Raw genomic sequence first — 115,343 nt, 5'->3', positions numbered from 1 at the left:
GCACGAGCGACGCGGGCTCCGACGCCGGCGATGCGGAGGCCGTCCGTATCGGCGTCGTCGGCGCCAGTGAGGACCACTGGACGGTCTTCACGGAGGCGGCCGCCGAGGAGGGCATCGAGGTCGAGCTCGTCAACTTCACCGACTACACGCAGCCCAACCCGGCGCTGTCGCAGGGGCAGCTCGACCTCAACCAGTTCCAGCACCTGCAGTACCTGGCCCAGTACAACGTGGGCACGGATGACGACCTGACGCCCATCGGCGCCACCGCCGTCTACCCGCTGGGCCTGTACTCCAAGAAGCACACCTCGATCGAGGACATCCCCGAGGGCAGCGAGGTCGCCATCCCCAACGACCCCACCAACCAGGCGCGCGCCCTGCTCGTGCTGCAGGACGCCGGGCTCGTGAAGCTCAAGAACGGCGGCAGCTCGGTGTCCATCCCCGCCGACGTCATCGCCGACGAGTCCACCGTCACCGTCACCCCCGTCGACGCGGCGCAGACGGCTGTGGCGCTGAACAGCGTCGCGGCGTCGATCATCAACAACGACTTCGTGGCCGACGCCGGGCTCTCGCCGGCTGACGCGCTCTACCAGGACAAGGCCGAGAGCCCGGGGGCCCGCCCGTACATCAACATCTGGGTCGCGCGCGCCGAGGACAAGGACAACGCCACCTACCTCAAGCTCGTCGAGCTGTACCAGGGCGCCGAGGTGCAGGAGGCGCTGCTCGCCGCGTCGGGCGGCACCGCCGTCATCACCAGCCAGGGCGGCTCCGAGCTGCAGGGCTACCTGGTGGACATCCAGAAGGCCGTCGCCGCACAGGGCTGACCTGGCGCAGTCTGACGGGGGTCCACAGCGACCCCCGTCAGACTGTCCCCTCGCACTCCACCCCCCAGGAGGACTCAGCGCATGAGCGCGATGATCACGTTCGAGCACGCGACGAAGGTGTTCGGCAGCGGCCCCAGCGCCGTGCGCGCCGTCGACGACGTCAGCCTCGAGATCCGGCGGGGGGAGATCTTCGGCGTCATCGGCTATTCGGGCGCCGGCAAGAGCACCCTGGTGCGGCTCATCAACGCCCTCGAGCCCGTCACCTCTGGGCGGGTGGTCGTCGACGGGCACGAGGTCAGCGCCCTGGGGGAGGGTGACCTGCGCAAGGTCCGCGCAGGCATCGGCATGGTGTTCCAGCACTTCAACCTGCTCGCCTCGCGCACCGTCGCCGGGAACGTCGGCTATCCGCTGCGGGTGGCCGGCTGGTCCAAGGAGCGGCGGGTGGCCCGCGTGGCCGAGCTGCTCGAGTTCGTGGGGCTGAGCGACAAGGCGCGGCAGTTCCCCTCCCAGCTCTCCGGCGGGCAGAAGCAGCGCGTCGGCATCGCTCGCGCGCTCGCTGCCGCGCCCGCAGTGCTGCTGGCCGACGAGGCCACCAGTGCGCTCGACCCCGAGACGAGCCGCGATGTGCTCGCGCTGCTGCGCCGCGTCAACCGTGAGCAGGGCGTCACCGTCGTGGTCATCACGCATGAGATGGACGTGGTGCGCAGCACCTGCGACCGGGTCGCCGTGATGGAGCACGGCCGCGTGGTCGAGGTCGGCGACGTCTACTCGGTGTTCTCCGAGCCGCAGGCCGACGCCACCCGCAGGTTCGTGGCGACGGCGCTGCACGACCGGCCCGACGCCGAGGTCCTCGCGCGGCTGCGGCACCGGCACCAGGGGCGGATCGTCACCGTCGGGGTCCGCGACGACGGCGGCTCAGGCACGCAGCTCACCCGTGAGCTGCGCGAGCACGGCGTGGACGGCTCGATCATCTACGGCGGCATCTCCGAGATCGACGAGCGGCCGTTCGGCAGTCTCACGCTCGAGCTGGTGGGCGACGATCCCGCGATCGACAGGCTGCTGGCGTCGCTGCGCCGCACCACCGACGTGGTCGAGCTGACGGAGGCACGGTGACGCTCGGCTGGGACGTCCTGCTCCCCATCCTGTGGGAGTCCCTGGGCGAGACGCTCTACATGGTGTCCGTGACGCTGCTGGTCGGCGGGTTCGCCGGGCTGCTGCTCGGGCTCGCGCTCTACACGACCCGCAAGGGCAACCTGTTCGCCAGCGGCCCCGGCTTCACGGTGCTCAACGTGCTGGTCAACATCGTGCGGCCCATCCCGTTCATCATCTTCATCACGGCGATCGGGCCGCTGACCCTCGCCGTGGTGGGCACCACGATCGGCACCCAGGCGGCCATCTTCCCGATGACGCTGATGGCCACGTTCGCCACCTCGCGCATCGTCGAGCAGAACCTTGTGGCGCTCGATCCGGGGGTGATCGAGGCGGCGCGCGCGATGGGCGCCTCGCGGCTGCGGATCGTGGCCACGGTGCTCGTGCCCGAGGCCCTGGGGCCCCTGATCCTCGGTTACACCTTCCTGTTCGTGGGCATCGTGGACATGTCCGCGATGGTGGGCGCGATCGGCGGCGGCGGGCTCGGCGACTTCGCGATCGTGTACGGCTACCAGCGCTTCAACTGGCAGGTCACGTTCATCACGGTCGTGGTGATCGTGGTGATCGTGCAGCTCGCCCAGTGGCTGGGCAACACGTTGGCGAGGCGTGTGCTGCGTCGATGACCGCCCGGCGGGCCCAGCCCGTCACGCCGTCCCGGCGACATCACCGACCTGCGCCGCCCGCCGGCCCGGCAGGTGGCGCTAGCGGTAAGGCGGAGGTGGGGCTAGCCCGACTCGGGAAGGGCAGGGGGCGTCATGGTGGCGCCCGGTCTCCCGAACCATGCTGAACAGGCACGAAACGCCACTGTCAGCACGGCCACCCCAGGAGACCTCATGCCCCAGCAGCCAGATCCGCAGCAGTCAGTCCCGCAGCAGCGCGGCCCACGTCGTCCCACGCGCGCGTCGGCGCTCGCGCTGGTGAGCGCATTCGCCGTCGGGGCCGCCCTCGCCGTCCCCGGCGCCGCGTTCGCCGGTGACAAAGAGCGCCCGCACGGCCAGGGGAAGCCCCGGGCGGATGTCGTCCAGCACGGGCTCGACCGGCTCGTCTGGGAGGACGGCGTCCCCGCGGCGCTGGCCAGCGTCACCGACCGCAAGGGGCGGGACCGCGACCTGGTCGCAGGCGTGGGCGACCTCGCCACCGGCGCCCGTGTGCCGGTGGACGGGCAGGTCCGCATCGGCAGCAACAGCAAGACGTTCGTCGCGGCCACCGTGCTGCAACTCGTCGGCGAGGGCCTCATCGGGCTCGACGAGCCCATCGAGGCCTACCTGCCCGGCCTCGTCAGGGGAGACGGCGTCGACGGCCACGACATCACGGTGCGCGACCTGCTGCAGCACACCAGCGGGATCCGCAGCTACACGGACGGCCCCCCGTTCCTCCAGGACGGCGTCCCGGACCTGGCGGCGATCACCGACTGGTACGTCGAGCCCCACGAGCTGCTCGACCTGGCCCTGGCGATGCCGACGTCAGGGGGAGGCAAGGCCTTCGCCTACAGCAACACGAACTACCTGCTCGCGGGCCTCATCGTGCAGAAGGCCACCGGGCGGCCGCTGGCCGAGGCCATCACCGAGCGGATCATCGAGCCCCTGGGCCTGCGCAGCACCTACGTGCCCGATCGCGGCGAGCGGGGCATCCGCGGCCCGCACCCCCACGGGTACTTCGCCGCGACGGCAGACGAGGAGCTGGTCGATGTCACCAACCTCGACTCGTCGCAAGCCTGGGCGTCGGGCGACGTCGTCTCCACCCCCAGCGACCTCAATGCGTTCTTCAGCGCGCTGCTCGGCGGCAAGGTCCTGCAGCCCGCCGAGCTGGCGCAGATGAAGACGGTCATCACGCCCGACGGGCTCCCCGAGGGCTTCGGCTACGGACTGGGCCTGACCTCCACCGCGCTGAGCTGCGGCGACGTCGCCTGGGGCCACGGAGGCGCGATCGCCGGCTACCTGACCGAGGGCGGCGTCACCGACAGCGGCCGAGCCGTGACGGTGGCCGTCACCGCACTCGACGTCGGGCAGGCCGACACCACCGCGCACCTCGCGGAGTTGGTCGACACCGCGCTGTGCTCATGACGCACACCGCATGGCGCCTGATCGAACAGGTGGCTCACAGGTTCTCCTAGGGACGGCCCCAGACTGCTGCCCGAAGGTGAGGCAGCCGCTTGAGCGGCGACCCCTCTGGACCTGACGGGAGCGTCGATGTTCCTCACCTACCTGCGCCGGGAGCTGCGGCAGCGCCGCAAGCAGACCTGGCTCGTGGCCCTCGGGCTCGGCCTGGCGATCGCCCTGGTCATCACCGTGACCAGCGTGACCGCGGGCATCGGCAAGGCCCAGGACGAGGTGCTCGCCTCGGTGTACGGCGTCGGCACGGACATCACCGTGACCAATGCGCCGCAGATGCCCGACGGCGAGGGCGGGGGAGGACCCCAGCAGTTCGAGTTCGAGCAGGGCGCCGACAACGGCTCCGGTGGCGCGACGTTCGCCCAGGACCGGCTCGAGGTCGCCCGCGGCTCCTCGACGATGGACGCCTCGGCCGTCGACGACGTCGCAGTCATCGACGGGGTCGCGTCCGTGGCCGGCTCGCTGAGCCTGAGCAGCACCAGCTTCTCCGGCGAGGTCCCCGACATGTCCTCCATGCCGGCGCCCGGCGAGCGGCCCGAGGGCGGCGCCGACGAGTCGGGCGGCCAGCCCGGTGGGGGCTCGTTCAGCATCGACAGCATCGACGTCGAGGGCATCGACCTGGCGAACGACGCCGTCGGCCCGCTCACCTCGGCCATCCTCGACGACGGCCGCGCGCTCGACGAGTCCGACTCCGGGGCCACCGTCGCCCTCGTCGACTCGGCCTACGCCACCAGCAACGAGATCGCCGTGGACGGGACCGTCACTCTCGGCGGCACGGACTTCACCGTCGTCGGCATCGTGTCCTCGACGTCGTCCTCGGCGACCACCGCCGCCAACGTGTACATCCCGCTCGACACGGCCCAGACGCTCGCCAACCAGGCCGGGCAGGTCAGCGCCCTGTACGTGCAGGCCGACTCCGCCGACGTCATCACCGCCGTGCAGTCCGCGATCGAGAACGCGCTGCCCGACGCGACCGTCGCCACCGCCGCCGATCTGGCCAGCAGCGTCTCCGGGTCGCTGTCCAGCGCCTCCGACCTCGCCGGCACGCTCGGCACGTGGCTCGCCGTCGTGGTGCTGGTCGCGGCGTTCGCGCTGGCCATCCTGTTCACCCTGTCCGGCGTCGGGCGCAGGATCCGCGAGTTCGGCACCCTCAAGGCGCTGGGCTGGCGCAGCCGCCGCGTCGTCGGCCAGGTGATGGGCGAGTCCGTGGCCCAGGGGCTCCTCGGCGGGATCGTCGGCCTGGTGCTCGGGCTCGGCGCGGTGCTGGCCATCAACCTCATCGCCCCCGAGCTGTCCGCGAGCCTCACCGCCAGTGGCGGCGCAGGCGGCGGCCCGGGCGGCATGGGCGGCGGCGGCATGGGCGGCGGCATGGGCGGCCCGATGGGGCAGACGGCCTCGGCCATCGCCGTGACCCTGCAGGCGCCCGTGACCGGGACGGCTGTGCTGGCCGCGGTGGCGCTCGCGGTGCTCGGCGGGCTGGTCGCCGGTGGCCTGGGCGGCTGGCGCGCGGCGCGGATGCGGCCGGCGGAGGCGCTGCGCAGTGTCGCCTGACCACGTGTCGCCTGACCACGTGTCGCCTGACCCCACACCCGTCCGCCCGTCTGTCCCTGCTCAGGAAGGCTCCCCGATGTACGAGCTGCGCGACGTCATGAAGCGCTACACCCAGAAGAACCGGATCGTCGACGCCCTGCGCGGAGTGAACCTCACCATCGGCGAGGGTGAGCTCGTCGCTATCCAGGGCCCCACCGGCGGCGGCAAGTCGACCCTGCTGCAGCTGCTCGGCGCGATGGACCGGCCCACCTCCGGCTCGATCGCCCTCGACGGCCTGGAGCTCGCGGGGCTCAGCGAGTCGGCGCGCACCGACGTGCGGGCCCGCACGGTCGGCTTCGTGTTCCAGGGCTTCAACCTCATCCCGACACTCACCGCCCAGCAGAACGTCGAGACCGGCCTGGTCCCGCTCGGGCTCGGCGCCGCCGAGCGTGCCGAGCGCGCCGCCCAGGCGCTCGCCGACGTCGGGCTCGCCGAGCGGGCCGCCCACATGCCCGACGAGCTCTCGGGTGGCCAGCAGCAGCGCGTCGCGATCGCCCGCGCCCTCGCCAAGCGTCCGCGCGTGCTCCTGGCCGACGAGCCCACCGGCAACCTCGACGAGCGCACCCGCGACGAGATCATGGCGATGATCGAACGGCTCTGGCAGGACCAGGGCCTCACCATCGTCATCGTCACGCACGACTCGTGGGTGGCACGCCGGGCGCAGCGTCAGCTGTGGATCTCCGACGGGGTCGTCACCGAGAAGACGGGCGGCCGGGGGCCGAAGGCGTCGACCGCCACTGTGCGGTAAGAACCCGCGCTCGCAGTCAGCGGGGGTCGTGGCGGGGGCCGGTCGCGCACTGTCACCAGTGAGCTGGAGGGCAGTAGGGACCAGGACTGCCATCGCGGCGCCAGCCGCGACTCCCGCCCCTGCGCGACGGGTCCTCACATGTCGCACTCGCAGACGTGGTTGAACTCCACGACCTGCTCGCCCTCCTCGGTGCGGGCCCAGGCCTCCGCCTCGGCGCGGTCGCAGAAGGAGCGGCCGGCCAGGCGCCCGTTCGCCAGGAGGACGCCGACCTCGATGTCCTCGCGGGGGTCTGCCACGGAGGTGGTGGGCGAAGGTGCTGTGGTCATGCCAGGCCTCCAGGTGGTCATCGTCGATGTCCTCTCAACGTGGCGCCGGCCTGTTCTAGTCCTCGTCCGCGACCCATCCCGGGGCGTCCACCTGGATGCGCGCGTCCCCGACGAGTTCCGTGAGCTGCCTCTCCAGCTCGGCGAGCCCGCTGCTGCCGATCCGGTCTTCCCAGCCTCGCCGCAGCTCGTCGAAGATCGCCTCGCCCTGGCGCATGACCTCGAGCCCTAACGGGGTGACCTCGATGCGCTTGCGCCGGGCGTCGTGCGGATCGGCCTCTCGGGAGATGTAGCCGCGTTCGAGCAGGGTCGCGATGGTCTTCGCCGCGGCCTGTTTGGACACGGACATGCGGCGTCCGAGCTCGGAGGCGCTGTCGGCGCCGGAGAGGATGGCCCGCATCGCGAAGTCGTGCACGGGGCGCACATCCGCGTATCCCCGGGCGACGAGCTCCACGACTGCGTCGTCCACCAACCGGCGGTACGCGCCGAGGAGCAGCAGGGCGAGGTCGGGACCCGATCGAGACACGACGCCAGGCTACGGGCTCGTTGACGTGGACAACCAGGTTGTCTAGAGTTGGACAACCAGGTTGTCCAAACCCAGGGGAGTGGCGTCATGCCCAGCACAGCCTCCGGTCGCACCCTCGCGGGCGTCGTCCACCACACCGCAAGGGTGAACGGGACCAGCCTCCACTACGTGTCGGCGGGGGAGTCCGGCTCGCCGATCCTGCTGGTCCACGGCTTCCCGGAGACGTGGTGGGCGTTCCACCGGCTCATCCCGCTCCTCGCCTCACGCCATCGGGTGTTCGCCGTCGACCTGCGCGGGTTCGGTGACTCCGCCCCCGCCGGGGATGACCACAACAGCGCCACCGCGTCGGAGGATCTGCGCCAGCTCATCCGCCACCTCGACGTCGGCCCGGTGCACCTCGTCGCCCAGGACATCAGCGGCGGCGCGGCCTTCCGCCTCGCCGCCGGGCGCCCCGCTGACGTCGCCAGCCTCACCGCCATCGAGATGGGCCTCGCGGGATTCGGGCTCGAGGGGTTCGCGGACGTCACCCACGGCGGGTCCTGGCACATCGGCGTCCTCGCCGCGCCCGGTATCGCCGAGCTGCTCTTCGCCGGTCGCGAGCGCGCGCTCCTGGGCGACTGGGCGTTCCCGTCGATGACCGCCGTCGATGGCGCCGTCACCGACGACGACGTCACCGAGTTCGCCCGCGCCTACTCCCGGCCCCGCGGTTGGGACGGCGCCGCAGGCCTGTACCGGTCGATGCTCGCCGAGGGCGACGAGCTCCGGGCGCTCGCGGCCGCCCAGCCGCTGGACCTCCCGATCCTCGCCGTCGGCGGGTTCGGGGGCCCGTTCACCGAGGGGACTGTCCGCCAGGTCTCCACCGGCGACGTGGAGTCCGTGCTGCTGGACGGGGTCGGCCACTATGTCGCCCTCGAGGCGCCGCAGGCCCTCGCCGCCGCGATGCTGCAGTTCCTCGACCGCGTCGACCAGGCCTGATCCCGGCGCGGTGATGGCCTGGGCCTGACGTCCTGCCGGCGGTGCCGTGGTCAGCGCACGCGCAGGCGGCGGGCGGCCCAGCGCATCGCCCAGCGCCAGCTCACGTGCGGACCGGCTGGCGAGGAGGTCAGCCCCGCACCAGCTCGCTGGCCGTCGGGTCGCCGGGCAGGGCGGGGAGGTCGGTGGGGCGGGCCCAGTAGCTCCACCACGCCCAGCCCGATCCGACGGGCAGCCAGCCGCCGCCGTCCGGCAGGGAGCCGAAGGTCCGAGTGTGCTCCCACTGGCGGTCGTCCCGTTCGAGCACGTGGAAGAGCGGGCCGTAGGCGACCGAGTGCCAGCCATAGCGGCCGGCGCGCGCGAGGACTGACATCTCGTTGAACGCGGACAGCGGGCGCAGGATGAGCCGCTCCTTCGAGCCGCCGCTGGCTGCTGCTGCCGTGGAGGCGTCCGGCTGCCCGTAGCGCTGCTGGGCGGCCTGGCGGGTCATGCCGAGCACGGCGCCGACCTGCTCCCAGGTGCAGCCGGCGCCGCGCGCGGACTGGACGGCGGCGGCGAGCAGCACGTCGGTCTCCGAGCGCGCGGCGCGGGCCAGCGCGACGAGCTCGAGGTGCGCGTCGGCGTCATGCGTGAGGCGATCGCGCAGGGTGGGGTCGACGTCGTGTAGGGCGCGGGCGAGGTGGTCGCGGAGGGAGTCTCCGCCGGGCTGGGTGGGCGTGTCGTCGGAGGTCATGTGTCAACTATGACTTGACGAAGGGCGTGACGTCAATCATTAGTTGACAGCCGATCGGGTGAAGTGTCGCGGGCGCGCGGCGGCCATCCGCCCCAGATGGCGGTGGCCGCCGACGCGCTCACACGAACGCGACGGACCCGTCTGGCCGCACGGGCAGGCGGCGCTCCCAGTGCACGTAGTCGTCGTGCGCGAGCGCCTCCTCGTCGATCTCGACGCCCCACCCGGGCCGGTCCGGGCGCAGGTCGAGGTGGCCGTCGGTCGGCAGGTACGGGTCGGGGCACCACGTGGTGGTGTCGGGCTTGTACTCCAGGTAGGCGAAGTTCGTGGTCGCCGCCGCGAAGTGCACGTTGTGCGCCGTCGCGAGCGGGCCCATCGGGTTGTGCGGCGCGATCGGGACGTAGTGGGCGTCGGCGATCGTGGCGATCTTGCGCATCTGGGTGAGCCCGCCGACCACGCAGATGTCCGGCTGGGCGATGTCGACGCCGCCCGCGCTCAGCAGGGCGAGGAACTCGTAGGGGGAGTAGAGCGACTCCCCGGTGGCGAGCGGGATACGCATCTGCGCGCGCAGCCTGCCCCAGGCGGGGATGTGCTCCGGGCGGAGCGGCTCCTCGAGGAACAGCGGGTCGAACGGCGCGAGCGCGTCCGCGAGCTGCAGGGCGCGGATCGGCTCGAAGACCTTGGCGTGGGCGTCGAACGCGAACTCCCAGTCCTGGGGGGCGCGCGAGCGCAGCTCGCCGAAGTAGTCGGCGACCTCGCGGCACAGGGTTCCCCACCGGGTGTCGTGCGGCTGGCGCCGGTAGGGGCTGAGCTTGAAGGCGGTGAACCCGAAGGCCTCGTGCATCGCCTGCGCGCGGTCCAGGCACTCGTCGGGGTCCGGGGCGTCGTACAGGCCGCAGTACACCGGGACGCGGTCGCGGACGTTGCCGCCCAGCAGCATGTACACCGGCAGGTTCGCGGCCTTGCCCGCGATGTCCCACAGGGCGTGGTCGATCGCGGCGATGGCCGCCAGCCCCAGGGCGCCCGGGGGGAACCGCGTGCTGCGGATGAGGACTGCCGAGATGTGCTCGACGCGGCGGGCGTCGGCGCCCTTGATGATGTCGAACAGGTAGTCCAGCAGCGGGGGGAGAGCGCGGTCGGGGCCGTGGTTGTACGCCTCGCCCCACCCGCTGATGCCCGCGTCGGTGTCGATCCGGACCAGCAGCCGCGGCCGGTTGCCGACGCGCTGCATGTAGGTGTGCAGGCCCGTGATCGCCAGGGGCTCGTTCGTCGTCATCGACGTCCTCTCAATCTGTCGGGCGCGGGTGGCGCGCCCGTCGTGTGCTACTCGAAGCGGGCGATGCAGCGGGTGGCGAACTGCTCGATGTGCTCGCGCGTCAGCCGCTCGACCTTGGTGGCGTCGCCTGCGGTGGCCGCCTCCCAGAGCGCGGCGTGCTCGGTGGCCTCGGTCGCCCAGCTCGGGTCGGACTGCCACAGCGTCACGGAGATGAGGGCGGTGCGCTCCCGCAGCCCGTCGAGGATGTCGATGAGCTGGATGTTGCCGCAGCCGGCGTACAGCGTCCGGTGGAAGGCGCGGTTGAGGTCGCTGCGCTCTTCGTGTGTCGTCGCCTCGGCCGCGCGCCGCAGGAGCTCGCCCGCCTCGGTGACGTCGGCGCGCGCGCGGACCGTCGCGGCGACGGCGGTCGGCTCGAGGAGCATGCGGACCTCGAACACGTCCTTGACCAGGGCGCGATCGACGACTGTGACGGCGGCGCCCTTGAACTCGCTGAAGCTGACCAGGCCCTGCCCGGCGAGCGTCTTCAGGGCCTCCCGGACGGGGGTCTTCGACACCCCGTAGAGGGTGGCGAGCTCGACCTCGGCCAGAGGGCTGCCTGCGGCGAAGTGCCCGGACAGGATCCCTCGTCGGATCTCTCCGGCTACCCATGCCGTCCTGGACGGCATGGGCCGGTAGGTGGTGATGGCTGGTGATGGTGTGCTCACGGTTCAGAGCGTAGCCCATCTGTACGGTATCTGATATACAAGATGCATGACCCCGTCCGACGCCCCCTGTTTTCGCGTCGTGGGGACACCTTCATTGGCCGTAGCAAGGGAGCTACTCATGCAGTTCGTCAGCCAGAAGCGGCGACGCAGCATTGCCGTGGGAGCCGCGTTGGCACTCACGCTGGGACTGGGCGCGTGCGCGAGCGCCGACGAGGAAGCCGGAGCCGACGGCGGGCCCGTCACCCTCACGTTGTGGGACACCGATGCGCGCACCGCCCGCACTGAGCGTCTCAACAAGCTGATCGAGATGTTCGAGGCGGAGCACCCGGACATCCGCATCGAGTACGTCGGCCTGCCGACCGACTCGTACATGGAGAAGATCGAGACCGCGATCGCGACCGGCACGACGCCGGACCTGCTCACCCCGAAGGCGTCCGACCTGTCAGCCCTGGTCGCCCAGAAGGCCCTCGCGCCACTGGACGACCGGATGGCCGCCGACGGGTTCGACGAGTCGATGTCCGCCTCGATGATCCAGTCCGCCAAGTCGGCCGCCGCCGACGGGGTGCTCTACCTGACGCCCAGCAGCGCCCTGACCGACGTGATCTGGTACCGGCCCGACCTGGCCGACGCGGCCGGCCTCGGAGCCCCGAAGACCTGGGATGACTTCTACGAGGCGGCTGAGAAGCTCACCCAGAAGGACACCGGCCAGTTCGGCTACACGATCCGCGGGGGCACCGGCTACTGGTCCCAGTTCGCCGGGATGGTGCTGCCCCAGGCGGGCGTCGGCGCCTACTTCAACGAGGACGGCACGTCCGTCTTCCGCAACCCCGAGGTCGTCGCCGCCGCGAAGGACTACGCGGGCCTGTACAAGACGACCACCGCGCAGAGCGACCTGACGGCCGACTTCAAGGTGATGGTGGCGCAGTTCGCCGCCGGCTCGACAGCCATGCTCTCCCACTCGATCGGCTCCTACCCCGACCACGTCGCCGCCCTCGGCGAGGACAAGGTCGCGTCCGTCGTCGCCTTCCCCGCGGACAACGGCGTGCGGGTGCAGAGCAGCCTCGTCCTCGGCTTCGCGATGTTCGAGAAGTCCCAGCACCCCGAGGAGTCGTGGGAGTTCCTGAAGTTCATGATGGAGGAGGAGGGCAACTCCTACTGGGCGCGCGAGTCGGGGTACATCCCCGGCAACAACGCCGTGGCCACCGAGGCCTGGGTCGCCGACTCCCAGCCGATCGCCGTCTCGCAGCAGGCGATGGCCGAGTCCGCGACTGTGCCGCTCGAGCACCCGTACTACCTGCCCGAGTTCACCGCGATCACCACCACGGACAGCCTGCCCAAGTGGCAGATGGCGCTGCAGGGCGACCTGTCCGTCGAGGAGTTCTGCGCCGAGCTCGCCGAGGCGTTCGAGGCCTCGCGTGAGGCGTTCGAGGCCCGCACGACCAACTGACGAGAGGACCGGTCCGGCCCGCGCCCGTGCGCCGGACCGGTCCCCCTCGAACCGACAGCAAGGAAGCCGTCATGTCACACAGCACGGTCACGGGTCCACCACCCGTGCGCCCCACCCGAACACCACGCACGCCCTATCTCCTCGTCGGCCCCGCCCTCGTGCTGGTGGCGGTGTTCCTCGTCTACCCCGTGGGGAACGTCATCTACTCGGCGTTCCAGCAGCAGAACGTCCTGACGCCCTGGGACGACGGATTCGTCGGGCTGGCCAACTTCCGCCAGATCCTCGACGACCCGGTCTTCTGGAAGAGCCTCGCGTTCACCGGCAAATGGGTCGTCACCGAGGTCTCCCTGCAGTTGGTCTTCGGTGTCGCGCTGGCCCTCATCGTCAATGAGCAGTTCCGGGGGCGCGGCCTCGCGCGCGCCATGGTGTTCGCCCCGTGGGCCGTCGCCGGAATCCTCACGACGACCATCTGGATGCTGATCTTCAACCCCACCACCGGCATCACCAGATACCTGGCCGACATGGGCGTCGTCGACTACGGCACGTCACTGCTGTCCAGCTCGACCGGCGCCTTCTGGGCGGCCGTCATCGCGGAGATGTGGAAGGGCATTCCCTTCTTCGCGATCATGATCCTCGCCGACCTCCAGTCCGTCCCGGGCGAGCTGTACGAGGCCGCGCACGTCGACGGCGCCGGCAGAGCGCGCCGCTTCTGGAGCATCACGCTTCCCCACATCAAGAACGGGCTCGTGGTCGCGACGCTGCTGCGCGCGATCTGGGAGTTCAACAACGTGGACCTGCTGCTGACCTTGACCGGCGGCGGCCCCGCCGGGTCCACCACCACGCTGCCGCTGTATGTGGCGCAGACAGCGCTCAAGACCAAGGAGTTCGGATACGGGTCGGCGCTCACCGTCGTCGCGTTCGCCATCCTCACCGTCGCCTGCGTCGTCTACATGAAGCTCACCAAGATGGGGGAGGACCAGTCATGAGCGCCATCACCGCGCCCGCGCCCGCACCCGCGGTGGCGCCGGCCGACCCCCAGCGTCCCCGTGCACGCCGCCGCCGAGTCGTCTGGCGGATCCACGGGCCCCTGAGCCTGTACATGCTCTTCACCCTCCTGCCGTTCTACTGGATGGTGATGTTCGCGTTCCGCGAGCGCGGATCGTCCTCGCTGCTGCCCAAGCCGTTCACCACGGAGAACCTCAAGTACGTCTGGGTCAACGGGAACTTCAGCCAGTTCTTCTTGAACTCGATGATCGTCGCCGTGCTCGCTGTCGTCGTCTCCACGATCATCGCGGTGATGTGCGGCTACGCGCTCTCGCGCTACTCGTTCCGCGGGAAGAACGCGTTCCAGCTGCTCATGCTGTCCACGCAGTTCATCCCCGGCGCGATGATGCTCATCCCGCTCTTCAAGATCTTCCAGGGCATGGGCCTGATGAACAGCCTGTGGGCCCTGGTCATCGCCGACACGGTGTTCCACCTGCCACTGTCCATGCTGCTCATGGCCGGCTTCATCAAGAACATCCCCATCTCCCTCGAGGAGGCGGCCTGGGTCGACGGCTGCAGCCGGTTCGCCGGGTTCCGGCGGGTCATCTTCCCGTTGCTCGTGCCAGGAATGGTCGCCGTGGGCGCCTATGCGTTCATCGGCGCCTGGAACAACTTCCTGTTCGCCGTGATGTTCATCAACGAGCAGAGCAAGTTCACCGTCCCCGTCGGGCTGAGCTACATGCTCGGCGAGTTCGGCGTCGACTACGGCTCGCTCGCCGCCGGTGGGCTCATCGCCGTGCTCCCCGTCATCCTGCTCTTCGCCTACGTCCAGAAGTACCTGGTCACGGGCCTGTCCGCAGGGGCGGTGAAGGGATGACCCCCCAGACTGCGAGCGCCGCATTCGCCGAGCGCATGCGCGCACGAGAGACGGTCGTCGGGTACTGGTCCATGCTGGGCTCCGGTGTGGCCGCTGAGCGGCTGTCCCGGGTCGGCTACGACTACGTGTGCGTCGACGCGCAGCACGGGTTCGGCGGCTACAACGACATGCTGCACGCGCTCACCGCGATCGACGGCTCGCCCGGCTGCGTCGGGCTCGTCCGGGTGCCGGAGAACTCCGCGACCCAGATCGGGCGGGCGCTCGACGCTGGGGCCGTCGGGGTGATCGTCCCGCTCGTCGACGACGCCGCCAGCGCCCGCCGTGCGGCCGACGCCTGCCGGTACCCACCGCGCGGCAACAGGTCCTACGGCCCGATCCGCTCGACGCTCGGCGCCCACGGGGCCACCGTCGACCGCGATCGCGACATGCTCTGCCTCGCGATGATCGAGACGGCGCCCGGGCTGGAGAACGTCGAGGAGATCTGCCAGACGCAGGGCATCGACGGGGTGTACGTCGGCCCGTCGGACCTGTCGCTGGTCCTCGGCGCCCGCTACCCGGGAGACCCGCTGACCAGCGAGGTCTTCGAGGGCGCACTGCTCCGGGTCCTGGCGGCCGCCGCCGACGCGGGCGTCGCCGCCGGGATCCACTGCGCGTCCGGCGAGATCGCCGCACGGCGACTCCAGCAGGGCTTCACCTTCGCCAGCGTCGCCTCGGACATCGTCCACCTGGAGGCGGCAGCCGCGCAGCACCTCAAGGCCGCACGAGCGCTCGACGCTCCCTGACGCGAGCCGTCACACCCGCAGCACGCCCCGACGGGAAACCCCGAGGGGCTCATCGATGGAGAGGAACGAGGATGTCCCACCTCGCAGTGATCGGACTGGGGATCATGGGCCTGCCCATGGCCCGCAACCTGGTGGCGGCCGGGCACGTGGTGGTCGGCTACGACCACGGCGACGCCCGCATGGCGGCCCTGGAAGAAGGAGGCGGCCGACGCGCCGCGAGCATCGCGGAGGCGGTGGCGGGGGCCGACGTGGTCATCACGATGCTGCCTGACTCCCCGCAGGTCGAGGAGGTCGTCCTGGGCCCCGGCGGTGTGCTGGAGCACGCGACCGCCGGTGTGATCCACATCGACATGAGCTCCATCCGGCCGGATGTGGCGGTGCGGGTGGCGCAGGAGTGCCGTGCCCGGGGGCTGCGGCCTCTGGACGCGCCCGTCTCCGGCGGCGAGCGGGGCGCGATCGACGGCACGCTGTCGATCATGCTCGGCGGCGAGGACGCCGACGTCGCGGAGGTGCGCCCGCTCCTCGAGGCCGTGGGCCGCACGATCGTGCACGTCGGGCCGAACGGCTCGGGGCAGACCGTCAAGGCCGCGAACCAGCTCATCGTCGGGGGGACGATCCAGCTCGTCGCGGAGGCGATCGTGTTCCTCGAGGCCTACGGGGTGGACACCCAGGCGGCTGTCGAGGTGCTGGCCGGCGGGCTCGCCGGCAACCGCATCCTCGACCTCAAGGCGCAGGGGATGCTCGACCGGGAGTTCGCGCCCGGCTTCCGCATCGACCTGCACCACAAGGACCTGGGCATCGTCACCTCGGCGGCCCGCGAGGCAGGCGTGGCCATCCCCGTCGGCGCGCTGGTCGCCCAGCTCATGGGCTCCGCGCGCGCGAACGGCGACGGCGGCCTGGACCACTCCGCGCTGCTGCGCGGCGTCGAGAGGATGTCCGGCCGTGAGCTCCGCTGAGCACCCGGCGGCCGACGGCGTCGCGGTGCCCGGCCGTCTCGCCGCCAACTGCTCGATCATGTTCAAGGAGCTGCCCCTGCTGGAGAGGCCGGCGGCCGCGCGGCGCGCGGGCTTCCGCGCCGTCGAGTTCTGGTGGCCCTTCGCCGAGGCGGAGCCGGCGGCCAGCGAGGTCGACGCCTTCGTCGCGGCGGTCCGGGATGCCGACGTGCAGCTCATCGGGCTGAACTTCTTCGCCGGGGACATGCCCGGCGGCGAGCGCGGTGTGCTGTCCGACCCGGCCCGGGCCGAGGAGTTCCGCCGCAACGTCGCCGTCGTGGTGGCCATCGGCGAGGCGCTCGGCTGCCGCGCGTACAACGCGCTGTACGGCAACCGCGTCGAAGGAGCGTCGATCGCCGAGCAGGACGAGGTCGCGATCGAGAACCTCGGGGTGGCGGCCCGGGCCGTCGCCGCGATCGGCGGGACGGTGCTCGTCGAGCCCGTCTCCGGGTCGGCCGGCTACCCGCTGCGCACAGCCCAGGACGTGCTCGACGTCGTGGCGCGCGCCCGTGCGCGGCACGACGTGGCGAACATCGGCTTCCTGTGCGACCTCTACCACCTCGCGGTCAACGGAGACGACCTGGACCAGGTGATCGCGCGCCACGGCGCGGAGATCGCCCACGTGCAGATCGCCGACACACCCGGACGGCATGAGCCCGGCACCGGGACGATGCCGCTGCAGCGCCACCTCACGGCACTGCGGGCCGCCGGGTACGACGGCTGGCTGGCGCTGGAGTACGTCCCCAGCACGACGACGGAGGAGACGCTCGGTTGGCTCACCACCGTCACGGTGTGACGGCGGCCGGGGTGGGCCCGGTCGTCGTCGCGTGCGACAAGTTCAAGGGCACGCTCACGGCGACTGAGGTGGGGCTCTCGGTGGCCCAGGGCATCCACGACGCCTCACCTCAGACCCAGGTGGTCGCCGTACCCGTCGCCGACGGCGGGGACGGGACCATCGAGGCGATCACCGCCGCCGGGTTCGCCCTGGCGCCGGTGATCGCCTCCGGGCCCACCGGGCTGCCCGTGGCCACGGCCTACGCGACCCGGGGAGCCGTGGCCGTGGTCGAGCTGGCAGACGCCTGCGGGTTCGTGCGCCTGCCCGCCGGGCGGCTCGAGCCGATGACCGCGTCGAGCCACGGGGTGGGGGAGGTACTGCGCGCGGCGCTTGACGCCGGGCGGCGAGAGATCGTCCTGGCGATCGGGGGCAGCGCCAGCTCGGACGGCGGCGCCGGGATGCTCGAGGCTCTCGGCGCCGTGCTGCGCACCCGCGACGGCAAACCGCTGCCACGCGGCGGCGGCGCCCTCGACGACCTCGGCGGACTCGACCTGTCCGGGCTGCACCCCGCGCTGGCCGAGGCGCAGATCATCCTGGCGAGCGACGTGCGCAACCCGCTGCTGGGCGTCGACGGCGCCGTCGCGGTCTACGGGCCGCAGAAGGGCGCGACAGGGGAGGCCGCGGTGCGGCTCGAGCGCGGGCTCGAGCGTTGGGCGCGGGTGCTCGCCGACGCGACAGGACATGACCACGCGGACTCCCCGGGCGCCGGGGCCGCCGGGGGAGTGGGCGTCGCGGCGATGGCGGCCCTCGGGGCCCGCATGGAATCCGGCGTCGACCTCGTCCTCGACCTCGTGGGCCTCGACCGCCACCTCGACGGCGCGAGCCTGGTGGTGACAGGCGAGGGGTCGATCGACAGCCAGACGCTTCACGGCAAGACACCCGTCGGCGTGGCACGGGCCGCCCGGCGCAGGGAAGTCCCCGTGGTGGGCGTCTGCGGGCGACGCGCCATCCCCGAGGACGCTGCGCGTGGCGCGGGCATCGATCGCATCTTCGCCCTGCAGGACATCGAGCCCGACCGCGAGCGGTCCATGGCGAACGCCGGGCCGCTGCTCAGACGCCTCGCGCGCCACCTCGCCGCCGAGCTCCTGCCGTGAACGCGGGGAGGATCGGCACAGCGCTCTCTTCCTAGAACACCCGGGTGTACCTGTGGACGGGCAACTCGTCCTCGTGCTCCGCGAGCTGACCGACCAGGTCGACGAAGTGCGGCGTCTTCGTGTGGAGGTCCAACGCGTTCAGGTCCTCCCACTCCTCGATCAGCGTCAGTCGATGAGGGTCGTCGATGTCCTGGAAGAGCTCGTAGGAGTGGCACCCCGGCTCCTGGACCGTCTCCTTGACCAGGGCCTCGTAGAGGCGGAGGGCCTCAGGGAGGCTGTGGGGCCGGACGACACTTCGCGCGATGACCTTGATCGTCACCGTGGGCCTTCTTTCTGCGAGGGCGCCTGACGGCGTCGTTGCCTCGTACCACCGCCACCGCGATCGCAGCCACCGCCTGCGGCTCGCCGCCTGACGCACCCGAACTGGACGACCGACACGTCTAGCACTGGTGCATCCCCGACACGCGCACCGGTACCCTAGCGGTGCGCCGAGCCGAGCCCTGTGGCCCGATCGGCGACGCACGGGACCGACAAGAGCCCTGATGGGGACACCGGACGCCACGCGATCGGGTGTCCGACCAGGTTCTCCCAAGTCCCGCGCGCCTGTAGCTCAGGGGATAGAGCACCGCTCTCCTAAAGCGGGTGTCGGCAGTTCGAATCTGCCCAGGCGCACAGTGTCCGTGCAAGTCAGCGCAGGTGTCGGTGACTCGGACACGGCGGCCGAAGGGGCGTCGTCTCGGCACCGCCGGCGTGTCGGCAGGTTGTCTCACGTCATGGCTGCACGGTCGTGGCGTGTGAGCGGGTCTACTGCGGGCGCCCACGGGCATGGCCGGATGGATGACGCCTGTCACCGTCGGCGAGCGCAGGCCCGCAGGCGGTGTTGGCGAGGATGCTGCGCGGTGATCCCGGCGCCCGATCAGTCCCGGGCGGTGATGGCATGACGCGCTGCGCCGCAGTCGCGGTGCAGAGGTACGAAGGAGGAGATGTGGCTCGACCAGGTCAACGCGGGTCCGGTCGTGCGCGCACTGACTCCAGCGCTCAGCGCCGCCGCGCCCCGCGTCCCGCTGAGCAGGGGATCATCCCCGTGCTCGCAGAGGTCGCCCGCGAGGTCGACAGTGCCGTGCGGCGCCCGCCGACGCGTCCGGCGGTGCGCACGAAGTTCCAGGTGGTGGCGCTGCTCGTGCGCGAGGAGCGGGCCCGCCTGATGGCCGACGCCGGACTGTCCGCGTCAAAGCGCACCGAGCAGCTCAAGCGCCTCGACGGGGTGGCGACGCAGCTGGCCAAGACCGCTGCCCGGGATACGACGCTGCTCGAGCTGCTCGCCGAGGACGCCCGGCTCTCCGACGCGGCGCGCGCGTTCAAGGCGACGGTGATGCGCGCTGGAGGCCTCGAGCCGCCGGAGGAGGAGCCCACGCCCGCGCCGCCCACAGCGCCGGCGATCAGCACCGCGCCCCAAGTGGTGCCTCGGTCCGTGATCTCACGCCAGTTGGCGAACCCGTTCCTGGCCCCCGACTACGAGGCCGCGGCTGAGCGGATCGCGACGCGGGCCCGCCGCCTGGCCGGCTGGGAGCTGCTCGAGCCGCTCTTCAGGTCATTCGAGAAGGCCGCCACCGGCGCTCCTGCTTGTATGCGGATGCCCGACGCCCGCCCGGCGTTCGCATCCCCCGGCCGGGTGCTGATGCCGCACCAGGCCCAGGTCGTCGCGGCCACGACCCGCGGCCATCGCACGTTCCTGCTGGCCGACGAGCCCGGTCTCGGTAAGACCGCCCAGGCGCTGCTCGCGGCCCAGGCTGCTGACGCGTACCCGCTGCTGGTCGTGGTGCCCAACGTGGTGAAGACGAACTGGGCGCATGAGGTGGTGCTGTGGACGCCGCACCGTCGGGCCACGGTCGTCCACGGCGACGGCGACAAGGTCGACGGCTTCGCCGATGTCGTGATCGTCAACTACGAGCTGCTGGACAGGCACGTCGGCTGGCTCGGCAACCTGGGCTTCCGCGGCATGGTCGTCGACGAGGCGCACTTCATCAAGAACAAGACCTCCCAGCGCTCCCAGCACGTCCTCGCGCTTTCTGAGCGGATCCGCGCCCGCACCGCGCGGCCGCTGCTGATGGCACTGACCGGCACCCCGCTGATCAACGACATCGAAGACTTCCGGGCGATCTGGCAGTTCCTCGGCTGGATCGACGACAAACAGCCACTCGGCGCGCTGCAGACCGCCCTGGAGGAGACCGGGCTCACCCCCGCCGACCCGGGCTTCTACTCCGCCGCGCGGGACAGCGTGATCAACATGGGCATCGTGCGCCGCCGCAAGGCCGACGTGGTGGCCGACATCCCTGCCCGCCGGGTGGCGGACCTGCCCGTCGAGCTCGACGGCGCCGTCGGCCGCTCGATCCGGGCCGCCGAGGTGGCGCTCACCCGCCGCATGGTCGAGCGCTACCGGTCCGCCATCGAGATGCGCAGTCGCGACGGCGTCGTGGACGGGATCGACCACGAGCTCGTTCGCCGGGTCGCGGCAGGGGAGCTCAAGGACTCCAGTTCGAAGGCCAGCGGCGAGAACGTGTTCACGATGGTCCGCCGGATCGGCCAGGCCAAGGCCGGGCTGGCCGCCGACTACGCCGCGCAGCTCGCCCGCAACGTCGGCAAGGTGGTGTTCTTCGCCAAGCACGTCGACGTGATGGACCAGGCCGAGCAGACCTTCGCCGACCGCGGCATCCGCTACGCCTCGATCCGCGGCGACCAGACGCCCAAGGCGCGCGAGAAGAACATCAAGGCGTTCGTCGAGGACCCTGACGTGTCGATCGTCGTGTGCTCCCTGACGGCCGCTGGCGTGGGGCTGAACCTCCAGGTCGCGTCCAACCTGGTGCTGGCCGAGTTGTCCTGGACCCACGCCGAGCAGACTCAGGCCATCGACCGGATCCACCGCATCGGCCAGGACGAGCCCGTCACCGCGTGGCGGATCATCGCCGCGCAGACCATCGACTCCAAGATCGCCGAGCTCATCGACAGCAAGTCAGGCCTGGCCGCCCGGGCGCTGGATGGGGCGGCCGACGAGGACCTCCCGTCGTCCACGGACGTCCAGCTCGAGACCCTCGTCGGGTTGCTGACTGACGCGCTCGCCGCGGAGGGCATGGGCTGAGCCACCGCCGCCCGATGGGTCAGTGGTACCCGGATTGCGAGAACGCGGGCGCCATCGCCTCGATCTCGCTGGGAGTCAGCCACTGCGCTGCGACAACGCGCCACGCGCCGACCGTGTCGGCGACCTCACGCCGGATGCGGTCTGCGTCCGCGGGGGAGAGTCGGAAGTAGTCGGCGACGGACATGACGAGGTCGATGCTTGCCGTGTCGTCGGCCGTGTCGATCGCGGTCGACAGGTGCTTCGGTCCCGGGGCGGGGTCCGGGTTCAGGTCGAACGCGGGCGCGAGTGCCCATGAGGTCCCGGACGCCTTGACGAAGCCGTGGTTGCGCAGGTGGTCGTCGGTGTTCGACACCATGACGTTGAACAGGATCCGCCGCCACAGTTGGGCGAGGTCGTCGGTCGCGCGCGCCGCGTGCTGCTCGATGACTTCGGCGATCTCGAGGTAGCTCCGCTGGTCGCCGTCTGAAGCCTCGAGCATGGTCATCGCGCTGACATAGCCCACACGCTGACCGTCGGGCAGGCGGTCGAACCGGTCGATGACGAGCACGTGCCGCCCGGCCAGATTCAGCAGTGTCGAGTCCGGGACCTCGATGCCGGCCGCGCGGGCCAGGTCGAGCGTGACCTTCTCCCACGCCATGACGTTCCAGGTGTCGTGTGCGCCGGAGGGGAACTTCGCGATGGCGATGCGGTTGTTCGCGTCTCGGACGTGCGCCTTGGGCCGGGCGCCGCCCAGCGAGCTGCCAGCCCGCAGGAGTCGCTGGAGGTCTGGGAGTCGGATGTCGTCCCGCTCGGCGGCATCCGCGAGTGAGAGCAGCTCAGGGAGGTCGGTCAGCGCGGGGACGCCCGTCTCCTCGGTGGCGAGGAATGGCCCGTCGGCATGGCGGAAGCGCAGTGCTCCCTGACGGAGGTCGTCCCGGACCCCCAACAGGTAGTCGACCTCACGCAGCGTGCGCGCCGTCCGGCCTCCTTCGCGAGCAGCGTGCGCTTCTGCGCGGTCGAGCAGGGTGCGGCCCCACCGGTCGGGTGAGCAGTCGGTCATGGCGCCGAACATCGTGCGCCCGACAGCGGTCTGGCTTGGAGCGGTGCTCAGTGGCAGGCCCGGGTCCAGCGCGTAGGCGCCGGGGCGTGTGACGTAGTCCGCGCCGTACACGAACGTCGCCGATTCGGTCCGGCCTCGCTGGTGGGTGTAGAGATTCCCCGCTTCGACGTCGCGTCCGGCCGTCGCGGCGCACACGGTGACCTCGGTCATCGAGGCTCCTTCCGGCGCACGCGCGTGGGGAGTTTCTCAGCGGCGCGCAGCCGCCCGACATCGCTCGACAGCGGGTCCGCGGCAGCGGTGATCTGGTCGAGCATCCCCAAGGCTCGGGCCACCCTGAGCACGCTCTCCAGCGTGGCGCCCTCGCCGTGCTCGAGGCGTTGGAGGGTTTTGACCCCGATGCCGGCACGGTCGGCGACCTCGGCCGCTGTCAGTTCTCGAAGCCGCCGCCATGTGGCGAGCGACTCCCCAAGTTCCTCCATCGCCCGCGTCACCGCGATCGGTGTCCGGGTCGCCATCACTGCTCCTCACCGGTCATAGATGACCACTTATCTCGTTCAAGAGGTCATTATTGACCGATCATAGCGGTCTTGATGAAGGGCATGAGGCCAGCATCTAGCGGAGGGCGAGGGGTAGGCCAGGCTCGTGAGCGCGTTCGCCAGCCCGCATGTCCCGCCCGTCGAGCACCGCGTGCAGCGCCCCCGTCACCACGACTGCCACTGTCGGCAGCCAGTCCGACGCGGTGGGGAACGCGAGCAGCGTCCCCACCGCGGCGAGGTACATGTTCGCGAGCCCGGAGCTGGTCCGGACCCCGCGCAGCGCGACGTCAACGGCACGCAGGACGCGGGGGCTGTCCGTGACCTCGCCGGCGCGGATCGTGGCGCCGTCGCGGATGGCGCCGGCGTAGGCGAGCATCCCGAAGCCGACGGCGCCGAGGATCGTGACGAGGGCTGCGGTGCGCCACCACGACCCGTCGAGCGCGTTGAACGTCGCGGGGATGGCGAGGAGCACCCCGATCGTCATCGCCACGAGGTCTCCGGCTGGCACACGGGACAGGTCGAAGCCGCCCGCCGCTGACGTGACGCCGGACCGGTTGGCGAGCGCCCACAGCCCGGTGGGCAGCAGCACCATCCACACCAGCGCGTAGTCGCGGATCATCACCGCGAAGAACAGCCCGAGGCCCACACCGACCACGAGCCCGAGGGCGTGCAAGGCGATTCGGGTGGTCCACCGCCGAGCCGTCGAGGGTGCGGGCGAGGACGGACGATGCGCGGACACGCGCACAGGGTAAGCAGGAGCCAGCGCGCGCCCGCAGCAGGCGCGACCTGCCCCGTCCGCCGCCTCCACCTTCCGATGCAACCGCCGAGGTTCCACCCTCCGCCCGGCGCGGCATCAGGCCCCCGATTCCTAGCGTCGAGTCACGTCACCGACACACTCCGACGAGAGGAACCTCCGATGAGCGTCATCACAGCCGCTGAGGCACCAGCACCTCCCCGGCGCGGCGGCGCGCTCGACGTCGTCCGGCGCCGCCCGATCCTGTCGTTCTTCGTGCTGGCGAACCTCGCCAGCTGGATCGCATGGATCCCGTACATCCTGTCGCAGCACGGCCTGGGCGTCTGGGACTTCGCGTTCCCCGGTGGGATGGGCGGCGGACAGATTCTGGGCATGCTGCCCGGCGCCTACCTCGGGCCCATCGGCGCGGCCCTCTTCGTGACCGCGGTCGCGGACGGCCGTGCGGGGGTGCGCGCATGGGTCCGGCGGCTGTGGCGGTGGAAGGTCAACTGGACCTGGTACGTCGGCATCCTCGTCGGCGTCCCCGCCGCGATGGTGCTGGCCGCGCTGGCGTTCACCGGCGGCGAGGCGCAGCTGCCGTCCCTGACCATCCTGGTTCCCCTTGTCATCGGGCTCATCATGCAGATGGTCACGACCGGGCTCGCCGAGGAGCCGGGCTGGCGCGACTTCGCGCTCGTCCGCGTGCAGCGCCTGCTGGGCGCCCCCTCGGCGGCGGTCATCATCGGCGTCATGTGGGGCGTGTGGCACCTCCCGCTGTACCTGACGGAGTGGGGCGGCTGGCCTGACGTGCCGTGGTACCGGCCTGTCGAGCTCATCGCCTTCTGCGTCGCGTTCAACGTCCTGATGACGTGGGTGTTCAACCGGACCGGGCAGAGCCTGCCGATGGCGATGCTGCTGCACGTGAGCATCAACAACACGGCAGGGGTCGTGTGGGGCGAGATGTTCCCCGCGATGCACCGTGACGTGGGGCAGCACGCGCTGCTGGTGGGGGCGACCGCGGCCGCGATCGTGGTGCTCGTCGGCACCCGCGGGCGCCTCGGCTACCAGCCCGATCGCCTCGACGGCCAGATCGCCGACCAGCCCGTGGCGGCGCGTCTATCGTGACGTGGATGATCGAGCGCCTCGCTCAGCACGGCCGCCGGACGGCGTACGTCGTCCCGGCGGCCTGCTGGGTGCTGTCGATGAGCCTTCTCGCCGCCTCCGTGATCATGCAGCAGTCCGACCCGTCGGCCGCCCGTGGGGTGCCGGGGTTCGGCGACGCGGCGTGGTGGGGGTCGGCAGCGGTGCTGGGCTTGCAGGCTGTCGTGCTCTGGGGGCTGCGGGGGCGCCCACGCGCCACGCTCCTGGCGGTCGCCGCAGGGCTTCCCGCGCTCATGGTCCTCGGCGAGGGCATCGGGGTCGGACTCGTGGCGGTGCTCGTCGCGACGTACCGGGCGGCCCTCGCGGCGCCCGGCCGACGGCTCGCGCCGACCTTGCTCGGAGCCGGCGCCCTGGTGGCGGCAGGCGTCACCGCCGCGGGGCTCCGGAGCGGCAGCGCGGAGTCGGCGGCGATCGTCGGGGGCCTCCTGCAAGGGGCCGCGGCCGTGGGACTTCCCCTCGTCTTGGCAGCCCTCGTCGGCGCCCGACGAGAAGCCGACGCGGCGCTCGCGGGCACAGCGGAGGCGCAGAGCCGGGAGCGTGACGCCTTGGTGCAGGTGGCCGTCGAGCGGGAGCGGACGGCGATGGCGCGCGAGCTGCATGACATCGCGGCGCACCACCTCTCGGGCATCGCGGTGATGACCGCCGCCATCGGCCGGCAGATCGACGTCGACCCGGACGGCGCCAAGCAGGCGGTCGCGCAGGTCCGCGAGCAGAGCACGGCGATGCTGCGGGACCTGCGCAACTTAGTGGTGCTGCTGCGCGACACCGACTCGCCGTCCGACCCGTCCGGCCCGGCCGGGCCCGTGCGGATGGAGACGCTGGCCGGCATCGGCGAGCTCGTCGCACGGGCGAGCGAGTCGGGGTCGGTGGTCTCGCTGGAGACGTCCGGCCCTGTGGCGGAGCTCGCCACGTCGGGCGCCGTCGGGCCGTTGGCGCAGCTCGCGGCGTACCGCGTGGTCCAGGAGGCCCTGGCGAACGCCGCCCGACACGCGCCCGGCGCACGCTGCGAGGTGCGCGTGGACGCGCAGGCTGAGGGCCGCGTCGAGGTGGCGGTCCGCAACGGCGCCCCGGGCCCTGGCGAGGCACGGGTGCACCACGGCCCCGGCTACGGTCTGGTCGGGATGCGGGAGCGCGCGGACCTGACCGGTGCCACGCTCCGGTACGGGCCCACCGACGACGGCGGGTGGCAGGTCGCGCTCGCGATCCCCGTCGCAGTGGCGCCCGCGGCGCAGACGACGAGCACAGGGGAGGCCTCATGACCGACGTCAGACCCGCCCTCGCGACCGTGCGGGTCCTGGTGGCCGACGACCAGCCCCTCGTCCGCGCCGGCCTGTCCACGATGCTCGCGACTGAGCCAGGCATCGAGGTGGTCGGGGAGGCCGCCGACGGGGCCACCGCGGTGGAACTCGCCCTCGCGCTGCGGCCCGACGTGGTGTGCATGGACATCCGCATGCCCGGCAAGGACGGCGTCACGGCCACGCGCGAGCTGTGCGGCCCGGACGTGGCGGACCCGATACCCGTCCTCGTCCTGACGACCTTCGACGTCGACGAGTACCTGTTCGGGGCGCTCGAGGCCGGCGCGTCGGGCTTCCTGCTCAAGGACGCCGAGCCCGCGACGCTCATCGAGGCGGTCCGCTCGGTGGCCGCCGGACACGGCATGCTCGCGAACGGGCTGACCCGGCGGGTCCTCCGCGAGGTCGTGCACCGACGCCGCACGCAGCCCGTGACGGCCGCACGCGCGAGCGAGCTGCTGACCCCGCGCGAGCTCGACATCCTGCTGCTCCTGGCGCAGGGCATGTCCAACGAGGAGATCGCGCGCGAGCTGTTCCTCGAGGTGTCGACGGTGAAGTCGCACCTGGCCCGGTCCATGCCGAAGCTCGGCGTGAAATCGCGCCTGCAGGCGGTGGTGTGGGCGTACCAGAACGGCATCGTCGACATCGGCGGCTGACACTGGCCTGCGCCCCTCCGCGACGAGCCGCCTCACACGAGCGGTGATCAGCCGGTCGCCGATCCCTTTGCCTCCTGGGAGTCCTGGCCGGAGGCACGACGCTTCGCGACGGCGGCACGGGTGTCCTCGGCGATCAGGTCGCCGTTGAGGGCGGCGCCCGCGGTGAGGCCCGCGGCGGCAGACATGACGACCTGCGCTCGCGGATCTGCGACGTTGCCGGCCACCCAGACGCCGGGCACGGCCGTCAGACCGGTGGGGTCGGCCGCGACGTAGCTGCCGATCACCTGCCCGCCCATCTCGAGGACCGTGGTCGTCAGGCCGAGCGAGACCAGCGCGTCGACGCGGGCGTGGAGTGTCGTGGCGACGACCAGCGCCTGCCGCGGGACCAGCTCTCCGTCGGCGAGCCGGACGCCGTCGGGCTCCCACCCGACCACCTCGCCCTCGACCACCCGGATGCCGCGGGCTGCGAGCTGCTCGGCCTCGTCGTCGCTCGGCTGCGGCGCGGTGTGCTGGAACAGCACGACGTCGTCGCTCCACTGCCGGAACATCAGGGCCTGGTGCACCGCGAGGGGGCCGGTCGCCAGGATGCCGAGCGCCTGGTCCTGCACCTCCCAGCCGTGGCAGTAGGGGCAGTGCAGCACGGTGCGGCCCCAGCCCTCGGCGATCCCAGCGACGTCGGGGAGCTCGTCGACGAGCCCGGTGGTGACGAGCAGCCGTCGGGCGGTGACGGCCCGGTCCACCAGCATCACGAGGAAGCTCCCGTCGGGCAGCCGGGTGGTGTCCTGCACGGCGCCGTCGTGGACCTGCACGCCATACTGCTGCACCTCGCCGCGGCCGATCGCGAGCAGCTCGGCCGGCGGGGTCCCCTCACGCCCCAGGTAGTTGTGCACATGCCCGGCGGGAGCGTTGCGCGGCTCGCCCGCGTCGACCACCAGCACCGATCGGCGCGCCCTGCCCAGGGCCAGGGCCCCGCTCAGCCCGGCTGCGCCGCCACCGATGACCACCACGTCGTACGTCTCGTCGTCCATGCCTCCAGCGTCCGGCCCCGGGGCCCGGTTCGCCGAGAGATCTTGCCGATACGGCAAAGTGGGGCCATGGCGAGCCACCGTGACGTCCTGCAGGCGGTTGGACCACGGCTGCGGGCGCTGCGGCTCGCGCGCCACCGGACGCTGGCCGACGTCTCCGCGGCGACGGGGATCTCGGTCAGCACCCTGTCGCGCCTCGAGTCCGGGCTGCGGCGGCCCACCCTGGAGCTGCTGCTGCCGCTGGCCGAGACGCTCCAGGTGCACCTCGACGATCTTGTCAACGCCCCCGCGACGGGTGATCCACGGGTCCACCTGAAACCGCTCTCGGCGTGGGGCTCGACGTTCATCCCGCTGACCAGGCGCCCCGGCGGGGTGCAGGCCTACAAGCAGATCATCGCGCCCGGCTGGCCGACGGCCCCGCCCGAGCAGTCGGTCCACCCGGGCTACGAGTGGCTGTACGTGCTGTCCGGCCAGGCGCGCCTCCTGCTCGGCGACCAAGACCTGACCCTGAGCGCCGGGGAGGTCGCCGAGTTCGACACGAACCTGCCGCACTTCGTCGGCAACCCCGGGCCGCACCCGGCCGAGGTCCTCCACCTGTTCGGCCGCCAGGGCGAACGGATGCACGTCCGCGCCCGACCGCGTCGGTGAGCATCGAGTCTGATCAGCGTCAGCCGAGGCCACCCAACGCGAGCAGGAGCACCTGGGCGAGCAGGATCTTGGGATCATCGCGACGGGGTAGACCATCGCGTACCCGACGTTCGGCGCCTCGTCTCCCGAGTCCTCGAGCGCGTAGCCGAGCACCGCGGGCTGCGTCTGCTGCGCCGAGACCATCCCGGTGAGCTGCCCGAAGGGGATGCGCAGCAGCCGGTAGCCGATCACGAGCGTGAGCATCGGGACGACGATCGAGATGACTGCGCCGATCAGCAGCAGCGTCACCCCGGAGTTCGCCGCGAACATCGTGCGGAACGTGTAGCCCGAGCCCAGCCCCACGGCCGCCAGGAACAGCATCAAACCGATCTGGCGCAGCGTGAGGTTGGCGCTGTACGGGATGGTCCACACGATGGGCCCGGTGCGGCGCAGGGCCCCGAGCACCAGGCCGACGATGAGCGGGCCCGCCGCGGAGCCCAGCTCGAACGTCAGACCGCCGGGCAGCGGCACCGTGATCGCGCCCAGCAGCAGGCCCAGCGACATGCCCAGGCCGAACGTGAGCAGGTCGATCTCGGAGAGGTGCTTGTACGAGTCGCCGAGCCGTTCGGTCACGGCCTTCATGCGCGCCCGTCCGGCGACGACGCGCACCCGGTCGCCGAGCTCGAGCACGGTGTCGCCCGTCGCGGTCACGTCGACGTCGCCGCGCCGCACCCGCGTCACGATCGCGTCGTAGTCCTCGGGCAGGCGCAGGTCGCGCAGCCGGCGGCCGACGACATCGGTGCGGGAGACGAAGATGCGCCGGAAGTCGTAGCTGCTGCGGTCGAGCGCGGGGTGCCGCGGGTCGCGCTCACCGATCGCGGTGACGGCCGTCTCGACGTTCCCCGGCTCACCCACAACCGAGACGAGGTCGCCCTCGCGCAGCCGCACGTCGCCCTCGGCGAGCATCGTCTCCGTGCCGCGCTGGATGCGGCTCAACACCACGGGGACCCCGAGCTCGCGCTGCAGGTCCCGCACCGTCTGGTCGATCGCGGCGGGTGCGGTCACCCGGGCCGTGACCGACGCGATCTCCTCCTGCACCAGGTGCAGCGACGCGAGCCGGCCTGCCTCCTTGCGGTAGTCGACCCGGAAGAGGCGACGCGCGATCGCAATCGCGATGATCGGCCCGAGCACCCCCATGGGGTACGCGATCGAGTACCCGACCGTGGGCTCGGTCGCGGCCGCCTCGCCCGAGCCGCGCACGGCCTCGATCACCCCGGCCAGCGCGGGCGTGTTGGTCGTGGCCCCGGCGAAGAACCCGGCCGCGACCGTGGGCTTGAGGTCGAAGATCCCCGCGGCGAGGAAGACGAGCAGCGCCGCGAACGAGAGGACCACGACCACGAGCGCGTTGTCCCGCAGGCCCTTGCGGTTGAAGGACGCGAAGAAGCTCGCGCCGCTCGAGAGCCCGATCGTGTAGACGAAGATCGCCAGGCCGAGGGTGCGGGCGAACTCCGGGATCACCAGGTCGGGGTTCTGGGCCCCGATCACCAGCCCGACGAACAGCACCGCCGCCACGCCCAGGCTCGCGCCCCGCACGTGCACGCGGCCCACCGCGAACCCGAGAGCGGCGGTCACGAAGAGCAGCAGCACCGGGTTCTCAGCGAGGAGCGCGACCATGCCCTGGTCCTCTTTCCGCGAGTGGGACCCCACGACTCTGCGGGGAGGCGACGTTCCAGCCGGGACAACAGTGCCGGTCCGCGGGCGCCCGCACCCGGGTCTTGAGTCCCGTCGTCGCGGCGTGGGTGCGACGTGGATCCCCCCGCCGCGGACACCGAGATGCCCGACCGCCTCCATCGGCGATCGGGCATCCCGGGTGTGAGCGGCGGATCAGCGCATCAGCACGGCGAGTTCGTCTGCGTCAGCAGCCCGAGCCGCCACGGCAACGCGTTGTACTCACCTGACGCGTTCGGATCCAGCCCTTGGTAGAGGTACCGCAGGTTGCACGGGCTGATCTCCATGGTCTGGTCGGTGCCGGAGCGCAGCATCTCGCCGTGGCTGATGTCCCGGGTCCAGGCTCCCGCCGGGAAGGTGACGTTGTTGGCCCGGGCGAACGGGTTGGACTCGGTGTCGGCCAGAGCCGTCCAGGAGCCCGTGATGGACGGGGCGGTCCAGGAGCGGAAGTACCGCTTGCCGTCCGTGCCGATGGCCTCGTGGACCATGAGCCAGCTGTTCTGCCCGGCGATCTTGTAGATGTTCGCGGCCTCGAACAGGCGGAAGCGGTCAGAGTCCTGCATCGCGATGACGGTGTTGGTGAAGCCGTTCGGGAAGTTCGCGACAGTCGTCTCCGAGCGGTACAGATGCCCGTTGTCGTCCGAGGAGAACAGGTAGCACTTCGCGGTGTCGCACACCGTCCAGAAATCGACCCAGTACCCGTCGCCGATGTTGTCGCGGATGATCTGCGGTTGCGAGGAGTAGAAGCTCTTCGGGGCCGACCAGGACGCGGGGTTGGAGATGTCCGTGGTGGTCGAGTACGAGCCGCCCGCGCCGGTTTGGTAGACGAGGTACCACTGGTTCTGCGGGGCGAACCAGAACACCTGCGGCGCCGCGCGGTATCCGGCGCCGATGCCGGATCGGTCGAGGTAGTACGGCGTCGCGGAGGACGCCTGCGACCAGTCGGTGAAGCTCGTGTACATCATCTGGTAGCTGCCGGCCCACACTGTGGCGAACACGTGCCACTTGCCGTTGGCGTACACCACTGTCGGGTCCTTGACCGAGGTCGCCGCGTGCGAGCTGTCCGGCTTGGGGCTGATGAGCGCCCCGCTGGAAGACCAGCGGAAACTCGACGGGAGCGTCCCCGTGGGCGGCGTGGTGGGTGTCGGCGTCGGCGTCGGGCTGGTCGTGGGCGGGGGAGTCGGGTTCGTCGTCGTGGGCGGTGGCGTGGGGTTCACGCTGCCGTTGCACAGCGTGCCGTTGAGGCTGAAGCTCGTCGGGTTGGTGTTGGTCCCGCTGAACCCGCCGTTGAAGCCGAACTCCACGGAGCCGCCCGCGGGGATCTGCGGGTTGTAGGCGACGTTCCGCGCGGTCACCTGGTTGCCGCTCTGGGTGACTGTGGCGCTCCAGGCCTGCTGCACGGTCTGGTTGCCGGGGAACGCCCAGGTGACGGTCCAGCCGTTGATCGCCGAGGTTCCGTGGTTGGTCACCTTGACGTTGGCGGTGAACCCGGTGGGCCATTGGCTGGGCGCCGAGTAGGTGACGGTGCAGCCCGCGCCGGTCACGGGCGGTGGCGTGGGGCTGGGTGTGGACGGGGTGGGCCCGGGCGTCGTGGTGGTGGGCGTCGGAGTCGGGGTCGGGGTCGCCGCGTTGAGGGCGTTCAAGGTCGAGGTGTAGGCGGCCTTCTTGTTGCCGGACGCGTCGAAGAGCAGCGGGTTCGCCCCGGTGCGCCACGAGTCGCTGTCACGCACTCCCCACACCGTGATGCCGGTGCACCGCGCCACCGCCAGGCAGGCGCGCGTCACGGCCTGGTAGATGTTCGCCTGGTTGCTGCCCTGCTCGACGTCGAGCTCGGTGATCTGCACGTCCACGCCGAGGTCCGCGAACCGCTGGATGTTGGCCTGGTAGTCGCTGGGGATCGTGGTCCCGAGGTGGCTCTGGAGGCCGACGCAGTCGATGGGCACGCCGCGGGCCTTGAAGTCCTTGACCATGTTGTAGATGCCGGTCGACTTCGCGTTGATCCCGTCGGTGTTGTAGTCGTTGTAGCAGAGCTTGGCGTTCGGGTCGGCGGCCCGTGCGGCGCGGAATGCGGCCTCGATCCAGTCGTTGCCGGTGCGCTGCAGGTTGGAGTCCCGGCGCCCACCGGACGACCCGTCGGCGAACGCCTCGTTCACCACGTCCCAGGTGTGGATCTTGCCCTTGTAGTACGTCGCCACTTGGGTGATGTGGTTGAGCATCGCGTTGCGCAGGGCGGTCCCGGACATGTTCTGCATCCAGCCGGGCTGCTGCTGGTGCCAGGCCAGGGCGTGGCCGCGCACCTGCTTGCCGTTCTGCCGCGCCCAGTTGACGATCCGGTCGCCATTCGCGTAATTGAACTGGTTCTGCGACGGCTCCGTCGCGTCCATCTTCATCTCGTTCTCGGCCGTGATCATGTTGAACTCACGGTTCGCGATGGTCGTGTACGTCGTGTCGTTCATCCGCCCCGCGGCCAGCGCGGTGCCGAAATAGCGGCCGCTCTGCGCGGCGGCCTCGCCCAGGGTGGTGGCGGCGGCGTGGGCGGGCACAGCCGCGGACAGGCCGGCGAGCGCGAGCGCCGCGGACAGCGTGGTGGCGGCGAGCGCTCGTCGTCCTTGTCGTGGTGTGGTCGTCATCAGGGACCTCTCTTCGGACCTGGCGTCGTTGGCAGGCAGACGGGACGGGTGCCCCTGTCATGGGAAGTACGGCCACGATCTCGTGGCTGTGTGAGCGGGTGTGAGCGCTCACATTCGCAGCGGGGTGGGCGCCGGTCTAGATGCGAAACGATTCCGTGCGGGCGTCTTCCGGGCGGTGAGGACTCACGATCTCCTGCTGGAGTCGCGCACCACCAGGCTCACGGGCGCCGTCAGCCGCACGGGCTCCCCGTCGTCACCAGCGATCCTGCGCTCGATCACCGAGACCGCATGCTGCACGATCCAGTCGCGGCGGACGTTGACCGACGAGAGTCCCGGCGTCGCGAACTCGCTCATCCTCAGGTCGTCGAAGCCCACCACGGCGACGTCCTCCGGCACGCGCAACCCGGCGTCGTGCAACGCGGCGAGGACGCCGTGCGCGATCTCGTCGGTGATCGCGAAGACCGCGTCGAACTCGAGCCCGTCCGCCAGCGCTCCGGCCACAGCCCGGCGGGCGTCGGCAGCGGCGTATCGGGCGTCGCCCAGCAGCAGACGCCCGTCCGGGACCACGCCGGCCTCCTTATGCGCCGCCCGCCAGCCGCGAGTGCGCAGCCCCGACATCGAGTCCTGCGCCCCGGCGCCGTCTGCGCGGCCCGTGGCCACCCCGCCGGCGACGGCGACCCTCCGCGCGCCGCGGTCCAGCAGATGCCGCACCGCCAGTCGCGCGCCCTCGACATTCGCGATGCAGATGTGGTCGAACCGGGGCGGGACGGCCTGCTCGCCGAGCAGCAGCAGCGGTTGGGCGCTCCGCAGGGCGTCGACCTCCTCATAGGCGAGGCCCACGGCGCTGAGGATGACCCCGTCGTACTGCCCGAGCCGCGCCTGCGACAACGCCGACAGCTCGCCTTCCCGGCTGGCGCCGGACTGCGTGACGACCAGGTGGCGGCCGTGGCGGGCGAACTCCGCCGCGAAGCCGGCGGCCAGCTCGGCGAAGTACGCGTGGTCGAAGCTCGGCACGATCAGCGCCACGGTGTCGACGCGGCCGGCGCGGAGCCGGCGGGCGGTGAGGTTCACCTCGTAGTCCAGCTCGTCGACCGCCTGCAGGACCCGCAGTCGGGTGCTGTCGCCCACCCGGGAGCGGCTGTTGAGGACGTTGGAGACGGTCATCGTGGACACGCCCGCGAGCCGGGCCACGTCGCTCATGGTGGGCACGCGTCTGCGCTTGTCGACCGGCGGTTCCACCTCGAGCCTCCTCGGGTCGGGGACGCCTGGGCCGGTGGCGCCTCCTCGGTGGGCAACTGTGGCAGCCGTGACGCCGTTCCCACCAGGGCGAGTCAGGCGCGCCATCGTTGCAGTGCCGCCCGTGTATCGATAGACAGGCGCCTCCGCGGAGCCCTCGACGAAGGAGCCCCCGTGAGCGAAGGAGCCCCATGACCCAGGTCGAGCAGCACGTGCCGATCACGCTGCCCGACGGCGCCACCCTGCGCGCCACGGTCCACCGACCGGCGACGGACGAGCCCGTGCCGGTCGTCCTGGCCCTCACGCCCTACCCGGTCGACGCCGCCCGGCAGGAGATGGGGGAGTCGGAGCTCGTGGCGCGCGGGCTCGCGGTCGTCGTCGTGGCCCTGCGCGGCACCGGCGCGTCGGAGGGCGCGTTCGTGCCGTGGCGCGGGCATGTCGAGGACGCGCGCGCGGTGATCGAGTGGTGCGCGCGGCAGCCGTGGTCGACGGGCTCAGTCGTCGGCTGGGGGCGCTCCTACCTGGCGCAGGCCCAGCTGTACCTGGCGTCCACCGGCCACCCGGCGCTGCGGGCGATGCACTTGGGGGTGTGCCCGGGCGACCCCGTCGGGATCATCTACCGGGGTGGCGCGGTGGTGTTGGGCTCGGCCCTCAACTGGGCGACGGCGATGACCCGCGGTGAGCTGATGCGCGCTGCCGCGCGGGGCGAGGACGTGACGGCCGAGCTCGTCGAGTGGGAGGCGCTCGCGGCCGATCCCGACGCCGCCGCCCGCACGGCGCCGCTAGCGGACCAAGCGCTGCTGAAGCGGCGCTTCCCCGCGTGGCGGGACTGGATGACCCACCCCGCAAGCGACCCGTGGTGGCAGCAGTGGGCGCTGCCTCCCCGACCTGCCGTGCCGACGCTGTTCGTCGCCGGCTGGCACGACCTCTTCCGGGACCTCACCCTGCGGCAGTTCACCACCGCGCAGCACCCCGGCTCGCGGCTGGTCGTCGGGCCGTGGGGCCACGGCGTCCCCGGGCAGGCGTTGGGCGAGGTCGACTACGGGCGCTCGGCGGCACGCGGCGCCGAGCAGCTGGGAGCGGACGGCGTCGAGTTCCTGGTGGCCCACGCGACCGGCGAGACCGACGACGCGACCGGCCCCCGGGTGCGCGTCTTCGTGATGAGCGAGAACGCGTGGCGCGACCTCGACGCCTGGCCGCCGCCCGACACGGTCTCGACGGCCTGGCATCTCGCCCCCGACGGAGGGCTGGCTCCGGAGGCCGTGGACGGCAGTGCGGAGCCGTCCACGTTCGTCTTCGACCCGTGCGACCCCGTGCCGACGGTGGGCGGCCCCAACCTGTTCGCCCGTGGCGACGCCGCCCGGGGGACCGGGCAGTGGGACCAGCGCCCGCTCGACCACCGGGCCGACGTGCTGCGTTTCGTGTCCCCGCCGCTCGGCGAGGACGTCACGGTCATCGGGGACGTGGTCGTCCACCTGTGGGCTGCGACGGACGCGCTGGACACCGACTGGACGGCGAAGCTCGTGGATGTGCATCCCGACGGCAGCGCCCTCGCGGTGCTCGACGGGATCGCCCGGGTCCGCGAGGTGCTGGGGGAGCTGGTCCCACCCGGCGAGGTGCGCGAGGTCGCGGTGGAGCTCGGGGCCAGCGCCCACACCTTCCGCGCAGGCCATCGCCTGCGCCTGGACGTCTCCAGCTCGAACTTCCCTCGCTTCGACCCCAACCCGGGAACGGGCGCCGGAGCCGGCGTCACCGAGTGGTCGGAGTTCCGGGTGGCACATCAGCAGGTGCTCCACGACCAGGGCCACCCCTCGCGGCTCGTCCTCCCCGTCGCGCCGTGACTTGGCGGGCCGCCCTCAGTCGAAGTCGAGCACGAAGTACGGCCCCGCCTCGTCGTGCTCGATGCGCCCTGTGCCGGTGAGCCCTGCGAAGTCCCCGGTTCCCGATCCCGGCACCACATGCGCGAACGCGCTGTCGCCGTCCACCTCGAGGCCCCCGTGGTGCAACGTGAACGCGCCGGCCCGCCCGTCGTCGAGGACGCCCTCGATGCGCTCGGCGGCGAGGTAGCCACGGCTGCCTTCCTCCTCGCCGGAGGAGATGAAGTGCGCGACGCTCGTGCCGACGATCCCGGCCGTGTAGGTCTTGCGCATCACGACGGCGCTGAGCCACCCGCCGTCGATCCCGTCGAGGGAGGCCGGGTCCCACCCGTCCACGTCAAAGCGGGCGACCACGGTGTCGACAGTGGGGGCGATGCTGGCGAGTCCGTCGAGCATCATCCGCCAGTTCGCGGTGGCATGCTGGGCCCCGGCCTCGTCGCGGTTGCCGTCCTGGACCACTGTGACGCGGCTGCCGCGATCCTCGGGCACGATCTCGAAGGTGACGGTCTGGTGGTTGGCGGGCACGTCGGGCAGGCCCGAGGACGGGCTGAAGAAGTCGGTGACGAGCAGGTGGGGCGGGGTGACCTCCAGGACGACGCCGTGGGCGTCGTACTGCGTGCCCTGCCACTCGCCGCGGTAGCGGATGGGGCTGCCGACCTGCCAGTCAGTGGAGAGCTCGGTGCCGAAGAAGTACTGCCGCACCAGCTCCGGTTCGGTCAGCGCCCGCCAGACCGCCTCCGGCGTCGCATCGACGTGAATGTCTGCCCGTGCCTCGTGCATGCTCGTCGCCCCCGGTCTCGCGCCTGCGGCGCCGTCGACTCTCATCGTCGCCCTGGCCCCGCCGGCCGTCGAGCGCTCCGCCGGGGTCATGAGCGGGGTCGCCCGCACGCCGCGCGCGGGGCGTCGCGCGGGGCGTCGCACGGAGAGGTCCGCGACCAGCGCAGACATCTCCCGTGAGGCGGCAGGCGGGTCCGAGGCGTCCTCCGGGCGCCCGCCCATCCGCCCCGGAATCCGCATGACTATCCGGTTTTCACCGAGTTTCCCGGCGCTTCGTTCACCCGCCTGCGCGCCCCTGGACATTTGACCAGCGCCGCTCGCACGGGGCACACTGGTGCTCGACAGTGCGCATCGCCTGCCCCCTGCGCGGTGCGCACTGTTCTTCGTCCGGGCTCGGGCGGGAGGCTGAAAAGCCGCCCGCCCGAGGACCCGCGACAGCTCCCCGATTCACCGGGTCGAGCGCCCTCCCTCTCCTCTCTGACACCCGTCACGCATGCCCTGTCGCGGGGCTCTGCTGTGGGCTCCGGCGCGCCAGGAGGGCCATCGCGGCCTGTGGGCATTAGCGTTCGGCGAGTGAACGTTCCCGCGCGCGCCCCCGGCTCGGGACCCGATGTGGATCCCGCGCCCGGCGCGAACCCGATCCCGGCCTCGACCGCCGCCCCCTCCACTGGCAGTGCCGCTACGACCGGCGCTGCCGCTACGACCGGCGCTGCCCCTGCGACCGGCGCTGCCCCTGCGACAGGCCCTGACCCCGTGGCCGCGCAGCCCACGCCCGCCGTCGTGGCGCCGCCCACCGCAGCCGAGCTGCTGAGCGGCTCGCTCGCGGCCTGGCGGGCCGCGCTCGTGGAGGCGGCCGGCGGCTCCACCCTGGCCGATGTCGACCTGTTGGGCGACGCGGCACTCGACCTGTCCGCGGCCCACCCGTCCGGGATCGCCCAGCTCTTCGCCGGCCGGGAGACCAGGCTGTCCAACCTGGTGCGGGAGGGCGGGGCGCTGGCCAGTGCCAAGCGCCGTGCCCGAGCGGTCAGCGCACGCGCCGAGCGGTACGCGCAGCGGTACGGCATCGCCCCCACCTACCTGGCCATCGGCGTCGCGACGTGGACGGAGCGCACGACGCCCGACATCGCCGAGGACGACGTCGCCGCGCTCGCGGCCGTCACCCGCCCGCGCCCGCCGCAGCCCCGCGCCGAACAGCCCCGCGCCGACCAGCGGCCGGACGGCGAGGCCGACGCCGTTGCCGCGCCCGCCGCCCGCACGGTCCGGGCGCCCGTGCTGCTCCGACCCGTCTCGTTGCGCGCCCGGGGGAGCGGCGAGAGCGACTACGAGCTGGCCCTGGAGCCGTCGCTCGAGGTGAACCCCGTCATCGCGCGCGCCCTGCGCAGCCGCGGCGCGCTGCTCGACCCGGGCGCCGTGGCCCGTGGAGCGTTCACCGGCACCGGCTTCGAGCCCCGTTCGGCGTTGCAGAGGCTGAGGTCGCTGGGCGAGGCCGTGCTGGAGGACTTCCGGCTCGACGAGAGCATCGTCGTGGGCACCTTCGTGCACCCCGGGCAGGTGCTCGTCGACGACCTGGACTCGCTGGCCGGCACGCTCGACCGCCATGAGGTCGTCGCGGCGCTCGCAGGCGTCCCCGAGGCCCGGGCCCGCCTGGCCCGCCCGCTGCCCGAGCCGGTGCGCGGCGACCGCGACCCCGATCTGGAGCGGGGCGTCGGGGACCTCGACCCGGCGCAGCAGCACGTCCTCGACGTGCTCGCCACGGGGGAGCACCTCTTCATCGACGCGCCGACCGGGTGCGACGTCACCGGCACCCTCGCCGCCGTGGTCGCCGACGCGGCGGCCTCGGGGCGTTCGGTGCTGTACGTGCCGGGGCACCGTCGGGCCGCGGCCGCGCTCAGCGCCCGGCTCGACGCGCTGGGCCTCGGCGACCTGCTGCTCGATGTCGCGCCCGAGGCCGGCTGGCGCCCCGCCGCCGGCCGACGGCTGCTCGCCGCGATGACCCTCGAGGCTGAGCCTGTCGACACCGCCCGGCTCGGCGCCCTGCGCCGTGACCTCGTCGCGCATCGCGAGCAGCTCCGCGCGTATGTCGACGCCCTGCATGCGGCCCGCATGCCGTGGGGCGCGTCGGCCTACGACGCCCAGCAGGCGCTGGCACGGCTGACCGCCACCCGGCCCGCCCCGCGCACCCGCGTGCGGCTGCCCGTCGAGGTGGCCCGGACGCTGGACGCCACGCGCCGCGAGCAGCTCGCCGACGCGCTGGCCCGCGCTGCCCGGCTCGGCGCGTTCACGCTCCGGCCCACCGACACCCCGTGGCACGGCGCCGGCCTGCGGACCGCCGAGGCCGCCGCTGACGCGCTGGCACGCCTCGACCGGCTGCTCACCACGGGCCTGGCGGGCATCACCCGCCGGGTGCGCGAGGTGGCCGACACCACCGGGCTGCTGGAGGCTGGCACGCTCGCGGGCTGGGGTGAGCAGTTGGTGATGCTCGCCGGCATCCGCGGGGCGCTGGACGTGTTCCAGCCGATGATCTTCGAGCGGACCGCCTCCGACCTGGTCGCGGCCACCGCCACCAAGGAATGGCGCGCCGAGCACGGGATGCCGATGGGCTTCTGGCTGCGGCGCCGGCTGCGCAAGCAGGCCCGCGACATGGTGCGCCCCGGCCGCCCCGTCGCGGACCTGCACAGCGCGCTGATCGAGGTGCAGGTGCAGCGCGACATCTGGCAGGCGCACTGCCCGGCGGGCGGCTGGCCGAGGCTGCCCGACGGCCTGGCCGCCATGGAGGGCGAGCTGCGCGCGGTGCTGGCCGACGTCGAGGTGCTCGACCAGGTGCTCGCGACGACGCCGGGGGGCGGGCGGCTCGCCGAGGTCCCGTTCGCCGAGCTGGTGGACCGCCTCCAGCGGCTGCAGGACGACGCGGCCGCGCTGGAGTCGCTGCCCGAGCGCACCGCGACACTCGCCGAGCTCGTGGCCGCTGGGCTGGGCGGGCTCCTGGACGACCTCATCAGCCGCAAGGCGGACCCCGCGATGGTGGGCCCCGAACTCGAGCTGGCGTGGTGGAGCACCGTCTTCGAGCACATCCTCACCGCCGACCCCGCGCTCGCCGGCTACGACGGCGCCGCGCTCGGGGCCCTGAGCGCCAGGTACGCGCACCTCGACCGCGCGCACGTCGCGAGCCTGCCCGGGCCGGTGCGCACCGCGGTCATCGGGCACGTCACCGCCGCCCTGCGCCACCACCGCGATCAAGCCGAGTCGCTGTTCGCCGAGCTCATCGGCGACCGGATGACGAGCCTGCGGGACACCGTCGCGCGCTACCCGGACCTGGTCCGCAAGCTGCGCCCGGTGCTGGCCGCCGCGCCGATGCTCGTGCCGCAGGTGCTCCCCGCCGGCCGCACCGTCGACGTCGTGGTCATCGACGCCGCTGCGCACCTGCCCATCGAGATCGCGCTGGCCGCCATCGCGCGCGGCCGCCAGGTCGTCGTGGTGGGCGACGCCCGCTGCGCGTCTGGCACCGCCGTCCGCGCGCTCGCGGACGTGCTGCCGGTCGTCGCGCTGCGTGCCGACGCCTCCCGCCGTGACCCGTACCTCACGCAGTTCCTCGCCGACCACGGGTACGCCGGGGTGCTCAGCCCCACACCGCTGCCGCACAGCGCCCCGCTGGTCCGGCTCGACGTGATCGACGGCGCCGGGATGCCCGATGCGGCCACCGGCGCCGTCGAGAGCACCCGCGCCGAGGTGGAGCACGTCCTCGAGGCCGTGCTGACCCACGCGCTCATGCACCCCGACGAGTCGCTGGCCGTCATCGCGTCCTCCCCGCTGCACGCCGAGCAGGTGCGCGAGCGGGTGCTCGCCGAGGTGCGGGACAACCCGGCGCTGGCGGTGTTCTTCGACGCCCGCCGCGCGGAGCCCTTCGTCGTCGCCGATCTCGCCGGTGTCGCCGGGCTGCGCCGTGACGCCGTGCTGCTGTCGCTCGGGTACGGCCGCACCCCGCATGGGCGCGTGCTGCACCGCTTCGGCCCCATCAGCGCGCCGGGCGGCGACGCGCTGCTGCTCGACGCCTTGGGCGCCACCCGGCACCGGTTGCACGTCGTCTCGTGCTTCGGCGCCGACGACCTGGACCGCGACCGGCTGCGTGGCCCCGGCGCCCAGCTCCTGCACGCGCTCCTCGACTTCGCCGCCCGACGCGGCAACGGAGAGACGACCTCGCTCATCGCCGCCCCCGACGCCGACGAGTCTGCTGACGCGCCCACATCCGGCGACGCGCGCACAGGGGCGCCCGCGGCCGCGCCGAACGAGTCCGACCGCCTGGTGATCGACCTGGCCGAGCGGCTGTGGCGGCATGGGCTGCTCGTCGAGGTGGACTACGGGCTGCCGGGCGGGACGCGCATCCCCCTGGCCGTCGGCCACCCCGAGCTGCCAGGCCAGCTGCTCGTCGCGGTGCTCACCGACGACGAGGCCTATGTCGCCGAGCAGAGCGTGCGCGTGCGCGACCGGCAGACCGCCGACCGGCTCGAGCAACTCGGCTGGAGCACCGTGCAGGTCTGGTCTGCCGCCGCGTTCCTCGACCCGCAGGCCGAGGTCGACCGCATCCGGCGGGTCGTCCAGGCGCGTGTCGTGGCGTCGCGTCCCGCGCCGGTGCGCGCCGCCCGGCCGTCGGTGGCGCCTGTCGGGCAGGCTGGGCTGCCGGAGCGGCTGCCGGTGGGGCGCGTGGTGGACTACGCCCCGCAGACGGGCGCCCTGCCCTTCGTGCTCGAGCACCAACTGGCCACGGGGGCCATCCCGGTGGTCGACGGTGACGCTGCCCCCGATGCGCCGGGCGCCGCGGAGGCGGGGGCGGGCGTCACGCCGCGGGGGCCTGTGTCCGGCGAGGGCGCCGTGCCCGCGGTGGCCGGGCCGACAGTCGTCTGGGAGGTCGACGGCCAACCGGCGGCATCCGCGTCGTCCGCCGATGCCGCGGGTCAGCAGCCGACGCTGCCGGTGCGGGCCCAGCCGCGTCCGCCCGTGCGCTCGGGACTGCCGATCAGCGCGTACAGCGACGACGAGATCGGCGAGGTCGTGGCGTGGTTGGTGTCGGACGGGGCCCAGCGCTCGCGTGAGGACCTGGCCAGCGAGGTCCGCGACGAGCTCGGCATCACACGACGCAGCTCGCGGGTGGACGCCGTGATCGCCGCCGCGGTGCGCCGTACCCGCTGATCGGGCGGCGGCCTCCACGGTGGGATCATGGGATGGTGAACCAGATCGACCCCCGAGCAACGAGTGAGCCCCGCGAGCCCGCGCAGCGGCCCGCGCCGAGGCGTCCGGTGATCGACGACGCCCCGTTGATCCCCGACCGCAGCGCCGACGACTCCGACACCGGCTGGGGCGACGGCTCCGACTCCAACGACGACCGACTGCGCCGGGACGTCCCGCCCCACTGGTGAGTGCTGCACCCGGACCGCCGCGTGAAACCGCGACGGTCCGGGCGCGCGCGGAGGTCAGGACTGCGTGCGGGGGCTCACGTCGTTGCGGACGGCCTCGTCGCGGACGAGCCCGCTGGGGACGGCGTCGTTGCGCAGTGCGGGGGTGAGCCGCTGGGCCAGCAGGTCGCGGATCTCCTGCAACACGAGCACGTCCTCGGCGGGGGCGGCGGGCTCGTCCTCGATCCCGGCCCGGCGCCGCTTCGCCAGGTGGTTGAGCGGCAGGACGATGACGAAGTACAGCGCGGCGGCCGTGATGAGCAGCTGCAGCGCGGCGTCGGCGATGAGGCCGAACTTGTACTCCCCGCCGAGGAGCTTGTACTCCCACAGGCCGCTCAGGTCCGTCCCGCCGAAGATCGAGCCGATGAGCGGGCCGATGAACCCCTCGACGAGCGACGTGACGAACGAGTTGAACGCGGCGCCGATGACCACGGCGACGGCGAGCTCGACGGCGTTGCCGCGCGCGACGAAGTCCTTGAATCCGGTCAGCACACTCTTCATGACGCCTCCTGTGGGGGGAACTGGGCGCGGGGATCATCCCACGATGACCGGGCTCAGTGAGGCCCATGAGGCGGCGCCGGCGAGGGCCGCCGCGTCATCGGCGGAGACGGCGAGCAACACCGGGCCAGATTCCTGCCCGCCCGGGTTGGCGCCGAGCGAGAGCGGCCCAGCCTCGGCGCCGCTCGGCGCGTCGACGGGCGCCGCGAGCACGAGCGCCGAGCGAGCCAGGTAGCGGCCGTCCTGGTCCGCGCCGTCGGCGGCCGCGGCCAGCACGTCGATGCGGGCGCCGGGGGTGAGCAGCGCGGCCACCCCGTCGTCGGCGAAGCGGACCGGCGCGACCACCGTGCCAGGCGGGCCGGCGATGACCTCGGCCGCCACGATGCCGTCGACCAGCGGCAGGCCAGCGGGCGCGGGGACGGCGAGCGTGCGCCCCACGAGGTCGTCGGCGACGGGGAGGCTCCCGTCCGGCGCGGAGCCGGTCAGGTGCGGTGAGGTGCGCAGGTCGGCGGCGGTGAGCACGGAGCCAGCGGGCAGCGCGTGCGCGGCGACGACCACCGGGATGGTGGCTGCCGGAGCGGGTCTGAGCTGCCCGACGGCCACAGCCGCCGCGGCGCCGACGAGGAGGGCGGCGAGCGGCAGGCGCGGCCGCCACATCAGGACGCGCGCGCGCCGTCGGGCCGACCGGGAGGCCCGTGGCGTGGGTGGGCGGGACATGACCATGCCCGGACGCTAGGCGCGGCGCGAGGACGTCGAGGGGCCAGCGCGGGTTCCCGCGGGAATCCCCTCCAGCCGATGGGCTGTGGGCGGATCAGCGCGGCAGTGCGGCAGTGCCGCAGTGCTCAGCTCGCGGCGGCAGGCTTCGCGGCAGCGGGCTTCGAGGAGGAGGCCGACGATCCGGTCGACGACGACCCGCTCGAGGCCGAGCCACTCGACGACGTGCCGGCCGAGGATGCCGCCGTTGAGCCGCTCGACGAGGCGGACGAGCCCGAGTCGCCCGACGAGGAGCCGCCCGACGACGAGGAGCCCGACGTCGACGGCACACTCGCCGACGAGGACGACTTCGTGTTCCGGGAGTCGTTGCGGTAGAAGCCGGAGCCCTTGAACACCACGCCGACGGCGGAGAACACCTTGCGGAGCCGCCCCTCGCACTCCGGGCAGACCGTCAGCGTGTCGTCGCTGAAGGACTGCTGGATGTCGAAGGCGTGGCCGCACTCCGTGCAGGCGTAGGCGTAGGTGGGCACTGTCTCTCCCCGGTCGAGCGACGTGCCGGCCACAGATCCGCGGCTGGCACTCTCCAAGTTCGAGTGCCAATCTTACGCGGACGCGAGGGCAGGTCGGCGCCTGTGCTCACCGGCTACCCTCGCAACGTGCCCCGTCGCCGTGTTCGCCGCCTCGTCCTCGCCGCCGTCGCAACGGTCATCGTGCTCACGCTTGTCGGCACTGTCGTCGTGACCACAGTGCTCGTGCGCCGCCCGCTCCCGCAGGTGTCGGGCGAGGTCGAGCTGTCGGGCCTGGACGCCGCCGTGACGGTGACGCGCGACGCGCAGGGGATCCCGCACATCACCGCGGAGACGTCCGCGGACCTGTTCCGCGCCCAGGGCTTCGTGCACGCGCAGGACCGATTCTTCGAGATGGACTACCGCCGGCACGTCACGGCGGGCCGGCTGTCGGAGCTCGTCGGCGCCGACGAGCAGGCCCTGGACGCCGACAAGGTGATCCGCACGCTCGGCTGGCGCAAGGTCGCCGAGCAGGAATGGGACCTGCTCTCGGAGTCGACGCAGGAGCACATGCAGGCATACGCCGACGGCGTGAACGCCTACCTCGCGGATCGCGAGCCCGGCGAGATCGCCGTCGAGTACACGATCCTCGGGATGCGCGTCGACGTCGCCGACCCGGAGCCGTGGACGCCGGTGGACTCCCTCGCGTGGCTCAAGGCGATGGCCTGGGACCTGCGGTCCAACTACGACGAGGAGATCGCGCGGGCAACGACCTACGCCGCCGTGGGCGACGTCGCGCGCGTCGAGGAGCTGTTCCCGGCCTATCCCGAGGAGTCCAACCTCCCGATCCTCGACGCCTCCACCGCACAGCAGGTCAGCGCGGTGGTCGAGGGCTCTGACCTCGACCTGGCCGACTCCGAGCTGCAGGACGCGCTGGCCGCCGCCGACGCCGCGCTCGCCGCGGTGCCCCGCCTGCTCGCCGACGGCGAGGGCACCGGCTCGAACTCGTGGGTCGTCGCGGGCGACCACACCGCCTCCGGCAACCCGATCCTGGCCAACGACCCGCACTTGGGGATCTCCGCGCCGGGCATCTGGTCGCAGATCTCCCTGACCTGCGCGAAGGTGTCGGAGGAGTGCCCCTTCGACGTGTCCGGGTTCTCGTTCGCGGGCTTCCCCGGCGTCGTCATCGGCCACAACGCCCAACTCGCCTGGGGCCTGACCAACATGGCGGCGGACGTCACCGACTTCTTCCTGGAGCGGGTGGTCGAGCGGACCACGCTGCTCGACGGCGAGCGCGTGCCCATGGACATCCGCATCGAGACGATCAAGGTCAACGGCGGAGATGACGTCGACCTGGCGGTGCGCGAGACGGTGCACGGCCCGATCGTCTCCGACGTGCTCAACCTCGGCGAGGCCCACCAGGCGCCGGTCGCCGAGGAGACGCCGTGGGGCGAGTACGAGGTGGCGCTCCGCTGGACGGCCCTGGAGCCGTCCGTCACGGCGGACGCCCTGTTCGCGCTGAACGTCGCCGAGGACGCCGAGGACGTCGCCGCCGCCGCGGCCCAGTTCGCGGCGCCCGCGCAGAACATCGTCTTCGCGACTGTCGACGGCCACATCGGCTACCAGGCGCCCGGCCTGATCCCGGTGCGCAACGACGTCGCCGGGGCCAGCCTGCCGTCCGACGGCTCGTGGCCGCGGCCAGGCTGGGACAGCGCCTACGACTGGCAGGGCTACCTGCCCGCCGAGGAGCTGCCCGCTGCCCTCGACCCCGTCGAGGGGTACATCGTGGCCGCGAACCAGGCGGTGACGGCTTTCGACGCCGGCCCGTTCATGACGAACGACTTCGACTACGGCTACCGCTCCCAGGCCATCCGCGACCGCCTCGTGGCCCAGATCGAGGCGGGCCAGAAGATCGACGTGGCCAGCACCGAGGAGCTGCAGCTCGACGACCTCAACCCCTTCGCGCAGGCCCTGATGCCCGCGCTGCTGGCGGTGCAGATCGACGACGAGTGGGACGACGACGGCCAGGAGCTGCTGCGCAGCTGGGACCTGCGCTCGGATGCCGACTCGGCGGCGGCGGCGTACTTCGCGGCGGTGTGGTCGACGCTGCTCGAGCTGACGTTCTGGGACGACCTGCCCGACGGGTTCGAGCCGAGCGGCGGCTCACGCTGGCTGACGGTGGTCGCGGGGATGCTCGACGACCCGCAGTCGGCGTGGTGGGACGACCGGACCACTGTGGGCATCGTGGAGGGGCGCGACGAGATCCTCACCCGGGCGCTCGTCACGGCGCGCAGCGAGCTCACCGTGGCGATGGGGCGTGACGCGAGCGACTGGACGTGGGGCAGGCTGCACGCTGCGGCGCCGACGCATGCGCTGCTCGGCGGGCCCACGATGCCGGCGATCGTGCGCCGCCTGGTGAACCCCGGGGCGGTGCCGGTGGGCGGCGGCTCCTCGATCGTCAACGCGACGTCCTGGGATGCGGCGTCGGACTCCTTCGAGGTGGGCGCGGCGCCGTCGATGCGCATGGTCGTGGACCTCGGCGACCTGGACTCCAGCACCTGGGTCACGCTCACCGGGGCGTCTGGCCACCCGGCCAGCCCGCACTACGCCGACCAGCTCGGCGCCTGGGCGGAGGGGTCGAGCTACCCGTGGCCGTTCACGGCTGAGGCTGCCGACCAGGCGGCCGAGGACCGGCTCACCCTGAGGCCCGCCCGCGCCAACAGCTGATCCCGGGTCAGCCCATCCGGTCGTCACCGGGGCGCAGCGACCGCCAGCCCTCGGGGGTGGCCACGGCGTCCACGGTGCGGTCGTGCCGCTGCCGGGGCAGCGGCCGCGTCCCGGCGTCGTACACCTCTTCGGGGTAGACCAGCGCGATGACCCGGACCCCGGGGCGGGCGTGCAGCAGCGCACGGTCGTACCAGCCGCCGCCCTGCCCGAGCCGGGTGCCCGCGGTGTCGACCGCGAGGGCGGGGGCGACGATGACGTCCGCCTCGGCGATGGCCTCCGGGCCGAGCGGAGGGGTGCTCGGCTCGGGCGGCCTGCCGGGCGCGCGCTGGCGCAGGTCCTCGGCTCCGGCGTACTCGGCCCAGTCGCGTTGCAGCCCCGCGCCGAGCACCGGCAGCAGCACGCGGACGCCCCGTGGGGCGAGGCGCTCCAGCAGGGGGCCGGTGCCGGGCTCCGTGGGTCGCGCGGCGTACCCCGACACGCGGCGGGCCTCGGCGATCTCGGGGACGGTCTCCCCCACGGAGGCCAGTGCGGGCCCCGCCTCGAGGCGGCGGCGGCTTGAGCGAGCCGTCCTGGACGCCCTGATTGACCTGCGCAGATAGTCCTTGAGGTCCTCGACCTCCAAGCCCTCGGAGGCGGTGGGATAGGGCTGTGCAGCGCTGCGCATGTGGACCATTCTCGCAAAGGTGACCTGGGACCTCTGGCACGTGTGTCCTAACTCTCACGGACATTTCACATCTACGGGAGAAGTGTGACGAATCTCGCGCGCCGGGATCGCCGACCGACGCTAGCGTGATCTGGCATGACACTCCACAAAGCGGTCATCCCCGCAGCGGGTCTCGGCACCCGTTTCCTGCCCGCCACCAAGTCGACGCCCAAGGAGATGCTCCCGGTCGTCGACAAGCCAGCCATCCAGTACGTCGTCGAGGAGGCCGCGGCTGCGGGCCTCGACGACGTCCTCCTCATCATCGGTCGCAACAAGGGCTCCATCGAGGACCACTTCGACTCGGCCCCCGAGGTCGAGCGCGCCCTGGAGGCCAAGGGCGACCCCGCGCGGCTCGACGCGGTGAGGCGCTCGAGCGAGCTCGCCCACGTGCACTTCGTGCGGCAGGGCCAGCCGAAGGGCCTGGGGCACGCGGTGCTGCAGGCCAAGCACCACGTCGGCGACGAGCCGTTCGCGGTGCTGCTCGGCGACGACCTGATCGACGAGCGGGACCCGCTGCTGCCGACGATGATCGCGCTCCAGGAGCGCACCGGCGGCTCGGTGGTGGCGTTGCTGGAGGTCGAGCCCAGCCAGATCTCGCTGTACGGCGCCGCGGCGGTCGAGGAGCTGGCGGACGGCCCCGCCGACCAGGTGCGCGTGACCGGGCTCGTGGAGAAGCCCGCCGCGGAGGACGCGCCGAGCAACCTCGCGGTGATCGGGCGCTACGTGCTGAACCCGGCCGTCTTCGAGGTGCTGGAGAACACCGCGCCGGGCCGTGGCGGCGAGATCCAGCTCACCGACGCCCTGGCCACCCTCGCGGACCTGCCGGCCGAGCAGGGCGGCGGGGTGTACGGCGTCGTGTTCCGCGGGCGCCGGTACGACACGGGCGACCGGCTCGACTACCTCAAGGCCGTGGTGCGCCTGGCCGCTGACCGCGAGGACCTGGGCCCGGACTTCCGCGAGTGGCTGGTGGGCTTCACCCCGACGCTCGAGGCCTGAGCCGCGCCGACGGCGGTCCGGGTCCGTCCCGTGGCCGCCGTCGGGGCAGAATGCGCAGATGAGATCCGTCCAGGACCACCTGGCGGCGGTGCTGGGCGCAGTCGGCCCGGTCGCCCCGCTCGACGTCGTCCTCGCCGACGCCGTCGGCTGCATCCTCGCCACCGACATCACCGTCGGCCTCGACGTGCCGCCGGCGCCCGTGGCGGCCCGCGACGGGTACGCCGTGGCCGCCTACGACACCGCGGACGCGGGGCCCACCAGCACCCGGACGCTGCCGGTGGCCCATGACGTCATGGTCGGGGCGGAGGGCCTGCTGCGGCTGGCGCCCGGCCAGGCGGTGCGCATCGCGTCCGGCGCCCGGCTGCCGCCGGGCGCCGACGCGGTGGTCCCGGTGGAGGAGACCGACCCGGGCACGGCCCGGGTCGCGTTGCAGCGGCCGGCCGTCCCCGGGCAGCACGTGCGGCTGCCGGGCTCGGACGCCCGCGCGGGCGATGTGGTCCTCGCGGCGGGCGCCCGGCTCGGGGCCCGTCAGCTCGCCCTGGCGGCGACGCTCGGGCATGGGCGGATCCGGGTGCACCCGACGCCGCGCGTGGTGATCGTCTCGGTGGGCGACGAGCTCGTCGAGCCGGGTTCCCCGCGCCGCGAGGGCCGCGTGTACGAGGCCGATGGGCACGCGCTGGAGACCGCGGTGCGCGACGCGGGCGCCTCCGCCCGACGGGTCGGCATCGTCTCGGACGACAGGGCGACGCTGCGCGAGGCGCTGGAGGACCAACTGGTCCGCGCCGACCTGATCCTCACCACCGGCGGGCTGAGCGAGTACGCGAACGACACCGTCAAGGACGTGCTGGCCCCGCTGGGCACCGTCCGGTTCGACCATGTCGCCATGTCGCCCGGCCACCGGCACGGCTTCGGCACCGTCGCCGGGCTGGGCGGGGACGGCGCCGTGCCGATCTTCGCGTTGCAGGGCCACCCCGTGGCGGCCCAGGTGTCCTTCGAGGTGTTCGTGCGCCCGGCGCTGCGGGCCATGGCGGGGCACGCGGACCTGTTCCGCCCGTCCGTGACCGCCGAGGCCACCGTCGGGTGGGCCTCCCCGCCCGGGCTGCGGCAGTTCGTGCCGGCGCTCGTCGTCGGGTCGCCGGACGAGGGCTACGAGGTCACCCCGGTGGGCGACCCGGGCGTGCCGTCCGTCACCGCGCTGTCCCGGGCCAACGCGCTCGCGGTGGTGGGCGAGCAGGACGCCGTCGTGCACCCGGGCCAGCGGGTGCACTGCCTGGTGCTGGAGGGCTGATGGCGCCGGGCTGGCCCGTGGTGCTCACCGACGGCGACGTGCGGCTGCGGCCGTTGCGCAGGCGTGACGGGAACGCGTGGATGGCCTTGCGCGCGCAGAACACCGCGTGGCTCGAGCCGTGGGACGCCACGTCGCCCGTGCCAGTGCGCGGGCCCCGGCCCTCGTTCGGGGAGTTCGTGCGGTCGCTCAACAGGCAGGCCCGCTCAGGCGCGGCGCTCCCGTTCGCCGTCGACCACCAGGGGCGGCTCGTCGGGCAGCTCACCGTCGCCGGGATCACGTACGGCTCGCTGCGCTCGGCGTCCATCGGGTACTGGGTGTCACGGCACGTCGCCGGCCGGGGCATCATCCCCACGGCCGTGGCGATGGCGAGCGACCACTGCTTCGGGGCGCTCGGGCTGCACCGGGTGGAGGTCAACATCCGCCCCGAGAACGGGCCGTCGCTGCGCGTCGTCGAGAAGCTCGGCTTCCGGGACGAGGGCGTCCGCGAGCGCTACCTGCACATCGGCGACGAGTGGTGCGACCACCGGACATTCGCCCTGACCGTCGAGGAGCTGCCGCCGGGCGGCCTGCTCGCGCGGTGGCGCGCGCGACGCTGAGAACTGCTCATACCCGGGCGCGTCGGCGTGTGGGCGGAGGGGGAGCGCGACACGCCGAGGGCGATCCCCGGGTGGTGACGGGCCTGCCCCTACCGTCATGACGTGGACACTCCTGCCGGCCTCGTCACCCTCGCGGTGGTCGGCCTGTGGGGCGCGTACCTGATGCCGCACCGGCTGCGGCATCGCCAACAGCTCCTCGAGGCGCGGATCGACGACCGCCACTCGGGTGCGCTGCGGGTGCTCGCCGTCGCGGACCGGCCTCGTCGCCGGAGCCCGCGCAGGGAGCGCTCGACGCCTATCCTGCTCACTGCCTCGGCTGACTGCTCGACGGTCGCCGAACAGCGGGTCAAGTTGCTCACCCCGGGTCGGGGGATCCCGCTCGGGGCGTCCGGCGGTGCGAACGGAGGCATGGCCGTGGATCGACCTCACGGGACTCAGGACAGGATCAGCGCCGACGCTGCCCGTCGTGCCGCGCAGCAGCGTGCCGCGCACGCGGCCGCCGTCGCCCGACGGGGCGCCGCCGCACGCCGCAGGGCCGTGCTCGCGCTGGCGCTGCTGGTGGCGAGCATCGCGGGCTGGACGGTCGCGGGACTCACGACTGTCACGCTGCTGGCCGGCGCCGCGCCCACGGTGCTGCTCGGATCCGTGCTGGTGCTGGGCCGCCGCGCCGTGGTCTCGGGCCACGCCGCCGACGCGGAGTGGGAGCGCCGGCTGCAGGAGCACGCGCTGCCCCCGGCGCGGGCCACCGCGCAGTCGCCTGCGGTCACCGGGCGTGCGGTGCGGCCCTCGGACGCGCACACCGAGGTGTTCGCCCGCATCATCGACAACGTCGAGGGGCCCGCCAGCGTCCCCGGCGCAGTCGCCGCGGCCACGCCCAGCGCGGCGAGCGGGACCATCCCCGTGGTGCGCCGCAGCTCCCGCGTGGACCCCAGCGCCGCCGAGCAGGACGAGGACGCCTGGTCGCCGGTTCCGGTGCCTCGCCCCACGTACACGCTCAAGGCCTCGGCTCCGCGCCGGGAGCCCGCGCCGCTCGGCGAGGTCGAGGGCTCCACCGCTGCGGCGCAGCCCGTCGCAGGCGCTGACCTGCGGGGCTCCACCCTCGACGCCGACGGCGTGAGCCGCACGGCCGCAGCCGAGGCCGACGGTGGCCGCACGCCCATCGAGCAGCCCGCGACCACCACGGGGTCGATGAACCTCGACGAGATCCTCGCGCGTCGACGGGCTGCGGGGGAGTAGCGGCGAGTTCGCGATGCACCCCGCTCGGGTGCTAATGTTTGAGCCGCTCAAGGGGCTGTGGCGCAGTTGGTAGCGCGTCTCGTTCGCAATGAGAAGGTCAGGGGTTCGAATCCCCTCAGCTCCACCACGAAGTTCGACGACAACCCTGTCCGCCATGATGGCGGGCAGGGTTGAGTCGTCTCTGGGGTCGCTCGCCCGTCGCTCGCCCGTCGGTCGCGCGAAAACGCACATCAGCCACCCTTTCTCTCTGCGCGTCGCGATGCGAGGATGGCGCCCTGCGGCGCCCGTCGCCGCACCGACGAGAGGGGCACCGTGCAGCCTGAGGCCATCGAGCTCATCCCGCAGCCGCTCCGGATCGAGCCGCTCGACGACGAGCCGTTCGTGCTCGGGCCCCGGCTCGTCGTCCTGGTGGGCGACAGCCCTGACGAGGTCTCCGTGGGGGTCCTGGCCGCCGATCTGCTCGGCCGGCTGACCCATCGGGCGGTCGAGGTGCGCGGGCACGGCGGGGCGGTGCGCGGCGAGGACGTCCTCGTGCTGCGCGTCACGCCGGACGCGGCGGTCCCCGCGCATGAGAGCACCCCGGCGCCCGACCGGGCGGCCACCACCGCGCAGAGCTACCGGCTGGAGGCCGGGCCGGGCCGGGCGCAAGTCTCGGCGCCCACCACGGCCGGGCTGCTCGCCGGCTTCCTGACCTTCCAGCAGCTGCTGCGCCCCGGGCCGGACGGGTACCTGCGCGCGCGGGCGGTGCAGGTGGAGGACGTGCCGCGCTACCGCTGGCGCGGACTCTCCCTCGACCTCGCGCGGAGCTTCTTCCCGCCCGACGAGATCAAGGTCGTCATCTCGTTGATGGCCCACTACAAGCTCAACATGCTGCACCTGCACCTCACGGACGACCAGGCGTGGCGCCTGGAGACGCCGTCGCGGCCCCGCCTCGTGGACGAGGCGGCGGTGGGCGCGGTGACCGGTGGGCGCGGCGGGCATCTGACGATCGCGGACCTGCGCGACCTGACCAGCTACGCCTGGGCGCGGGGCGTGACGCTGGTGCCCGAGATCGACCTGCCCGGCCACGTCAACGCCGCGCTGCGCGCCTACCCGGAGCTCAACCCGTCCGGCGAGGCGCCGCCACGGCATGCGGGCCTCGAGGTCGGCTTCAGCCGCCTGACCGCCGCCCTCCCGGCGACCCAGGGCTTCGTCGAGGACGTGCTGAACGACGTCGCGCGACTCACGGCGGGGCCCTACGTGCACCTGGGTGGTGACGAGGTGCTCACGATGGAGGGCGCCGAGTACACCGAGTTGATCGCCGCCGCGGCCAAGGTCGTCCAGGAGGCGGGGAAGACGGTGGTCGGCTGGCAGGAGGTCGCCGGCGTCCCGCTCGCACCGGGAGCCGTGGTGCAGCTGTGGGACACGCGGCCCGACCTGCAGGCGGTGCGCGAGGCGGTGGAGTCCGGCGCCCGGCTGCTGATGTCCCCGGGGGCCCGCGTCTACCTGGACATGAAGTACGACGCGTCCACCGAGCTGGGCCTGGAGTGGGCCGGGCACATCGAGCTGCGTGACGCCTACGACTGGGAGCCGTCCGCCCTCGTCGAGGGGGTCGCCGCCGATGCGGTCATCGGGGTCGAGGCAGCCGTGTGGAGTGAGACGCTGCATGACCTGGACTCGTTGCTGCGCATGCTGCTGCCGCGGTTGGCCGCTGTGGCGGAGGTCGCCTGGACCGTTCCCGAGCACCGCTCCTGGGAGGGGTTCCGCGCGCGGGTGGCCCGCCAGCCGGTGTTCTGGGATCGGGCTGGATTCGCCTGGCACCGGTCCCCGCAGGTCGACTGGACCCTGTGATCCCGGGCTAGGCCGTCAGATCCAGCCCGTCAGATCCAGCTCGTCAGCCACATGTGCATGTGCCAGAAGTCGTAGGGGATGACCCATGCGGTCCAGATCGGGTAGAAGAACGCGCTCACTGCCACGATCAGGGCCACGAAGGCTGCCGCCCAGCCGATCGCCTGCCGCCGGGCCCGTCGATCGCCGTCCGGCGGCCCGACCACGAGGCCGAGCACGTAGACCAGGGTGAGCACCACCCACGGCACGAACGCCACCGAGTAGAACGTGAAGATGGTGCGCTCGGCGTACACGAACCAGGGGAGCCAGCCGGCGGCGATGCCGGACAGCACCGCGCCCGCGCGCCAGTCGCGCTGCCACACGAGCCACACCAGCGCGACGATGATCGCCGCGGCGCCCGCCCACCACAGCAGCGGGTTGCCGAGCGACGTGATCGCCTGCGCGCACGCGTCGGCGCCGCAGGCCTCGCGCGCGGCGTCGCCCGACAGCGAGGAGACCTCACTCGGGTACCAGTAGGACGTGGGCCGCCACTGCACGATCCAGCCCAGCGGGTGCGCGGAGTAGGTGTGCTCCGACGTCAGCCCCCGGTGGAACCCCCACATGTCCTGGTGGTACTTCCACAGCGAGCGCAGCGCGTCGGGCAGCCACTGGACGCCCTGCTCCGGGTTCTCGACGGCCCATTGGCGCAGGTAGGCCTGCGGGGTGCGGAACCAGGACGCCCACGAGGCCACGTACGTGACGGCCGCGATCCCCACCATGCCGATGCCCGCCGGGACGGCGTCCCGCACGAACGTGGCCAGGGGCCAGTTCCGGACGCCTGCCGCGCGCCGGGCCGTGGCGTCCCACGCGACGCTCATCAGCCCGAAGACCGCCAGGAAGTAGAGCCCCGACCACTTGGTGCCGATGCACAGGCCCAGCAGGACCGCTGCGGCGAGCCGCCACCATCGGACGCCGAGCCGTGGCCCCCAGCCGAGCGTGCCGCCCGCGTCGAGGATCACCGCTGTGCGGTCCGCGAGGCGCCGTCTGGCCTGCTCGCGGTCGAGGATCAGCGCCCCGAACGCGGCCAGCGCGAAGAACATCACGAAGCCGTCCAGCAGGCTGATGCGGGAGCCCACGATCGCGGCGCCGTCGACGGCGAGCAGCAGCCCCGCCGTGACCCCGAGCGCATTCGAGGCGAACAGCCGCCGGGCGATGCGCACCATCAGCAGCACGCTCAGCGTGCCGACGATCGCGGCCGCGAGCCGCCAGGCCGCCGAGCTGCCGGCGCCGCCGCCGAGCTCAATGCCCCACCCGATGAGCCACTTGCCCACCGGAGGGTGCACCACATACGACGGGTCGACGCCGAGCATGCTCGTGTCGCCCGCCTCGAACGACGGGTTCGGCTCCTCGCCCCACTGGGCCTCGTAGCCCTGGGTCAGCAGCGAGAACGCGTCCTTGACGTAGTAGGTCTCGTCGAAGACCAGGCTGTGCGGGGTGCCGAGCCGCACGAACCGGAGCACTGCGGCGAGCGCGGTGACGGCCAGGGCCCACAGCCAGCCGGTCAGCCGGGCGCGCGGGGTCGCGTCGAGCAGCAGCGTGCGCTCGCCGAGCAGCCTGCGCCGGAGGCGCTCGACGGTGGGGAGCGGTGGCTCCTCGTCGGCGGGGGGCTCGTCCCGGGGGCAGTCGTCCGTCGGCGGCCAGGGCGGCGGGCCCGCGTCGTGGCCGGGCGGCTCGTCGATGGCGCTGGGGTGCGCCGCGTCGACCTCGACAGCAGTGGGAACGCCCGCGGGGCCGAGCGGCGCGCTGCCGTCCTGGCGGGGGGCGTCATCCTCGGGTGTACGCGGCACGCGGGTCATGTTAGGCGGGCGACGGGCCCGCGGACAGTGCCTCGGGGTTATACCCATTCCACCAGGACGGTGCCGCCCCCGGCGACCACCTCCAACAGGTCCCCGGCCCGCTCAGCCTCGTTGTGCTCGTGGTAGCTGACCACGCGCCCGCCGATCACCACGCCCACCCCTGCCTCGCCGGACCCCGTCCAGCGGCCGGTGACCGGACGCCTCGTGCTCGCCGCGACGCCCATCGGCGACGTGGAGGACGCGTCGTTGCGCCTGCGCCGGCTGCTCGCCGAGGCCGATGTGGTCGCCGCGGAGGACACCCGAAGGCTGCGAGGGCTCGCGTCCCGGATGGGCGTGGTGATCGGCGGGCGCGTGGTCAGCTACCACGAGCACAACGAGGCTGAGCGGGCCGGGGACCTGTTGGAGGTGGTCGCCGGGGGCGGCACCGTCCTGGTGGTCACCGACGCGGGCATGCCCGCCGTCTCCGACCCGGGGTTCCGTGTGGTGGAGGCCGCTGTCACGGCGGGGCTGCCTGTGACGGCCGCGCCCGGCCCCAGCGCCGTGCTCACCGCGCTGGCGCTCTCCGGGCTGCCGACCGATCGGTTCTGCTTCGAGGGGTTCCCGCCCCGCAAGCCCGGCGAGCGCGCGCGGGCGCTGGCCGGGCTCGCCACCGAGCGGCGCACGCTCATCTTCTTCGAGGCGCCGCACCGGTTGGCGGACACCCTCGCGGCGATGTCCGAGGCCTTCGGCGCCGATCGGCCCGCCGCGGTGTGCCGCGAGCTGACCAAGACGTACGAGGAGGTCCGCCGGGGCCCGCTCGGCGACCTTCTCGCGTGGGCGCTGGCCGGTGACGTGCGCGGCGAGATCGCGATCGTGGTGGGCGGGGACGTCGGCCGGGCGGCGGTGTCCACGGCGGACCTGGTCGCGGAGGTGCTGGCCCGGGCCGACGCCGGGGAGCGGCTCAAGGACGCGGTGTCCGAGGTGGCCGAGGCGGCGCAGGTGCCCAAGCGCGACCTCTACGCCGCGGCCCTCGCCGCCCGCAAGCGCTGACGGCCCTCGCGAGTCGCGGGCCGTTCAGGCGTCCTGGGACGCGACCAGCTCGGCGCCCGCGGCGGCCATCGCCGCACGCGCCTCGAGGCCCTGCTCAGGGCTGACCGGGACGGTGAGGTCGGTGAGCACGCGGGCGCGCAGCCCGAGCGTCAGGGCGTCGAGGGTGGTGGCCTTCACGCAGTGCGACTCGGCGATGCCGACCACGTCGACGTCCGTCACCTGCCCGGCGTCGAGCAGTGCCGCCAGTGAGCGGCCCTCGGCGTCCACCGCCTCGAACCCCGAATAGGCCGCGGCGTACTCGCCCTTCTTGACGCTGGCATCGGGCCGGAGCCCGGCGAGCGCGGGGTGCAGCTCGGCCTCGGCGCTGCCCGCCACGCCGTGCGGCGGCCAGGTGTCGATGAAGTCCGGGGCGTCGCTGAAGTGGGCGCCCGGGTCGATGTGCCAGTCCTGGGTGGTGACGACGAGGTCGTACAGGCCGCGGTTCTCGGCGGCGTAAGCGGCGATCGCCTCGGCCACCGCGTTGCCGCCCTCGACGCCGAGCGCGCCGCCCTCGCAGAACGTGGGCTGCACGTCCACCACCAGGAGCGCGCGGTGCGTGGGCCTGCCGGGGTGGGTGGGGGTGGTGCCAGCCATGGTGTCTCCTGAGGTGGTGCGGTCGCTCGTCCCAGCCTCCCAGGTTCGGCGCGGGGAGTCAGCCCCGCGCCGCGAATGCCCTGGCCGTCGCGCCGCCTGCGGGTCTAGCGTCCTGGCATGGAGTTCCGTCGCATCCCGGGCCTGCCGCCCTACGTGTTCACGATCATCGACTCGCTCAAGCTCGAGGCCCGCCGCGAGGGGCGCGACGTCATCGACCTGGGCTTCGGCAACCCGGACCTGCCCAGCCCGCAGGTCGCCGTGGACAAGCTCGCCGAGGCGGCGGCGAACACCCGCAACCACAGGTACTCCTCGTCACGCGGGCTGCCCAAGCTGCGCCAGGCCGTGGCCGACCTGTACCTGCGGCGGTTCGGCGTCGCGCTGGACCCGGACACCGAGGTGCTGTCGACCATCGGCGCCAAGGAGGGGTTCAGCCACCTCATGTGGGTGCTGCTGCAGCCCGGCGACGCGGCGATCGTGCCGACGCCCAGCTACCCCATCCACATCTGGGGCCCGTACTTCGCGGGCGCCGACGCGCGCCAGGTGCCCATCGGCGACGGGGACGACGGCGCCGGGTACATCGACCGCGTGATGGAGGCGTGGGAGCTGGGCTGGCCCAAGCCGCGCGTGGTGGTCCTGTCCTTCCCGCACAACCCCACGACCACCACCGTCGAGCTCGCGGACCTGCAGCGCCTGGTCGACTGGGCCCGCGAGCGGGACGTGGTGCTGGTGCACGACCTGGCCTACGGCGACATGTGCTTCGACGGGTGGAGCCCCCCGTCGATCCTGCAGTGCGAGGGCGCCAAGGAGGTGGCCGTCGAGCTGTACTCGATGACCAAGTCCTTCTCGATGGCGGGCTGGCGCGTCGCGTTCCTCGTCGGGCGGCCGGATGTGGTCGACGCGCTGGCCAAGCTCAAGAGCTACCTCGACTACGGCACCTTCCAGCCCATCCAGATCGCGGCGACGGTCACGCTCAACGAGGCGGCCGACTACCCGCGCGAGCTCAACAAGGTCTACGAGGCGCGGCGGGACGCGCTCGTCGACGGCCTGAGCCGCATCGGCTGGGAGATCCTCAAGCCCAAGGGCACGATGTTCGCCTGGGCCAAGATCCCCGAGCCGTACGCCGACATGGGCTCGATCGAGTTCGCCCAGCACTTGGTGCGCGAGTGCGACGTCGCGGTCTCGCCGGGCGTCGGCTTCGGCCCGGGCGGCGACGGGCACGTGCGGTTCGCGCTGATCGAGAACGAGCAGCGCATCGCGCAGGCGGTGCGGGGGCTGCGCCGCGGGCTGACCCGGCTCTGACGCTCTGACGCGCGAGCGGCGGGCGGCGACACGGGGCCGACTCGTGAAATGACGGAGAGGCCGCTCGGGCTGCGGTCCTACGATGAGCCCATGCCCGACGCGCGCTCGACCTTCTACCTGACGACCCCGATCTACTACGTGAACGACGCCCCCCACATCGGGCACGCGTACACGACGGTGGCGGCGGACGTCATCACCCGCTGGCACCGCCAGCGCCAGGAGCCCGTGTGGTTCCTGACTGGGACGGACGAGCACGGCCAGAAGGTCATGCGCACCGCCGAGGCGAACGGCGTCACCCCGCAGGAGTGGGCCGACCGCCTGGTCGAGGACGCCTGGAAGCCCGTGCTGAAGACGCTCGACGTGCGCAACGACGACTTCATCCGCACCACGCAGCCGCGCCACACCGAGCGGGTGCAGGCCTTCATCCAGGACCTCAAGGACAAGGGCGAGATCTACGCCGGCTCCTATGAGGGCCCGTACTGCGTGGGCTGCGAGGAGTTCAAGCTGCCCGGCGACCTCGTGGACGGCACGGGCGAGTACGAGGGCCTCAAGGTGTGCGCGATCCACAGCACGCCCGTCGAGATGCTCTCGGAGCAGAACTACTTCTTCCGGATGAGCGCGTACACGCAGCGGCTGCTCGACTTCTACGAGCAGAACCCGACGTTCGTGCAGCCCGCCAGCGCGCGCAACGAGGTCATCGCGTTCGTGAAGCAGGGCCTGCAGGACCTGTCGATCTCCCGCAACACGTTCGACTGGGGCATCCCGATCCCGTGGGACACCTCGCACGTGCTGTACGTGTGGTTCGACGCGCTGCTCAACTACGCCACGGCCATCGGCGTCGACTCGGACGACCCGGAGGAGAAGGCGCGTTTCGAGCGCACCTGGCCGGCGGACGTGCACCTGGTCGGCAAGGACATCCTGCGCTTCCACGCGGTCATCTGGCCGGCCATGCTCATGGCCGCCGGGCTGCCGCTGCCCGGGCAGGTCTTCGCGCACGGCTGGCTGCTGGTGGGCGGCGAGAAGATGAGCAAGTCCAAGCTCACCGGCATCGCGCCCAGCCAGATCATCGACACGTTCGGCTCGGACGCGTTCCGCTACTACTTCCTGCGCTCGATCGCGTTCGGGCAAGACGGGTCGTTCTCCTGGGAGGACCTGGCCGCGCGGTACCAGGCCGAGCTCGCGAACGGCTTCGGCAACCTGGCCTCGCGCGTCGCGGCGATGATCGGCAAGTACTACGGCGGCGTGCTGCCGCAGGCCGGCGAGCAGACGGCGGCTGAGGAGGCGCTCGCGGCCGTGGCGGCCCGTGCCGTGACGGACGCCGAGGACGCCATCGACCGGCTCGCGCTGCACGAGGCCATCGCGGCGGTGTGGACGCTGGTCGAGGCGACCAACGGGTACATCACGGAGCAGGAGCCGTGGAAGGTCGCCAAGGACCCGGCCGAGGTCGGCCCCGACGGCGCCGCGGTCCAGGGCGGCCGGCTCGCGACGATCCTGGTCACGGCCGCCGAGGCGCTGCGCGCGCTCGCGGTGCTGCTGCACCCGGTGACCCCGAAGGCCGCCGCCGCGCTGTGGGAGTCGCTCGGCGCCGAGCCGGCGCTGGGCGCGCTCGCGCTGCAGCCGGTCGACGCCGCGGCCCGCTGGGGCCAGCTGCGCCCCGGGACCGTCGTCACCAAGGGCTCGTCGCTGTTCCCGCGCATCGAGGAGCCGGCTGAGCAGTGAGCCGCCGCACGCGCGAACGGGGATGGCCCACCGCCCCCGAGCTGTTGCCCGTGCCCGTCGTCGACAACCACACGCACCTCGAGAGCGTGCTGTCCTTCGACGTGCCCGGGGACGGTGACGCGGGCGGCGCCCCGCGCACGCTCGACGACCACCTGGCCCGCGCGGCAGCCGTCGGGGTGACGCGCATGGTGCAGGTCGGCTGCGACCTGGACGCCGCCGCGTGGACCGACGCGCTGCTGCGCGAGCGGGCCGCCGCGGGGGACCGCACGCTGCTGGGGGCGCTCGCGGTGCACCCCAACGAGGCAGTGCTGCACGCGGGCGTCCGCGAGGTCGCCCCCGACGGCCTCGAGCCCGCGCCCGCGCCCCGGCACGACGTGGGCCTCGACGCGGCGATCTCCCGGATCGCGGAGCTGGCCCGTGGCAACGAGCGCGTCCGCGCGATCGGCGAGACCGGGCTGGACTTCTTCCGTGCCGGGCCGGCCGGCCGCCGGGCGCAGGTCGACGCGTTCCGGGCGCATATCGCGCTCGCCAAGGATCTGGGCCTGGCCCTCCAGATCCACGACCGTGACGCGCACCAGGACGTCATCGACGTGCTGCTGCGGGACGGCGCCCCGGAGCGCACGGTGTTCCACTGCTACTCGGGCGACGCGCAGATGGCCGCCGTGTGCGCCGAGCACGGCTGGTACCTGTCGTTCGCGGGGCCCGTGACGTTCAAGGCGAATGACGGGCTCCGGGAGGCCCTGCGCGTCACGCCGCTCGACCGGGTGCTCGTGGAGACCGACGCGCCGTATCTGACGCCGCACCCGTACCGCGGCCGGCCGAACTCGCCGTACCTGCTGCCGCACACCGTGCGCCACGTCGCCGAGACACTGGACCGGGACCTGGCCGACGTGTGCGCGGCCATCGCGGCGACCTCGCAGGACGTCTACGGCCCCTGGTGAGCCCGTTCGGGGCGCCGCCACAGGGGTGAGGGTCGGGTGAGAACCCGCCGATCAGGCCGCTGTCGGCTACCCGCTGGCGTCACAGATCGGTTACGGTCGGTGCGGCCGACCGGCAGCGACGTCCGCTGCCACCATCCCCCAGCACGAGGAGCACCGGTGCCCCAGCCCGACGCGCAGCCGCAGACGCGGCGCGAGCGCGCGGCGCTGCGCGAGGCCCAGGAGCGCTCGGCGCGCGAGGCACCCGGCATATCGCGGGTCGCCCGGCTCGGCGCCCAGGCCCTCGTCCTGGCCATCGTCGCGGGCGGCACCAGCGCCTTCGCGGTGCTGCACAAGACCGTGACCGTGGACGTCGACGGGCAGAGCGTCGAGGTCAGCGCGTTCGGCCGCACCGTGGGCGACGTCCTCGCCGGCGGCGGCATCGAGGTCGGCGAGCGCGACCTCGTCGCGCCGGGCGTCCACGAGCCGGTTGCCAACAACTCCCAGGTGGTGGTGCGGCACGGGCGCGAGCTCGACGTGGTGATCGACGGCTCGGAGCAGCGCGTGTGGACCACCGCGCTGACGGTGGGCGAGGCGGTGGACGGGCTGGGGCTGCGCGGCGGCGACACGCTGCTGTCCGCGTCGCGCTCGGCCTCGCTGGGCCGGGAGCCGCTGCGGGTCTCCACGCAGAAGACGATCCACCTCGCGGTGGACGGGCAGGTCATCGACGGTGTGACCAGCGCCCCGACGGTGCGTGAGGCACTGCGTGAGATCGGCCTGGTGCTCGAGGAGGGCGACCAGGTGTCGGTCCCGCTGGACGCGACGGCCGTGGACGGGCTGGTCGTCCTGGTCACCCGCGCCAGCGTGGGCGGGGAGACGCAGACCGAGGCCATGCCGTTCGAGGTCGAAGAGGTCGAGGACCCGGCGCTCGTCAAGGGCAACAAGGTCGTCAAGACCAAGGGCAAGGCCGGGGTGCGGACCACCACGTACTCGCTGTCGATCGTGGGCGGCGCCGTCGTCGAGCGGACTGTCGTGGCGTCCGTCGTGACGGTGGCGCCTGTGACGCAGGTCGTCCGCGTCGGCACCCAGGAGCTCCCCGACCCGTCCACCGTCGTGGTGGAGCCGGGCAGCGCGCAGGAGCTCGGCAAGCAGCTCGCCGCGGCGCGTGGATACGGCGATGACGAGTTCGCCTGCCTGCTGTCGCTGTGGAAGAAGGAGAGCGGCTGGCGGGTGAACGCCGAGAACAAGTCGTCGGGCGCCTATGGCATCCCGCAGGCCCTGCCGGGCTCGAAGATGGCCACTGTGGCCGACGACTGGCGCACCAACCCGGCGACCCAGATCACCTGGGGCTTGAACTACATCGAGGGCCGTTACGGCACCCCCTGCGGGGCATGGGCCGCCTCCCAGGCCAAGGGCTGGTACTGACTCCCACCGCCCGGCGCTGACAGCAGTCGATTGGCACATCTGTCACGCACCAGTTACGGTCCTATGTCGCTCGAACGCCGTTCGCCGCCTGTGTGGTGGTGTGCGCGCGGGCGATGTCGGCTCGTTCACGACACGTGACCGCGGGCCGTGACTGCCGGATCGGGGATCCGGACCAGCGGGTGCAGCCTCCCAGGAGGACGCACATCGTCGTGCGACCGGTCGGCCGGCGACGTCGCTGGGGCCCTTCTGAGGCCGCGCCGTCTCCCCGTGCCCGGGAACTCCGACGTCTGGAAACGCGTGACTTCCTCGACTCAACCCCCCTCCGCGAGCGCGGCCCCCCGTCGCTCCACCCTCCGCAAGCACCTCACCGACTCAGGCTCGATCCGGTTCCGTGCCGTCGTCGCAGCCACAGCAGTCCTGCTGGTCGGCTCCGGCACCGCCGTCGCAGCCGCCGCCCACAAAACCGTCTCGCTGGACGTGAACGGCGACACCACCACCGTGACCACGTGGTCCGGCAGCGTCGAGGGCCTCCTCGACGAGAAGGACATCGAGATATCCGAGCGTGACCTGGTGGCCCCCGTGGGGGCCCTGCAGGACGGCGCCGAGATCGTCGTCCGGCACGCACGCCAGATCGACGTGCAGACCGATGGCGCCGCCGAGAGCGTGTGGACCACGGCCCTCACCGCCGACGAGGCCCTCGAGGTGTTCCAGGCTCGCGGCGACGACGTGCGGCTCGTGGCCACCCGGTCCGCCGCCGACGGCCGCCCCGAGCTCTCGCTCGAGCTGACCCTGGACGGGCCCGCGGACGTGGTCGTGGACGGCCAGACCCTCACCGTCGACGATGGCTCCACCACTGTCGGCGACGCGCTCGACAGCCTGGGCGTCACGCTCGGCGAGCATGACACCGTGACCGTCACCCGCACCGACGCGGGCCGTGTGTCCGTCGTCGTGAGCCGCGTGACCGTCGAGGAGGTCACCACCACCAGCGAGATCGCCTTCGGCACCGTGACGCAGGACGACGCGTCGCGCTACGTCGGCCAGAAGGCCGTCGCCACCAAGGGCGTCGCCGGTGTCCGCACCGTCGTCGACCGCGTCACCACGGTGGACGGCGTGGAGACGGCACGCGAGAACCTCTCCGACACGGTCACCCAGGCCCCGGTTGACGAGGTCGTGAAGGTGGGCTCCAAGAAGCGGGCCGCGGCGTCCTCGTCGTCGGGCAGCGCCATCACCGCGGGCGGCGCCGCCGACTCGCTGAACTGGGCCGCGCTGGCGAAGTGCGAGTCGGGCGGCAACGCGTCGATCGTCTCCGCGACCGGCAAGTACCACGGGCTGTACCAGTTCTCGGTGGCCACGTGGCAGGCCGTCGGCGGCACGGGCCTGCCCTCGCAGGCATCAGCCGACGAGCAGACGGCCCGCGCGAAGATGCTCTACAACCGGTCGGGCGCCGGGCAGTGGCCGCACTGCGGCTCACGCCTGTTCAGCTGACCGACGCAGCACCGCAGCACGCTGTCGCGAGCGCGCACACCCTCCGGGGAGTGCGCGCTCGCGGCGTGTCCGGCGCGGGCCGTTAGGCTCTGGGGCATGACTGCCACCGCCGGACCCCTGCTCGGTCCCGCGGAGATCCGCGAGTTGGCCGCACGGGCGGGCATCCGCCCCACCAAGACGCTCGGGCAGAACTTCGTGCTCGACGGGGGCACGGTCCGCAAGATCGTGCGCCAGGCCGACGTGACAGCGGGCGAGCGGGTCGTCGAGGTCGGGCCAGGGCTCGGCTCGCTGACGCTCGGGCTGCTGGAGGCGGGGGCCAGCGTCGTCGCCGTGGAGATCGACCCGGTGCTCGCGGGCCTGCTGCCGGGCACCGTCGCCGCGCATGTCCCCGGCGAGGCCGACCTGACGGTCGTCGGGGCTGACGCGCTGGAGGTGCACGAGCTGCCGGGCCCGCCGCCCACCGCGCTCGTCGCGAACCTCCCGTACAACGTCTCGGTGCCGGTGCTGCTGACCTTCCTCGAGCGGTTCCCGAGCCTCGAGCGCGTGCTCGTGATGGTCCAGGCGGAGGTGGCCGACCGCCTGGCCGCGCCCCCCGGCAGCCGCGTCTACGGGGTGCCGTCCGCGAAGGTCGCCTGGTACGCGTCGGCCCGCCGCACCGCCACCGTGGGCCGCAACGTCTTCTGGCCGGCGCCGAACGTGGACTCGGCGCTGGTGCGCATGGACCGCCGGGACCCGCCGGTGACGTCCGCCACCCGGCAGCAGGTCTTCGCCGTGGTCGACGCCGCGTTCGCGCAGCGCCGCAAGATGCTCCGCGCGGCGCTGGCGCCACTCGCCGGCTCCCCGCAGGCGGCCGTGCGCGCGCTGGAGGGCGCGGGCATCGACCCGCAGACCCGGGGCGAGCGCGTGGACATCGACGGCTTCGCGCGGATCGCGGCGCAGCTCGCCGACCACGCGCGCGAGCGGGCGGACGAGCGGCCCGAGCCGGTGGAGCAGTCCGAGCCGCCCGTGGGCGGACCTGGCACAGTGGAGCCGTGACTCAGCCCCGCGTCGAGATCGGCAGCCAGCCCGAGGTCCGGGTCCGCGCGCCCGGCAAGGTGAACCTGGGACTGCGCGTCGGCGCCCGCGAGCCCGACGGCTACCACCCCCTGGTGACCGTGTTCCAGGCGGTGTCGGTGTACGAGGACGTCGTGGCGACCCCCGGGGACGGCCTGACGCTCTCGGTCAGCGGCCCGCAGGCGCACCTGGTGCCCACGGACGACACGAACCTGGCCTTGCGCGCGGCGCGCGCCCTCGCGGAGTTCGCGGGCATCGACGAGGGCGTGCACCTGCACATCGAGCTGCCTCTTATACACATCCGACGCTGCCTCTTACCCTCCGCCTGCGTCGCTCCACCGGTGGCCCCGGGACGACGAGCACCGGGCCTTGCGCGCGGCGGGGGCGCTGGCGAAGTTGGCCGGCGTGGCCGGGGGGGTGGACCAGCACAGCGGGGAGTCGGTGCTGGTGGCGGGGGGGATGGCGGGCGGGTCGGCGGACGCGGCGGCGGCGCTGCTCGCCTGCGACGCGTTCTGGGGCGCCGGGCTGAGCCGTGACCAGCTGCACGAGCTGGCCGCGGGTCTCGGCTCGGACGTGCCGTTCGGACTGGTGGGGCACACCGCGATCGGATCGGGCCGGGGCGATGTGCTGACCCCGGCGCTCAGCCGTGGCGAGTACCACTGGGTCTTCGCCGTGCGTGACGCCGGCCTGTCGACGGCCCGCGTCTACGCGGAGTTCGACGCCCTCGCCGGCTCGGGGTCCAGTGCCCTGGGGCCGGACAGCGACCTGGAGCTGCTGCAGGCGCTCCGCGCGGGCGACGCGACGGCGTTGGGGCGCGCGCTGCGCAACGACCTGCAGCCCGCGGCCCTCGAGTTGGCGCCCGAGCTGGCTGAGACCCTCGCGGCGGCGGATGACGTGGGCGCCCTGGGCGTCCTCGTGTCCGGCTCGGGGCCGACGGTGGCGGCGCTGGCGCGCAGCCGGGCCCACGCGCAGGTGATAGGCGCGGCGCTGACCGCTGCCGGCGTCGCCGACACGGTGCTCACCGCCGTCGGGCCCGTCCCGGGGGCGCGGGTCATCGCCAGCCCGTCGCCGTAGCATCTGCCGCAGCATCGGCCGGCGGCTCCGTCGCCCGCCATCCACACCACCTTCATCCGCACGCCCGTCCCCATGGAAAGAGCTCGATGGCCCACCTGCTCGGAGCGGACTCCGTCTCGCTCACGCTCGGCACCCGCACGCTCCTCGACGAGGTGAGCCTCGGCCTCGACGACGGGATGCGCGTCGGGGTGGTCGGCCCCAACGGCGCCGGCAAGTCCACGCTGCTGCGCGTGCTGGCCGGCATCCAGGCGCCCGACTCCGGTCGCGTGACCCGCGCGGGCGGCGTCCGGGTCGCGGTGCTCGACCAGCGGGACGAGCTGCCCGCCGGGAAGACGGTGCGGGACCTGGTGCACGGGGACGCCGACGAGCACACGTGGGCCACCGACCCCCGGATCCGCTCGGTGCACTCCGGGCTGCTCGGCGACCTCTCGCTGGAGGAGGACGTCGCGAACCTGTCCGGCGGGCAGCGCCGCCGCGTCGCGCTGGCCGCGCTGCTGGTGCGCGACGACGAGGTGCTGGCGCTCGACGAGCCCACCAACCACCTGGACGTCGAGGGTGTCGCGTGGCTCGCGGAGCACCTCGCCGAGCGCTATGCGCGCGGCAATGGGGCACTGGTGGTCGTCACCCACGACCGCTGGTTCCTCGACGCGGTGTGCACGCGCATGTGGGAGGTCAACGACGGCGGCGTCGAGGGCTACGAGGGCGGGTACGCCGCCTACGTGCTGGCCCGGGCGGAGCGGTCCCGCACCGCCGCCGTCACGGAGGAGAAGCGGCAGAACCTGCTGCGCAAGGAGCTCGCGTGGCTGCGCCGCGGCGCCCCGGCGCGCACCTCCAAGCCGAAGTTCCGCATCGACGCCGCCACCGAGCTCATCGCCGACGAGCCGGCGCCGCGCGACCAGCTCGAGCTGACCCGGATGGCCACGAGCCGGCTCGGCAAGGACGTGCTGGACCTGGAGGACGTGACGGTCCGCTTCGACGAGCCCGCGACGGCGGACAGCCCTGCCGTGCGCGGCCGGACGCTCCTCGACGACGTGACGTGGCGGCTCGGCCCCGGGGACCGGTACGGCATCGTCGGGGTCAACGGCGCCGGCAAGACGACGCTGCTGCGCCTGCTGGCCGGGCGGCTTGAGCCCACGTCGGGGCGGGTCAAGCGGGGCAAGACGGTGCAGGTGGCCGAGCTCACGCAGGACGTGGAGGACCTCGACGAGCTCGCCGACCTGCGTGTCGTCGAGGTGATCGAGCGGGAGAAGCGCACCGTCGTGGCCGGCGGCAAGGAGCTGACCGCCGCGCAGCTCGTGGAGCGGCTCGGATTCACCAAGGACCGTGCCCGCACCCCCGTGCGGGACCTCTCGGGCGGCGAGCGCCGTCGGCTGCAGCTCCTGCGGCTGCTGGTGGGGGAGCCGAACGTGCTGCTCCTCGACGAGCCCACGAACGACCTCGACACCGACACCCTGGCCGCGTTGGAGGACCTGCTCGACGGCTGGCCGGGCACGCTCATCGTCGTCTCACACGACCGCTACCTGCTCGAGCGCGTCTGCGACCGGCAGGTGGCGCTGCTGGGCGACGGCGCCATCCGCGACCTGCCGGGCGGGGTGGAGCAGTACCTCGAGCTGCGGCGTGCCGCGCCCGGGACCGCACGCCCGGCGGCCGCCCTGGCCGAGGCGCCGTCGAGCGCGGCCGACGACGCGCAGCCGGCGCCGAGCGCCGCGGACCAGCGCGCCGCCCGCAAGGAGGTGCAGCGCGTCGAGCGCCGGCTCAGCAAGATCGCCGAGCTGGAGGCGCGCCTGCACGAGAAGATGGCCGCCCAGGCCACCGACCACCAGGCGGTCCAGCGGCTCGACGCCGAGCTGCGCGCACTGGCCGAGGAGCGCGACGCGCTCGAGGAGCTGTGGCTGGCGGCGGCGGAGAGCGCCGGGTAGGGCTGCCGGCCCCGCGGATGGGCAGCCGCGGGGTCGTCGTCCTGGCGCTCGTCCTCGGCTGCCTCGCAGTCGCCGTGCGCCTGGGCCCGGTGCTGCATCGAGGCTCGTTGCGCGGGGTGATCGGCTACGACGACGGTGTGCACCTGGCTGCCGCGCAGCACCTGCTCGCGGGCGACCTGCCGTACACGGACTTCACCTTCCTCCAGCCGGGTGGCGTGGTGGTGGCGCTGGCGCCGTTCGCGGCGCTGGCGGGCCTGGTCGGCGACTCCTGGGCGATGGCGGCCGCGCGCATCGCCGTCGTGCTGCTCGGCGCGGTCAACGCCGTGCTCGTCGCCGCGATCCTGCGCTCGCGCGGCTGGGCGGCGTCGATCGTCGGCGGGGCGCTGTACGCCACCTGGGGCACGATCACGATCGCCGAGCGGACGGTGTACCTCGAGCCGCTGCTCAACACCTGCGTGCTGGTGGCACTGCTCGCGTTGCGCAGGCGCCCGGGCGCCGGGAGCGTCGGGCCGGCGCCTCGGGCGGTGGCCGTGGCGGGCGCGATGGCCGGGCTGGCCGTCGCGTTCAAGCTGTGGGGCGCGGCTGACGTGCTCGCGCTGGGCGCGCTGATCGGGGCCCGCGCGGGCGTGCGCGCCGTGGGCCGTGGGGCGCTGTGGTGCCTGGTGGGGCTCAGCCCGGCGCTGGCCCTCGCGGCGGCCGACCCGGCGGCGGCGTGGCGGAACGTCGTCGCGATCCAGCGGGGCCGGGAGGCCAATCCGACGGGCGCCCTGGAGCGGATCGGCACGCTCGTGTCCCCGGCTGCCCTCACCGACCCGACCATCGGGCCCGCCCTCGCCGCCGCGGGGGGCCTGCTGCTCGTGGCCCTGTGCGCCGCGCCGCTGATCCGCGCCGTGCGCGCGCGGCAGGCGCCCCGGGAGTGGTCCGACCCGGTGTGGTGGGGCCTGCTGGCCCTGGCGCAGACGGCGCTGCTGCTCCTAGCCCCGAGCTGGGGCACGCACTACACCGCGTATGTGGGGCCCGCGCTGTGCCTGCTGCTCGGCGCGGGCGCGGGGCGCCTGGCCACGCGACTGCCCTCAGACGCCCGCCCGTGGGCCGTCGCGGGCGGGGCCGTGCTCGCCGTGCCGCTCGTGGTCTCCGGCGTGGTCGCGCCCGGCTGGGGGCGGCCGCTCGACAACGAGCCCCTGGCGGCTTTCGCCCGGCAGCACGAGTGCACGTGGAGCGCGACGCCGTCGCTGCTGGCCGCCGCCGACGCGGGCCGACGGCAGATCCGCGCGGGATGCCCTGATGTGGTGGACATCTTCGGGGTGCGGCTCGCGCTGGACGCGGGGAGCCCGACACCCGAGCTGGCCGCGGCGGAGGCCCGCGCGGCCGACGGCCCCGGGCGGCCCGCCGGGTTGCCGCCCGACGAGCGGATCATTTGGGCGCAACTGGCCGACGCGCGAGCCGCGCTTTTGACGAACCAGCTCTCGAGGAACGAGATGAGCGCTGGGCTCGAGGCGTGGCTGCGCGGCGAGTTCGCGCAGGTGGGCCGCAACCACTACACCGGGCTCTGGGAGCGGCTTCCATGAGGTCGCCCCACGAGGCGGGCTAGTGGGCGTCGAACGGGGCGACCACGCTGCGCAGCAGGTCGGCGAGCCGTGAACGGTCCTCGTCGGCGAGCCCGGCCAGCAGCATGCGCTCCTCGTCGAGCAGGTCCGCGAGGGCCCCGTCCACCCGGGTCCGGCCCAGCTCGGTGAGCTCGACGAGCACACCGCGCCGGTCCTCCGGGGAGGGCATCCGGGACACGAAGCCGCGCTGGGTCAGGCGGTCGATGCGGTTGGTCATCGTCCCGCTCGTCACCAGCGTCTGCGTCAGCAGGGCGCCGGGGGACAGGCGGTACGGCGCGCCCTCCCGGCGCAGGGCCGAGAGCACGTCGAACTCCCAGGTCTCCAGGCCGTGCCGCGCGAACACCGCGCGCCGCGCCAGGTCCAGGTGCCGTGAGAGCCGGCTGACCCGTGAGAGCACGGTGAGCGGCGTGACGTCCAGGTCGGGGCGCTCGCGCTCCCAGGCCGTGACGATCCGGTCGACCTCGTCCTGCACGCCGTCGACGCCGCTCATGCGCTGCCCCACGGCTCGGGTCGCGTCCGTGTGGTCGGCGTCATCCGCCGGAGTGCTGCCTGCCGCCATGCGCTGAGATTACTCGCCGTCGAGATACCGGTGCGCGCGCTCACGGCGCGCACGGGCGAACGCGCCTTGGCGCGTGCCACGGCATGCTCACGGCGCGCTCGCCAGCCGGGGCCGGCGCTCCAGGCCCGACAACCCGTTCCACGCGAGGTTCACCAGGTGCGCCGCGACCTCCGCCTTGCCGGGGCTGCGCGCGTCGAGCCAGTACTGGCCGGTGAGCGCCACCATGCCGACCAGCATCTGCGCGTAGATCGGCGCGGACTTCGGGTCCAGGCCCTGCTTCTTGAACTGGTCGCCGAGCATGTGCTCGACCTGCGTCGCGACGTCGCCGATGAGGCTGGAGAACGTGCCCGTGGCCTGCGCCACCGGCGAGTCGCGCACCAGGATCTGGAAGCCGTCCGTCGAGTTCTCGATGTAGCTCAGCAGTGTCAGGGCCATCCGCTCGACAAGCACCTTGGGGTGCCCGCCGACGTCCAGGGCCGCCGTCAGCTCGCTCGTGAGGTGCTGGATCTCGCGGTCCACGACCACCGCGTAGATGCCCTCCTTGCCGCCGAAGTGCTCGTACACGACGGGCTTGGACACCTTGGCGCGGGAGGCGATCTCCTCGACGCTCGTGCCGTCGAAGCCCTTCTCGGCGAACAGGACGCGACTGACGTCGATCAGCTGCTCTCGTCGCTCCACCCCGGTCATCCGGGGGCGCGTCTGTCGTCTCGCGTCGGTGGCCACGAGGACATCATGCCGTGCGCGGCCTGGCAGACTGGTCTGCCGAGGCGCACATCACCCCCTTCGCAGGTGGGCGGCGTGGGCCGGTCCGCCCTGGTGTAACGGCAGCACGCAGGCCTTTGGTGCCTTGCGGTCCGGGTTCGAATCCTGGGGGCGGAGCGAGCGGCGCCGTGTCGGGGCGCCACGTGCTGGCGCCCCGACACGGCATGGCCGTTCCCCTCCTCGGGCCGAGCGCTACTCGCGCAGCAGCTCGCCCTCGTCCTCCGGCTCCACGGCGAGGCCGTCGAGCTCCGCGCGCGCCGCGGCGCCCGCTCCCGGTGGCGTGCCGCCGAGCTCGACGATGATGGCGTCGATGCTGCGCAGCAGCGCCGCCTCGGCGTCGTCGGCGAGGTTGAGGGCCAGCACCTCGGCCCGCATCACCCGCAGCAGGGCGACTGCTCCCGCGTCGTCGCCTCGGGCCTCGACCGCGCGCACGCGGAAGAGCGTGTTCCGCAGGGCGACGACGTCCACCGGGTCGACGACCCCGGTGTCCTCGAAGTGCTGCAGCATGAGGTCGAGGTCCCGTAGCGAGGTCTTCAGGTAGAACCTGAAGGTCTCGGTGGTGGATCCGCCGGACGGGTCCGTGGCCGTCACGACGAGCGTGTGCTGTCCCAGGTCCAGGCGCCACAGCTCGAGCGGGACTGACAGATCGATCGGCTGGCCGTCGAGCGTCGCCTCGACGGTGGCCGTCGGCGGGTCGACCGTCAGGCCCCAGTCGATCGTCCCGCCGACGCCGTAGAGCCCGCCGTCGGTGAAGCCGGTCAGCTCGAAGGTCGGCGCCGTGGGCTCGAGCGGCTCGCGGACCTCGAGGGTCGACTCGAGGCGGATGTCCCGCGAGGAGGAGCCCACGAAGAGGCCCGTGGTCCCCGTCGGGGTGATCCAGTAGCCGAACTCGGTGTCCCAGTACGCCAGGACGTGCTCGGGCGTGTAGAGCTCGATGGGCACCTCCACGGTGGCCGTCTCCCCGGGAGCCAGGGTGGTGCGCCCCCAGCCGAGCAGCGCCTCGGGCGGTGTCACCGCCCGATCGGTGGGCAGCCTGCCGATGTAGACCTGTACCACCTCGGTCGAGGTGACCGAGCCGGTGTTCGTCACGTCGACGCTCACCAGTCCCGGCTCGGAGGTGTCCGGCCCGTCGTTCTCACGGGCCCGCGGCCCGACCACCTGCAGGTTGCTGTACTCGAAGGACGAGTACGACAGGCCGTGCCCGAACGGGTAGAGCGGCTCGATCCCGAGCTCGTCGTAGGCGCGGTACCCGACGAAGACGCCGTCGGTGTAGTCGACGTCGATGTTCGGGATGTTGACGTCGTAGTACGGGTTCGCCAGGCCGAGGCCTTCGGTGACCTGCTCCTCCGTCGCCGGCCACGAGATCGGCAGGTGTCCGGAGAAGTTCTCGTCACCGAAGAGCAGCGCCGCGACGGCACGTCCCTGCGCCTGTCCGGGGTACCAGGCCTCCACCACGGCGGGAACGCTGTCCAGCCAGGGCATCTCCACCGGCGCGCCGGTGGCGAGCACGACGACGGTGTTCGGATTGACCTCGGACACGGCCTCGATGAGCAGGTCCATGTTCTGGAACAGGTTGAGGTGGCCGCGGTCGAGCGACTCGCCCATGTAGTCGTTCGCGATGATGACCGCGGCGTCGGCCGCCGCCGCCGCCTCGACCGCCTCCTGGATCTGCGGCGACGCCTGGCCGCTCGGCGGGACCCACGAGAGCCGGATCGCCGGTCCGAGGTTCGAGGTGGTCGCGGGGCAGCACTGGTTCGGCGCGTCCGCGACGTAGTCGATGCGGATGTCGTAGCTCTGCCCAGCGGTGAGCTCGAGGTCGGTGGCCACCGTCTGGATCGTGTCGGCGTCGGCGGTGAGCACCACCTGGTCGTCGACCCACAGCGTGACCTGGCCCAGCACGGTCAGGCCCAGCTGGTAGGAGCCCGACTCTGCTGGGTTCAGCGTGCCGGTCCACCGGATCGAGGGGTTCGGCGTGCCGAGGAACGCGTCTGGCAGCTTCGGCGCCGGGCTGGGGTCGTAGCCGAAGCCCCCGAACAGCGCGGCGAGCCCTTGGCCCCAGTTCACCTGGTCCTCGACCCGGGACGTGTTGGGGTCGCCGCTGAAGTCCGAGTTGGTGAACCACTCGGCCCAGAGCCCGTCCCCGTCACCAGTGGACGGCTGCAGCACCCCGGAGGGCACCGGCTGCTCGCCGGGCATCAGGTCGGCCGGGCGCACCGGGTCCGCGCCGTCGACGTGGGTGACGTCCACACCGGCGCCCGCCCGAGCGGAGATGCCGTCGACCATCGTGGTCAGCTGCGTGGGGTCGACCACGATGTCGCTGCCGAAACCGCTGATGTACCGGTCGGCGGCCTCGCCGATCACGGCGATCGAGTCCAGGTCGTCCGCCGCGAGCGGCAGGGCCTGGGCCTCGTTGCGGAGCAGCACGGAGCCGTTGACGGCGATGTCGTACGCCGTCTGGTCGCTCTCCGCGACGACGTCGTCGGGGAGCGGTGGCGTGGCCGGCTTCGGGTTCTCGAGGCTGCCGACGGGCGGGTGGTCGATGATGCCGTCCTTGAAGTACGTCCGCAGGATGCGGTGCACCATGTTCTCGAAGCGCTCGGGCGCGATCGTGCCGTCCTCGACCGCTGCCGTGAAGGTCGCGAAGTCGGGGAAGTTCGGGCCGCACACGTCAGCGCCCAAGTTGTACGCCTCGATGGTGGTGCAGGCGTTGAAGTCGGAGGACACCCAGCCGGGGTACCCGAGCTCGCCCTTGAGGATGTCGAACAGCAGGTTGGGGTTCTCGCACGCGTGGGTGCCGTTGACCCGCGGGAATGCGCACATGATCGCGCCGGGCTCCGCCTCGATGAGGATCTCCCACTGCCGGATGTACGTCTCCCGCAGGGTGCGCTCGTCCAGCACGGCGTTGAGCGTGGTGCGCTGCGTCTCCTGGTTGTTCGCGACGTAGTGCTTCGGCAGCGAGTACACGCCATTGGTGTCGTTCGTCTGGTTGACACCGGTGGTGACGGCGGCGGGCATGAGCCCCCCCAGGAGAGGGTCCTCGCCATAGGTGGCGAACTGCCTGCCGAAGAACGGCGTCCGCACCAGGTCGGTGGACGGGGCGGCCCAGCCGGAGAACCCGGTCAGGTGCGTCTCAAGCCCTCCCTGGCGGCCGAACGCCTGGGCCAGCTCCGGGTTCCACGTCGAGGTGACCGCGTAGCCGGAGGGGAAGGCGGTAGTCGGCACGTCGGCGATGACCACGCCCGAGGCTCCGTCGATCTCCCGACGGGCTGGGATGCCCAGCTCCGGGATCGCGGTCGCGCCCGAGCCGCTGCCCTCGAACAGGGTGAGCTTCTGGTCGAGCGTCATCGCCGCCGCGAGCAGGTCGGCGCGCTCGTCGGGGGGCAGGTCGGTGTTCATCCAGGGCTCGTCCTGGGCGGTGGCCGACGTGGCCATCGTCGTCAGGCCGGTCGCCGTCACCACCAGGGCGAGGATCGCAGCGATCATCGCGCGCGAGGACCTGCGGAGTCGTCGATGCGGCGGGGCGGCTGCGCCCGCCGTGACGTGGGACTGCTGTGGCACCATCGCCAGACCTCCAAAGCGCCGTTCGGGCGCATCGCGGCCACCCGGGGGGTGGCCTGCGGCTTCGCCGGGACGGCCGAGTCATGGCCGGGCCCGGCGCTCTGCGGGGGGAGTGGGTGAGGGCCTCGGTGGGCCACGCACCTGACGGGCGCCTGCCGCGTGGCGCGTCCAGCCTCGGACGGCTCGGGGGCGGCGGGCTGCCGTGGTGCGCCGCTCCTGAGGGGAACCGGCAGCCGCTGCGCATCAACGTAACATTTGCCCGTAAACCGCGCGAACCCCCCCAAGTGCGCCGCCCCGGGGAGCTGGCCCGCCAACGTGCGCCTCATCACAGGACGTGTGAAGTGCCGGGTCAGCCCACAGGCTGAACGAGTGCCAGCCCCTGCGGCGGTAGAGTGCTGGTGCGCAAGATCCGCCGCCCGACAGCTCTCGGGCAGATCCGACGGGAGCACCCACAGGTGACCACCCCCCGCCCAGCAGCCGTCATCGTCCTCGCCGCCGGCGAAGGCACACGGATGCGTTCGGCGACACCCAAGGTTTTGCATACTCTGGCTGGCCGCAGCATGCTCGGCCACGCCCTGACCGCCGCACGTGAGCTCGACCCAGGCCGCGTCGCGGTGGTCGTGCGCCACGAGCGCGAGCTTGTCGCCGCCCATGCCCGTGAGGTCGACCCGCAGGCGCTGATCGCCGACCAGGACGACGTGCCCGGCACCGGCCGGGCCGTCCAGTGCGCCCTCTCGGTGCTCGACGCCGCAGCCCAGGCCGATGCCGCACGCGCCGGTGAGGGGCTGCCGGCGACCGGCGCCGTCGCAGGCGTGCGCGTCGAGGGCCCCGTCGTGGTGCTCGCGGGGGACATCCCGCTGCTCGACGGCGGCACCCTCGCCGAGCTCCTCGCCGCCCACGTGGCCGACGACGACGCCGTGACGGTGCTCACCACCGAGGTCGACGACCCCACGGGCTACGGACGCGTGCTGCGCGACCCGTCCACCGGCGACGTGACGGGCATCGTCGAGGAGAAGGACGCCGACGCCGACCAGCGCGCGATCCGCGAGATCAACTCCTCGGTGTACGTCTTCGACTCCACGGTGCTGCGCGGGGCGCTGGGCCGGCTCGGCCGGGACAACGCGCAGGGCGAGGTGTACCTGACCGACGTGCTGGCCATCGCCCGCGAGGACGGCGGCCGGGTGCGCGCGCTGCGCACGGACGACCCGCTGCTCGTCGAGGGCGTCAACGACCGCGTGCAGCTCGCCGCGCTGCGCGCCGAGCTCAACCGCCGGATCCTCGACGACTGGATGCGCGCGGGGGTCACCGTGGTGGACCCGGCGACGACCTGGGTCGACGTGGACGTGGACCTGGCGCGCGACGTCACGCTGCTGCCCGGCACCCAGCTCCACGGCGCCACGTCGGTGGGGGAGGGCGCCACGGTCGGCCCCGACACCACCCTCGCGGACGTCGAGGTGGGCCCCGGGGCCACTGTGGTGCGCACGCACGGCTCGCTCGCGGTGATCGGCGAGGGCGCCACGGTGGGCCCGTTCGCCTACCTGCGGCCCGGCACCGTGCTGGGGGCCAACGGCAAGATCGGCACGTTCGTCGAGACGAAGAACGCGCAGATCGGCGCCGGCTCGAAGGTGCCGCACCTGTCCTACGTGGGCGATGCGACCATCGGCGAGGAGACGAACATCGGCGCCGCGTCGGTGTTCGTCAACTACGACGGCGTGAACAAGCACCACACGACGATCGGCTCCTACGCCCGCACCGGCTCGGACAACATGTTCGTCGCGCCGGTGACGGTGGGCGACGGCGCGTACACCGGCGCCGGCAGCGTCATCCGGCGTGACGTCCCCCCGGGCGCCCTCGCGGTGAGCAGCGGCGCCCAGCGCAACATCGAGGGCTGGGTGGTGCGGGCCCGCGCCGGCACACCCGCGGCCGCGGCGGCCGAGCGTGTGCTCGGCGACCAGCCGGACGAGCTCTCGCCGCAGGCGCGCGCCGAGCGCGGCCGCGCCCAGAGCGCCTCCACCGGCCCGGTGCCCACTCCGCCCCCCACGCTGCCCGATCAGCCGACTGAGCTGCCTGACGCACCAACGAACACGAAGGACTCCGCACGATGACCGGGATCGTCTCCCCTGACGGTGAGCGGAGGCTCGTCCTCATCTCAGGCCGGGCCCACACTGACCTCGCCGCTTCCGTCGCCGAAGAACTGGGCAGCGAACTCGTTCCCACCACCGCGTACGACTTCGCGAACGGCGAGATCTACGTCCGCTTCGGCGAGTCGATCCGCGGCTCGGACGCGTTCGTCCTGCAGAGCCACGCGGCGCCGATCAACCAGTGGATCATGGAGCAGCTGCTCATGGTCGACGCCCTGAAGCGCGCCTCCGCGAAGACCATCCCCGTGGTCGCGCCGTTCTACGGCTACGCGCGGCAGGACAAGAAGCCCCGTGGCCGGGAGCCGATCTCGGCCCGCCTCATGGCGGACCTGTTCAAGACGGCCGGCGCCGACCGGCTGATGAGCGTGGACCTGCACGCCGCGCAGATCCAGGGCTTCTTCGACGGCCCCGTGGACCACCTGTGGGCGATGCCGATCCTCACCGAGTACGTCCGCACCCGGGTCGACACCTCGAACGTGACGGTCGTCTCGCCCGACGCGGGCCGCATCCGCGTGGCCGAGCAGTGGGCCGCCAAGCTGGGCGGCGGGCCGCTGGCGTTCGTGCACAAGACGCGGGACATCTCGCGCCCGAACCGCACGGTCGCGAACCGCGTGGTCGGTGACGTCGAGGGCCGCAGCTGTGTGCTCGTCGACGATCTCATCGACACGGCCGGCACCATCTCCGGCGCTGTGCGCGTGCTGATGGAGGCCGGCGCGAAGGACGTCATCGTCGCGGCGACGCACGGTGTGCTCTCCGACCCGGCGATCGACCGCCTGCAGCAGTGCGGCGCCCGTGAGGTCATCATCACGGACACGCTGCCGATCCCGGACGAGCGGCGCTTCGACAAGCTCACCGTGCTGTCCATCGCGCCGCTCCTGGCGCGTGCCATCCGCGAGGTCTTCGACGACGGGTCCGTCACGTCGTTGTTCGACGGCCAGGCCTGATCCTGCCTGGCGCCGCCCCAGGCGGCCCCACCCGGCTTGGGGGAAGCACCCGAGCCGGGTAGGATCATCAGGTTGCCCCGGCGAGGGACGCCGAAGGCCTGGTTCCGCGAGATCTCTGACGCGTGCTCACGCACCGCAGAGCTGGGCGGAGACCAGCCTCCGGGTCCGTGATCGACTGGGCGGTTGCCGCCTCCGCGTGCCCGTCCTGCGCCCCGCGTCGAGGCCACCACTCAGCTTCGTCACCATTCATCGTCTGCTTTCTGGGAGTCATCGTGTCCGAGGTCAAGCTCGTCGCCACCGCCCGTTCCGAGTTCGGCAAGGGGGCGGCGCGCCGTCTGCGCCGTGCGCACCAGATCCCTGCCGTCCTGTACGGCCACGGCACCGACCCGCTGCACGTCGCCCTGCCGGGCCACGAGACGATGCTCGCCCTCAAGCAGGCGAACGCGCTGTTCGCGATCGAGCTCGACGGTGAGAAGACCCTCGCGATCGCCAAGGACGTCCAGCGCGAGCCGGTCCGCAACGTCATCGAGCACGTCGACCTGCTCATCGTGAAGAAGGGCGAGAAGGTCTCCGTCGAGGTCCCGATCGTCGTCGTGGGCGAGCCCGAGCCGGGCACGATCCACATCTTCGACCTGCAGACGCTGGCGCTCGAGGCTGAGGCGACGAACCTGCCGCGCGAGATCGAGGTCTCCATCACCGGTGTCGCCGCCGGCGCGATCGTCTTCGCCCGCGACATCCCGCTGCCCGAGGGCGCGGTGCTCGTCACCGACCCCGACGCCGCGATCATCTCCGTCACGGCCCCGCACGCGAGCGCCGCCGACATCGCCGCCGACGCGGCCGTCGCCGAGCTGGCCGCCGAGCAGTCCGCGGAGTCCGCAGCCGAGAAGGCCTGAGCCATCCCGTCGGCCGCTCGCCGGCCGTAGGCGCAGCGACGCCCGGTACCGTTCGACGGTGCCGGGCGTCGTCGCGTCCGCGCCCGGTGAGGGCGTCGTCGCGTCCGTGGAGGGCGTCGCGGGCAGAACGGAAGGAAGCGCATGTCGGAGGGACCCTGGCTCGTCGTCGGGCTCGGCAACCCGGGCCCGCAGTACGCGGGCAACAGGCACAATGTCGGCCAGATGGTCCTGGACGAGCTGGCTCGCCGCACCGGCGCCAGCTTCGGCGCCCGGGGCGGGCTGCTGTCGCGGCGGCCACAGGCGGCGGTCGCCGAGGCCCGGCTCGGGACGCTGCCCGGTGGGGCTCCCGGCCCGCGGGTGGTGCTCGCCAAGCCGACCACCTACATGAACGTCTCCGGCGGCCCGGTGGCCGCGCTGGCCCAGTACTACGACGTGCCGGCCGAGCGCGTGGTGATGGTGCATGACGAGCTCGACATCCCATACGCGGAGATCAAGCTGAAGATCGGCGGCGGCGAGGGCGGCCACAACGGGCTGCGCGACACCTCGAAGGCACTGGGCACCAAGGACTACGTGCGTGTGCGGGTCGGCGTGGGCCGCCCGCCGGGCCGGATGGACGCCGCGGACTATGTGCTGCGGGACTTCACGGGGCCCGAGCGCAAGGACCTGCCGTGGTTGGTGGACGCCGCCGCCGACGCGGTGGAGCTCGTCGTGACGGAGGGGCTGGAGCGCGCCCAGTTGAAGTACCACACCCGCTCCTAGCCGGCCCGCCCCGTCGCGCGAGGGTTCCGGAGGGCGCAGGATGCGCCGCGCCGACCGACTCGCCGAGCAAATGGGGTGAATTCGGGCAACTCGGTGTTACATGATCGAATCGGGCCATATACCCTCAAGGCACATCATCTGCTGGGGGGCGACGCATGAGCTTGATCGACGACCGGGACGTGCCACCACCACGGACCGCAGACACCGCCACCGAGGAACGCCGCCGGCCCGCTGCCGGCCCACGCGTGTCCTGGGCGTCGAGCCAGCCGTTCATCCGCCGCGTCAGGCGCAGCGCCACCGCCGGCTCCGGATTGAGCTGGCGCGAGCAGCAGACCGCGTACCAGTGGTCGACCATGGCGCGGGACCTGCTGCTGTGCCTGTCCATCCCCACGGCCCTGCTGTTCGTGATGCACGGGGTGAGCCTGCTCCAGTTGGGCTGGGGGGCGTCGATCGGGCTGCTCTTCGTGGTCATGGTCGGCGTCGAGCGCGGGTACGAGCGCGCGAACCTGGGCGACGGGCCCTTGGAGTTCCAGGCGGTGCTGCGCGCCGGGGTGCTCACCGCCGCGACGCTCGCGCTGTTCGCCGTCGGCTTCGACGCCGAGGTGCCGCGCACCGTCGTCTTCGGCGCGCTGCCGCTGATGATGGGGGCCCTGGCCGGGGCCCGGCATCTCAACCGGCGCGGGCTGCACCGGCGCCGCAGCGGCGGGGAGGCGATGCGCCGCACCCTCGTGGTGGGCGACGTCGCGGCGATCGACCGGCTCGTCGCGGACCTCCGGGCCGCGCCACAGCACGGCTACCAGATCGCCGGCCTGTGCGTGCCGGCACTCGCCGTCCCCGGCCCCGAGGTCGGGGTGCCGGTGCTCGGGTCGTTGTCGGACATCCCGCAGGTGGTGGTCGACGGCGACTTCGACGTGGTCATCGTCGCCGGCTCGGACCTCACCGGGCAGGCGTTGCGCCGGCTCTCCTGGGCGCTGGAGCGCACCGGCGCCAGCCTGGTGGTGGCGCCAGGGCTCGTCGAGGTCTTCGGCCCCCGGGTGATGCTCGAGCCGACTGCCGGCCTCTCCCTTATCCACGTGCGCCGCGCCGAGTCGCGCGGCCCCCGGGTCACGCTCAAGCGCATGTTCGACCTGGGCAGCGCCGTCGGGGCGCTGGTGGTGCTGACGCCCGTGCTGCTCGTCGTGGCGGTGGTCGTCCGGGTGACCAGCCCTGGGCCGGCGCTCTTCCACCAGACCCGGGTGGGGAAGGGCGGCCGCACCTTCACGATGCTGAAGTTCCGCAGCATGGTCGTGGACGCCGAGGCCCAGCAGGCGGGCCTGCGCCTCGACAACCAGGCGGACGGCCCGCTGTTCAAGCTGGACGACGACCCGCGCGTCACCCGGGTGGGACGGTTCCTGCGCAAGCACTCGATCGACGAGCTGCCGCAGCTCCTCAACGTGCTGCGCGGGGAGATGGCCCTGGTCGGGCCTCGGCCGCCGCTGCCCCACGAGGTCGCCCAGTACGGCGACTCGGTGGGCCGGCGGCTGCTCGTCAAACCGGGCCTCACGGGCCTGTGGCAGATCAGCGGGCGCACCGACCTCCCGTGGAAGGAGGCGGTGAAGCTCGACCTGCGATACGTCGAGAACTGGTCAATCGCCCTCGACCTCATGATCATGTGGAAGACCGTCAACGTGGTCGTGAGCGGGCGCGGTGGGCGCTGACCGGGTGGCGCTGGCCCACGACTACGCGACGCAGCGCGGCGGCGCCGAGCGGGTGGCCCTGGCGATGGCGGAGGGCTTCCCCGGCGCGCCGATGCACACCTCGCTCTACGACCCGGAGGGGACGTTCCCGGAGTTCGGGGCGATGGACCTGAGGACCACGCGCCTCGACCGGTTCGGGGTGGTGCGGCGCCACCACCGGCTCGCGCTGCCGTTCCTCGCGTCGGCGGTGTCCGCCACGCCGCCGATCGACTCGGAGGTGCTGCTGGCGAGTTCCACGGGCTGGGCGCACGGCTTCCGCTCGACCGGGCGCAAGGTCGTCTACTGCCATGCGCCCGCGCGCTGGCTCTACCAGTCCGACAGGTACCTCGGCTCGGAACGCACCCGGAAGGGCGTGCGCGGCTGGGTCGCGGCGCGCTCGCTGGAGATGCTCTCGCCCTCTCTCCGCGCCTGGGACCGCCGTGCCGCGCTCAGCGCGGACAGGTATCTCGCGAACTCGTCCGTGACCGCGCGCTCCGTGCGCGAGGTGTACGGGATCGACGCCGAGGTGCTGCCCCCGCCCCCCGCGCTGCTGCCCGACGGGCCAGCGGAGCCGGCGCCCGGCATCGAGGCCGGGTTCCTGCTCTGCGTCGCGCGGCTGCTCCCGTACAAGAACGTGGACGTGGTGCTGCGCGCGGCGCAGCGGCTCGGCGGCGTCCGGCTCGTGGTGGTGGGCGACGGGCCAGACCGCGGCCGGCTGGAGGGGCTCGCGCGTGCGACGCCCGGCGCGCGGCTGCTCGGACGGGTCACCGACGCCGAGCTGAGGTGGCTGTACCAGAGCTGCTCGGCGCTCGTGGCGGCGTCCTTCGAGGACTACGGCCTGTGCCCGCTCGAGGCCGCCGCATTCGGCCGGCCCGCGGTGGTGCTCCGCGACGGCGGTTACCTCGACACCGTCGTGGAGCAGGTCACCGGTGAGTTCTTCGACGCGCCCGAGCCCGACCAGGTGGCGCGCGCCGTCGAGCGCGCGCTGCGCCGCCCATGGTCCGCGGGCGCCCTGCGGGACCACGCCGACGCGTTCGCCGCGCCCCGTTTCGTCGCCCGGTTGCGGGCCGTGGTCGAGGAGGAGCTGTGCCAGCTGTGAATGTGTGCCCGTCATCCCAGGAAGGTGCCCCATGACACTGCAGGAGCTGTTCCGCACGATCTGGTTCAGCCGCTGGCTCGTCCTGGTCGCGGTCGCCGCGACCATCGTCGGCGCATGGTGGTACCTGGAACGCCAGGTCCCCGTGCACGTGGCCACTGCCACCGTGCAGCTCGTCGATGCGGAGACCCTCACTGCCGCCGGCGTGCGGCTCGACACGGACCCCAGCCTGACCACGAGCCCGGCGGTGACCGCCGTCGCCGCCCAGGCGCTGGGGCAGGGCGCGAGGGCCGACGACCTCGCCCGGCACGTCACGGGCGGATATCTGCGCGACATCGCCGACCGGGTGACTGTCGACGCGTCGAGCAGCTCGGCAACCGACAGCGTCGAGATCGCGAACGCCGTCGCGGGCGCCTACGTCGCGGCCCTGCAGGCCCAGTTCGACAGCGGCGTCGCCTCGATGCAGGAGCGGCTCGCCGTGCTGGGGGAGTCGATCGCCCAGCGGCAGGCGGCGGTCAACGCCACCCGCGCCGCCGAGGCCGCCGACGGGCTGATCGAGGCGCAGTACGCCGCGAGCATGGACCAGTACCAGACGCTCGCGGCGCAGGTGTCGCAGGCCCAGCTCATCGCGGCGCCGTCGTCGATCCGGCAGAACGCCGTCACCGCCCGGCTCACCAGCCTGCCGCCGTCGTTGATCTACCTGGTCGCGCTGCTCGGCGGCCTGCTGCTCGGCATCGGGCTCGCCATCGCCCGGCGCACGCTGGACACCAAGCTGCGCACCGTGGGCGGAGCCCGGCGCGCGTCGGGCTCCCCGGTGCTGGCGCGGCTCACTGGCACGCAGGCGGCGCACCGGGAGCATGCGCGCAGCGGCGACCTGCCCGTGGCGATCCGCACCGCCACGCCATACACCCAGTCGGTCCGCGAGCTGCGCACCGCCGTGCAGGCGGCGGTCGAGGGCAGCCCGGGCATGGTGATCGTGGTGACGGCCGCCGACCTGGACGCGCCCCGCAGCTTCATCGCCGCGAACTTGGCCGCGTCGTGGGCGTTGAGCGGGCGCAGCGTGGTGGCGCTCTCGGGCGACCTGCGCCAGCCGCGGCTGAACGCGCTGCTGCCCGCCGCGGAGGGCGACGCGGGCTGGCGCGACGGGATGGAGGTGGATCTGGGCGACCACTCGCCGGAGCCCACCCACATCCCGCATCTGCGCGTGCTGCCCGCACTGCGCACCGAGCTCGACCCCGCCGACTTCCTCGCGAGCGACATCGTGCGCGACCTGGTCGAGCAGCTGCGGGCGAGCGTCGACGTGGTCATCATCGACGCGCCGCCCATGCTCGTCGCCGCCGACGCCACGATCATCGGGGCCTACGCCGACGGGGTCGTGCTGGCGGCGACCATCGGGCGCACGGAGATCGCCGCCATCGAGGAGTCCGCGGACCGGCTGCGGGCGGCGAACGCCCGACTGTTGGGCGTCGTGCTCGAGGGCCCGGCCGGGTCGCGTCGGTCCGACTACACCGCCACCTACCGGTTCACAGGGGACACGGCGTTCGCCGATGCCGCGCGGGAGCGGGGCCGCGCGCGGGATGCGGTGCTGCTGGACACCCCATGAGCCGACCCACGCGGGTCGTGGTGCTGGACCACACCGCCCAGCTCGGCGGCGCGGAGCTGGCGCTCGTGCGGCTGTGCGCCGCGCTGGACCCCGCCCGCGTGCAGGTGATCGTGGTGCTGTTCGCGCAGGGTCCGCTCGTGGTGCGGCTCGAGAAGGCGGGCGTCAAGGTGCGCGTCCTGCCGCTGGCCCGGGCGTTGGGCGCCACCGACCGCCAAACGGCGGGGAGCTCGGTGTGGCGGGCTGGGGCGTCGGCCGCGCGGACGGCGCCATTCGTGTTGCGCCTCGCGTGGCTGCTGCGGGCGCTGCGGCCGGATGTGGTCCACGCGACCTCGCTCAAGGCCGACCTCCTGGCGCTGCCGGCCGCCCGCCTCGCCCGCATCCCGCTGGTGTGGCACGTGCACGACAGGATCAGCGACGACTACCTCCCCGCGCGGCTGGCCCAGGTGTTCCGCTGGGCCGCGCGGCACGGGCCCGAGCACGTGGTGGTGAACTCGCGGGCCACCGCGAGCACCTTGCTGCCGATGCCGCGCGGGTGGACGCTCGCGCATCCGGGGCTCACCTCCGAGCAGCTCGTCGCCGACCCCGACGAGCGACTCGACCCATCCCCGGCGGTGGTGGGCCTGGTGGGCCGGATCAGCCCCACCAAGGGGCAGCTCGAGTTCGTCCAGGCCTGCGCCGCGCTGGCCGAGCGCCACCCGAAGGCGCGCTTCCGGGTGGTGGGCGCCGCGCTGTTCGCCGAGCGGGCCTACGAGGCCCAGGTGCGTGAGCTCGTCGAGCGGCTCGCCCTGGGGGACCGGCTCGAGCTCACCGGGTGGGCCGAGGACCCGACGCGCGAGCTGGACGGGCTGAGCATCCTGGTGCACGCCTCGCCAGCGCCCGAGCCCTTCGGGCAGGTCATCGTGGAGGCGATGGCCCGCGGCGTCCCGGTGGTCGCGACGCGGGGCGGCGGGGTGGAGGAGATCGCCTACACCCCCGACGGCTCCTCATGGTGCGAGCTGGTGGAGCCGCACGATGTGGCGGGCCTGGCCCGGGCAGTGGACGAGGTGCTGAGCGATCCGGCCACCGCGCGGCTGCGAGCCAGGGCGGCGTGGGAGGACGTGCGGGTGCGCTTCGGCATCGACAGGACCGCCGACGGGATCACGCGCGTGTGGGAGCTCCTCGCGTCGCGGCCACGCGGCTGAGCACGAGCGCCATCTCCCGCACGCGCTGATCCCAAGTCGGCACCGGGACCAGGTCGCCCGGTGTCGGCGGCCCGCCGTCGGGCGCCGAGCGGAGCGCTTCGACCACCGCCGCGGTGAAGCCCGGGCGTTCGGCCACCCGCACCCGCGCGGACGGGGTCAGGTCGCGGAATCCGGCCACCGGCGTGCTCACCACAGGGCGCCCCACCGCCAGGTACTCGTACATCTTGAGCGGGTCGAGCGAGTCGGTGAAGTCGTCCACGACGTGCGGGACGACCAGCACATCGGCGTGCTGGAGGTAGCCGGGCACCTGGGCGGACGGCCGCGGTCCGAGCAGGCGCGCGCCCGCGCGCTCGAGGCGCATCACGTCGGCGCCCTCCAGCAGCACGGGGCCCACCAGCACCAGCGTCCCGCAGCCCGTGGCGGTGAGCCGCGCGGCGACCTCGACGCACAGGTCGACGTCCATCCGGTCGGGGTGCGCCGTGCCGACGTACACGGCGCACGGCCCCTCGGGCAGCGTCGGCGGCCGACCGGCGCGGGCGCGGTACCGCGTGACGTCGACCCCGTTCGGGACGAGCGTCACCGGCCGGCGGGCGCCCTTCGTCGCGGCAAGCGCGGGGGAGCACACCGTCACCTCCGCGCACCGCGCGAGCAGCACCTGCTCATGGGCCCGCAGCATCGCCGCCTGGCGCGGGCTCCGCGAGGCGAGCAGCCAGTCGTCCGTGACGTCGTAGAGCGCCGGCCAGCCGGTGACCTCCAGCAGCGTGGCAGCGGCGGGATCGTTGACCCACAGCAGCGGCGCGGCCATCCCCAGCCGGCGTGCGACGGCCCGGACACTACGGGCCCGCCGCGCGTCACCCTGCGGATCCACCCGGCGCGGGAGCCATTTCGTGGGGCGCAGCGCCCACAGGCGGCCGTGGGCCCCGCCCTCGTCGGGGCCGATCGCGCGCAGGCGCCGGCCCGCGCTGGCGGGCGCCCCGCGGCGCAGGTCGTGCAGCGGGTCGACGGGCGGCTCGAGCAGCAGCACCCGCAGGGCGGGGTCGGCGCGGAGCAGGCCCGCGAGCAGGTGCTGGTTGCGGCGCCACACCTCATCCCACGGCTCTAGGGATGCGACGACGAGGTCGTGGCCGCCCTGCGCGGCCGGATGCGCGGCGGCGGGGCCGGTCGGGGCGGGCTCAGCAGTGGCGGGCTCCCCGGTCATCGCGGCCTCCCCGGTCATGGCAGCACCGCCGCGCGGTAGACGCCCTCCAAGCGGGCGGCGGGCGCCGCGACGGTGAACCGGCGGCGCTGCAGGCGCCGCAGGTCCTCGCCGTAATCGGCGCGGCGGCCAGGATCCAGCGCCAGCGCGGCGAGGGCTGCCCCCGCGTCCTCGACCCGCGTGGCGTCGACGAGCGTGGCGAGCGGGCTCGCGCCGACCGTCTCGTCATGGCCGCCGCCCGTGGCGGCCACCACAGGTGTGCCGTGGGCCATCGCCTCCACGACGGACAGCCCGTACGGCTCGTCGGGCCGGGGCGCCAGGAGCACCCCCGCCCGCGCCATGAGGTCGTCGATGTCGGCGCGCGCGCCCAGGAAGTCGCAGGACTCGGCCACGCCCAGCTCGGCGGCCAGGCGCCGCAGCCCGCCCAGCAGCGCCCCGTCGCCGGCGACCTGCAACCGCCAGCCCTGGCCCGCGAGGCCGGAGGCGGCCCACATCCGCAGGGCGAGGTCGGTGCGTTTCTCGGCCTCCAGGCGTTGGGCCACGAGCACCACGGGCTCCCGTGACTGCTTGGCGGCGGGTTGTGGGCGCACCCCCGGGTGGATCACCGTGGACGGGCCCTCGATGCGCTGGGCCACAAACGCGCTGATCGCGACCTGGTCCGCGACCCGACGGGTCACCAGGCGGCCCACCAGCCGCGCGGGCGGGCTCGAGCCGCGGCGGCCCGCGAAGTGCCGGGTGACGACCATCGGGGCGCGGCCGCCCACCATCGCCGCCGACTCCGCGGCCGTCATATGCGCATGCACGAGGCGCAGGCCCCGCAGGGCCAGCAGCCCGCGCACCGCATGCCACGGGGTCGCGGCCGGCGACCAGCGGACCTCGGTGCCCGCCAGCTCGGCGCGCATCCGCTCGGGCGCCCCGCCCAGCACGTGCACCCGCATCCCGCGTGCGTCCTGCTCCTGCGCGAGGGTCGCGACGTAGCGCTCCACCCCCGCGAACGCGGCGGTGCAGACCACATGCGCGACGTCGACGGGGCTCACCACGTCGCCTCTCGCGCGCGTGGCGGGTCGAGGGAGTGGTCGGCGGCCCGGGCCGCATGCGCCTGGGCTCCGAGGCACACCCCTGCCACGGCGAACGGGATGGAGACCTGCGCGGCGACCCAGAACAGGTCGAACTGGCCCTGCGTGAAGCGCATCAGCACCATCGCGAACGCGAGCGTCCCGAACGCCGGGTCGACCCGCCACAGCGCCACCAGGCACACCACCACCAGCAGTACCCAGCCCACCAGTCCGACGGCGCCCGCCGAGGAGAGCACCTCGAACTCGGCGTTCGGCGGCTGGAAGCGCTCGGGGAACCGGTCGGTGTACCACCAGCGCAGCCCGGCGCCGAAGACCGGGTGCTGCTGCCAGATCGCCACCGACTGCTCGAACCAGGCGAGCCTCTGGTTGGCGGAGTTGTGCAGGTCGCCGGAGTCGATCTGGTCGCGCACCAGCGACACCACGCTGACGGTGACCGCCACGACCGCGACGAGCACCAGCCTCGACCGCCTCCGGGTCGGGTCCGGGCGCAGCGACACGACAGTGACCGCCACGGCCAGCCCGATCATCGCCTGCCGGGACTGCGAGGCGAGGATCGCCACCAGGAACAGCCCCAGCAGCGCCATGCACCAGGCGTCATGCCAGCGCAGCCAGCGCGGGCGCGCGTAGACGATCAGCGCCGCGAACGCGAGCACGCAGCCCAGGTAGTTCTTGTGCATCATCAGCGGCTCGCCGAGGAAGACGGGGCCGTAGTTGCCGTCCGCTGCCGCCATCAGCCAGGCGGAGCAGGTCACGACGGCCACGCAGGCCGCCGCCCCGACGTAGAGGCCGAGGGCCAGCGGCCCGTGCCCCGAGGCGCCGGCCGCCCACCCGACCAGGAGCGCGCCGGCGATCAGCAGCCACGAGTGGAACCACTCGGTGGTGTTCGCGGCGTAGGGGTTCGCGACCACTGTGAACAGGGTGAGCGCCTGGTACACCGCCGACGCCCACAGCATCGACCGCAGGGGGGCGCTCAGCGGCCGGGCGCCGAGGAGCAGCGCGGGCCACAGCGCGACGAACAGGACGAGGTCGGAGATGGACAGCCCGCCTGCCTCGTCGCCGACCCGGTTGATGAGGATGAGGGCGGGTATGGCGAGCACGGGCACGGCCGCGGGCTGGCGCAGGGTGAGCCCCACGAGGAGGGCCGCCGCCCCGACCAGCAGCGTGAGCCACGGGCGCTCGGCGACGAGGGCGCTGAGCATCACCCCCAGGGCGATCAGGCCCAGCGCCGTGCCCCGGCGGAGCCGCTGGCGCCGGAGCGCGTCGTGGTCGCGGGACTCCTGGTCGGCGCGCAGGATGTCGCCGTGCACCGAGCCGTCGCGCATGGGGTCGTCGGCGGGGGCCAGCCCGGGCCCGGTCATGAGCCGATGCCCGAGCGGTCGATGTGGCGCCCGTGACGGGTCCGGACCGGCGCCGCCGGCCTCGGTCCCGGATCCTCGTGGTGAGGCCTGCGCGGCTGGGGCGGTGTGTCGCCGAGCAGTGCGGCCTCGACCTGCAGCGGGCCGCGCAGGTACAGCACGCCGCGCCGCCGTGCGTCACGTCCGCGTGTGCCGCGCAGCAGGGCCCCGCGCGCGGCGACGCCGAGGAGCATGGCGAGCCGGGCGGACGCCCAGCCGAGCGGCCCGTGGTGTTTGCGCAGGTAGCGCTCCTGCGAGGCGTGGAAGTGCGTCTCGCGTCGCACCGGATCGGTGCTCGTCGCGCCGCCGACGTGGGTCGCCACGACCGTCGGGACGAGCACTGCCCGCCACCCCGCCTGCCGGGCGCGGTACTGCCAGTCGGTCTCCTCGCTGTACAGGAAGAAGTCGTCGTCGAAGGTCCCGACCTCGTCGAGGGCCTCGCCGTTGAGCAGCAGCACCGAGCCGATCATGAAGTCCTCCCGCCGGCTCAGGCGTCCCAGGCCCACCGCCTGTAGCCACGCGCGGACGGGTGACGGGAACGGCCAGGCGACCTGGGCCGGCTCCCCGGCGCCGTCATGCTGCGTGGGCGCCACCGCCGCGAGGCCTGGCTCGGCGTGCAGCGCGCGCTGCAGCTCGCGGATCCCCGCCGCGTCGACTGCCGCGTCGGGGTTGAGCAGCAGCAGGTCGGTGCTGCCGCCCGACTCCGCGCGGCGCCCCAGCGCGAGGTTCACCGCCCCCGCGAAGCCGAGGTTGCCGCCCGGGTCGAGGTACTCCGCGCCGGCGGCTGTCGCGATAGCCCGCACGCGCCGGTCGCTGGAGTTGTCCACCACCAGCAGCGGGGGGCGTGTGCCGTCCGCCGGGTCGCCCAGTGCGGCGAGGCACTGCTCGAGCAGCTCGGGCGCGCCGTACGCGATGACGACGACCTCGGGCGCGGGACGGTCCGTGCGGGCGGCCGCTCGCACGGGGTGCGCTCCGACCAGCCCATGCCGGGCGGAGGTGGCGCCACCGCCAGTCCGCACCGCCTCGGCGTACAGCTCGACGTACTGCGCGCCGACCCGCTCCCACGAGTACTGCCCCGCCCGGTCGAGCCCACGTGCGCGCAGCGAGGGCCCCAGGCCTGGCTCGTCGACCACGCGGGCGAGCGCCTGCGCCAACGCGGCGGGATCCCCGGGCGCGACCAGAAGCCCCGCGTCGCCGACCACATCGGGCAGCGCGCCAGTCCGGGCCGCGACGACCACGCAGCCGCTGGCCATCGCCTCGACCGCCACCCGGCAGAACTGCTCGAGCCATCCGGGGGTGGGCAGCGACGGCACAGCCAGCACGTCGACCTCGCGGTACAGCTCGGCGAGCGCGGGCGGCGTGAGATGGCCCAGGAACCGCACCCGCCCGGCGAGGTCCGGCTGCGCCGCACGGGTGCGCAGGGCCTGCTGGGACGGGCCAGCGCCGGCGATCTCGACGCGCATGCGGGGGTCGAGCGCGGCGGCGTCGAGCAGCACGTCGACGCCCTTATGCGGCGCGAGCCTGCCGACGTAGCCGACGCGCAGCACATCGGGCTGCGGCAGGTCGGAGGGCGTCGCCTGGCGCCGACGCCCGTCGGGCGGGCTGAACCGGGTGAGGTCCACGCCGAGCCCGATCACCCGCGCCGGCCCGGCCAGGCCGCGCGACCGGGCGATCCGGCCGGCTTGGGTGTTGCACGCCGACAGGGCCGCGGCCCGCCGCAGCGCACGACGCTCCAGCCAGGCGAAGGGCGGGGGGAACCGCTTGGCGATGTTCTGGGCGGAGTACAGCACGACGGGCGTGCGGCGGCGGCGCAACGTGAGCAGGGCGAGCACCTCGGCGGTGGCCAGCGAGTACGGCTCCTCGTGGATGTCGATCACGTCCCACGGGCTCTTCAGGGCGCGCCACAGCGCCACCGGGTCGTACACGAACAGGTTGGGGTGGCGGCCGAGGGTCCGAACGCCGCGCACGTCCTCGCCAGGGCGGGGCTCCAGGGGGACGACTCGGCCTCCCTCGTCCCAGCGGCGGGCCGAGATCAGGTGGACTCGCAGCCCGTGGGAGCGGATCGCGCGCTCGCGGTGGCGCCACTCATCGACGACTGCGCTGTGGGAGATCCGCAGGACCCTCATCGGGACATAATGCCCCAGATCGGGCATCGCGCGACGGCTCAGCCGGCGACGGCCCGGCCCACCGCTCCCGGGCGTCGGCGGCACGGCGGGCGCCATCACGCGATCCCGGCGAGCACGGCGTCGAACTCTCGGCGCGCCCAGGCCCAGTCGTGCGCCACTGCCCACGCGCGGGCCTCGGCGCCGAGCCGCTGGCGCCACGGCTCGTCGGCGGCCAGCGCGTCGATGGCCGCCGCCAGGTCCACGGGGTCGCCCGGACGGACCTGCAGGCCGGCGGGCCCCATCACCTCGGGGATGCCGCCGATGCGGCTGGCGATCACCGGCACGCCGCTGGCCATGCCCTCGAGCACCGTCAGCGCGAACGGCTCGGCCCAGCGCGAGGGGACCACCAGCACGTCCGAGTCACGGCACAGCTCGGCAACCTGCGCGCGGGGTGCGAACGGCTGCAGCCGCACCCGGTCCCCGAGCGCCGCGGCTCGGGCCCGCAGGTCCCGCTCATAGGCCGACGGCGCCGCTCCGGCGTCGAAATTCTGGCTGCCCACCAGGGTGACGGCCACGTCCTGGCGGCGCAGCAGCGTCACCGCGTCGAGCAGCACGTCGGCGCCCTTGTCGCGGATCATCCGCCCCACGAAGGTCACTCGCAGCCGCTCGCCGCGCGTGGGATCGGCGCGCGGTCGGAACTGCCGCGCGTCCACCCCGTTCGGCACGACCCGCACCCGGTCGACGAGCACCGCGGGCAGCCGGGCGCACGTCTGGTCGGCGAGCGACCGGCTCACGCAGACGATCGCGTGGACGCCGCCGAGCACGCGGTCCACCTCCCGGCGGGTGTACGTGCGCAGCAGCAGGTTGTGGGCGTAGAGCACCGCGCGATGCGGCTCGCGGACCAGCGGCACGAGCTGCGGGGCGTTGTGCGCCAGCACCACGGACGCGGGCCATGTCGACTGCTCGGCGAGTGTGGGGCGCAGCGTGCGGCGCAGCCCGGGGCGGGCGCCCGCGGCCCGGGAGAGCGCGAGATCGGCGTACCGGTCCCATGGGCGGGCCCCGACTGGCGCGTAGTCGAGCACGTCGGCGCTGGTGTACCGCTCGGGGTACGTGCCCCGTGCCACCACCGCGCGTGGCCGCGGGACGCCCGGGGGAGCGGCGCGGCACAGGCCGTCCACGACAGTCGGGATGGCCGAGCCGGTGCGCGGCGAGAAGTGGTCGCCCGGGGTCAGCACGTGCACGTCCACGCGGGGCGTCACCGGGCGGTGCTCCGCGCCTGGTCGCCGACGACGGGCCGTGCAGCAGCCCGCCGGGGGATGCCTAACGCGGTGCGCAGGTCCGAGGCCGGGCCACGCCAGCGGGGGAGCGTCCACGCCACCGGGACCGTCGCCAGGCACCGTGCCCGCTCGGCGGCGGGGAGCGGGGAGGAGGTGACGGCCGTGCACAGCTCCCAGGTCACCTTCGAGTGCGGGAACGCGAACCGCACCGCGGCGTCGGGCGCATGCCACGCGACCTGCCCCGCGCGCCGCGCCGAGAACTGCTCGCTGTGCCGCCGCTGCCAGAAGAGCTGCTCGGGGACCAGGGCGAACGGCCCCCGGCACGCCAGCTCGGTGAGGATCACCATGTCGTTGCCCACGGTGCGGCGGATCCCGCGCGTGGTGCGCAGCACGTCCGTGCGGTGCAGCCCGTAGAAGATGTGCGCCGCCTGCGCGCGCAGGAAGTGGGCCATGCGCTCATGCGGGCTCGGCTCGTCGCAGCCCAGGCCGGCGTCGTTGAGGTCCTCGGTGATCTGCCCCTGCGCGTCGATGATCTGGGTGCGCGGGTAGACCAGCACCGTCGCCGGGTCGGACTCCTCGAAGACCTCCACGCAGCGCCGCACGAACGACGGCCGGCGGATGTCGTCGGCGGCCGCCCACGTGAAGTACGGCGCCTGGGCCAGCCGCAGCACGTGGTTGAAGTTCCACGCCCCGCCGCGGTTGACGTCGTGGCGGTGGTAGCGGACCCGGGGGTCGGCGCGCGCGGCGTCCCGGCAGATCTCCTCGGTGCCGTCGGTGGAGCCGTTGTCGGAGATCACGATGTCGAGGTCGGCCACGTCCTGCTCGCGCACCGAGGCGAGCGCCTGGGCGAGGAACCGCTCCCCGTTGTAGACCGGCACGCCCACCGTCGCCCGGATGCCGCTCGTCGCTGCCATGTCGTCGTCCTGTCGCGAGGTCGAAGTTCAGGAGGGCGGCCCGTAGGCCGCGAGCGAGACGACCGCCGCGGGCCAGCTCGTCTCGGGGACCACCGGCGACCAGGCGGGGTGCAGCCCGGCGGTCTGCCCGGAGTAGTTGAGCTGCGGCACCCGGACGCCGCGCTCGGTGGTGGTGGGCACCTGGACGCGCACGGCCTGGGCCTCGACGGGCTCGAACCGCACGAGCGAGGTGCGCTCGAAGAACAGGTCGGCGCTCGATCCGACCTCGGTCCACTCGCCGTCCGGGCCCTGCACGCTCACGGTGTAGTCCCGCAGGGCCGACGTGCAGCACCGCAGCCCCGCGCTCTCCACAGCGACCCGGTCGATCGTGGCGGGGGCGGGCGGGTCGCCCTGCAGCCACGGGCTCAGGTCCAGGTCCCCGTCGCTGGTGCGGGCGCCCGCCCGCCATGGTGTGGCGTCGGCGCCGCCGGGGTGGAGCACGGCGGCGGGATCGGTGTCCTCGCCCGTGGAGCTGGCGCTGACCCGGCCGTCGGCGAGCAGGTTGGGGCCGGCGGGATCGGCGGCGGGGATGACGACCTCGGCGCCGCCGGGCGCCGAGACGATGACCGGGGATCCGCTCACCGGCAGCGAGAAAGGCTCGCCAGCGCTCGCGTCGACCTCGCGGGTGGCGCCGTACACGTCGGTGAGCGTGAGCGTCGTGTCCTGGTCGGCGGTGGCCTGCACCTCCATGACCAGGTCGTCCGTCCACACAGCGGTGAGCCGGTCGTCGCCGCCCGGGCGCGCGCCCACCCGCATGACGTGGGTGTACGGCACGGCGGCGTCCTCCACGGTGGGCGGCGGCCGGTCCTCGAGGAGCCCGGCGACCGTGGCCATCGCCAGGGCGCTCGGCTTCACGAAGCTCTCGACCTGCAGCAGGGACCACGAGAACCCGCCCTCGCCCCAGCCGCCCTCGCTGAAGAAGTACGTCCACTCCTCGACGCCCAGCGCGCGGGACCACAGCAGGGTGCGGGCCACGTCGTACCCCTGCGCCCAGTGGTTGCCCGGCCCGTCCGACCACCAGCCCGACTCGGTGTTCCACACCGGGGGCGACGAACCGCACGCCTCGAGCGCCTCGTTCAGCTCAGCGATCTGGCCGAGCGGGCCGTCGACGCCCTCCTCGTCCCAGGAGCGGTTGAAGCCCGTGTACGGGTGGATGCCGACGATGTCGAGTGAGTCGCAGCCGCCCGCGTCGATGACCTGCCGGTACCACGGGACCACCAGGTTGAGGGCGTTGCCGCCGATGACCTGGGCGCCCGGGTCCACTGCCTTGACCGCCTGCGCGAACGGGGCCAGCACGTCGCGCGCATAGTCGCCGCCGTCCCCGAACCCGGTGTTGTTGGGCTCGTTCCACGGCGCCCACAGGCTCACGTCGGGGGCGCCCGCGGCGAAGGCCTCCGCGATGGCCCCGACCCAGGCGCCCCAGGTGCCGTCGCTCACCGCCTGGTGCTCGGCGTCGCCGCCCTGGCCCACCTGGACGTACAGCGCCACGTCGCTCGCCACCGCCAGGGCGGCCGCCTCCCCGATCGCGGCGAACGGGTCGCCGGGGGCCGCGCCGGGCAGCGCGTCCAGGTCGAGCGCGGCCACCGACGGCGTCGCGTCGACGTCGGGCACTAGGTCGCCGAACACCAGTTGGACGCGGTGCGACCCGACGCCGAGCTGGTCGGCGAGCTGCACGCCGCGCACCGGCTGGGCCCCGCCCCAGTCCGATCCCTCCGCGAGCCCCGCCGGGTCGAATGTGGAGCCGGGCGCGCCCACCGCGTACCGCAGGCACGTCGCGGTGCGCACCTCGCCGGTAGCCCGCTCCACGAGCTCGGCGTGCACGTCATACGGCCCGGGCCGGGCGGGCGGCAGGTCGAGCGTGGCGCGGCCGCCGTCCCCGGGCAGATCGAGCGTGCCGGCGACGGGCTCCACCGGCGGCTCGGCCCACGGGTCCCCGGTGACCCGGTAGCGCAGCTCGTAGTCCGCCGAGACCGCACCCCACCAGGGGTCCAGCTCGAGATGGACGGCGGGCTCCTCGCCCGGGCCGAAGTAGCTGTAGGGGACATCGGTGACGAGCCCCGCGCCGAAGCCGAGCCGGTCCAGGCTCGAGGCGTGGTTGATGTCGTAGATCACCGGCGAGTCCAGCAGCGTGTCCATGGCCGGCACGTCCACCCGGGACAGGCTCACGTCGCCGTCCTCGCTGGACGACAGGAAGTAGAAGTGGTCGGCGGAGCGGACCAGCGGGCTCTGCTCGGCCAGGTTGAAGGGGGCCATGCCCTGCTCAGACAGCGCCACCCGCCGCCACACCCCGTCGTCGCCCACCTCGACCACGCGGTACCGGGGGCCGGCCACGAGCAGCCCGCCGTGGGGACCGACCGTCACACCCGTGGGACGCTCCAGTTCCGCGGGCCCGCCGTTCGCGGAGCCCTGCACCGGGCCGCCGAACTCCCGGAGCAGCTCCCCGGCGGCCGACCAGCGGCTGAGGCGCACCCCGTCGTCGTCATCGTCCGCGCGTGTCACGAGGGTGTCGTCCAGCTGCGGGAAGAACGCCTGGGCGGCGATCTCGGGGCCGTCCGGCTCCACCAGCCTCCCCTCGGCGGAGACCATGGCCAGCCGCGGCGAGTCCGCGAACACGACGGCCATCGCCGCGCCCTCGACGCCGGCGGACCAGTCCACGACGGCGGAGACGGCGCCGCGGTCCAGCGCCCCCAGGTCGAGGGTCCACCGCGTCGAGCCGTCGTCTCCGTGCCCGACGACGGCGCTCTGGTCCGAGCGGCTGGTCGCGGTGGCCACCACCCCGTCGCCGACAGGCGCGAAGGTCGATGGGGTGCGGCCGCCCTCTGGGGTGGGCGATGTGAACCGTCCGAGCTCCTTGCCGTCGGGGCCGTGGCGGGTCACGGTGAACCCGTCGTCATCGGCGACCAGGGCGAGGAGGTCGGAGCCGTCCACGGCCAGGCTGCTCGGCTGGGCGCCGTCCACGGTCATGTCGGCCACGACCGTCTCCACCACGTCGGTCGGGGGATCGCCGGCTAGCGCCGAGTACCTGCCCACATCGGCGACACCGCACAGCGGAGCCGCCTCCGCGCCCGGCGCCGCGACGGGCGCCGGCCTGTCCTCCGGCGGCGACCCGCGCAGCTGCCAGGCGCCGACGCCGAGCAGCGCGAGCAGCAGCACGAGGGCGCCTGACGTGACGCGGCGGCGTCGCCGGGCCTGGGACTGGGTCGGCTGGGCCTGCTGGGGTGGCGCCATCTCAGATCACGTCCGCGAATCCGCGTTCCATCTTCGAGAAGACGAGCATGCCGCCCACGAAGACGCCGACGCTCGTCACCACCACCGCCACGAGCTGCCAGGGCGCGGGCTGCTCCAGGCCGAGGAGCGACCATCGGAAGCCCTCGAGCAGCCAGGTCAGGGGGTTGAGGTCGAAGAGCCATCGGATGTCCTCGCCGACCGCGGACAGCGAGTACGCCAGCGGGCTCGCGTACAGCAGGGTCTGCAGGGCGAACGGGACGATGTACTGGATGTCGCGGTAGCTGACCATCAGCGCCGACGCGGCCAGGCCGATGCCGGAGGCGAGCAGCGCCACCAGCACCATCCACACCGGCAGCAGCAGCACCGGCCACCCCGGCCAGATGCCCGTCACGGCGAGCATCCCGGCCATCAGCACCCCGGCGACGAGCACGTCCACCGCCACCGACAGCACCGACGACAGCGGCACGAGCACCCGCGGGAAGAACACCTTGGACACCAACGCCTGGTTGTTCACCAGCGACGGCGCCGCGCGGGTGACGATCCCGCTGAACAGCGTCCAGCACAGCATCCCCGCGAAGCTGAACACGAAGTACGGCACCCCGTCGCTCGGCAGCTCGGCGATGCGGCCGAACACGATCGAGAAGATGCCGGCGCTGAGCAGCGGCTGCAGCACCACCCAGGCGACGCCCAACACCGTCTGCCGGTATCGGAGCTTGAGGTCGCGCACCCCGAACCGCCAGAGCACCTCGCGGGCCTCCCACAGCTCGCGCCGGCTGGGCAGCGGCAGGCGTCCGGGCGGGTTGATCACGATCGTGCGGGGCATGCCTCAACGCCTCTCGTAGCCGAAGTCGGCGAGGACGAGGCCGTTCTCGAGCCCCTCGTCGGACACCGCGTGCTCATAGGGCAGCACCGGGTGGATCTCGAACCGGCCGGCGCCCTCGAACGCGTCGAGGACCCCTGCGGCGCACACGTAGAGGTCCACCGAGTATTCCCCGGGCTTGAGCCACGGCGACCTGATGGTGAGCGCGATCTTCTGGTCGAGCCCCGCGTCGAGCCAGAGGCCGCTCACCCGCGAATCGCACTGCAGGAGGGTGGTGCCGTTGCGGTCGTTGATGTGGCACGAGACGAAGTACTTGCCGATGAACGACGGGTTGGCGCCCACCACCAGCTCGATGGTCTTGTCCTCGGTGGTGCGGTACAGCGGGCTCGACACGGTGGCCGATGTGATCCGCAGCTCGCCGGTGCCGGCGCGGCGCTCGATGTCCGTGGCGGCCAGCACCACGCGGTCCCGGCTGGTGCGGTACAGCTCGATCGCCTCGTCGACGTCGCCCTGCATCACCAGCCGGCCGTTCTCCAGGTACAGCGCTGTGGAGCACAGCGCGGTGACGGTCTGCACCTGGTGGCTGACGTACAGCACCGTGCGCCCGTCCTGCGCGGACCTGCGCATCCGGTCGATGCACTTGGCCTGGAACTCGGCGTCGCCCACGGCCAGCACCTCGTCGATGGCGAGGATCTCGGTGTCCAGGTGCGCGGCGACCGCGAAGGCCAGGCGCACGTACATGCCCGACGAGTACCGCTTCACCGGGGTGTCGAGGAACTTCTCCACCCCGGAGAAGTCGACGATCTCGTCGAAGCGCCGCTGGATCTCCCCGCGCCGCATGCCCAGCAGCGTGCCGTTGAGGTAGACGTTCTCCCGACCGGTGAGCTCGGGGTGGAACCCGGTGCCCACCTCCAGCAGGCTGCCGACGCGCCCGCGCAGGCGGATCTGGCCCTCCGAGGGCGCCGCGACCCGCGTGAGCAGCTTGAGCAGCGTGCTCTTGCCGGCGCCGTTGCGGCCCAGGATGCCCACGGCCGAGCCCTGCGCGATGTCGAAGTCCAGGCCGTCCAACGCGGTGAAGCGCTCCAGCGCGGGGCGTTGGAAGGGGTGCCTCAACCGGCGCAGCAACGCCTCGCCCGCGGTGGAGGGGCGGTTGTCGTCATGGGAGATCCGGTAGTGCTTGGACAGCCCGCGGACCTGGATGGCCGCCGGCTCTTATACACATCTGACGCTGCCGACGATCCTACGCGGCGGGAGCTCGGTGGGAGGCACGGTGCGTTGCCTCGACAGAGTCGCTGACAATACGAATACGGTCAGGGTCGGGCGCGAGGGCGACGCGGGGAGGAGCGTGCGCAGCGTCAGAGGGGTATAAGAGACAGGGGGGTGCGGGGGGTGGAGGCGCGGCGCGGCGCGCGCAGCGGAGCACGACGCCGGGCGCGGGGCCGTAGCGCCGCAGGGCGTCGGCTGCCAGTCCCGCGGCGGCGAACAGCGCCTCCCACGTGCCGCCGCGCACGTCGCCCGAGCGGATGCGCCGCGCGGCCGGCCGGGCGAGCTGGTCGCGGATGAAGCGCAGCCGGGCCGCCGGGCGCCGGGTGACCCGCAGCCGGGTGAACCGCATGGCGTTGCGCGCGTAGTAGTAGGACGAGAGCAGCCGGCCGGGCCCGGTGAACGAGGCCGAGACGGCGTGCAGCAGCACCGCGTCGCGGGCCACGACCAGTCGGACGCCGAGCGCGCGGGCCCGAGCGCTCCAGTCCGCGTCCTCGAAGAGCAGGAAGTACTGGGGGTCGAAGAGCCCCACGGCCCGCCAGGTGTCCGCGGGCGCGAGCACGCAGCATCCGGCGAGGGTCTGGGACTCGCGCAGCACCCGGGTCGGGTCGGCGACGTCGTCCCGGGCCAGCTCGGCGGGGGTGAGGTGGCGGGGCCAGCCGCGATCGGCCTCGACCACCCCGCCGCCGAACCACACGGCCTCCGGCTCGTCCAGGTAGCGGACCTCGGGGCTCACGGCAGTGCCCGGCGCCGCATGGCGGACGAGCGCCGCGAACATCCCCGGCGTGACCTGGGTGTCGTTGTTGAGCACGCACACGAGCCCGGCGCCCTCCGCGAGGCAGGCCCGGATGCCGTGGTTCATCCCCCCGGTGAAGCCGAGGTTGGCCCCGGTCTGCCTGAACCGCACGTGGGGATCGAGCGCGCGGAGCGCCTCCTCCAGGCCGTCGCCGGAGCCGTTGTCGACCACGAGCACCTGGTGGGGCGCCAAGCCGTCTGCCAGCGCCGACGTGACGCAGCGCAGCGTGTCGTCGCGCCCGTGCCAGCTCAGCACCACCACGTGCAGCGTGTCGAGCGCCGCCTCGGCCGTGGGGGAGGCGGGCGGCGCCGCGGACGCGTCGGGGCCCGGCAGCAGCCCGGTCATCGGTCCGCCTCCAGGAGCAGGGCGCCCGTGCCCGGTGGCGCGGCGGCCAGCCGCGGCCACAACGCCGGCTCGAACGGGTGCATGCGCCGCTGGCCGCGCCACAGCCAGGCCGCGGGCCACCAGCGCGTCCAGTAGTAGGCGGTGGAGCGCCAGCCCGCATGGTGCCCCCACGAGGCGATCTTGCGGCGCACGGACAGCGGGGCGCGGGCCCAGGAGTTGTGCACGATGGCCTCGTCCGCGTCGAGCAACTCGACGCGGACCTCTCCCGGCTCCGGAGCCCGGGCCACCTGCACAGACGTCACGTCGCCGCGCACCACCGGGCGCAGGAACTCGCCCCCCGTCCGGCGGCAGTGCGTCAGCCGGGCTCCGGGCCGCACCGCCACCGGCGCGGGGTACTCGTGGAACACGGCGCCGTTCGCGCCCACCACCTGCAGGTACCCCCCGTCGCGGAGCCGGCGGTACAGCACCCGCATCGGCCACTCGACCGCGTCGAGGCCCCGCTCGTCGGCCACGCGCAGCACGCGCTCCAGCGCCTCGACGCTGGGCAGCACCTCGTCGGTGTCGAGCTGCAGCACCCAGTCCACGTCTGTGCCGACGGCGGCGAGCGCGTCATTGCGCTGGGCGGTGTCGCCCGCGAGCGGGTCGTCGGGCCGCACCCAGGACCCGGTGACGACCCGCACGATGCCGCGGGTGTCGATCTCCCGGACCAGGTCGAGCACCGTCTGGGCGGCCACCGGCGCGCCCGTCCAGCCCCGGCCGTCCACCGGGACGGACACCACCAGCACGTCGAGTCGCGCGTAGTAGCGCAGCAGGCTCGACCGCACCCAGGTCGGGTCGGCGGCCAGCAGGTACGCGCCGAGGCGCAGGTGATCGGTCATGCCGTCCGGCTCCGTGGCAGCGCGCGCGCCGGCCGTGCCCCGCGAGCCGGGCGCCGCTCGGCGAAGAGCGCCTCGTACTGGTCGGCCACCGCGGAGAGGGTGAACTGCGCGGAGCGCGCCAACCCGGCCGCGGTGAGCGCCGCCCGGGCGGGGGCGTCGTCGAGCAGGTCCGCGAGCCGCGGCCCGATCCGGTCCAGGCCGATCAGCACCCCGGCGCGCCCACGATCGGTGACGTACCGGGCGCCGGGGTTGGGCGTCGCCACCACGGGCAGACCCGAGGCCATCGCCTCCGCGTAGGGGATGCCGAAGCCCTCATATGACGACGGCAGGCAGAAGAGCCAGGACGACCGGTAGGCGGCTGCCAGTTCCTCGTCCGTCAGCGCGCCCAGCACGCGGATGCCGGGGCCCGGCTGGTCGGGGGCGTCCCGGGTGACCATCCACAGCTCGGCGTCCGGGCGCCGGGGGAGCACATGCTGGGTGAACGCCGCGGCGAGCTCCGCGCCGCGCTTGCGACCATGCCAGGCGCCGACGAACAGGATCACCGGGTGGCCAGCGCGCGCCAGCGGCTCCGGGTGGAACCGCGCGTCGACCCCGTTGGGGATGGTGGCGTGCGAGCGCGGCACCCACCGGCGGGTCTGCGGGGAGACCACCACGGTGCGGTCGGCCACGACAGCGGCCAGCACCTCGCTGAGCCCGAGCAGCACCATGCGCAGACGCTCCTTGGCGCCGCGGATCCGCCGGGCCTCCTCGAAGCAGGAGCCGTGCACGGTCCGCACATGCAGCGCGGTGCGCCGGCGCCACAGCCAGTAGTCGTCACCGTGCGCGTGCAGCACGTCATAGGAGGACAGGTCCAGGCGCCGGACCGCCAGCGCGAACCGGAACGTGCGCAGCGGGCCGCGCAGCCGCACCCGGCGATGGGAGTACGGCGCGCCGTCGACCGGCGGGCACTCGCTGATCATGTCGACGTGGTGCCCGCGGCGGCTCAGCTCGCAGGCCAGCTGATGCGCCTGGTAGCCGACGCCGATCTTGCTGCCCGAGGGCAGGTAGTAACTGACCATCGCGATGCGCAGCGGCTCACCCATCGGCCACCCCGCCGCTGGTCAACGCGCCCTCGGCCAATGCGCCCCCGGCCACCGCGTCCCCGATCAGCCCGTCCCGCAGCGCCTCGAGCCAGCCGCGCCCATGCCGCAGGTCGGGCTCCAGGTGGTTGCCCTCGGCCCACTCGTTCCACGACTTCACCCACAGGAACCGCTCCTGCTGCGGGCGGTCGGCGATCGAGGCGACGGCCTCGCGCACGTGCTGCCCGAAGACCTCGGGCGAGGAGCCGGTGATCGCCAGCCCGCGGCGGCCCGAGCGTGGGGTGTTGTCCCAGTTGGGGAACACGCTCGGCTGGAGCCGGGCGGACGTCGGCGGCAGCGCCGCGGGGCGGGGGGCATGCGGGTAGATCTCGGGCCAGCGCAGCAGCTTGCGCGCGGCGCGCATCCGCAGCGTGGCCAGTCGCGTGACGTTCACCGGCATGCGGATGTACGCGCCCGCGTCGAAGCCCGCCGCGTCCACCCCGGAGAACCGCGGCCCGGCGCCGAGCAGGTCGGCGACCTCGGCCACCAGGTAGAGCCCCGGCAGCCCGGCGGCACGGGCCATCGCCTGCCACCGGTCGACGAACGCGGCCGCGTCGGGCAGGTCCTCGGGCCGGAAAACGTAGAAGACCGGGCGGTCGTCGACGCGCAGGTAGCGCTCGTCGCGGAACGCCGGCAGCACCGCCTCGAAGTGCGCGCGCTCGTCCTCCGGCCCCGGGTACAGCTGCTCCTTGAGCACACGGTCGGCGGCGCCGTGCCAGATGCCGCTCCACGTCTGGTTGGCCCAGGCAAGGCAGAAGGAGATCTCCGGCTCACCGGTCTTGAGCACCTCCGCGAACGGGCGCTCCAGCATGCGCGACCCGTTGCCGAACCAGTAGTGCCAGTACACGAACGCCTCGACGCCGTGCTCGCGGGCCAGCGCGCTCTGCGCCGCCCGCGCCTCCGGCAGGCGCAGGTCGTAGAAACCCAGGTCGGCGGGCAGGGTGGGCTGCCGGTGCCCCGGGAACAGCGGGCGGGCGCGCGCGGTGTTGGTCCACTCGGTGAAGCCCGGCCCCCACCACTCGTCGTTCTCCGGGACGGGGTGGTACTGCGGCAGGTAGAAGGCGACAGCACGGGCCAGCAGCGTGCTCATCGGGCCCCCTTCGACATCATGGCCTGCTCGGCCCGCAGCAGGTCGACGAGCCGCCCGGACGGCAGGACGACGTCGTCGTACGTGAGCGTCGCGTCTTGTTTCACGTCGTCGCGCAGCACGCATCCCTCGGCGACGCCCACCGGCAGCAGGCGCTCGCGCCGAGTCGTCGCCGCGGTCTCGGCCTGGCCGTAGTAGTCGTATCCGCCCAGCCCGTCGAGCACGGCGCCTGCGGGCAGGTCCCGCTTGGCGGTGGCGACGACCTCGACCACCGGGGCGCCGAGGGGGCGGATGGCCGCGTCGCCCAGAAGCGCCGCCCGCGCGATCGTGGTCGGCACCTCGAAATGGCACAGGTGGTACGGCGCGTAGAAGCTGTACAGCGGGCCGGTCCCGAGCTTGTAGAGCTCCAGGTAGTGCCGCTGCCGGGGATCGTCGTGGGTCGCCAGCACGTACACGCCGGGTCCGGGCCGCGCGCCCACGACGTAGTCGACGGCCCCGCCCATCGCGCGCAGCTCGTCCACGTCGTACCGCGTGGTCAACTCGTCGACGTGCCCGGCGTGGTCCCGGCCGAGCATGCCGCGCCGGTGCACCGTCATCCCCGTGGCGTTGGCCACGAGCGCCTGCTCGACGCTGATCTTGGTGCCGTCCGCGAAGCTCGTGACCATGTGGGCGTCCTGCCCCCAGCGCTCGGCGAACGCGCGCTGCGTGGTGGGGGTCCGGTACGGGTCCTGCAGGCCCTTGACGTTGCCCGCGACCAGCGGGGTCAGCCCGATGCCCCGCACGAACCGGTGCAGGTTGAGCTGCACTCCCGGCTGGTCGCCGTCGCAGCCCGTATAGACGACGCCCGCGGCCTCGGCGCGGCGCGCCAGCTCCGGGCCCACTGTGGCGTCCACCTCGGCGTTCATCAGCACCAGGTGCTTGCCCTGCGCGATGCACTCCACCGCCACCCGGGCGCCGTACTCGACGGCGCCCGTCACGTCCACCACCACGTCGACGCAGTGCGCGCGGGTCGCGGTGGTGGGGTCGGCGGTGACGGCCGCGATCCCTGCGGCGGCAGCCCGGTCCAGCGCGGCCGGGCTGTCGACCTCCCGCACCTCGTCCAGCCCGGCCTCGACGAACGCGCGGACACCCTGCTCGGGCTTGCGCGCGACGATCACCGACACCTGCATGCCGGGCACCGAGTTGACGATCTGGTTGACCAGTCCGCGGCCCATGAAGCCCGCCCCCACGATCGCGACACGCACGGGCCGGCCGTCGACCTGGCGCTGGCGCAGCAGCGTGTCGACGACGATCATCGCGGCACCTGCTCGCCGGCCAGGGGCCACGCCGCGTCCTTGGCCGACACCACCGTCACCGGCAGCGGCCACACGATCGTGAACGCCTCGTCGTCGTAGCGGAAGCCCTGCTCGGCGCCGGGCACGTACGGGCCGCTGACCTGGTAGACGACCTCCGTGTCATCGACCAGCGTCTGGTATCCGTGGGCGACATAGGGCGGCACGAACAGCGCGGTGCGGTTCGCCGCGCTGAGCTCGACCATCACGTGCAGCCCGTGGGTGGGCGATCCGGGGCGGACGTCCAGGGCCACGTCGACGATCGCCCCCGCCGTGCAGCGCACCAGCTTGCCCTCGGCGTGCGGGGGGATCTGCCGGTGCATGCCGCGCACGGTGCCCGCCCGGTGGTTGAAGGACACGTTCGCCTGTGCGACGTGCGCGTCGAGCCCGTTGCGCGTGAATTCCGTGGCGTCGAACGCGCGCGCGAAGAATCCCCGGTCGTCAGTGAGCGGCTCCAGGTCGACGAGCAGCACCCCGTCCACCGCTGTCGTCGTGTACCTCACAGTGCCCCCGTCCAGAACAGCCGCTCGTCGACCTGGCCGGTCTTGAGCAGGTGCTCGATCTGCTTGAGGCGGGTGTGCCCGCGCCCGGTGAACGTCTCGTCGTCGAGGGCGACCGCCTCGAAGACCCGGTGGAGCTGGGCGGCGCCGGCCGCGACATCCCAGTCCGCGTCGTAGCCCGGCAGCACGTCGCGGATCTTCTCGAATGACACCCGGTAGCTGCGGTTGTCGGCGCTCGGCGGCCCGAAGGCGAGCTCGCAGCCGGCGAACTCGGCGGCGACGGCCTCGGCGACCTGGCGCACCGTGCAGGTGTTGCGCTCGCTGCCGACGTTGAGCACCTGGCCGTGCACCGCCTCCCGGGGCGCGTCGAGCACCGCCCGCACGGCCTTGGCGATGTCGAGCCCGTGCACCAGCGGCCGCCACGGCGTCCCGTCGCTGGTCATCGCGATCCGGTGGGTGGTCCAGGCGAGGGCCGCGAGGTTGTTCAACACGATGTCGAAGCGCATCCGGGGCGAGGCGCCGAACGCCGTCGCATTGCGCAGGAAGGTGGGGCTGAAGGAGTCGTCGGCCAGCGCGCCGACATCCCGCTCGACGAGCGCCTTGCACCGGGCGTAGGCGGTCTGCGGGTCGATGGGGCTGTCCTCGTCGACGATGCCGGCCGCCACCCCGTACACGCTGCACGACGACATGTGCACGAACCGCTCCACACCCGCGGCTTTGGCCATGCGGGCCAGGCGCACCGTGCCGTGGTGGTTGATGTCGGCGGTCACGTCCCCGATCAGGTCGCCGATCGGGTCGTTCGACAGCTCGGCCAGGTGCACTACCGCGTCTTGGCCGGCCAGGTCCTCGACGGTGACGTGGCGGACGTCCTTGACCAGCGTGCGCGGCTGCTCGCCGGCCGTGTGGCACAACCATCCCGACCGGTAGTAGCCCGTGTCCAGGCCGGTGACCTCGTCGCCCCGCGCTGTCAGCGTTGGGGCGAGCAGGCTGCCCAGATAGCCCTCGGTTCCCGTGACCAGCACGCGCACGCTCAGTCCTCCCACGTCTTCCAGGGCGCGCGGCCGCTGTCCCACAGGCCGTTCAGCTCGGTCCAGTCGCGGAACGTGTCCATGCCCATCCAGAACCCCTCGTGCTCGTAGACGCTCAGCTCGCGGTCGCGGGCCAGCTGCTGCAGGGGGGAGGTCTCGAGCATCACCGTCGGGTCGTCGTCGAGGTACTTGTCGACGAACTCGCGCTCGAAGAGGAAGAAGCCGCCGTTGACCCAGCCGTCGGCGAGGGTCGGCTTCTCGTTGAACTCCACGACCGTGGATCCCTCGACCCGCATCTCGCCGTAACGGCTGGAGGGGTGCACGCCGGTGAGGGTGCCGAGGCGGCCCTGGGCCAGGTGGTGCGCGAGCGCGGCGGAGATGTCCACGTCGCTGATGCCGTCGCCGTAGGTGAGCGCGAAGCGGTCGGCGTTGAGGTGTGGCGCGACGCGGCGGATGCGGGCGGCCGTCGCGGTGGTCAGGCCGGTCTCGACGAACGTGATCTCCCAGTCCTCGTCGCCCGCTGTGTTGTGGAAGACGGGGGTCTCGGGGCTGCGCAGGTTCAGCGTGAAGTCCGAGGTGAGGTGGTGGTAGTCGAGGAAGTACTGCTTGATCAGGTCGCTCTTGTACCCGAGGGCCAGCACGAACCGCCGGAACCCATGGCTCCCGTAGGCCTTCATGATGTGCCAGAGGATGGGGCGGCCGCCGATGTCGACAAGCGGCTTGGGCAGCTTCTCGCTCGCCTCGCGGAGTCGGGTGCCCATGCCGCCGCACAGGATGACGACGGGGATCTGGGCGGGATCGGCGCTCATGGGGCCTCCTAGGAGCAGGTGGGCGGATCGCGCATCTGCTCGAGAGTATCTGGGCGATTGCTATCAAACCATGCCTGACAGTGTGAAATCGGGCGCGACGAGAAGTGGGCGGCCAGGCGACTGGCGGTGGGGCGAGATGTCCTTTTGGTGGCGCTCCGGGGGCGCCCTGTGGGCAGAATGGCTCGACGGCCGACTCCCGACGCAGGTGGGGCAGCCGTGAGACGTCCGGGGGGATGGCGATGGGTGTGTCAGACGACGGTGTCGACCTGTCGGTGGTGATCGCCGCCTACAACGCCGCCGCCACGCTGCCGGCACAACTCGCCGCCTTGGCCGGGCAACGCGCGACCTGCACGTGGGAGGTCGTCCTCGCGGACAACGGCTCACATGACGGCACCGTCGCCGTCGCGCGGGCTTTCGCGGGCAGGTTGCCCGCACTGCGGGTCGTGGACGCGTCGGAGCGGCGGGGCGCGGCGGCCGCGCGCAACACGGGCGCCCAGGCGGCGCGGGGCCGGAGCCTGGCCTTCTGCGACGCCGACGACGTGGTGGCCGACGGCTGGGTGCAGTCCATGTTCGAGGCGTTGGCGCGGCACGACTTCGTCGCCGGCCGCTTCGACGGCGCACGGCTGAACACGCCCGACGTGCTGGCGTCGCGCGTCCTGCCGCAGTCCGACGGCCTGCAGGAGTCGGCGCTGCTGCCGGGCCTGCGGCACGCCGGGGCCGGCAACATGGGGGTGCGGGCGGACCTGTTCCGTCGCGTGGGCGGGTTCGACGAGGCGCTGCGCTGCCTCGAGGACACCGACCTGTGCTGGCGGATCCAGTTGAGCGGCGTTCCGTTGGCCTACGCCGACGAGGCGTTGGTGCACGTCCGGCTCCGCGCCGGGCTCCGCTCCACCGTCCGCCAGGGCTTCGCGTACGGAGCGGCGGAGCGCGGGCTCGCGCGCCGTTACGCCAACGTGGCAGCCGGCGCCGCCACTCGGCCGCCGCAGCCCGCCGTTGCCGCCGAGCAGCAGCCCGGCACGGCCGCCCGGCTGCTGCGCCGGGTGCTCGGCGTCGGCGCGGGGCTCGCCCGGGTGCGCCGGCGTGGCGAGCTGCTGGCCCTGTGCTGGTCCACCGCCTGGGGGCTGGGCTTCGCGCTCGGCCACGGGCCAGAGCCCGAGCCCGTGCGCTTGCCCCCGAAGGAGTCCCATGCCCCGTGACACCCGTGACGTGCTCGTGCTGCGCCGCGACCTGGGGCCGTTCGGCGCGCCGCTGGCCCCGGGCCGGCGCTGGGCGCTGCAGCCGATGGCCCCACTGGTGCGCCCACTGACCTGCACGGTGGCGGTGGCGACCACGCAGCGGGTCGCCGCCCTCACCTTCGATGACGGGCCCGATCCGGCGCACACCCCCGCGCTGCTCGACGTGCTCGCGCAGCGCGGCGTGCCCGCCACGTTCTTCGTCCTCGCGACGGCCGCGCGGACCTACCCCGCGCTGGTCCGCCGAATCGTCGAGGATGGGCATGAGCTCGCCCTGCACGGCTGGGACCATCGGCGGCTCAGCGGCCTGCCCACCTCCGAGGCGGTGGCGCTGGTGGCCGCCGCCCGGGACGAGGTCGAGCGGCTGTCAGGCGTCCCGGTGCGGCTGTTCCGGCCGGCCTACGGCGCGCACACCCCCGCACAGCTGCGCGGCTGGGCGCGGCTGGGGCTCGACGTGGTGCTGTGGTCCGGCTGGGCGGAGGACTGGCGGCACGACGAGGAGTCGGCAGTCGCCGCGCGGGCGCTCGCGGCGCTGACCCCCGGGGGGATCCTGCTGCTGCACGACGTGCGGGGGGACCCCGAGACCGCCGGGCTCGACGAGGAGCTCCCGCACTTCGACCGTGCGGATGTGCTGCGCCGGGTGCTCGACGGCGCGCGCGACTACACGTTCCGCACCGTGGGGGAGCTCTGCGCCACCCACCCCCGCATCCGCGCGGTGCTGCGGGACCTCATGGGCTGAGCCCGCCCGCCCCGGGCCGCGTCCTCAGCCCAAGGCGTCGAGCCTGTCCACGACGTGCCGCGCGATCTCCAGCGACGCGGTGGCCGCCGGCGAGGGCGCGTTGAGGACGTGCACCTGCCGTGGCCCGGTCTGCACCAGGAAGTCGTCCACGAGCGTCCCGTCCCGGCGCACCGCCTGGGCCCGCACCCCCGCCGGCGCCGGGCGCAGGTCGCCCGCCGTGATCGCGGGGACGAGCCTGGCCAGGCTGCGCGCGAAGGCCCGGGTGGACATGGAGCGCAGCACCTCGGCGGCGCCGGGGACCACGTTCCCGCGCGCGAGCCGCCACAGGCCCGGCCAGCCCAGCGCGTCCCGCACATCGTGGAGGCGCACGGTCGACCAGGTGTAGCCCTCCCGGGCGAGGGCCAGCACGGCGTTCGGGCCAGCGTGCACCGTGCCGTCGATCATCCGGGTCAGGTGCACGCCCAGGAACGGGAACCGGGGGTCCGGCACGGGGTAGACGAGCCCGCGCACCAGGCCGGCGGCGTCGGGCGCCAGTTCGAAGTACTCGCCGCGGAACGGCAGGATGCGCGCTTCGGGCTCGATCCCGGACGCCCGTGCCAGCCGGTCCGCGTGCAGCCCGGCGCAGGCGACCACGGCGTCGGCCTCGAGGTCCGCCTGGTCCGTGCGCACCTCCACCCCGATGCCGGCGCTGCGGATCGCGACGACAGCCTCGCCGAGCCGCACACTGCCGCCGCCGGCCTCGACGTCCTTCACCAGCGCGCGGCACACGCCGGGGTAGTCGACGATGCCGGTGGCCTCCACCCGCAGCGCCCCCACGCTGCGCACATGCGGCTCGTGCTCGCGGGCCTCGGCGGGGGTGACCAGCCGCGCCTCCACGCTGTTCGCCTCGGCACGCTGCGCCAGCCGGAGCAGGCCGGGCAGCTCGCGCTCGTCGGTGGCGACCACGAGCTTGCCGCAGGTCTGCACCGGGATGCCGCGCGAGCGCGCGTACGCCGTCATCGAGCGCGCCCCGGCGGCGCTCATCGTCGCCTTGAAACTTCCCGGCGCGTAGTACAGGCCCGAGTGGATGACGCCGGAGTTGCGGCCCGTCTGGTGCAGTGCGACGTCCGGCTCCTTGTCGACGACGGTGACCTCGTCCCCGCGCCCGGCTAGGCGGGCCGCGACGGCGAGCCCCACGATGCCGGCGCCCACGACCACGATGCGGCTCATGACCGGGCCCCTGTCGCCTCGACGAGCAGGCCGTCCCGCTCGATGAAGGCGTCGCCCGTGTCGGGGCATCGCCAGCGGCGGTCTGCGCCGTCGCCCGGTGGCGTCACCGCGCCGTCGGGCGCTCCGTCGTCAGGCACGCTGTCGTCGGGCACGAGCGCCTCGCCGGTGCGGCCGATCCACCGCACCCGCCGTGCCGGGACCCCGGCGACGAGCGCGAAGTCGGGCACGTCGCGGGTGACCACCGCGCCGGCGGCCACCATCGCCCAGCGGCCGATCACCACCGGCGCCACGCAGACCGCGCGGGCGCCCACGGCGGCGCCGGTGCGCACCGTCACTCCGACGGCGTGCCAGTCGTCGCCGGACTTCAGGGCGCCGTCTGGGTTGACGGCGCGCGGCAGGTGGTCGTTGGTCAGCACGACCCCGGGGCCGATGAACGCGCCGTCCTCGAGCACGGCGGGCTCGTAGACGAGCGCGTGGTTCTGGATCTTGCAGCGGTCGCCCACCCGGACGCCGGGGCCGAGGTAGGCGCCGCGCCCGATGACGCACTCGGCGCCGACGACGGCGTCCTCGCGGACCTGGGCCAGATGCCACACGCGGGCTCCGGGCCCGAGCGTCGCGCTGTCGTCGACATCAGCGCCCGGCGCCACGCGGGCGTCGGCGAGGGCGGGGTGCTGGGTCGTGGCTGTCATGCGGGCCTCCGTGGGTGGGGTGCGCCGATGGCCGCCCACCGTAGCGGGGGCCGGCGACGCGAGGCGGTGAGATTTCACCCGTTCCGCCTGATGTCCGTTTCATCACCTTCTCATCTATTCTGTCCGTGTTACGCCTCCGTACGCCATGGGCCTTGGGTCCCAGGCGGCGCGCCCACCAGGCCCTTCCCGTCGTCGATCCACTCACCTCTGCCACGCACTCGCCCTTGGAGCCCACATGACGCGCGTCCCCGGCCGCACCCCGTCCACGCGACGCGGCTCGGGCCCGGCGATCCTCCTGGCGATCATCCTCACGGCCGGCGCTGTCGTGGCTGCGCCGTCTGAGGCCGTCGCCTCGGTCGCCGCCGCGGCTGACCCGTGCGCCGCCGGCGCGAACCCGATCGTGTGCGAGAACTCCAAGGGCGGCACGGACCCGTCGGTGTGGGACGTCGAGTCCGCCGGCGACGACTCGATCCAGGGGTACGCCACGGACATCTCGGTGGACGTCGGCGACCGCATCGACTTCAAGATCGACACCGACGCCACCGCGTACACCGTCGACATCTACCGCACCGGCTGGTACGGCGGGAAGGGCGCCCGCTTCATCACCTCTGTGCCGGGCGCCGTGCGGGACCGTCCGCAGCCCGAGTGCCGCAGAGACGCCGCCACCGAGCTGTACGACTGCGGCGAGTGGTCGGTCTCCGCGTCGTGGGCGGTGCCCAGCACCGCCGTCTCCGGGGTGTACATCGCCCACCTGCGCCGCCCGGACACGGGCGACGAGAGCCACATCACCTTCGTCGTGCGCGACGACGCGAGCCACTCCGAGGTGGTGTTCCAGACCTCCGACACCACGTGGCAGGCCTACAACACCTACGGCGGCTCGAGCTTCTACCAGGGCGCGGCCAACGGCCGGGCGTACAAGCTCAGCTACAACCGCCCTTTCGCGACGCGCGGCCACCAGGGCGGTCGCGACTTCTACTTCAGCTCCGAGTTCGCGATGGTGCGGTTCCTCGAGCGCAACGGCTACGACGTGAGCTACATCGCGGGCGTGGACGCCGACCGGAACGGGTCGCTCCTGGCCAACCACGAGGTGTTCCTCTCGGTGGGGCATGACGAGTACTGGTCGGGGCCGCAACGCGCGAATGTGGAGGCGGCCCGGGACGCGGGCCTCGACCTCGCGTTCTTCAGCGGCAACGAGGTGTACTGGCGCACCCGCTTCGAGCCGGCCGCGGTGGGGGACCCGGTGCCGCACCGCACGCTCGTCTCGTACAAGGAGACCTGGGGCGGGGCCAAGATCGACCCCTCGCCGGAGTGGACGGGGACGTGGCGCGACCCCCGGTTCGCCGCGCGCTCGGTGGGCGCGGGGCGGGCCGAGAACGGGCTGACCGGCACGCTCTACATGTCCAACGACTCGGACCTGCCCGTGACCGTCTCGGCGGATGAGGGCCGCCTGCGGCTGTGGCGCGGCACGTCGCTGGCCTCGCTGGCGCCCGGGACGAGCGCCGAGCTGGCGCCGCACACCGTCGGCTACGAGTCCAACGAGGACCTGGACAACGGCGAGCGGCCGGCCGGCCTCATCCGGTTGTCCACGACCACCGGCGCGGTGCCCGAGTACCTGCAGGACTACGGCAACCAGACGGCGCCCGGCACGACCACGCACCACACCACGCTGTACCGGGCGCCCAGCGGCGCCCTCGTGTTCTCCGCCGGCAGCGTGCAGTGGGCGTGGGGGCTGGACCAGACCCACGACGGGGAGGGCGCCCCGGCCGACCCGCGCATGCAGCAGGCGACGGTGAACCTGCTGGCCGACATGGGCGCCCAGCCCACGACGCTGATGACAGGGCTCACGGCCGCGGCGCGCTCCACCGACACCCGCGGGCCGACGGTCGCGATCACGTCCCCGGCGTCGGGATCCGCCGTGCCGAGTGGTTCGTCCGTGACCCTCACCGGGACGGCTGCGGACGTCGGCGGCGGCCGGGTCGCGGGAGTCGAGGTGTCCACCGACAGCGGGGCCACATGGCATCCGGCCACCGGCCGCGAGACGTGGACGCACACGTATGTCCTAACCGGCCAGGGTGGAGCGGTGCCCGTGCGGGCCCGTGCCGTCGACGACAGCGCGAACATCGGGGCCGCCACGACGCTGAGCCTCGCCGTCTCCTGCCCGTGCAGCGTCTTCGGGGCGCAGGAGCCCGCCGTGCCCGCCACGAACGACGCCGGCGCCGTCGAGCTCGGGCTGCGGTTCAGCGCCACGATGGACGGGTACGCCACCGGGGTCCGCTTCTACAAGGGCGCCGGCAACACGGGGGCCCACACCGGCTCGCTGTGGAGCACCGCAGGCGCCCGGCTCGCCACGGTGGCGTTCACGGACGAGACCGAGACGGGCTGGCAGTCCGCCGAGTTCTCCGCGCCCGTCGAGCTCGCCGCGGGCACGACGTACGTGGTGTCCTACACCGCGCCGAACGGCCACTACGCCGTGGCGTCCCATGCCTTCACCCCGGGCGGTGTGGAGGCTGCGCCGCTCCGGGTCGCGGGCGGGTTCGGAGCCCAGCCCGCCGGGGTGTTCCAGGGCGGCGCCGGGTTCCCGACGCTGAGCCACCAGAACAGCAACTACTACGTCGACGTGCTGTTCGACACCGTCGACGGCACCCCCCTCACCGCGAGCGGCCAACAGCCCGTGAACGGCGCCACGAGCGTGCCGCCGGGGGCGCCGATCTCCGTACTGCTGTCCAAGCCGACCGCGCACGATGTCGCGATCGCCGTCATCGACGGGTCGGGGCAGCCGGTCGCCGGCAGCACGGCCTTCGACGCCGTGGCGCGGACCGCGACGTTCACGCCCGACGCCGCGCTCGCGCCCTCGGCCCAGCACACCGCGCGGGTCACGGCACTCGACGCGCTGGGCCGGCCGATCGCCGGGGCAGCCTCGTGGTCGTTCACCACGGCGGCGCCCGACCGCGACCCGGCGACGTGCCCGTGCTCGCTGCTCGACGACTCCACCGCGCCCGTGACGCCCACGGCCAACGACGCGCAGGCCGTGACTGTGGGGGTGCGCTTCGCGAGCGCCTCGGCGGGCAAGGTGAGCGCCCTCCGGTTCTACAAGGGGCTCGGCAACACGGGCACGCACACCGGCACGCTGTGGGCTGCGGACGGCACGGCGCTCGCCACCGCCACCTTCACCTCGGAGAGCGTCACCGGGTGGCAGACCGCGACATTCGCCCAGCCCGTCGCCCTCGCGAAGGACACCGAGTACGTCGCCTCCTACCGCGCGCCCGCCGGGCGGTACTCGGTGACCCCGACCGCGTTCGGATCGCAGGGCCTGCAGCGCGGGCCGCTGCGGACCACGGCCAGCGGTGGCGCGTACACCTACGGCACGGGCTTCCCCGGCATCCGGACGTCCACCGGCTACCTCGTGGACGTCGTGTTCCACCCCGATCCCGAGCCGTTGGCCGTCGTCGCGCAGTCGCCCGCCCCGGCCGATCCGGGCTCAGCGCTCACCGCGCCCGTGACCGCCGCCTTCAACGTCCCGCTCGCCTCCGCCGCCACCGTCACGGTGACCGCCGCGGGGCGTGCCATCGCCGGCGCCACCACGCTGTCCGCCGATCGCCGCACGGTGACGTTCACACCCGCGGCGCCGCTGGCCGTGTCCACGCAGCACGTCGTGACGGTCACCGGCGCGGTGTCGGTGGACGGGGTGTCGGCGCCACCGGCGAGCTGGAGCTTCACCACCGTCTCCGCCGACGGCTGCCCGTGCACGATGTTCGGCGCGCAGGTCCCCGCGACCGGGTCGAGCAACGACGGCGGCGCCGTGGAACTCGGCGTCACGTTCACGCCCATCGAGGACGGCCAGGTCACGGGTGTGCGCTTCTACAAGGGCGCGGGCAACATCGGCACGCACACCGGCTCGCTGTGGACGGCGGACGGCGCCCGGCTCGCCACCGTGACGTTCACCAACGAGAGCGCCAGCGGCTGGCAGACCGCGACCTTCGCGGCGCCGGTGGCCGTCGAGCCGGGCACGTCCTACGTCATCTCGTACCTGGCGCCGCAGGGGCATTACTCCGCGACGCCGTCGTTCTTCGCCTCGGCCTGGGAGGCGGGGCCGCTCACCGCGCCCGCCGGGGGCAACGGGCGTTACGTCTACGGGGGAGGGTTCCCCCGCGGCTCATGGCAGTCGACCAACTACTTCGTCGACGCCGTCTTCCAGCGCGGGGCGCCCGCGGCCCCCGTTGTCGTCTCGCAGGCGCCGCCCTCGGGAGCGAGCGCGGTGTCCACGCGCGCGACGGTCTCCGCGGTGCTCTCGAAGGCGCCCGCGCAGGGCACGCCGGTGCTGGCCCTCACCGGCCCGTCTGGGGCGGTGGCCGGGACGAGCGCCTTCGACGCGGCGACGCGCACGGTGCTGTTCACGCCCGCTGCGCCGCTGCCCGCCGGCGTGGTGGTGGCCGCGTCGCTGACGCTCGGGGGCCAGGCGCTCGCGGGTGGCGCGTGGAGCTTCACCACGTCGGCCGCGCCTCCGGATGGGGCGTGCCCGTGCTCGCTGTGGTCGGACGCCGAGGCGCCTGCCCTCGCGAACGTCGCCGACGGCGCCGCGGTGCAGGTCGGCACGCGGTTCTCGTCAAGCGTCGTCGGGACGGTCACGGCCGTGCGGTTCTACAAGGGCCCGCAGAACACCGGCGCGCACACCGTGAACGTGTGGGACGGGGAGGGGAACCTGCTCGCCACGGCGCCCTCGACCGCCGAGTCGGCCTCGGGATGGCAGACGGTGGAGCTCGCGTCGCCGGTGCCCGTCGCCGCGGGCCAGGTGCTCGTGGCGGCCTATCACTCGAGCGCCGGGCGGTACGCCCACGAGCCCGGCGCGCTCGCGGACAGCCGCATCCGTGGCCCGCTGTCGACGCTGCCCCTCGGCGGCGCCTACGTCTACGGCACAGGCTTCCCGGCCTCGGCCTCGGCGGCCTCCTACGGAGTCGACGTGGTCTTCGAGACCACGGGCTGAACGGCCCACCCGGAGCCGCCCATCGAGTGAAAGAATGTCCGAATTGGGTAGAGATCAGCCCATTCTGTCCCACACTGGAGACCCACGATGAAGGAGCACGATGTCTGAGCGCGATCCGCTGCGGGCCGCCGTGATCGGGGCCGGCTACTGGGGCCCGAACCTCGCCCGCAACTTCCGCACCAGCCCCGACTGGGACCTCGTGGCGGTGTGCGACCTCGACGAGAACCGCGCCCGCCGTGTCGTCGGCCCGCGCAGCACCGTGGACGTCATGACGTCGGCCGCCGAGCTGCTCGCGCGCGACGACGTGGACGCCGTCGCCATCGCGACACCCGCCCGCACCCACGCCCCGCTCGCCCTGGCGGCGCTCGACGCGGGCAAGCACGTGCTCGTCGAGAAGCCCGTCGCCGACCACAGCGGAGCCGCCCGCCAGATGGTGGCGCGCGCCGCCGAGCGCGGGCTCGTGCTCATGGTCGACCACACGTTCTGCTACACGCCGCCCGTGCTCAAGATGCGCGAGCTGATCGCGGAGGGCGCCCTGGGCGACGTGCACTTCATCGACTCGGTGCGGATCAACCTCGGCATCGTCCAGCCCGACGTGGACGTGTTCTGGGACCTGGCGCCGCACGACCTGTCGATCCTCGACTTCATCCTCCCGGGCGGACTGGTGCCCACCGGGGTCGGCGCCCAGGGCGCGGACCCCCTCGGCGCCGGCCAGGCCTGCGTCGGCTACCTGACGCTGCCGCTGGCCGACGGCGCCATCGCGCATGTGCACGTCAACTGGCTCAGCCCCACGAAGATCCGCCAGATGGTGGTGGGCGGGTCGCGGCGCACCCTCGTGTGGGACGACCTCAGCCCGCAGCAGCGGCTCACCGTGTACGACCGCGGCGTGGACCTCGGGCAGCCGCTGCCGGACCGCGCCACGGCGAACGTGTCCTACCGACTCGGCGACGCCTGGGCGCCCGCGCTGCCCGAGCGGGAGGCCCTCGGGCTGATGGTCGCCGAGCTCGCCGCGAGCATCCGCGAGGGCCGGGCGCCCCGCACCGACGGGAACGCCGGGCTGCGCGTGCTCGACGTGCTCGAGTCCGCCTCCCGCAGCCTCGCCGACGGGGGCCGCCTCACGCCGCTCACCACC

The 115,343-nt window shown here is 73.3% G+C and carries 90 protein-coding genes, 3 tRNA genes and 4 pseudogenes (2 of these 97 cut by a window edge); 55 read left to right on the top strand and 42 right to left on the bottom strand.

Translation table 11 applies throughout. The annotated features are described in order from the left end of the window. From BN3788_RS09945 to BN3788_RS09920, 6 genes are all read left to right on the top strand, one after another. Positions 1-821 carry the 3' portion of a MetQ/NlpA family ABC transporter substrate-binding protein gene (locus BN3788_RS09945; protein ID WP_066585210.1) on the top strand. 67 nt of this gene lie to the left of the window's left edge, so only the last 821 of its 888 coding nucleotides appear in the window; the start codon falls outside the window, past its left edge; it ends in the stop codon at positions 819-821. Between the two features lie 81 nt (positions 822-902). After that, on the top strand, positions 903-1,934 hold the full coding sequence (locus tag BN3788_RS09940; RefSeq protein ID WP_066585208.1) for a methionine ABC transporter ATP-binding protein: 1,032 nt from the start codon (positions 903-905) through the stop codon (positions 1,932-1,934). A 59-nt stretch (positions 1,935-1,993) separates the two neighbouring features. Then, positions 1,994-2,593 carry a methionine ABC transporter permease gene (locus BN3788_RS09935; RefSeq protein WP_082812899.1) on the top strand — a complete coding sequence of 200 codons (600 nt, stop codon included), beginning with the start codon at positions 1,994-1,996 and terminating at the stop codon, positions 2,591-2,593. A 210-nt stretch (positions 2,594-2,803) separates the two neighbouring features. Then, positions 2,804-4,033 carry a serine hydrolase domain-containing protein gene (locus BN3788_RS09930; RefSeq protein WP_066585204.1) on the top strand — a complete coding sequence of 410 codons (1,230 nt, stop codon included), beginning with the start codon at positions 2,804-2,806 and terminating at the stop codon, positions 4,031-4,033. Between the two features lie 126 nt (positions 4,034-4,159). Beyond that, positions 4,160-5,632 (top strand): ABC transporter permease, encoded by a 1,473-nt coding sequence (locus tag BN3788_RS09925; protein ID WP_066585202.1) that lies wholly within the window; start codon positions 4,160-4,162, stop codon positions 5,630-5,632. Between the two features lie 76 nt (positions 5,633-5,708). Continuing rightward, positions 5,709-6,419, top strand: coding sequence for an ABC transporter ATP-binding protein (locus BN3788_RS09920; RefSeq protein ID WP_066585200.1), 711 nt, complete (start codon positions 5,709-5,711; stop codon positions 6,417-6,419). Positions 6,420-6,553: 134 nt separating this feature from the next. Here BN3788_RS09920 and BN3788_RS09915 read toward each other — a convergent pair whose 3' ends face one another. Next, a complete protein-coding gene (locus tag BN3788_RS09915; protein ID WP_066585199.1) occupies positions 6,554-6,745 on the bottom strand; it encodes a hypothetical protein in 192 nt (63 codons plus the stop codon). A 55-nt stretch (positions 6,746-6,800) separates the two neighbouring features. Continuing rightward, positions 6,801-7,268: a MarR family winged helix-turn-helix transcriptional regulator gene (locus BN3788_RS09910; protein ID WP_066585197.1), complete on the bottom strand. Its 468-nt coding sequence runs from the start codon at positions 7,266-7,268 to the stop codon at positions 6,801-6,803. An 87-nt stretch (positions 7,269-7,355) separates the two neighbouring features. Between BN3788_RS09910 and BN3788_RS09905 the strand changes: the two genes are divergently transcribed. Beyond that, the gene (locus BN3788_RS09905; RefSeq protein WP_066585193.1) at positions 7,356-8,243 is read left to right on the top strand and encodes an alpha/beta fold hydrolase; all 888 of its coding nucleotides are present in this window, start codon (positions 7,356-7,358) and stop codon (positions 8,241-8,243) included. Positions 8,244-8,370: 127 nt separating this feature from the next. On the opposite strand, the gene BN3788_RS09900 is transcribed toward BN3788_RS09905, so the two are convergent. From BN3788_RS09900 to BN3788_RS09890, 3 genes are all read right to left on the bottom strand, one after another. After that, complete coding sequence (locus BN3788_RS09900; RefSeq protein WP_066585190.1) at positions 8,371-8,973, bottom strand: hypothetical protein; 603 nt, start codon at positions 8,971-8,973, stop codon at positions 8,371-8,373. 118 nt (positions 8,974-9,091) lie between these two features. Further along, on the bottom strand, positions 9,092-10,246 hold the full coding sequence (locus BN3788_RS09895) for a mandelate racemase/muconate lactonizing enzyme family protein (RefSeq protein ID WP_108723828.1): 1,155 nt from the start codon (positions 10,244-10,246) through the stop codon (positions 9,092-9,094). A 47-nt stretch (positions 10,247-10,293) separates the two neighbouring features. Continuing rightward, on the bottom strand, positions 10,294-10,950 hold the full coding sequence (locus BN3788_RS09890; protein ID WP_147525102.1) for a GntR family transcriptional regulator: 657 nt from the start codon (positions 10,948-10,950) through the stop codon (positions 10,294-10,296). Between the two features lie 118 nt (positions 10,951-11,068). Between BN3788_RS09890 and BN3788_RS09885 the strand changes: the two genes are divergently transcribed. From BN3788_RS09885 to BN3788_RS09855, 7 genes are all read left to right on the top strand, one after another. Beyond that, positions 11,069-12,397: an ABC transporter substrate-binding protein gene (locus tag BN3788_RS09885; RefSeq protein WP_066585184.1), complete on the top strand. Its 1,329-nt coding sequence runs from the start codon at positions 11,069-11,071 to the stop codon at positions 12,395-12,397. A 71-nt stretch (positions 12,398-12,468) separates the two neighbouring features. Next, complete coding sequence (locus tag BN3788_RS09880; RefSeq protein WP_066585182.1) at positions 12,469-13,383, top strand: carbohydrate ABC transporter permease; 915 nt, start codon at positions 12,469-12,471, stop codon at positions 13,381-13,383. Next, on the top strand, positions 13,380-14,258 hold the full coding sequence (locus tag BN3788_RS09875; protein ID WP_066585179.1) for a carbohydrate ABC transporter permease: 879 nt from the start codon (positions 13,380-13,382) through the stop codon (positions 14,256-14,258). The genes BN3788_RS09880 and BN3788_RS09875 overlap by 4 nt, the downstream gene beginning before the upstream one ends. Next, positions 14,255-15,040 carry an HpcH/HpaI aldolase family protein gene (locus BN3788_RS09870; RefSeq protein WP_066585176.1) on the top strand — a complete coding sequence of 262 codons (786 nt, stop codon included), beginning with the start codon at positions 14,255-14,257 and terminating at the stop codon, positions 15,038-15,040. Before BN3788_RS09875 ends, BN3788_RS09870 begins: the two co-directional genes overlap by 4 nt. 71 nt (positions 15,041-15,111) lie before the next feature. Then, positions 15,112-15,996 (top strand): 2-hydroxy-3-oxopropionate reductase, encoded by an 885-nt coding sequence (locus tag BN3788_RS09865; protein ID WP_066585173.1) that lies wholly within the window; start codon positions 15,112-15,114, stop codon positions 15,994-15,996. Between the two features lie 58 nt (positions 15,997-16,054). Next, positions 16,055-16,828 carry a hydroxypyruvate isomerase family protein gene (locus BN3788_RS09860; protein WP_066587001.1) on the top strand — a complete coding sequence of 258 codons (774 nt, stop codon included), beginning with the start codon at positions 16,055-16,057 and terminating at the stop codon, positions 16,826-16,828. After that, positions 16,825-17,961 (top strand): glycerate kinase, encoded by a 1,137-nt coding sequence (locus tag BN3788_RS09855; RefSeq protein WP_234346591.1) that lies wholly within the window; start codon positions 16,825-16,827, stop codon positions 17,959-17,961. The genes BN3788_RS09860 and BN3788_RS09855 overlap by 4 nt, the downstream gene beginning before the upstream one ends. A gap of 31 nt (positions 17,962-17,992) precedes the next feature. On the opposite strand, the gene BN3788_RS19035 is transcribed toward BN3788_RS09855, so the two are convergent. After that, a complete protein-coding gene (locus BN3788_RS19035) occupies positions 17,993-18,280 on the bottom strand; it encodes a putative quinol monooxygenase (RefSeq protein WP_066585170.1) in 288 nt (95 codons plus the stop codon). Positions 18,281-18,560: 280 nt separating this feature from the next. Between BN3788_RS19035 and BN3788_RS09845 the strand changes: the two genes are divergently transcribed. Continuing rightward, a tRNA-Arg gene (locus BN3788_RS09845) sits at positions 18,561-18,633 on the top strand. A gap of 313 nt (positions 18,634-18,946) precedes the next feature. Further along, the gene (locus tag BN3788_RS09840) at positions 18,947-21,097 is read left to right on the top strand and encodes a DEAD/DEAH box helicase (protein WP_066585167.1); all 2,151 of its coding nucleotides are present in this window, start codon (positions 18,947-18,949) and stop codon (positions 21,095-21,097) included. A gap of 19 nt (positions 21,098-21,116) precedes the next feature. Here BN3788_RS09840 and BN3788_RS09835 read toward each other — a convergent pair whose 3' ends face one another. From BN3788_RS09835 to BN3788_RS09825, 3 genes are all read right to left on the bottom strand, one after another. Then, positions 21,117-22,346, bottom strand: a complete 1,230-nt coding sequence (locus BN3788_RS09835) for a type II toxin-antitoxin system HipA family toxin (RefSeq protein WP_066585163.1) — start codon at positions 22,344-22,346, stop codon at positions 21,117-21,119. Beyond that, the gene (locus BN3788_RS09830) at positions 22,343-22,651 is read right to left on the bottom strand and encodes a helix-turn-helix domain-containing protein (protein ID WP_066585161.1); all 309 of its coding nucleotides are present in this window, start codon (positions 22,649-22,651) and stop codon (positions 22,343-22,345) included. The genes BN3788_RS09835 and BN3788_RS09830 overlap by 4 nt, the downstream gene beginning before the upstream one ends. 97 nt (positions 22,652-22,748) lie before the next feature. After that, positions 22,749-23,411, bottom strand: coding sequence for a hypothetical protein (locus tag BN3788_RS09825; protein WP_147525101.1), 663 nt, complete (start codon positions 23,409-23,411; stop codon positions 22,749-22,751). A gap of 177 nt (positions 23,412-23,588) precedes the next feature. On the opposite strand from BN3788_RS09825, the gene BN3788_RS09820 reads away from it, so the two are divergent. Genes BN3788_RS09820 through BN3788_RS09810 form a run of 3 tightly spaced genes read left to right on the top strand, consistent with a single transcriptional unit; the run spans position 23,589 to position 26,514 of the window. Continuing rightward, positions 23,589-24,530: a CPBP family intramembrane glutamic endopeptidase gene (locus BN3788_RS09820; RefSeq protein WP_066585158.1), complete on the top strand. Its 942-nt coding sequence runs from the start codon at positions 23,589-23,591 to the stop codon at positions 24,528-24,530. Between the two features lie 5 nt (positions 24,531-24,535). Then, the gene (locus tag BN3788_RS09815) at positions 24,536-25,825 is read left to right on the top strand and encodes a sensor histidine kinase (RefSeq protein ID WP_147525100.1); all 1,290 of its coding nucleotides are present in this window, start codon (positions 24,536-24,538) and stop codon (positions 25,823-25,825) included. After that, positions 25,822-26,514 (top strand): response regulator, encoded by a 693-nt coding sequence (locus BN3788_RS09810; protein WP_066585151.1) that lies wholly within the window; start codon positions 25,822-25,824, stop codon positions 26,512-26,514. Before BN3788_RS09815 ends, BN3788_RS09810 begins: the two co-directional genes overlap by 4 nt. A 47-nt stretch (positions 26,515-26,561) precedes the next feature. On the opposite strand, the pseudogene BN3788_RS09805 reads toward BN3788_RS09810, so the two are convergent. Continuing rightward, positions 26,562-27,515: pseudogene (locus BN3788_RS09805) on the bottom strand (NAD(P)/FAD-dependent oxidoreductase); the annotation flags it as partial. Between BN3788_RS09805 and BN3788_RS09800 the strand changes: the two are divergent. Further along, positions 27,405-28,187, top strand: coding sequence for a helix-turn-helix domain-containing protein (locus BN3788_RS09800; protein WP_390620120.1), 783 nt, complete (start codon positions 27,405-27,407; stop codon positions 28,185-28,187). The pseudogene BN3788_RS09805 and the gene BN3788_RS09800 overlap by 111 nt on opposite strands. An 84-nt stretch (positions 28,188-28,271) precedes the next feature. Here the strand turns inward: BN3788_RS09800 and BN3788_RS19770 are convergent. From BN3788_RS19770 to BN3788_RS09785, 3 genes and pseudogenes are all read right to left on the bottom strand, one after another. Continuing rightward, positions 28,272-29,840, bottom strand: a pseudogene (locus BN3788_RS19770) (aspartate:alanine exchanger family transporter); the annotation flags it as partial. A 218-nt stretch (positions 29,841-30,058) separates the two neighbouring features. Next, entirely contained in the window at positions 30,059-32,524 is a 2,466-nt protein-coding gene (locus tag BN3788_RS20115) for a non-reducing end alpha-L-arabinofuranosidase family hydrolase (RefSeq protein ID WP_066585140.1), read from the bottom strand. A gap of 183 nt (positions 32,525-32,707) precedes the next feature. Continuing rightward, the gene (locus tag BN3788_RS09785) at positions 32,708-33,763 is read right to left on the bottom strand and encodes a LacI family DNA-binding transcriptional regulator (protein WP_234346590.1); all 1,056 of its coding nucleotides are present in this window, start codon (positions 33,761-33,763) and stop codon (positions 32,708-32,710) included. Positions 33,764-33,951: 188 nt separating this feature from the next. Between BN3788_RS09785 and BN3788_RS09780 the strand changes: the two genes are divergently transcribed. Next, complete coding sequence (locus BN3788_RS09780; RefSeq protein WP_066585137.1) at positions 33,952-35,601, top strand: CocE/NonD family hydrolase; 1,650 nt, start codon at positions 33,952-33,954, stop codon at positions 35,599-35,601. Positions 35,602-35,616: 15 nt separating this feature from the next. Here BN3788_RS09780 and BN3788_RS18640 read toward each other — a convergent pair whose 3' ends face one another. Then, positions 35,617-36,417 carry an SRPBCC domain-containing protein gene (locus BN3788_RS18640; protein WP_159066883.1) on the bottom strand — a complete coding sequence of 267 codons (801 nt, stop codon included), beginning with the start codon at positions 36,415-36,417 and terminating at the stop codon, positions 35,617-35,619. Positions 36,418-37,167: 750 nt separating this feature from the next. Here BN3788_RS18640 and BN3788_RS09770 point away from each other — a divergent pair. Beyond that, positions 37,168-41,598 carry a hypothetical protein gene (locus BN3788_RS09770; RefSeq protein WP_082812777.1) on the top strand — a complete coding sequence of 1,477 codons (4,431 nt, stop codon included), beginning with the start codon at positions 37,168-37,170 and terminating at the stop codon, positions 41,596-41,598. A 281-nt stretch (positions 41,599-41,879) separates the two neighbouring features. Here the strand turns inward: BN3788_RS09770 and mscL are convergent, their stop codons facing one another. Together mscL and BN3788_RS09755 are read right to left on the bottom strand one after the other, a co-directional pair. Continuing rightward, complete coding sequence (gene mscL / locus BN3788_RS09760) at positions 41,880-42,362, bottom strand: large conductance mechanosensitive channel protein MscL (protein ID WP_082812776.1); 483 nt, start codon at positions 42,360-42,362, stop codon at positions 41,880-41,882. Between the two features lie 33 nt (positions 42,363-42,395). After that, positions 42,396-43,082: an SAF domain-containing protein gene (locus BN3788_RS09755; RefSeq protein ID WP_082812775.1), complete on the bottom strand. Its 687-nt coding sequence runs from the start codon at positions 43,080-43,082 to the stop codon at positions 42,396-42,398. A gap of 72 nt (positions 43,083-43,154) precedes the next feature. Between BN3788_RS09755 and BN3788_RS20110 the strand changes: the two genes are divergently transcribed. Next, the gene (locus BN3788_RS20110) at positions 43,155-43,448 is read left to right on the top strand and encodes a hypothetical protein (RefSeq protein ID WP_315969768.1); all 294 of its coding nucleotides are present in this window, start codon (positions 43,155-43,157) and stop codon (positions 43,446-43,448) included. A 14-nt stretch (positions 43,449-43,462) separates the two neighbouring features. On the opposite strand, the pseudogene BN3788_RS20105 reads toward BN3788_RS20110, so the two are convergent. Continuing rightward, a pseudogene (locus tag BN3788_RS20105) lies at positions 43,463-43,603 on the bottom strand (FmdB family zinc ribbon protein); the annotation flags it as partial. Between the two features lie 126 nt (positions 43,604-43,729). Here BN3788_RS20105 and BN3788_RS09745 point away from each other — a divergent pair. After that, entirely contained in the window at positions 43,730-46,306 is a 2,577-nt protein-coding gene (locus BN3788_RS09745) for a penicillin acylase family protein (RefSeq protein ID WP_066586989.1), read from the top strand. Positions 46,307-46,313: 7 nt separating this feature from the next. Here BN3788_RS09745 and BN3788_RS09740 read toward each other — a convergent pair whose 3' ends face one another. After that, positions 46,314-46,970, bottom strand: a complete 657-nt coding sequence (locus BN3788_RS09740; RefSeq protein WP_066586986.1) for a 5-formyltetrahydrofolate cyclo-ligase — start codon at positions 46,968-46,970, stop codon at positions 46,314-46,316. Positions 46,971-47,105: 135 nt separating this feature from the next. Here BN3788_RS09740 and galU point away from each other — a divergent pair, with 135 nt between their 5' ends. The 6 genes from galU (at position 47,106) to BN3788_RS09710 (ending at position 52,955) form a co-directional block, all read left to right on the top strand. Next, a complete protein-coding gene (gene galU / locus BN3788_RS09735) occupies positions 47,106-48,005 on the top strand; it encodes a UTP--glucose-1-phosphate uridylyltransferase GalU (protein ID WP_066585120.1) in 900 nt (299 codons plus the stop codon). 58 nt (positions 48,006-48,063) lie between these two features. Continuing rightward, a complete protein-coding gene (locus BN3788_RS09730; RefSeq protein ID WP_066585111.1) occupies positions 48,064-49,293 on the top strand; it encodes a molybdopterin molybdotransferase MoeA in 1,230 nt (409 codons plus the stop codon). Continuing rightward, complete coding sequence (locus tag BN3788_RS09725; RefSeq protein WP_066585102.1) at positions 49,293-49,889, top strand: GNAT family N-acetyltransferase; 597 nt, start codon at positions 49,293-49,295, stop codon at positions 49,887-49,889. The genes BN3788_RS09730 and BN3788_RS09725 overlap by 1 nt, the downstream gene beginning before the upstream one ends. A gap of 102 nt (positions 49,890-49,991) precedes the next feature. After that, positions 49,992-51,125: a hypothetical protein gene (locus BN3788_RS09720; RefSeq protein WP_066585100.1), complete on the top strand. Its 1,134-nt coding sequence runs from the start codon at positions 49,992-49,994 to the stop codon at positions 51,123-51,125. A 51-nt stretch (positions 51,126-51,176) separates the two neighbouring features. Continuing rightward, positions 51,177-51,252, top strand: a tRNA-Ala gene (locus BN3788_RS09715). Positions 51,253-51,437: 185 nt separating this feature from the next. Next, a complete protein-coding gene (locus tag BN3788_RS09710; protein ID WP_234346589.1) occupies positions 51,438-52,955 on the top strand; it encodes a family 20 glycosylhydrolase in 1,518 nt (505 codons plus the stop codon). Positions 52,956-52,984: 29 nt separating this feature from the next. On the opposite strand, the gene BN3788_RS09705 is transcribed toward BN3788_RS09710, so the two are convergent. Beyond that, positions 52,985-54,787 carry a dolichyl-phosphate-mannose--protein mannosyltransferase gene (locus tag BN3788_RS09705; protein WP_082812774.1) on the bottom strand — a complete coding sequence of 601 codons (1,803 nt, stop codon included), beginning with the start codon at positions 54,785-54,787 and terminating at the stop codon, positions 52,985-52,987. A 189-nt stretch (positions 54,788-54,976) separates the two neighbouring features. Between BN3788_RS09705 and rsmI the strand changes: the two genes are divergently transcribed. After that, the gene (rsmI, locus tag BN3788_RS09700) at positions 54,977-55,816 is read left to right on the top strand and encodes a 16S rRNA (cytidine(1402)-2'-O)-methyltransferase (protein ID WP_108723825.1); all 840 of its coding nucleotides are present in this window, start codon (positions 54,977-54,979) and stop codon (positions 55,814-55,816) included. Positions 55,817-55,840: 24 nt separating this feature from the next. On the opposite strand, the gene BN3788_RS09695 is transcribed toward rsmI, so the two are convergent. After that, complete coding sequence (locus BN3788_RS09695) at positions 55,841-56,449, bottom strand: isochorismatase family protein (protein WP_066585094.1); 609 nt, start codon at positions 56,447-56,449, stop codon at positions 55,841-55,843. A 117-nt stretch (positions 56,450-56,566) separates the two neighbouring features. Between BN3788_RS09695 and BN3788_RS09690 the strand changes: the two genes are divergently transcribed. The 11 genes and pseudogenes from BN3788_RS09690 (at position 56,567) to BN3788_RS09650 (ending at position 68,908) form a co-directional block, all read left to right on the top strand. Beyond that, the gene (locus BN3788_RS09690) at positions 56,567-57,748 is read left to right on the top strand and encodes an aminotransferase class I/II-fold pyridoxal phosphate-dependent enzyme (protein ID WP_066585092.1); all 1,182 of its coding nucleotides are present in this window, start codon (positions 56,567-56,569) and stop codon (positions 57,746-57,748) included. A gap of 90 nt (positions 57,749-57,838) precedes the next feature. Continuing rightward, positions 57,839-59,467, top strand: a complete 1,629-nt coding sequence (gene metG / locus BN3788_RS09685; protein ID WP_066586984.1) for a methionine--tRNA ligase — start codon at positions 57,839-57,841, stop codon at positions 59,465-59,467. Further along, positions 59,464-60,408 (top strand): TatD family hydrolase, encoded by a 945-nt coding sequence (locus BN3788_RS09680; protein WP_066585090.1) that lies wholly within the window; start codon positions 59,464-59,466, stop codon positions 60,406-60,408. Before metG ends, BN3788_RS09680 begins: the two co-directional genes overlap by 4 nt. A 156-nt stretch (positions 60,409-60,564) precedes the next feature. Next, positions 60,565-61,809 (top strand): aggregation-promoting factor C-terminal-like domain-containing protein, encoded by a 1,245-nt coding sequence (locus tag BN3788_RS09675; protein WP_234346587.1) that lies wholly within the window; start codon positions 60,565-60,567, stop codon positions 61,807-61,809. Positions 61,810-62,106: 297 nt separating this feature from the next. Further along, on the top strand, positions 62,107-63,294 hold the full coding sequence (locus BN3788_RS20205) for a resuscitation-promoting factor (protein ID WP_234346586.1): 1,188 nt from the start codon (positions 62,107-62,109) through the stop codon (positions 63,292-63,294). 96 nt (positions 63,295-63,390) lie between these two features. Beyond that, positions 63,391-64,329: a 16S rRNA (adenine(1518)-N(6)/adenine(1519)-N(6))-dimethyltransferase RsmA gene (gene rsmA / locus BN3788_RS09665; RefSeq protein ID WP_082812772.1), complete on the top strand. Its 939-nt coding sequence runs from the start codon at positions 63,391-63,393 to the stop codon at positions 64,327-64,329. Next, the gene (locus tag BN3788_RS20085; RefSeq protein WP_315969753.1) at positions 64,326-64,883 is read left to right on the top strand and encodes a hypothetical protein; all 558 of its coding nucleotides are present in this window, start codon (positions 64,326-64,328) and stop codon (positions 64,881-64,883) included. Before rsmA ends, BN3788_RS20085 begins: the two co-directional genes overlap by 4 nt. Further along, complete coding sequence (locus BN3788_RS09660) at positions 64,765-65,421, top strand: GHMP family kinase ATP-binding protein (RefSeq protein ID WP_315969752.1); 657 nt, start codon at positions 64,765-64,767, stop codon at positions 65,419-65,421. The genes BN3788_RS20085 and BN3788_RS09660 overlap by 119 nt, the downstream gene beginning before the upstream one ends. Before the next feature lie 86 nt (positions 65,422-65,507). Beyond that, positions 65,508-65,976, top strand: a pseudogene (locus BN3788_RS20200) (ATP-binding cassette domain-containing protein); the annotation flags it as partial. A 107-nt stretch (positions 65,977-66,083) separates the two neighbouring features. Continuing rightward, positions 66,084-67,340, top strand: coding sequence for an ABC-F family ATP-binding cassette domain-containing protein (locus BN3788_RS09655; RefSeq protein ID WP_390620119.1), 1,257 nt, complete (start codon positions 66,084-66,086; stop codon positions 67,338-67,340). A 17-nt stretch (positions 67,341-67,357) separates the two neighbouring features. After that, the gene (locus BN3788_RS09650) at positions 67,358-68,908 is read left to right on the top strand and encodes a hypothetical protein (RefSeq protein ID WP_147525099.1); all 1,551 of its coding nucleotides are present in this window, start codon (positions 67,358-67,360) and stop codon (positions 68,906-68,908) included. Positions 68,909-68,927: 19 nt separating this feature from the next. Here the strand turns inward: BN3788_RS09650 and BN3788_RS09645 are convergent, their stop codons facing one another. Together BN3788_RS09645 and BN3788_RS09640 are read right to left on the bottom strand one after the other, a co-directional pair. Further along, positions 68,928-69,437, bottom strand: a complete 510-nt coding sequence (locus tag BN3788_RS09645; RefSeq protein ID WP_066586975.1) for a MarR family winged helix-turn-helix transcriptional regulator — start codon at positions 69,435-69,437, stop codon at positions 68,928-68,930. 156 nt (positions 69,438-69,593) lie between these two features. Then, entirely contained in the window at positions 69,594-70,193 is a 600-nt protein-coding gene (locus BN3788_RS09640; protein WP_066585070.1) for a TetR/AcrR family transcriptional regulator, read from the bottom strand. A gap of 120 nt (positions 70,194-70,313) precedes the next feature. Here BN3788_RS09640 and BN3788_RS09635 point away from each other — a divergent pair. Beyond that, a tRNA-Gln gene (locus BN3788_RS09635) sits at positions 70,314-70,385 on the top strand. Positions 70,386-70,460: 75 nt separating this feature from the next. Here BN3788_RS09635 and BN3788_RS09630 read toward each other — a convergent pair. Further along, on the bottom strand, positions 70,461-73,751 hold the full coding sequence (locus tag BN3788_RS09630; protein WP_066585067.1) for a beta-glucosidase: 3,291 nt from the start codon (positions 73,749-73,751) through the stop codon (positions 70,461-70,463). Positions 73,752-74,281: 530 nt separating this feature from the next. Between BN3788_RS09630 and glmU the strand changes: the two genes are divergently transcribed. From glmU to BN3788_RS09590, 8 genes are all read left to right on the top strand, one after another. After that, positions 74,282-75,931 (top strand): bifunctional UDP-N-acetylglucosamine diphosphorylase/glucosamine-1-phosphate N-acetyltransferase GlmU, encoded by a 1,650-nt coding sequence (glmU, locus tag BN3788_RS09625; protein ID WP_066586973.1) that lies wholly within the window; start codon positions 74,282-74,284, stop codon positions 75,929-75,931. Beyond that, entirely contained in the window at positions 75,928-76,911 is a 984-nt protein-coding gene (locus BN3788_RS09620) for a ribose-phosphate diphosphokinase (protein ID WP_066585064.1), read from the top strand. The genes glmU and BN3788_RS09620 overlap by 4 nt, the downstream gene beginning before the upstream one ends. 272 nt (positions 76,912-77,183) lie before the next feature. Next, positions 77,184-77,804, top strand: coding sequence for a 50S ribosomal protein L25/general stress protein Ctc (locus tag BN3788_RS09615; RefSeq protein WP_066585060.1), 621 nt, complete (start codon positions 77,184-77,186; stop codon positions 77,802-77,804). Positions 77,805-77,945: 141 nt separating this feature from the next. Then, positions 77,946-78,563 carry an aminoacyl-tRNA hydrolase gene (pth, locus tag BN3788_RS09610; RefSeq protein WP_066585057.1) on the top strand — a complete coding sequence of 206 codons (618 nt, stop codon included), beginning with the start codon at positions 77,946-77,948 and terminating at the stop codon, positions 78,561-78,563. A 155-nt stretch (positions 78,564-78,718) separates the two neighbouring features. Then, positions 78,719-80,260 carry a sugar transferase gene (locus BN3788_RS09605; RefSeq protein ID WP_066585054.1) on the top strand — a complete coding sequence of 514 codons (1,542 nt, stop codon included), beginning with the start codon at positions 78,719-78,721 and terminating at the stop codon, positions 80,258-80,260. Then, a complete protein-coding gene (locus BN3788_RS09600) occupies positions 80,250-81,377 on the top strand; it encodes a glycosyltransferase (RefSeq protein WP_066585050.1) in 1,128 nt (375 codons plus the stop codon). Before BN3788_RS09605 ends, BN3788_RS09600 begins: the two co-directional genes overlap by 11 nt. Positions 81,378-81,408: 31 nt before the next feature. Then, positions 81,409-82,977 carry a tyrosine-protein kinase domain-containing protein gene (locus BN3788_RS09595; protein ID WP_066585044.1) on the top strand — a complete coding sequence of 523 codons (1,569 nt, stop codon included), beginning with the start codon at positions 81,409-81,411 and terminating at the stop codon, positions 82,975-82,977. Next, positions 82,974-84,158 (top strand): glycosyltransferase family 4 protein, encoded by a 1,185-nt coding sequence (locus tag BN3788_RS09590; protein WP_082812770.1) that lies wholly within the window; start codon positions 82,974-82,976, stop codon positions 84,156-84,158. Before BN3788_RS09595 ends, BN3788_RS09590 begins: the two co-directional genes overlap by 4 nt. Here BN3788_RS09590 and BN3788_RS09585 read toward each other — a convergent pair. The 17 genes from BN3788_RS09585 to rfbF all read right to left on the bottom strand — a co-directional run bounded on the left by BN3788_RS09585 (position 84,115) and on the right by rfbF (position 105,361). Then, positions 84,115-85,374 (bottom strand): glycosyltransferase, encoded by a 1,260-nt coding sequence (locus BN3788_RS09585; RefSeq protein ID WP_234346585.1) that lies wholly within the window; start codon positions 85,372-85,374, stop codon positions 84,115-84,117. The two genes, BN3788_RS09590 and BN3788_RS09585, sit on opposite strands and share 44 nt — an antisense overlap. Then, the gene (locus BN3788_RS19290; protein ID WP_159066882.1) at positions 85,371-86,390 is read right to left on the bottom strand and encodes a glycosyltransferase family 4 protein; all 1,020 of its coding nucleotides are present in this window, start codon (positions 86,388-86,390) and stop codon (positions 85,371-85,373) included. Before BN3788_RS19290 ends, BN3788_RS09585 begins: the two co-directional genes overlap by 4 nt. Further along, on the bottom strand, positions 86,387-87,787 hold the full coding sequence (locus BN3788_RS09575) for an O-antigen ligase family protein (protein ID WP_066585037.1): 1,401 nt from the start codon (positions 87,785-87,787) through the stop codon (positions 86,387-86,389). The genes BN3788_RS19290 and BN3788_RS09575 overlap by 4 nt, the downstream gene beginning before the upstream one ends. Next, entirely contained in the window at positions 87,784-89,949 is a 2,166-nt protein-coding gene (locus BN3788_RS09570; RefSeq protein ID WP_234346583.1) for a glycosyltransferase, read from the bottom strand. Before BN3788_RS09570 ends, BN3788_RS09575 begins: the two co-directional genes overlap by 4 nt. Positions 89,950-90,044: 95 nt before the next feature. Further along, entirely contained in the window at positions 90,045-91,187 is a 1,143-nt protein-coding gene (locus BN3788_RS09565) for a glycosyltransferase family 4 protein (RefSeq protein ID WP_066585036.1), read from the bottom strand. After that, positions 91,184-92,119 carry a glycosyltransferase gene (locus tag BN3788_RS09560; protein ID WP_066585034.1) on the bottom strand — a complete coding sequence of 312 codons (936 nt, stop codon included), beginning with the start codon at positions 92,117-92,119 and terminating at the stop codon, positions 91,184-91,186. The genes BN3788_RS09565 and BN3788_RS09560 overlap by 4 nt, the downstream gene beginning before the upstream one ends. Positions 92,120-92,146: 27 nt before the next feature. After that, positions 92,147-95,386, bottom strand: a complete 3,240-nt coding sequence (locus BN3788_RS09555; protein WP_066585026.1) for a galactose-binding domain-containing protein — start codon at positions 95,384-95,386, stop codon at positions 92,147-92,149. Position 95,387: 1 nt separating this feature from the next. Then, complete coding sequence (locus BN3788_RS09550) at positions 95,388-96,209, bottom strand: ABC transporter permease (RefSeq protein ID WP_066585024.1); 822 nt, start codon at positions 96,207-96,209, stop codon at positions 95,388-95,390. A 3-nt stretch (positions 96,210-96,212) separates the two neighbouring features. After that, complete coding sequence (locus BN3788_RS19285; RefSeq protein ID WP_199824762.1) at positions 96,213-97,319, bottom strand: ABC transporter ATP-binding protein; 1,107 nt, start codon at positions 97,317-97,319, stop codon at positions 96,213-96,215. Positions 97,320-97,446: 127 nt separating this feature from the next. Continuing rightward, on the bottom strand, positions 97,447-98,610 hold the full coding sequence (locus BN3788_RS09540) for a glycosyltransferase family 2 protein (protein WP_066585019.1): 1,164 nt from the start codon (positions 98,608-98,610) through the stop codon (positions 97,447-97,449). Continuing rightward, complete coding sequence (locus BN3788_RS09535; protein ID WP_066585017.1) at positions 98,607-99,488, bottom strand: glycosyltransferase family protein; 882 nt, start codon at positions 99,486-99,488, stop codon at positions 98,607-98,609. The genes BN3788_RS09540 and BN3788_RS09535 overlap by 4 nt, the downstream gene beginning before the upstream one ends. Then, positions 99,485-100,570: a glycosyltransferase family 4 protein gene (locus BN3788_RS09530; protein ID WP_066585015.1), complete on the bottom strand. Its 1,086-nt coding sequence runs from the start codon at positions 100,568-100,570 to the stop codon at positions 99,485-99,487. Before BN3788_RS09530 ends, BN3788_RS09535 begins: the two co-directional genes overlap by 4 nt. Continuing rightward, a complete protein-coding gene (locus BN3788_RS09525; protein ID WP_066585014.1) occupies positions 100,563-101,696 on the bottom strand; it encodes a glycosyltransferase WbsX family protein in 1,134 nt (377 codons plus the stop codon). The genes BN3788_RS09530 and BN3788_RS09525 overlap by 8 nt, the downstream gene beginning before the upstream one ends. Beyond that, the gene (locus tag BN3788_RS09520; protein WP_108723824.1) at positions 101,693-102,988 is read right to left on the bottom strand and encodes an NAD(P)H-dependent oxidoreductase; all 1,296 of its coding nucleotides are present in this window, start codon (positions 102,986-102,988) and stop codon (positions 101,693-101,695) included. Before BN3788_RS09520 ends, BN3788_RS09525 begins: the two co-directional genes overlap by 4 nt. Further along, positions 102,985-103,527 carry a dTDP-4-dehydrorhamnose 3,5-epimerase family protein gene (locus BN3788_RS09515; protein ID WP_066585012.1) on the bottom strand — a complete coding sequence of 181 codons (543 nt, stop codon included), beginning with the start codon at positions 103,525-103,527 and terminating at the stop codon, positions 102,985-102,987. The genes BN3788_RS09520 and BN3788_RS09515 overlap by 4 nt, the downstream gene beginning before the upstream one ends. Continuing rightward, positions 103,524-104,552: an NAD-dependent epimerase/dehydratase family protein gene (locus tag BN3788_RS09510; protein WP_066585008.1), complete on the bottom strand. Its 1,029-nt coding sequence runs from the start codon at positions 104,550-104,552 to the stop codon at positions 103,524-103,526. Before BN3788_RS09510 ends, BN3788_RS09515 begins: the two co-directional genes overlap by 4 nt. Before the next feature lie 2 nt (positions 104,553-104,554). Then, a complete protein-coding gene (rfbF, locus tag BN3788_RS09505; protein ID WP_066585005.1) occupies positions 104,555-105,361 on the bottom strand; it encodes a glucose-1-phosphate cytidylyltransferase in 807 nt (268 codons plus the stop codon). A 239-nt stretch (positions 105,362-105,600) separates the two neighbouring features. Here rfbF and BN3788_RS09500 point away from each other — a divergent pair, with 239 nt between their 5' ends. Both BN3788_RS09500 and BN3788_RS09495 read left to right on the top strand, forming a co-directional pair. Then, a complete protein-coding gene (locus tag BN3788_RS09500) occupies positions 105,601-106,557 on the top strand; it encodes a glycosyltransferase family 2 protein (protein WP_159066881.1) in 957 nt (318 codons plus the stop codon). Beyond that, complete coding sequence (locus BN3788_RS09495; protein ID WP_066585002.1) at positions 106,547-107,332, top strand: polysaccharide deacetylase family protein; 786 nt, start codon at positions 106,547-106,549, stop codon at positions 107,330-107,332. The genes BN3788_RS09500 and BN3788_RS09495 overlap by 11 nt, the downstream gene beginning before the upstream one ends. A gap of 24 nt (positions 107,333-107,356) precedes the next feature. Here BN3788_RS09495 and lhgO read toward each other — a convergent pair whose 3' ends face one another. Further along, positions 107,357-108,541 (bottom strand): L-2-hydroxyglutarate oxidase, encoded by a 1,185-nt coding sequence (gene lhgO / locus BN3788_RS09490; RefSeq protein WP_066584999.1) that lies wholly within the window; start codon positions 108,539-108,541, stop codon positions 107,357-107,359. Continuing rightward, positions 108,538-109,230, bottom strand: a complete 693-nt coding sequence (locus BN3788_RS09485; protein WP_066584997.1) for an acyltransferase — start codon at positions 109,228-109,230, stop codon at positions 108,538-108,540. The genes lhgO and BN3788_RS09485 overlap by 4 nt, the downstream gene beginning before the upstream one ends. Before the next feature lie 235 nt (positions 109,231-109,465). Between BN3788_RS09485 and BN3788_RS09480 the strand changes: the two genes are divergently transcribed. Together BN3788_RS09480 and BN3788_RS09475 are read left to right on the top strand one after the other, a co-directional pair. Continuing rightward, on the top strand, positions 109,466-114,211 hold the full coding sequence (locus BN3788_RS09480; RefSeq protein ID WP_066584995.1) for a DUF4082 domain-containing protein: 4,746 nt from the start codon (positions 109,466-109,468) through the stop codon (positions 114,209-114,211). A gap of 100 nt (positions 114,212-114,311) precedes the next feature. Beyond that, a protein-coding gene (locus BN3788_RS09475; RefSeq protein WP_066584992.1) for a Gfo/Idh/MocA family protein crosses the window boundary here: on the top strand, positions 114,312-115,343 show its 5' portion. The gene runs 48 nt beyond the window's last position; only the first 1,032 of its 1,080 coding nucleotides appear in the window; the start codon lies at positions 114,312-114,314; the stop codon falls past the right edge of the window.

The sequence above is a fragment of the Cellulomonas timonensis genome (assembly GCF_900046455.1).
Lineage (GTDB): Bacteria > Actinomycetota > Actinomycetes > Actinomycetales > Cellulomonadaceae > Cellulomonas_A > Cellulomonas_A timonensis.
The sequence above is the reverse complement of the archived record's forward strand: the minus strand, read 5'-3'. Positions and strand labels throughout refer to the sequence as shown.

What these genes read in the sequence shown, in the direction of transcription:
- BN3788_RS09940 (WP_066585208.1), top strand. Translation starts at nt 903, where the DNA reads ATGAGCGCGATGATCACGTTCGAGCACGCGACGAAGGTGTTCGGCAGC.
- BN3788_RS09935 (WP_082812899.1), top strand. Translation starts at nt 1,994, where the DNA reads ATGGTGTCCGTGACGCTGCTGGTCGGCGGGTTCGCCGGGCTGCTGCTC.
- BN3788_RS09930 (WP_066585204.1), top strand. Translation starts at nt 2,804, where the DNA reads ATGCCCCAGCAGCCAGATCCGCAGCAGTCAGTCCCGCAGCAGCGCGGC.
- BN3788_RS09925 (WP_066585202.1), top strand. Translation starts at nt 4,160, where the DNA reads ATGTTCCTCACCTACCTGCGCCGGGAGCTGCGGCAGCGCCGCAAGCAG.
- BN3788_RS09920 (WP_066585200.1), top strand. Translation starts at nt 5,709, where the DNA reads ATGTACGAGCTGCGCGACGTCATGAAGCGCTACACCCAGAAGAACCGG.
- BN3788_RS09915 (WP_066585199.1), bottom strand. Translation starts at nt 6,745, where the DNA reads ATGACCACAGCACCTTCGCCCACCACCTCCGTGGCAGACCCCCGCGAG.
- BN3788_RS09905 (WP_066585193.1), top strand. Translation starts at nt 7,356, where the DNA reads ATGCCCAGCACAGCCTCCGGTCGCACCCTCGCGGGCGTCGTCCACCAC.
- BN3788_RS09900 (WP_066585190.1), bottom strand. Translation starts at nt 8,973, where the DNA reads ATGACCTCCGACGACACGCCCACCCAGCCCGGCGGAGACTCCCTCCGC.
- BN3788_RS09895 (WP_108723828.1), bottom strand. Translation starts at nt 10,246, where the DNA reads ATGACGACGAACGAGCCCCTGGCGATCACGGGCCTGCACACCTACATG.
- BN3788_RS09885 (WP_066585184.1), top strand. Translation starts at nt 11,069, where the DNA reads ATGCAGTTCGTCAGCCAGAAGCGGCGACGCAGCATTGCCGTGGGAGCC.
- BN3788_RS09880 (WP_066585182.1), top strand. Translation starts at nt 12,469, where the DNA reads ATGTCACACAGCACGGTCACGGGTCCACCACCCGTGCGCCCCACCCGA.
- BN3788_RS09875 (WP_066585179.1), top strand. Translation starts at nt 13,380, where the DNA reads ATGAGCGCCATCACCGCGCCCGCGCCCGCACCCGCGGTGGCGCCGGCC.
- BN3788_RS09870 (WP_066585176.1), top strand. Translation starts at nt 14,255, where the DNA reads ATGACCCCCCAGACTGCGAGCGCCGCATTCGCCGAGCGCATGCGCGCA.
- BN3788_RS09865 (WP_066585173.1), top strand. Translation starts at nt 15,112, where the DNA reads ATGTCCCACCTCGCAGTGATCGGACTGGGGATCATGGGCCTGCCCATG.
- BN3788_RS09860 (WP_066587001.1), top strand. Translation starts at nt 16,055, where the DNA reads ATGTTCAAGGAGCTGCCCCTGCTGGAGAGGCCGGCGGCCGCGCGGCGC.
- BN3788_RS09835 (WP_066585163.1), bottom strand. Translation starts at nt 22,346, where the DNA reads ATGACCGAGGTCACCGTGTGCGCCGCGACGGCCGGACGCGACGTCGAA.
- BN3788_RS09830 (WP_066585161.1), bottom strand. Translation starts at nt 22,651, where the DNA reads ATGGCGACCCGGACACCGATCGCGGTGACGCGGGCGATGGAGGAACTT.
- BN3788_RS09820 (WP_066585158.1), top strand. Translation starts at nt 23,589, where the DNA reads ATGAGCGTCATCACAGCCGCTGAGGCACCAGCACCTCCCCGGCGCGGC.
- BN3788_RS09815 (WP_147525100.1), top strand. Translation starts at nt 24,536, where the DNA reads ATGATCGAGCGCCTCGCTCAGCACGGCCGCCGGACGGCGTACGTCGTC.
- BN3788_RS09810 (WP_066585151.1), top strand. Translation starts at nt 25,822, where the DNA reads ATGACCGACGTCAGACCCGCCCTCGCGACCGTGCGGGTCCTGGTGGCC.
- BN3788_RS09800 (WP_390620120.1), top strand. Translation starts at nt 27,405, where the DNA reads ATGCCCGGCGGGAGCGTTGCGCGGCTCGCCCGCGTCGACCACCAGCAC.
- BN3788_RS20115 (WP_066585140.1), bottom strand. Translation starts at nt 32,524, where the DNA reads ATGACGACCACACCACGACAAGGACGACGAGCGCTCGCCGCCACCACG.
- BN3788_RS09780 (WP_066585137.1), top strand. Translation starts at nt 33,952, where the DNA reads ATGACCCAGGTCGAGCAGCACGTGCCGATCACGCTGCCCGACGGCGCC.
- BN3788_RS18640 (WP_159066883.1), bottom strand. Translation starts at nt 36,417, where the DNA reads ATGCACGAGGCACGGGCAGACATTCACGTCGATGCGACGCCGGAGGCG.
- mscL (WP_082812776.1), bottom strand. Translation starts at nt 42,362, where the DNA reads ATGAAGAGTGTGCTGACCGGATTCAAGGACTTCGTCGCGCGCGGCAAC.
- BN3788_RS09755 (WP_082812775.1), bottom strand. Translation starts at nt 43,082, where the DNA reads ATGGTCATGTCCCGCCCACCCACGCCACGGGCCTCCCGGTCGGCCCGA.
- BN3788_RS20110 (WP_315969768.1), top strand. Translation starts at nt 43,155, where the DNA reads ATGGGCTGTGGGCGGATCAGCGCGGCAGTGCGGCAGTGCCGCAGTGCT.
- BN3788_RS09740 (WP_066586986.1), bottom strand. Translation starts at nt 46,970, where the DNA reads ATGCGCAGCGCTGCACAGCCCTATCCCACCGCCTCCGAGGGCTTGGAG.
- galU (WP_066585120.1), top strand. Translation starts at nt 47,106, where the DNA reads ATGACACTCCACAAAGCGGTCATCCCCGCAGCGGGTCTCGGCACCCGT.
- BN3788_RS09730 (WP_066585111.1), top strand. Translation starts at nt 48,064, where the DNA reads ATGAGATCCGTCCAGGACCACCTGGCGGCGGTGCTGGGCGCAGTCGGC.
- BN3788_RS09725 (WP_066585102.1), top strand. Translation starts at nt 49,293, where the DNA reads ATGGCGCCGGGCTGGCCCGTGGTGCTCACCGACGGCGACGTGCGGCTG.
- BN3788_RS09705 (WP_082812774.1), bottom strand. Translation starts at nt 54,787, where the DNA reads ATGACCCGCGTGCCGCGTACACCCGAGGATGACGCCCCCCGCCAGGAC.
- BN3788_RS09695 (WP_066585094.1), bottom strand. Translation starts at nt 56,449, where the DNA reads ATGGCTGGCACCACCCCCACCCACCCCGGCAGGCCCACGCACCGCGCG.
- BN3788_RS09690 (WP_066585092.1), top strand. Translation starts at nt 56,567, where the DNA reads ATGGAGTTCCGTCGCATCCCGGGCCTGCCGCCCTACGTGTTCACGATC.
- metG (WP_066586984.1), top strand. Translation starts at nt 57,839, where the DNA reads ATGCCCGACGCGCGCTCGACCTTCTACCTGACGACCCCGATCTACTAC.
- rsmA (WP_082812772.1), top strand. Translation starts at nt 63,391, where the DNA reads ATGACTGCCACCGCCGGACCCCTGCTCGGTCCCGCGGAGATCCGCGAG.
- BN3788_RS09655 (WP_390620119.1), top strand. Translation starts at nt 66,084, where the DNA reads ATGTGGGAGGTCAACGACGGCGGCGTCGAGGGCTACGAGGGCGGGTAC.
- BN3788_RS09650 (WP_147525099.1), top strand. Translation starts at nt 67,358, where the DNA reads ATGGGCAGCCGCGGGGTCGTCGTCCTGGCGCTCGTCCTCGGCTGCCTC.
- BN3788_RS09645 (WP_066586975.1), bottom strand. Translation starts at nt 69,437, where the DNA reads ATGAGCGGCGTCGACGGCGTGCAGGACGAGGTCGACCGGATCGTCACG.
- BN3788_RS09640 (WP_066585070.1), bottom strand. Translation starts at nt 70,193, where the DNA reads ATGACCGGGGTGGAGCGACGAGAGCAGCTGATCGACGTCAGTCGCGTC.
- BN3788_RS09630 (WP_066585067.1), bottom strand. Translation starts at nt 73,751, where the DNA reads ATGATCGCTGCGATCCTCGCCCTGGTGGTGACGGCGACCGGCCTGACG.
- BN3788_RS09620 (WP_066585064.1), top strand. Translation starts at nt 75,928, where the DNA reads ATGACCGGGATCGTCTCCCCTGACGGTGAGCGGAGGCTCGTCCTCATC.
- pth (WP_066585057.1), top strand. Translation starts at nt 77,946, where the DNA reads ATGTCGGAGGGACCCTGGCTCGTCGTCGGGCTCGGCAACCCGGGCCCG.
- BN3788_RS09605 (WP_066585054.1), top strand. Translation starts at nt 78,719, where the DNA reads ATGAGCTTGATCGACGACCGGGACGTGCCACCACCACGGACCGCAGAC.
- BN3788_RS09595 (WP_066585044.1), top strand. Translation starts at nt 81,409, where the DNA reads ATGACACTGCAGGAGCTGTTCCGCACGATCTGGTTCAGCCGCTGGCTC.
- BN3788_RS09590 (WP_082812770.1), top strand. Translation starts at nt 82,974, where the DNA reads ATGAGCCGACCCACGCGGGTCGTGGTGCTGGACCACACCGCCCAGCTC.
- BN3788_RS09585 (WP_234346585.1), bottom strand. Translation starts at nt 85,374, where the DNA reads ATGACCGGGGAGGCCGCGATGACCGGGGAGCCCGCCACTGCTGAGCCC.
- BN3788_RS09575 (WP_066585037.1), bottom strand. Translation starts at nt 87,787, where the DNA reads ATGACCGGGCCCGGGCTGGCCCCCGCCGACGACCCCATGCGCGACGGC.
- BN3788_RS09570 (WP_234346583.1), bottom strand. Translation starts at nt 89,949, where the DNA reads ATGAGGGTCCTGCGGATCTCCCACAGCGCAGTCGTCGATGAGTGGCGC.
- BN3788_RS09560 (WP_066585034.1), bottom strand. Translation starts at nt 92,119, where the DNA reads ATGGCAGCGACGAGCGGCATCCGGGCGACGGTGGGCGTGCCGGTCTAC.
- BN3788_RS09555 (WP_066585026.1), bottom strand. Translation starts at nt 95,386, where the DNA reads ATGGCGCCACCCCAGCAGGCCCAGCCGACCCAGTCCCAGGCCCGGCGA.
- BN3788_RS09550 (WP_066585024.1), bottom strand. Translation starts at nt 96,209, where the DNA reads ATGCCCCGCACGATCGTGATCAACCCGCCCGGACGCCTGCCGCTGCCC.
- BN3788_RS09540 (WP_066585019.1), bottom strand. Translation starts at nt 98,610, where the DNA reads ATGACCGGGCTGCTGCCGGGCCCCGACGCGTCCGCGGCGCCGCCCGCC.
- BN3788_RS09535 (WP_066585017.1), bottom strand. Translation starts at nt 99,488, where the DNA reads ATGACCGATCACCTGCGCCTCGGCGCGTACCTGCTGGCCGCCGACCCG.
- BN3788_RS09530 (WP_066585015.1), bottom strand. Translation starts at nt 100,570, where the DNA reads ATGGGTGAGCCGCTGCGCATCGCGATGGTCAGTTACTACCTGCCCTCG.
- BN3788_RS09525 (WP_066585014.1), bottom strand. Translation starts at nt 101,696, where the DNA reads ATGAGCACGCTGCTGGCCCGTGCTGTCGCCTTCTACCTGCCGCAGTAC.
- BN3788_RS09520 (WP_108723824.1), bottom strand. Translation starts at nt 102,988, where the DNA reads ATGATCGTCGTCGACACGCTGCTGCGCCAGCGCCAGGTCGACGGCCGG.
- rfbF (WP_066585005.1), bottom strand. Translation starts at nt 105,361, where the DNA reads ATGAGCGCCGATCCCGCCCAGATCCCCGTCGTCATCCTGTGCGGCGGC.
- BN3788_RS09500 (WP_159066881.1), top strand. Translation starts at nt 105,601, where the DNA reads ATGGGTGTGTCAGACGACGGTGTCGACCTGTCGGTGGTGATCGCCGCC.
- BN3788_RS09495 (WP_066585002.1), top strand. Translation starts at nt 106,547, where the DNA reads ATGCCCCGTGACACCCGTGACGTGCTCGTGCTGCGCCGCGACCTGGGG.
- lhgO (WP_066584999.1), bottom strand. Translation starts at nt 108,541, where the DNA reads ATGAGCCGCATCGTGGTCGTGGGCGCCGGCATCGTGGGGCTCGCCGTC.
- BN3788_RS09485 (WP_066584997.1), bottom strand. Translation starts at nt 109,230, where the DNA reads ATGACAGCCACGACCCAGCACCCCGCCCTCGCCGACGCCCGCGTGGCG.
- BN3788_RS09480 (WP_066584995.1), top strand. Translation starts at nt 109,466, where the DNA reads ATGACGCGCGTCCCCGGCCGCACCCCGTCCACGCGACGCGGCTCGGGC.